At 63.3% G+C, this 113,851-nt stretch carries 115 protein-coding genes (2 of these 115 only partly in view); 70 read left to right on the forward strand and 45 right to left on the reverse strand.

Annotated elements, in window-relative coordinates:
• On the reverse strand, nt 1-953 hold the 5' portion of the coding sequence (locus ACN50D_RS00790; RefSeq protein ID WP_039972812.1) for an acyl-CoA dehydrogenase family protein. It extends 52 nt beyond the left edge of the window; only the first 953 of its 1,005 coding nucleotides appear in the window; it begins with the start codon at nt 951-953; the stop codon falls past the left edge of the window.
• A gap of 54 nt (nt 954-1,007) precedes the next feature.
• Complete coding sequence (locus ACN50D_RS00795; RefSeq protein ID WP_007727247.1) at nt 1,008-1,571, reverse strand: helix-turn-helix domain-containing protein; 564 nt, start codon at nt 1,569-1,571, stop codon at nt 1,008-1,010.
• A 134-nt stretch (nt 1,572-1,705) separates the two neighbouring features.
• On the opposite strand from ACN50D_RS00795, the gene ACN50D_RS00800 reads away from it, so the two are divergent.
• Genes ACN50D_RS00800 through ACN50D_RS00810 form a run of 3 tightly spaced genes read left to right on the forward strand, consistent with a single transcriptional unit; the run spans nt 1,706 to nt 4,924 of the window.
• Nucleotides 1,706-3,097, forward strand: a complete 1,392-nt coding sequence (locus ACN50D_RS00800; protein ID WP_007727244.1) for a uracil-xanthine permease family protein — start codon at nt 1,706-1,708, stop codon at nt 3,095-3,097.
• On the forward strand, nt 3,078-4,142 hold the full coding sequence (locus ACN50D_RS00805) for an isopenicillin N synthase family dioxygenase (protein ID WP_042449601.1): 1,065 nt from the start codon (nt 3,078-3,080) through the stop codon (nt 4,140-4,142). The genes ACN50D_RS00800 and ACN50D_RS00805 overlap by 20 nt, the downstream gene beginning before the upstream one ends.
• Nucleotides 4,139-4,924 (forward strand): alpha/beta fold hydrolase, encoded by a 786-nt coding sequence (locus tag ACN50D_RS00810; RefSeq protein ID WP_211920467.1) that lies wholly within the window; start codon nt 4,139-4,141, stop codon nt 4,922-4,924. Before ACN50D_RS00805 ends, ACN50D_RS00810 begins: the two co-directional genes overlap by 4 nt.
• Here ACN50D_RS00810 and ACN50D_RS00815 read toward each other — a convergent pair.
• Together ACN50D_RS00815 and ACN50D_RS00820 are read right to left on the reverse strand one after the other, a co-directional pair.
• Nucleotides 4,875-6,380: an aldehyde dehydrogenase family protein gene (locus ACN50D_RS00815; protein WP_211920465.1), complete on the reverse strand. Its 1,506-nt coding sequence runs from the start codon at nt 6,378-6,380 to the stop codon at nt 4,875-4,877. The genes ACN50D_RS00810 and ACN50D_RS00815 overlap by 50 nt on opposite strands.
• Entirely contained in the window at nt 6,367-7,662 is a 1,296-nt protein-coding gene (locus ACN50D_RS00820; RefSeq protein WP_007727236.1) for a VOC family protein, read from the reverse strand. The genes ACN50D_RS00815 and ACN50D_RS00820 overlap by 14 nt, the downstream gene beginning before the upstream one ends.
• Before the next feature lie 30 nt (nt 7,663-7,692).
• On the opposite strand from ACN50D_RS00820, the gene ACN50D_RS00825 reads away from it, so the two are divergent.
• The gene (locus ACN50D_RS00825; protein ID WP_003940830.1) at nt 7,693-8,157 is read left to right on the forward strand and encodes an Lrp/AsnC family transcriptional regulator; all 465 of its coding nucleotides are present in this window, start codon (nt 7,693-7,695) and stop codon (nt 8,155-8,157) included.
• A 65-nt stretch (nt 8,158-8,222) separates the two neighbouring features.
• Entirely contained in the window at nt 8,223-9,551 is a 1,329-nt protein-coding gene (gene lat / locus ACN50D_RS00830; RefSeq protein WP_042922145.1) for an L-lysine 6-transaminase, read from the forward strand.
• Here the strand turns inward: lat and ACN50D_RS00835 are convergent.
• The 6 genes from ACN50D_RS00835 to uraD all read right to left on the reverse strand — a co-directional run bounded on the left by ACN50D_RS00835 (nt 9,548) and on the right by uraD (nt 16,248).
• On the reverse strand, nt 9,548-12,256 hold the full coding sequence (locus ACN50D_RS00835) for a molybdopterin-dependent oxidoreductase (protein ID WP_208689667.1): 2,709 nt from the start codon (nt 12,254-12,256) through the stop codon (nt 9,548-9,550). The two genes, lat and ACN50D_RS00835, sit on opposite strands and share 4 nt — an antisense overlap.
• Entirely contained in the window at nt 12,253-13,062 is an 810-nt protein-coding gene (locus tag ACN50D_RS00840) for an FAD binding domain-containing protein (RefSeq protein ID WP_030535037.1), read from the reverse strand. The genes ACN50D_RS00835 and ACN50D_RS00840 overlap by 4 nt, the downstream gene beginning before the upstream one ends.
• Nucleotides 13,063-13,069: 7 nt before the next feature.
• Nucleotides 13,070-14,383 carry an 8-oxoguanine deaminase gene (locus ACN50D_RS00845; protein WP_249342751.1) on the reverse strand — a complete coding sequence of 438 codons (1,314 nt, stop codon included), beginning with the start codon at nt 14,381-14,383 and terminating at the stop codon, nt 13,070-13,072.
• A gap of 53 nt (nt 14,384-14,436) precedes the next feature.
• Entirely contained in the window at nt 14,437-15,339 is a 903-nt protein-coding gene (pucL, locus tag ACN50D_RS00850) for a factor-independent urate hydroxylase (protein WP_030535035.1), read from the reverse strand.
• 64 nt (nt 15,340-15,403) lie between these two features.
• On the reverse strand, nt 15,404-15,733 hold the full coding sequence (uraH, locus tag ACN50D_RS00855; protein ID WP_003940720.1) for a hydroxyisourate hydrolase: 330 nt from the start codon (nt 15,731-15,733) through the stop codon (nt 15,404-15,406).
• Nucleotides 15,730-16,248 carry a 2-oxo-4-hydroxy-4-carboxy-5-ureidoimidazoline decarboxylase gene (gene uraD / locus ACN50D_RS00860; RefSeq protein WP_208689665.1) on the reverse strand — a complete coding sequence of 173 codons (519 nt, stop codon included), beginning with the start codon at nt 16,246-16,248 and terminating at the stop codon, nt 15,730-15,732. The genes uraH and uraD overlap by 4 nt, the downstream gene beginning before the upstream one ends.
• A 130-nt stretch (nt 16,249-16,378) precedes the next feature.
• Between uraD and ACN50D_RS00865 the strand changes: the two genes are divergently transcribed.
• Nucleotides 16,379-17,179: a tyrosine-protein phosphatase gene (locus ACN50D_RS00865; protein WP_007727222.1), complete on the forward strand. Its 801-nt coding sequence runs from the start codon at nt 16,379-16,381 to the stop codon at nt 17,177-17,179.
• Here ACN50D_RS00865 and ACN50D_RS00870 read toward each other — a convergent pair whose 3' ends face one another.
• From ACN50D_RS00870 to ACN50D_RS00910, 9 genes are all read right to left on the reverse strand, one after another.
• Nucleotides 17,180-17,542, reverse strand: coding sequence for a VanZ family protein (locus ACN50D_RS00870; protein WP_030535032.1), 363 nt, complete (start codon nt 17,540-17,542; stop codon nt 17,180-17,182).
• On the reverse strand, nt 17,539-17,889 hold the full coding sequence (locus tag ACN50D_RS00875; protein WP_003940792.1) for a hypothetical protein: 351 nt from the start codon (nt 17,887-17,889) through the stop codon (nt 17,539-17,541). Before ACN50D_RS00875 ends, ACN50D_RS00870 begins: the two co-directional genes overlap by 4 nt.
• Nucleotides 17,889-18,314 (reverse strand): DUF1707 SHOCT-like domain-containing protein, encoded by a 426-nt coding sequence (locus ACN50D_RS00880; protein WP_003940708.1) that lies wholly within the window; start codon nt 18,312-18,314, stop codon nt 17,889-17,891. The genes ACN50D_RS00875 and ACN50D_RS00880 overlap by 1 nt, the downstream gene beginning before the upstream one ends.
• Nucleotides 18,315-18,390: 76 nt before the next feature.
• The gene (locus ACN50D_RS00885; protein ID WP_030535031.1) at nt 18,391-20,187 is read right to left on the reverse strand and encodes an acetyl/propionyl/methylcrotonyl-CoA carboxylase subunit alpha; all 1,797 of its coding nucleotides are present in this window, start codon (nt 20,185-20,187) and stop codon (nt 18,391-18,393) included.
• Nucleotides 20,188-20,325: 138 nt separating this feature from the next.
• Nucleotides 20,326-21,726 (reverse strand): condensation domain-containing protein, encoded by a 1,401-nt coding sequence (locus ACN50D_RS00890; RefSeq protein WP_003940858.1) that lies wholly within the window; start codon nt 21,724-21,726, stop codon nt 20,326-20,328.
• Nucleotides 21,727-21,730: 4 nt separating this feature from the next.
• On the reverse strand, nt 21,731-22,147 hold the full coding sequence (locus tag ACN50D_RS00895; RefSeq protein WP_003940804.1) for a SufE family protein: 417 nt from the start codon (nt 22,145-22,147) through the stop codon (nt 21,731-21,733).
• Nucleotides 22,144-23,049, reverse strand: a complete 906-nt coding sequence (locus ACN50D_RS00900; RefSeq protein ID WP_003940962.1) for a sulfurtransferase — start codon at nt 23,047-23,049, stop codon at nt 22,144-22,146. Before ACN50D_RS00900 ends, ACN50D_RS00895 begins: the two co-directional genes overlap by 4 nt.
• 118 nt (nt 23,050-23,167) lie before the next feature.
• Nucleotides 23,168-24,631, reverse strand: a complete 1,464-nt coding sequence (locus tag ACN50D_RS00905; protein WP_042449587.1) for a condensation domain-containing protein — start codon at nt 24,629-24,631, stop codon at nt 23,168-23,170.
• A complete protein-coding gene (locus ACN50D_RS00910) occupies nt 24,631-26,124 on the reverse strand; it encodes a condensation domain-containing protein (protein WP_210378307.1) in 1,494 nt (497 codons plus the stop codon). The genes ACN50D_RS00905 and ACN50D_RS00910 overlap by 1 nt, the downstream gene beginning before the upstream one ends.
• 150 nt (nt 26,125-26,274) lie before the next feature.
• Here ACN50D_RS00910 and ACN50D_RS00915 point away from each other — a divergent pair, with 150 nt between their 5' ends.
• Both ACN50D_RS00915 and ACN50D_RS00920 read left to right on the forward strand, forming a co-directional pair.
• Nucleotides 26,275-27,972, forward strand: a complete 1,698-nt coding sequence (locus tag ACN50D_RS00915) for an MFS transporter (RefSeq protein ID WP_042922151.1) — start codon at nt 26,275-26,277, stop codon at nt 27,970-27,972.
• Nucleotides 27,973-28,033: 61 nt separating this feature from the next.
• Nucleotides 28,034-29,344 (forward strand): HNH endonuclease signature motif containing protein, encoded by a 1,311-nt coding sequence (locus ACN50D_RS00920; RefSeq protein WP_208689663.1) that lies wholly within the window; start codon nt 28,034-28,036, stop codon nt 29,342-29,344.
• Between the two features lie 124 nt (nt 29,345-29,468).
• Here the strand turns inward: ACN50D_RS00920 and ACN50D_RS00925 are convergent, their stop codons facing one another.
• The 3 genes from ACN50D_RS00925 to ACN50D_RS00935 are packed head-to-tail and all read right to left on the reverse strand — an operon-like array spanning nt 29,469 to nt 32,105.
• Nucleotides 29,469-30,110: a Maf family protein gene (locus ACN50D_RS00925; RefSeq protein ID WP_007731146.1), complete on the reverse strand. Its 642-nt coding sequence runs from the start codon at nt 30,108-30,110 to the stop codon at nt 29,469-29,471.
• Nucleotides 30,111-30,126: 16 nt separating this feature from the next.
• Nucleotides 30,127-30,468: an acyl-CoA carboxylase subunit epsilon gene (locus ACN50D_RS00930; RefSeq protein ID WP_007731147.1), complete on the reverse strand. Its 342-nt coding sequence runs from the start codon at nt 30,466-30,468 to the stop codon at nt 30,127-30,129.
• Nucleotides 30,465-32,105 (reverse strand): acyl-CoA carboxylase subunit beta, encoded by a 1,641-nt coding sequence (locus ACN50D_RS00935; RefSeq protein WP_003940853.1) that lies wholly within the window; start codon nt 32,103-32,105, stop codon nt 30,465-30,467. Before ACN50D_RS00935 ends, ACN50D_RS00930 begins: the two co-directional genes overlap by 4 nt.
• A gap of 115 nt (nt 32,106-32,220) precedes the next feature.
• Between ACN50D_RS00935 and ACN50D_RS00940 the strand changes: the two genes are divergently transcribed.
• The 5 genes from ACN50D_RS00940 to ACN50D_RS00960 all read left to right on the forward strand — a co-directional run bounded on the left by ACN50D_RS00940 (nt 32,221) and on the right by ACN50D_RS00960 (nt 36,493).
• Complete coding sequence (locus tag ACN50D_RS00940; RefSeq protein WP_003940755.1) at nt 32,221-33,075, forward strand: biotin--[acetyl-CoA-carboxylase] ligase; 855 nt, start codon at nt 32,221-32,223, stop codon at nt 33,073-33,075.
• Between the two features lie 118 nt (nt 33,076-33,193).
• Nucleotides 33,194-33,769: an HdeD family acid-resistance protein gene (locus ACN50D_RS00945; RefSeq protein ID WP_211920463.1), complete on the forward strand. Its 576-nt coding sequence runs from the start codon at nt 33,194-33,196 to the stop codon at nt 33,767-33,769.
• A gap of 90 nt (nt 33,770-33,859) precedes the next feature.
• Nucleotides 33,860-34,426: a PH domain-containing protein gene (locus ACN50D_RS00950; RefSeq protein WP_003941034.1), complete on the forward strand. Its 567-nt coding sequence runs from the start codon at nt 33,860-33,862 to the stop codon at nt 34,424-34,426.
• Nucleotides 34,427-34,463: 37 nt separating this feature from the next.
• On the forward strand, nt 34,464-35,144 hold the full coding sequence (locus tag ACN50D_RS00955) for a response regulator transcription factor (RefSeq protein ID WP_003940916.1): 681 nt from the start codon (nt 34,464-34,466) through the stop codon (nt 35,142-35,144).
• A gap of 26 nt (nt 35,145-35,170) precedes the next feature.
• Nucleotides 35,171-36,493 carry a sensor histidine kinase gene (locus tag ACN50D_RS00960; RefSeq protein WP_211920461.1) on the forward strand — a complete coding sequence of 441 codons (1,323 nt, stop codon included), beginning with the start codon at nt 35,171-35,173 and terminating at the stop codon, nt 36,491-36,493.
• Between the two features lie 25 nt (nt 36,494-36,518).
• Here the strand turns inward: ACN50D_RS00960 and ACN50D_RS00965 are convergent, their stop codons facing one another.
• Nucleotides 36,519-37,136: a GtrA family protein gene (locus tag ACN50D_RS00965; protein ID WP_211920459.1), complete on the reverse strand. Its 618-nt coding sequence runs from the start codon at nt 37,134-37,136 to the stop codon at nt 36,519-36,521.
• A gap of 191 nt (nt 37,137-37,327) precedes the next feature.
• Between ACN50D_RS00965 and ACN50D_RS00970 the strand changes: the two genes are divergently transcribed.
• The 7 genes from ACN50D_RS00970 to ACN50D_RS01000 all read left to right on the forward strand — a co-directional run bounded on the left by ACN50D_RS00970 (nt 37,328) and on the right by ACN50D_RS01000 (nt 44,738).
• Complete coding sequence (locus ACN50D_RS00970) at nt 37,328-38,527, forward strand: 5-(carboxyamino)imidazole ribonucleotide synthase (protein WP_249342750.1); 1,200 nt, start codon at nt 37,328-37,330, stop codon at nt 38,525-38,527.
• Nucleotides 38,511-39,023 (forward strand): 5-(carboxyamino)imidazole ribonucleotide mutase, encoded by a 513-nt coding sequence (purE, locus tag ACN50D_RS00975; protein ID WP_039973205.1) that lies wholly within the window; start codon nt 38,511-38,513, stop codon nt 39,021-39,023. Before ACN50D_RS00970 ends, purE begins: the two co-directional genes overlap by 17 nt.
• A 7-nt stretch (nt 39,024-39,030) precedes the next feature.
• Complete coding sequence (locus ACN50D_RS00980; RefSeq protein ID WP_042922156.1) at nt 39,031-39,408, forward strand: hypothetical protein; 378 nt, start codon at nt 39,031-39,033, stop codon at nt 39,406-39,408.
• Between the two features lie 35 nt (nt 39,409-39,443).
• Nucleotides 39,444-40,631: a sensor histidine kinase gene (locus ACN50D_RS00985; protein ID WP_030535022.1), complete on the forward strand. Its 1,188-nt coding sequence runs from the start codon at nt 39,444-39,446 to the stop codon at nt 40,629-40,631.
• A gap of 35 nt (nt 40,632-40,666) precedes the next feature.
• Nucleotides 40,667-41,359, forward strand: a complete 693-nt coding sequence (locus ACN50D_RS00990) for a response regulator (RefSeq protein ID WP_003940960.1) — start codon at nt 40,667-40,669, stop codon at nt 41,357-41,359.
• Between the two features lie 134 nt (nt 41,360-41,493).
• Entirely contained in the window at nt 41,494-42,291 is a 798-nt protein-coding gene (locus ACN50D_RS00995; RefSeq protein ID WP_007731166.1) for an ABC transporter ATP-binding protein, read from the forward strand.
• Nucleotides 42,288-44,738 carry an ABC transporter permease gene (locus ACN50D_RS01000; RefSeq protein ID WP_211920455.1) on the forward strand — a complete coding sequence of 817 codons (2,451 nt, stop codon included), beginning with the start codon at nt 42,288-42,290 and terminating at the stop codon, nt 44,736-44,738. The genes ACN50D_RS00995 and ACN50D_RS01000 overlap by 4 nt, the downstream gene beginning before the upstream one ends.
• Before the next feature lie 3 nt (nt 44,739-44,741).
• Here ACN50D_RS01000 and ACN50D_RS01005 read toward each other — a convergent pair whose 3' ends face one another.
• Nucleotides 44,742-45,455: a TIGR03089 family protein gene (locus tag ACN50D_RS01005; RefSeq protein WP_003940786.1), complete on the reverse strand. Its 714-nt coding sequence runs from the start codon at nt 45,453-45,455 to the stop codon at nt 44,742-44,744.
• A gap of 38 nt (nt 45,456-45,493) precedes the next feature.
• A complete protein-coding gene (locus tag ACN50D_RS01010) occupies nt 45,494-46,978 on the reverse strand; it encodes an LCP family protein (RefSeq protein WP_042450261.1) in 1,485 nt (494 codons plus the stop codon).
• Nucleotides 46,979-47,092: 114 nt separating this feature from the next.
• Here ACN50D_RS01010 and rfbD point away from each other — a divergent pair, with 114 nt between their 5' ends.
• The 4 genes from rfbD to ACN50D_RS01030 are packed head-to-tail and all read left to right on the forward strand — an operon-like array spanning nt 47,093 to nt 50,772.
• On the forward strand, nt 47,093-47,932 hold the full coding sequence (gene rfbD, locus ACN50D_RS01015; RefSeq protein ID WP_003940884.1) for a dTDP-4-dehydrorhamnose reductase: 840 nt from the start codon (nt 47,093-47,095) through the stop codon (nt 47,930-47,932).
• A 43-nt stretch (nt 47,933-47,975) separates the two neighbouring features.
• Nucleotides 47,976-48,890, forward strand: a complete 915-nt coding sequence (locus tag ACN50D_RS01020; RefSeq protein WP_003940999.1) for a glycosyltransferase family 2 protein — start codon at nt 47,976-47,978, stop codon at nt 48,888-48,890.
• Nucleotides 48,887-49,969, forward strand: a complete 1,083-nt coding sequence (locus ACN50D_RS01025; protein ID WP_037125580.1) for a sugar phosphate nucleotidyltransferase — start codon at nt 48,887-48,889, stop codon at nt 49,967-49,969. Before ACN50D_RS01020 ends, ACN50D_RS01025 begins: the two co-directional genes overlap by 4 nt.
• 32 nt (nt 49,970-50,001) lie before the next feature.
• A complete protein-coding gene (locus ACN50D_RS01030) occupies nt 50,002-50,772 on the forward strand; it encodes an SGNH/GDSL hydrolase family protein (RefSeq protein WP_211920453.1) in 771 nt (256 codons plus the stop codon).
• Here the strand turns inward: ACN50D_RS01030 and ACN50D_RS01035 are convergent.
• From ACN50D_RS01035 to cofD, 3 genes are read right to left on the reverse strand one after another with little or no spacing between them, the layout of a single operon-like run.
• The gene (locus tag ACN50D_RS01035; RefSeq protein ID WP_003940680.1) at nt 50,763-51,323 is read right to left on the reverse strand and encodes an NUDIX hydrolase; all 561 of its coding nucleotides are present in this window, start codon (nt 51,321-51,323) and stop codon (nt 50,763-50,765) included. The genes ACN50D_RS01030 and ACN50D_RS01035 overlap by 10 nt on opposite strands.
• 4 nt (nt 51,324-51,327) lie before the next feature.
• Nucleotides 51,328-52,713, reverse strand: coding sequence for a coenzyme F420-0:L-glutamate ligase (locus ACN50D_RS01040; RefSeq protein ID WP_042450117.1), 1,386 nt, complete (start codon nt 52,711-52,713; stop codon nt 51,328-51,330).
• Nucleotides 52,710-53,702, reverse strand: coding sequence for a 2-phospho-L-lactate transferase (cofD, locus tag ACN50D_RS01045; RefSeq protein ID WP_003940958.1), 993 nt, complete (start codon nt 53,700-53,702; stop codon nt 52,710-52,712). Before cofD ends, ACN50D_RS01040 begins: the two co-directional genes overlap by 4 nt.
• A gap of 380 nt (nt 53,703-54,082) precedes the next feature.
• Here cofD and ACN50D_RS01050 point away from each other — a divergent pair, with 380 nt between their 5' ends.
• Entirely contained in the window at nt 54,083-54,361 is a 279-nt protein-coding gene (locus ACN50D_RS01050; protein ID WP_020907098.1) for a WhiB family transcriptional regulator, read from the forward strand.
• Between the two features lie 175 nt (nt 54,362-54,536).
• Here the strand turns inward: ACN50D_RS01050 and ACN50D_RS01055 are convergent, their stop codons facing one another.
• A complete protein-coding gene (locus ACN50D_RS01055) occupies nt 54,537-55,025 on the reverse strand; it encodes a metallopeptidase family protein (protein WP_003940797.1) in 489 nt (162 codons plus the stop codon).
• Nucleotides 55,026-55,104: 79 nt separating this feature from the next.
• Between ACN50D_RS01055 and ACN50D_RS01060 the strand changes: the two genes are divergently transcribed.
• The 18 genes from ACN50D_RS01060 to secA all read left to right on the forward strand — a co-directional run bounded on the left by ACN50D_RS01060 (nt 55,105) and on the right by secA (nt 75,588).
• Nucleotides 55,105-55,491 carry a DUF3499 domain-containing protein gene (locus ACN50D_RS01060; RefSeq protein ID WP_007731177.1) on the forward strand — a complete coding sequence of 129 codons (387 nt, stop codon included), beginning with the start codon at nt 55,105-55,107 and terminating at the stop codon, nt 55,489-55,491.
• 127 nt (nt 55,492-55,618) lie between these two features.
• A complete protein-coding gene (locus ACN50D_RS01065; RefSeq protein WP_003941022.1) occupies nt 55,619-56,992 on the forward strand; it encodes a phosphomannomutase/phosphoglucomutase in 1,374 nt (457 codons plus the stop codon).
• 163 nt (nt 56,993-57,155) lie between these two features.
• Nucleotides 57,156-58,250, forward strand: a complete 1,095-nt coding sequence (locus ACN50D_RS01070) for a tobH protein (protein WP_211920451.1) — start codon at nt 57,156-57,158, stop codon at nt 58,248-58,250.
• Nucleotides 58,251-59,483, forward strand: a complete 1,233-nt coding sequence (gene manA / locus ACN50D_RS01075) for a mannose-6-phosphate isomerase, class I (RefSeq protein WP_007731182.1) — start codon at nt 58,251-58,253, stop codon at nt 59,481-59,483.
• An 8-nt stretch (nt 59,484-59,491) separates the two neighbouring features.
• The gene (locus ACN50D_RS01080) at nt 59,492-60,451 is read left to right on the forward strand and encodes a cation diffusion facilitator family transporter (protein ID WP_003940794.1); all 960 of its coding nucleotides are present in this window, start codon (nt 59,492-59,494) and stop codon (nt 60,449-60,451) included.
• An 86-nt stretch (nt 60,452-60,537) separates the two neighbouring features.
• Nucleotides 60,538-62,034, forward strand: a complete 1,497-nt coding sequence (locus ACN50D_RS01085) for an amino acid permease (RefSeq protein WP_007731185.1) — start codon at nt 60,538-60,540, stop codon at nt 62,032-62,034.
• A gap of 111 nt (nt 62,035-62,145) precedes the next feature.
• Nucleotides 62,146-63,372, forward strand: a complete 1,227-nt coding sequence (locus tag ACN50D_RS01090) for an alkane 1-monooxygenase (RefSeq protein WP_007731187.1) — start codon at nt 62,146-62,148, stop codon at nt 63,370-63,372.
• Nucleotides 63,372-63,557, forward strand: coding sequence for a rubredoxin (locus ACN50D_RS01095; RefSeq protein ID WP_003940827.1), 186 nt, complete (start codon nt 63,372-63,374; stop codon nt 63,555-63,557). Before ACN50D_RS01090 ends, ACN50D_RS01095 begins: the two co-directional genes overlap by 1 nt.
• Nucleotides 63,554-63,736, forward strand: a complete 183-nt coding sequence (locus ACN50D_RS01100; RefSeq protein ID WP_003940894.1) for a rubredoxin — start codon at nt 63,554-63,556, stop codon at nt 63,734-63,736. Before ACN50D_RS01095 ends, ACN50D_RS01100 begins: the two co-directional genes overlap by 4 nt.
• Nucleotides 63,737-63,784: 48 nt before the next feature.
• Complete coding sequence (locus ACN50D_RS01105; RefSeq protein WP_003941024.1) at nt 63,785-64,426, forward strand: TetR family transcriptional regulator; 642 nt, start codon at nt 63,785-63,787, stop codon at nt 64,424-64,426.
• A gap of 60 nt (nt 64,427-64,486) precedes the next feature.
• Nucleotides 64,487-65,965, forward strand: coding sequence for an adenosylhomocysteinase (gene ahcY / locus ACN50D_RS01110; protein WP_003940766.1), 1,479 nt, complete (start codon nt 64,487-64,489; stop codon nt 65,963-65,965).
• An 80-nt stretch (nt 65,966-66,045) separates the two neighbouring features.
• The gene (locus tag ACN50D_RS01115; RefSeq protein ID WP_007731190.1) at nt 66,046-66,687 is read left to right on the forward strand and encodes a dTMP kinase; all 642 of its coding nucleotides are present in this window, start codon (nt 66,046-66,048) and stop codon (nt 66,685-66,687) included.
• A gap of 116 nt (nt 66,688-66,803) precedes the next feature.
• Entirely contained in the window at nt 66,804-67,481 is a 678-nt protein-coding gene (gene mtrA, locus ACN50D_RS01120) for an MtrAB system response regulator MtrA (RefSeq protein WP_003941013.1), read from the forward strand.
• Entirely contained in the window at nt 67,478-69,217 is a 1,740-nt protein-coding gene (mtrB, locus tag ACN50D_RS01125) for an MtrAB system histidine kinase MtrB (RefSeq protein ID WP_019747781.1), read from the forward strand. Before mtrA ends, mtrB begins: the two co-directional genes overlap by 4 nt.
• Entirely contained in the window at nt 69,214-70,992 is a 1,779-nt protein-coding gene (lpqB, locus tag ACN50D_RS01130) for an MtrAB system accessory lipoprotein LpqB (protein WP_003940768.1), read from the forward strand. Before mtrB ends, lpqB begins: the two co-directional genes overlap by 4 nt.
• 33 nt (nt 70,993-71,025) lie before the next feature.
• Nucleotides 71,026-71,757 carry a ComF family protein gene (locus tag ACN50D_RS01135; RefSeq protein WP_003940811.1) on the forward strand — a complete coding sequence of 244 codons (732 nt, stop codon included), beginning with the start codon at nt 71,026-71,028 and terminating at the stop codon, nt 71,755-71,757.
• A 175-nt stretch (nt 71,758-71,932) separates the two neighbouring features.
• A complete protein-coding gene (gene hpf, locus ACN50D_RS01140; RefSeq protein ID WP_003940893.1) occupies nt 71,933-72,613 on the forward strand; it encodes a ribosome hibernation-promoting factor, HPF/YfiA family in 681 nt (226 codons plus the stop codon).
• A 131-nt stretch (nt 72,614-72,744) separates the two neighbouring features.
• Nucleotides 72,745-75,588: a preprotein translocase subunit SecA gene (gene secA, locus ACN50D_RS01145; RefSeq protein ID WP_007731191.1), complete on the forward strand. Its 2,844-nt coding sequence runs from the start codon at nt 72,745-72,747 to the stop codon at nt 75,586-75,588.
• A 36-nt stretch (nt 75,589-75,624) separates the two neighbouring features.
• Here secA and ACN50D_RS01150 read toward each other — a convergent pair whose 3' ends face one another.
• A complete protein-coding gene (locus tag ACN50D_RS01150; RefSeq protein ID WP_249342675.1) occupies nt 75,625-76,143 on the reverse strand; it encodes an Rv3235 family protein in 519 nt (172 codons plus the stop codon).
• A 130-nt stretch (nt 76,144-76,273) separates the two neighbouring features.
• Here ACN50D_RS01150 and ACN50D_RS01155 point away from each other — a divergent pair, with 130 nt between their 5' ends.
• The 6 genes from ACN50D_RS01155 (at nt 76,274) to ACN50D_RS01180 (ending at nt 82,504) form a co-directional block, all read left to right on the forward strand.
• Nucleotides 76,274-76,699: an HAD-IA family hydrolase gene (locus tag ACN50D_RS01155; protein WP_003940859.1), complete on the forward strand. Its 426-nt coding sequence runs from the start codon at nt 76,274-76,276 to the stop codon at nt 76,697-76,699.
• The gene (locus tag ACN50D_RS01160; RefSeq protein ID WP_007731194.1) at nt 76,693-78,102 is read left to right on the forward strand and encodes a WS/DGAT/MGAT family O-acyltransferase; all 1,410 of its coding nucleotides are present in this window, start codon (nt 76,693-76,695) and stop codon (nt 78,100-78,102) included. Before ACN50D_RS01155 ends, ACN50D_RS01160 begins: the two co-directional genes overlap by 7 nt.
• A 23-nt stretch (nt 78,103-78,125) precedes the next feature.
• Complete coding sequence (locus ACN50D_RS01165; RefSeq protein ID WP_030535010.1) at nt 78,126-78,626, forward strand: DUF6912 family protein; 501 nt, start codon at nt 78,126-78,128, stop codon at nt 78,624-78,626.
• Between the two features lie 92 nt (nt 78,627-78,718).
• Nucleotides 78,719-79,837 (forward strand): ferredoxin reductase, encoded by a 1,119-nt coding sequence (locus ACN50D_RS01170; RefSeq protein WP_007731196.1) that lies wholly within the window; start codon nt 78,719-78,721, stop codon nt 79,835-79,837.
• 24 nt (nt 79,838-79,861) lie between these two features.
• Nucleotides 79,862-81,124, forward strand: coding sequence for a fatty acid desaturase family protein (locus ACN50D_RS01175; protein ID WP_003940901.1), 1,263 nt, complete (start codon nt 79,862-79,864; stop codon nt 81,122-81,124).
• A gap of 138 nt (nt 81,125-81,262) precedes the next feature.
• Nucleotides 81,263-82,504: a fatty acid desaturase family protein gene (locus ACN50D_RS01180; protein ID WP_003940700.1), complete on the forward strand. Its 1,242-nt coding sequence runs from the start codon at nt 81,263-81,265 to the stop codon at nt 82,502-82,504.
• Between the two features lie 98 nt (nt 82,505-82,602).
• Here the strand turns inward: ACN50D_RS01180 and rsgA are convergent, their stop codons facing one another.
• On the reverse strand, nt 82,603-83,640 hold the full coding sequence (gene rsgA / locus ACN50D_RS01185) for a ribosome small subunit-dependent GTPase A (RefSeq protein WP_007731200.1): 1,038 nt from the start codon (nt 83,638-83,640) through the stop codon (nt 82,603-82,605).
• The gene (aroA, locus tag ACN50D_RS01190; RefSeq protein ID WP_007731201.1) at nt 83,589-84,902 is read right to left on the reverse strand and encodes a 3-phosphoshikimate 1-carboxyvinyltransferase; all 1,314 of its coding nucleotides are present in this window, start codon (nt 84,900-84,902) and stop codon (nt 83,589-83,591) included. The genes rsgA and aroA overlap by 52 nt, the downstream gene beginning before the upstream one ends.
• 49 nt (nt 84,903-84,951) lie before the next feature.
• Between aroA and ACN50D_RS01195 the strand changes: the two genes are divergently transcribed.
• Nucleotides 84,952-85,704 (forward strand): SOS response-associated peptidase, encoded by a 753-nt coding sequence (locus ACN50D_RS01195; RefSeq protein WP_007731203.1) that lies wholly within the window; start codon nt 84,952-84,954, stop codon nt 85,702-85,704.
• A gap of 3 nt (nt 85,705-85,707) precedes the next feature.
• Here the strand turns inward: ACN50D_RS01195 and ACN50D_RS01200 are convergent, their stop codons facing one another.
• Nucleotides 85,708-86,421 carry an SIMPL domain-containing protein gene (locus tag ACN50D_RS01200; protein WP_030535006.1) on the reverse strand — a complete coding sequence of 238 codons (714 nt, stop codon included), beginning with the start codon at nt 86,419-86,421 and terminating at the stop codon, nt 85,708-85,710.
• A 24-nt stretch (nt 86,422-86,445) separates the two neighbouring features.
• A complete protein-coding gene (ybaK, locus tag ACN50D_RS01205; protein WP_065455782.1) occupies nt 86,446-86,940 on the reverse strand; it encodes a Cys-tRNA(Pro) deacylase in 495 nt (164 codons plus the stop codon).
• Between the two features lie 207 nt (nt 86,941-87,147).
• Here ybaK and ACN50D_RS01210 point away from each other — a divergent pair, with 207 nt between their 5' ends.
• Nucleotides 87,148-87,846, forward strand: coding sequence for a sigma-70 family RNA polymerase sigma factor (locus ACN50D_RS01210; protein ID WP_042922166.1), 699 nt, complete (start codon nt 87,148-87,150; stop codon nt 87,844-87,846).
• The gene (gene rsrA, locus ACN50D_RS01215; RefSeq protein WP_003940722.1) at nt 87,843-88,124 is read left to right on the forward strand and encodes a mycothiol system anti-sigma-R factor; all 282 of its coding nucleotides are present in this window, start codon (nt 87,843-87,845) and stop codon (nt 88,122-88,124) included. Before ACN50D_RS01210 ends, rsrA begins: the two co-directional genes overlap by 4 nt.
• Nucleotides 88,125-88,226: 102 nt before the next feature.
• Here the strand turns inward: rsrA and ACN50D_RS01220 are convergent, their stop codons facing one another.
• Nucleotides 88,227-88,301: a 50S ribosomal protein bL37 gene (locus ACN50D_RS01220; RefSeq protein WP_022597109.1), complete on the reverse strand. Its 75-nt coding sequence runs from the start codon at nt 88,299-88,301 to the stop codon at nt 88,227-88,229.
• Nucleotides 88,302-88,437: 136 nt separating this feature from the next.
• Here ACN50D_RS01220 and ACN50D_RS01225 point away from each other — a divergent pair, with 136 nt between their 5' ends.
• Nucleotides 88,438-88,653: a biotin/lipoyl-binding carrier protein gene (locus ACN50D_RS01225; RefSeq protein ID WP_007731208.1), complete on the forward strand. Its 216-nt coding sequence runs from the start codon at nt 88,438-88,440 to the stop codon at nt 88,651-88,653.
• Between the two features lie 8 nt (nt 88,654-88,661).
• Nucleotides 88,662-90,164 (forward strand): sensor histidine kinase, encoded by a 1,503-nt coding sequence (locus ACN50D_RS01230; protein WP_003940890.1) that lies wholly within the window; start codon nt 88,662-88,664, stop codon nt 90,162-90,164.
• Between the two features lie 119 nt (nt 90,165-90,283).
• Here ACN50D_RS01230 and ACN50D_RS01235 read toward each other — a convergent pair whose 3' ends face one another.
• The gene (locus ACN50D_RS01235) at nt 90,284-90,538 is read right to left on the reverse strand and encodes a WhiB family transcriptional regulator (RefSeq protein ID WP_003940950.1); all 255 of its coding nucleotides are present in this window, start codon (nt 90,536-90,538) and stop codon (nt 90,284-90,286) included.
• Nucleotides 90,539-90,793: 255 nt separating this feature from the next.
• On the reverse strand, nt 90,794-91,750 hold the full coding sequence (locus tag ACN50D_RS01240; protein WP_007731209.1) for a diacylglycerol/lipid kinase family protein: 957 nt from the start codon (nt 91,748-91,750) through the stop codon (nt 90,794-90,796).
• A 41-nt stretch (nt 91,751-91,791) separates the two neighbouring features.
• Here ACN50D_RS01240 and ACN50D_RS01245 point away from each other — a divergent pair, with 41 nt between their 5' ends.
• Nucleotides 91,792-92,262: a hypothetical protein gene (locus ACN50D_RS01245; RefSeq protein WP_054828206.1), complete on the forward strand. Its 471-nt coding sequence runs from the start codon at nt 91,792-91,794 to the stop codon at nt 92,260-92,262.
• Between the two features lie 42 nt (nt 92,263-92,304).
• Here ACN50D_RS01245 and ACN50D_RS01250 read toward each other — a convergent pair whose 3' ends face one another.
• Complete coding sequence (locus ACN50D_RS01250) at nt 92,305-92,784, reverse strand: GNAT family N-acetyltransferase (RefSeq protein ID WP_003940724.1); 480 nt, start codon at nt 92,782-92,784, stop codon at nt 92,305-92,307.
• Nucleotides 92,785-92,801: 17 nt separating this feature from the next.
• Nucleotides 92,802-93,425 carry an acid phosphatase gene (locus tag ACN50D_RS01255; RefSeq protein ID WP_080552758.1) on the reverse strand — a complete coding sequence of 208 codons (624 nt, stop codon included), beginning with the start codon at nt 93,423-93,425 and terminating at the stop codon, nt 92,802-92,804.
• 71 nt (nt 93,426-93,496) lie between these two features.
• Here ACN50D_RS01255 and ACN50D_RS01260 point away from each other — a divergent pair, with 71 nt between their 5' ends.
• Nucleotides 93,497-94,294: a ParA family protein gene (locus ACN50D_RS01260; protein ID WP_003940948.1), complete on the forward strand. Its 798-nt coding sequence runs from the start codon at nt 93,497-93,499 to the stop codon at nt 94,292-94,294.
• Between the two features lie 15 nt (nt 94,295-94,309).
• Here ACN50D_RS01260 and ACN50D_RS01265 read toward each other — a convergent pair whose 3' ends face one another.
• Together ACN50D_RS01265 and ACN50D_RS01270 are read right to left on the reverse strand one after the other, a co-directional pair.
• Nucleotides 94,310-95,512, reverse strand: a complete 1,203-nt coding sequence (locus ACN50D_RS01265; protein ID WP_047271684.1) for a PQQ-binding-like beta-propeller repeat protein — start codon at nt 95,510-95,512, stop codon at nt 94,310-94,312.
• Nucleotides 95,513-95,521: 9 nt separating this feature from the next.
• A complete protein-coding gene (locus ACN50D_RS01270; protein ID WP_075832864.1) occupies nt 95,522-97,126 on the reverse strand; it encodes a DEAD/DEAH box helicase in 1,605 nt (534 codons plus the stop codon).
• A 377-nt stretch (nt 97,127-97,503) separates the two neighbouring features.
• Between ACN50D_RS01270 and ACN50D_RS01275 the strand changes: the two genes are divergently transcribed.
• Together ACN50D_RS01275 and ACN50D_RS01280 are read left to right on the forward strand one after the other, a co-directional pair.
• Complete coding sequence (locus ACN50D_RS01275; protein WP_029255047.1) at nt 97,504-98,199, forward strand: ferritin-like fold-containing protein; 696 nt, start codon at nt 97,504-97,506, stop codon at nt 98,197-98,199.
• Nucleotides 98,200-98,306: 107 nt separating this feature from the next.
• Entirely contained in the window at nt 98,307-98,537 is a 231-nt protein-coding gene (locus ACN50D_RS01280; RefSeq protein WP_003942312.1) for a DUF3107 domain-containing protein, read from the forward strand.
• A gap of 69 nt (nt 98,538-98,606) precedes the next feature.
• Here the strand turns inward: ACN50D_RS01280 and ACN50D_RS01285 are convergent, their stop codons facing one another.
• A complete protein-coding gene (locus tag ACN50D_RS01285) occupies nt 98,607-99,278 on the reverse strand; it encodes a TetR/AcrR family transcriptional regulator (RefSeq protein WP_003942309.1) in 672 nt (223 codons plus the stop codon).
• A 373-nt stretch (nt 99,279-99,651) separates the two neighbouring features.
• Between ACN50D_RS01285 and ACN50D_RS01290 the strand changes: the two genes are divergently transcribed.
• The 3 genes from ACN50D_RS01290 to ACN50D_RS01300 are packed head-to-tail and all read left to right on the forward strand — an operon-like array spanning nt 99,652 to nt 102,788.
• A complete protein-coding gene (locus tag ACN50D_RS01290) occupies nt 99,652-100,653 on the forward strand; it encodes a DUF3152 domain-containing protein (RefSeq protein WP_211920606.1) in 1,002 nt (333 codons plus the stop codon).
• A gap of 47 nt (nt 100,654-100,700) precedes the next feature.
• A complete protein-coding gene (moeZ, locus tag ACN50D_RS01295) occupies nt 100,701-101,888 on the forward strand; it encodes an adenylyltransferase/sulfurtransferase MoeZ (RefSeq protein WP_003942292.1) in 1,188 nt (395 codons plus the stop codon).
• 45 nt (nt 101,889-101,933) lie between these two features.
• Nucleotides 101,934-102,788, forward strand: a complete 855-nt coding sequence (locus tag ACN50D_RS01300) for a TIGR02569 family protein (RefSeq protein ID WP_007731227.1) — start codon at nt 101,934-101,936, stop codon at nt 102,786-102,788.
• Here the strand turns inward: ACN50D_RS01300 and ACN50D_RS01305 are convergent.
• Entirely contained in the window at nt 102,785-103,465 is a 681-nt protein-coding gene (locus ACN50D_RS01305; RefSeq protein WP_003942319.1) for a FadR/GntR family transcriptional regulator, read from the reverse strand. The two genes, ACN50D_RS01300 and ACN50D_RS01305, sit on opposite strands and share 4 nt — an antisense overlap.
• A 93-nt stretch (nt 103,466-103,558) precedes the next feature.
• On the opposite strand from ACN50D_RS01305, the gene ACN50D_RS01310 reads away from it, so the two are divergent.
• The 7 genes from ACN50D_RS01310 (at nt 103,559) to ACN50D_RS01340 (ending at nt 111,875) form a co-directional block, all read left to right on the forward strand.
• The gene (locus tag ACN50D_RS01310) at nt 103,559-104,821 is read left to right on the forward strand and encodes an MFS transporter (protein WP_019747810.1); all 1,263 of its coding nucleotides are present in this window, start codon (nt 103,559-103,561) and stop codon (nt 104,819-104,821) included.
• A 113-nt stretch (nt 104,822-104,934) separates the two neighbouring features.
• Nucleotides 104,935-106,335, forward strand: a complete 1,401-nt coding sequence (locus ACN50D_RS01315) for an MFS transporter (RefSeq protein ID WP_085989607.1) — start codon at nt 104,935-104,937, stop codon at nt 106,333-106,335.
• A gap of 49 nt (nt 106,336-106,384) precedes the next feature.
• Nucleotides 106,385-108,886 (forward strand): nitrite reductase large subunit NirB, encoded by a 2,502-nt coding sequence (nirB, locus tag ACN50D_RS01320; protein WP_211920447.1) that lies wholly within the window; start codon nt 106,385-106,387, stop codon nt 108,884-108,886.
• Nucleotides 108,887-108,976: 90 nt separating this feature from the next.
• A complete protein-coding gene (gene nirD, locus ACN50D_RS01325) occupies nt 108,977-109,390 on the forward strand; it encodes a nitrite reductase small subunit NirD (RefSeq protein WP_003942316.1) in 414 nt (137 codons plus the stop codon).
• Nucleotides 109,387-110,547 (forward strand): uroporphyrinogen-III synthase, encoded by a 1,161-nt coding sequence (locus ACN50D_RS01330; protein WP_003942336.1) that lies wholly within the window; start codon nt 109,387-109,389, stop codon nt 110,545-110,547. The genes nirD and ACN50D_RS01330 overlap by 4 nt, the downstream gene beginning before the upstream one ends.
• Complete coding sequence (locus ACN50D_RS01335; protein WP_166502929.1) at nt 110,534-111,283, forward strand: sirohydrochlorin chelatase; 750 nt, start codon at nt 110,534-110,536, stop codon at nt 111,281-111,283. Before ACN50D_RS01330 ends, ACN50D_RS01335 begins: the two co-directional genes overlap by 14 nt.
• Nucleotides 111,228-111,875 (forward strand): maleylpyruvate isomerase family mycothiol-dependent enzyme, encoded by a 648-nt coding sequence (locus ACN50D_RS01340; RefSeq protein WP_007731241.1) that lies wholly within the window; start codon nt 111,228-111,230, stop codon nt 111,873-111,875. The genes ACN50D_RS01335 and ACN50D_RS01340 overlap by 56 nt, the downstream gene beginning before the upstream one ends.
• Before the next feature lie 35 nt (nt 111,876-111,910).
• Here ACN50D_RS01340 and ACN50D_RS01345 read toward each other — a convergent pair whose 3' ends face one another.
• The gene (locus ACN50D_RS01345) at nt 111,911-112,678 is read right to left on the reverse strand and encodes a hypothetical protein (RefSeq protein WP_208689660.1); all 768 of its coding nucleotides are present in this window, start codon (nt 112,676-112,678) and stop codon (nt 111,911-111,913) included.
• A gap of 89 nt (nt 112,679-112,767) precedes the next feature.
• Between ACN50D_RS01345 and ACN50D_RS01350 the strand changes: the two genes are divergently transcribed.
• Entirely contained in the window at nt 112,768-113,346 is a 579-nt protein-coding gene (locus ACN50D_RS01350) for a hypothetical protein (protein ID WP_042922177.1), read from the forward strand.
• The gene (locus tag ACN50D_RS01355) at nt 113,343-113,687 is read left to right on the forward strand and encodes a hypothetical protein (RefSeq protein WP_003942308.1); all 345 of its coding nucleotides are present in this window, start codon (nt 113,343-113,345) and stop codon (nt 113,685-113,687) included. The genes ACN50D_RS01350 and ACN50D_RS01355 overlap by 4 nt, the downstream gene beginning before the upstream one ends.
• 5 nt (nt 113,688-113,692) lie before the next feature.
• Here the strand turns inward: ACN50D_RS01355 and ACN50D_RS01360 are convergent, their stop codons facing one another.
• On the reverse strand, nt 113,693-113,851 hold the 3' end of the coding sequence (locus ACN50D_RS01360) for an NTP transferase domain-containing protein (RefSeq protein ID WP_208689659.1). The gene runs 1,587 nt beyond the window's last position; only the last 159 of its 1,746 coding nucleotides appear in the window; its start codon lies beyond the right edge, outside the window — the gene reads right to left on this strand; the stop codon is at nt 113,693-113,695.

The following is a 113,851-nucleotide window of genomic DNA, read 5'->3' on the forward strand; positions in this document are numbered from 1 at the left end:
GCCGCGACAAGAGTGAAGGTGGCTTCACGCATGAGCCGCTCGGGGGTGTTGCTGCCGACCAGAGCGCGGCTTCCGGTCGCAGTCACGAGTGCGGCCGACGCGCGTATCGCAAGTTCCGACGCTCGGGCGCGGGCGGCCGACATGTCGCCGCCGTCGCGCAGTGCTGCATCGAGATCGGCGCGCGCCCGGGTGGCTTGTTCCTCGAACGCGTCGGTGTCGACTCCCAGATCCGCGAGTTCGGTGACAGCACGGCGGGTGATGCCCATGGCCATCGCGCCGTTGAGCCACAAGCCGGGGAGCTGGGTGCTCTGGAATTGTTCGTCGCTGACGACAGCACAGACGTCGGTATCGGGAATTTCGAAAGCGTCGAACACGATTCGGACGGTGTTGCTCCCGCGCGCCGCGATCAGTGGAAGCTCCTCGATCGTCAGACCCGGGGCCTCGCCTACCGGTACGACGGAATGAACGATGGAATTGTCGAACTCGTCGCGCGCCGACACCAAGAGAACATCGACGATGCCCCAACCGGTGACGAAGGGTGCGATCCCGTCGAGGACGTAGCCGTCGTTCACCCGCTTCGCCCACAGGAGCGGTGGGCGGGGGATGGCGCCGGCATAGGCAACCCCACCGCGAATCGTGCCGGAAACCAGACCGTCCCAGTATTGCTCGCGCAGAGGTGCATTGGGACTCGCCGCCAGGGCTCCGACGACGCCGTGATGCTGCATCCAGGTGAACGTCGTCGCGAGGCAACCGCCGCACAAGGTTTCGAGGACCTCGACCAGTTCTTCGCTGCCGGGGCCGCCGTCACCGAGGGCGGCGATGCCGTAGAAGCCGTCGGCGGCGAGCGCGTCGAAATGGCTGCTGGGGATTTCTCCGTCGGCGTCGACGCTGTCGGCGACGGGAAACAGAACGGTATCGGCGATCTCACGCGCAAGTTCCGGCCACTTGGTCACGCTGTCAGGGTAAGCCGTGAGCGGGGGTTGTGGTGTGGAACCGAAACCGAGCATCTAGAACGAGGGCGGCGAACTCACGATGAGGAATCTCGCCACCGCGTCGGTGCGATTGAACCACCGGTGCGGGATGGTCGAGGTGTAGAGGAGGGTGTCGCCAACGTGAAGAACGTGATGCTCGTCCAGTCCCACCTCGACCTCGACAGATCCTTCGAGAACATGAATGAACTCTTCGCCGGCGTGCTCGGTGTGCTCACCTGCCTCGGAATGAGGTGCTGCCGTGATCTCGTTGGGTTCCATGGTCCGTGAGCCGGTGGAGCAGAATCGAATCACCGAATCGTGTGCCAGTTCGAAGGTTCGCCCCTCGCCGGCGCGGACGAGGCTGGACGGAGTTCGCTCACCCTGTGCCAAGAGTGCGTGCGCCGTGGTGCCGAGCGATTGCGCGAGGCGATGAAGGTTCATGACACTGGGTACTGCGTGGCCGTTTTCGGTCTGGCTCAGGAAGGGCTGCGACAAGCCCGACTTCACGGCAACCTCGCGCAACGTCAGTCCGGCTTCTTTTCGCGCCGTCCGCACGGCAGCCCCGATTGCGGTCGCTATCGCCTTCTGGTCGTCGTCCATGTGCCGAAGATAGCAGTGCTCTGGTGAAAGTTTTGATTACACAGACGAAACAAATTCGACCACGGTAAGAAATTATCGACGTGCTGAATAGTCCCGTACACGAAACACTTCCAGCTTCGGACGGAGATCGGCGCATGGCCATCCATCCTGTCGACCAGCGGCTCCCATTTGCCCGCCAGTCTGCTTTTGCTCTTCAGCACGTCCTCATCATGTACACCGGCTGCATCACGGTCCCGCTGGTTTTCGGTGCCGCCGTAGGGCTGGACCGCAGCACAGTCGCGATGCTGATCAGCGCGGACTTGCTCGTTGCAGGCATCATCACGATCATTCAGAGCCTGGGCGTCGGGAAGGTCGCCGGTGTCCGGCTGCCGATCGTCTGCGGGGCGACCTTCGCCGGGCTGACGCCGATGATTCTGATCGCCAAGGAGTACGGCCTGCAGGCGGTGTACGGGTCCATGCTGGTCGGTGGCGTAGTCGGCATTGCCTTGGCCGTGCCGTTCGCCAAGATCGTCCGATACTTCCCACCCCTGGTTACCGGCGTCGTCCTCACAGTCATCGGCATCTCGTTGATCGGTGTCGCAGGAGGACTGATCGTCGGAAACGACCCCACCTCCCCGTCGTTCGCCGACCCGAAGAATCTGGCGCTGGCTGCCGCAGTCGTTGTGGTCGCGGTGGCCTTCATCTGCCTCGGCCGCGGGATGTGGACGCAGCTTGGTGTACTGATGGCGCTGGTGATCGGCACCGTGATCGCCATCCCGATGGGCCTGATCGATCTGAGTGGCGTCGGCGGCTCGGCCTGGGTGGGCTTCCCGATGCCGTTCCACTTCGGCGCTCCGGAGTTTCCCGTCACCGCCGTGGTGGCGATGAGTATCGTCATGGCAGTCGTCTTCGCAGAATCGACGGCGAGCATGCTGGCGGTCAGCGAGATCACCGGAAAGCCTTTGAAGAAAGCAGATCTCGCACGAGGGCTGGTGGCCGACGGGATGTCGGGAGTTCTGGGCGGAATCTTCAATGCCTTTGTCGACACCGTTTTCTCGCAGAATGTCGGCGCCGTTGCCACGACCCGGGTGTACAGCCGGTACGTGACCGCTACCAGCGGTGCCATTCTGATCGTCCTCGGCCTCATCCCGCGAATGGGTGAAGTGGTTGCAGCCCTGCCTGATCCGGTGGTCGGCGGCGTCGGAATCATCTTGTTCTCCACTGTCGCCGTGGTCGGAATCAACACGCTGCGCAAGGTCGATCTCAGCGACCCGATCAACACCACGATCGCCGCTGTATCGGTGGGGATCGGTATTCTTCCGGAATTTGCGGAAGGGATGTTCGAGCGATTCCCCTCCTCGGCTCAGATCCTCCTCGGTAGCGGCATCACCTTGGCTGCGGCCTCGGCCTTTTCGCTCAATCTGCTGTTCAATCACACCCGACTCGGTGAACTCGCGAGGCGATCGCGAGAGAGCCTCCATGCCACTGCAAAATCTGAACCCGCCACCAGCTCTGCAGGAGACGCCAGTGTCACAGTCCCAGTCTGATCCCTTCGAAGTGCCCGTCGTCGACATCTCGCCTTACGTGCTCGGTGGTGCCGACCAGGACAAGGCGCGAGTGGCTGCCGAAGTCGACCATGCTTGTCGGACTGTAGGTTTCATGCAGATTCGGGGCCACGGTGTTCCGGCCGCTGTTTCTTCCGGCCTCGCCGAAGCGATGGACGACTTCTTCGGGCTGCCGATGGAGACGAAGTCGGGCTACCGAATCGAGGGCGCGAATCGTGGGTACAGCCCGCCCAAGAGTGAGTCGCTGAGCCTGAGCCTCGGCGTCGAATCCGCGACCAGAATGAACGACTTTTTCGAGGCCTTCAACGTCGGAACCGAAGCCCGATCATTCACCGAACTCGAACTGTCGGAGGACGATTACGGAATCAACCTGTGGCCCGCAGTGTCTGGTTTCACGGAGCGGGTGGAGAATTACTACGCCCATGGCGAGCGGGTGGCACGCACACTGACCACCATTTTCGAAGACGCGCTCGGGCTGACCCCAGGATTCTTCGAGTCGATCACCGACCACTCCATCGACGTACTGCGGATGAACAACTACGCGTTACCCGAAGGGACGGTGACGTTGGACGGTGAGTTGAAGGGGATGGGCGAACATACCGATTTCGGGCTGGTCACCGTGCTGTGGGCGGATCAGGTCGAAGGTTTGCAAGTACTCGGGAGCGACCGACGCTGGCACGATGTCTGGCCGCACGACGGCGCGCTACTGGTCAACCTCGGGGATCTCACCGCGCGACTGACCAACGACAGGTGGATGTCCACGCTGCACCGAGTTGCGCCTCCGGTGGTGAACGGCACCATCAAGCGCCGGCGATCGGCGGCCTTCTTCCATGACGGAAACGTCGACGCGGTGATTGCGACCTTGCCGAGTTTTCAGGACGACTCCGGCTTGGAGTACGAACCCATTACCGTTCGCGATCACATCAAGGCCAAATTGGCCGGGTCGAGGCAGGGGAAGTCCAACGCCGCCGCAGGTCGTGAGGCGGCTCGGGTACTTTCGGCTGCAGAGCTCGAGGTCAAGCAGTGAGTGCACGGAACATCGTCCTGATCCACGGAGCATGGGCCGGCGGTTGGGTCTGGGATCGTGTGTGTGGCCCACTGAAATCGGCCGGCTTCAATCCTGTTGTGGTGGAGCTTCCCGGCTCGGGAAGTTGGAACTCAGACGACGTGATCGATCTCGATGTCGTTGCCGAACATGTTGTGGCAGTTGTCGAGTCCTTGGACGGGCAGTGCGCCCTCGTTGGTCACTCCGGCGGTGGCATCGTGGCCTCACAGGTGGCTGAGTTGCTGCCTTCGCGGGTAACGGGTCTTGTGTACGTCGCAGGGATGATGCTTCCATCGCAGACGGACTTCGGGATGCTCTGCATCGAACTCGGTCTGGAAAGTCCGGTCGGGATCTCACGTTGGTTGGTCCCCGCCGACGACGGGGATGCGACGGTGGTACCGCCCGAAGCCGGTGCCGCTCTGTTCTTCCACGAAGCGCCGGTGGCTGATGCGATCTTCGCCGCGCGCATGCTCGTTCCACAACTGGAGTCAGCCCGCCTGATGGCACCGGTCTGGACGGAAGAGCGATTCGGAACCGTGCCGAGGTTGTATGTCGAATGCACGCTGGATCGAACCGTGCCGATCGAGGCTCAACGCGCCATGCAGAGACTTGTCCCCGGTGCCCAGGTGGTCAGCCTGGGCACCGACCATGCACCGCAGTTGTCGGCGCTCCCGGAGTTGATCGACGCGATCACCGATTTCGCCCGGCAGGTGTTCAGCCGAACTCGACCCCTTGAGCCAGCGGAAGCTGGTCCGAGTAATTGACGGTATTGGTGGCTCGGCGCATGTATGCCTTCCACGAATCCGAACCCGACTCGCGTCCGCCGCCAGTCTCCTTCTCCCCGCCGAATGCGCCGCCGATCTCCGCACCGGACGTTCCGATGTTCACGTTCGCGATGCCGCAATCGGAGCCGTCGGCGGCGAGGAAGTGCTCTGCTTCTCGCTGATCGAGTGTGAAGATCGAGGACGAAAGTCCTTGAGGCACGCCGTTGTGCAGCGCAATGGCGTCGTCGAAGTCGGTGTAGGTCAAGACGTAGAGGATGGGTGCAAAAGTCTCCGCCCGCACCACCTCGGTCTGTGCGGGCATACGAACGAGGGCAGGTGTCACGTAGAACCCGGAATCGCCGACGCGGTCCCCGCCACACACCACAGATCCGCCGTCCGCGCGTGCGGCCGAGAGCGATTTCTGCATCGTCTCGAACGCGGCTTCGTTGATCAGCGGCCCGACCAGAACACCGGAATCGAAGGGACTGCCGACCTCGAGCTGTGCGTACGCGGCCGCAACGCGCTCGACGACGTGATCGGCGATCGACTCGTGCACGATGAGCCGACGAAGTGAGGCGCACCGCTGCCCCGCAGTTCCGGCGGCGGAGAACACGATTCCGCGTACGGCAAGCTCGAGATCTGCCGACGGTGTGACGACTGCGGCGTTGTTGCCACCCAACTCGAGGAGGCTTCGCCCGAAGCGTTCGGCGACCCGCGGAGCCACCGCGCGGCCCATTCGCACGGAACCGGTGGCGCTGACCAAGGCCACCAGTGGGTTGACCACCAAGGCCTCACCGACATCGCGTCCGCCGATGATCAACTGGTGCACGTCGATCGGTGCATCACAGTCGGCGAGGGCGCGTCGGAGTAGGGCGTCACATGCCAGCGCAGTCAGCGGCGTGGTCTCCGAAGGCTTCCAGACGACGGCGTCACCGCACACGAGAGCGATGGCGGTATTCCACGACCACACCGCGACGGGAAAGTTGAACGCGGAGATGACCCCGACAACGCCGAGAGGGTGCCACGTTTCCGTCAACCGGTGTCCGGGACGCTCGGACGGCATGGTGCGTCCGTAGAGCTGCCGGGAGAGACCGACGGCGAACTCGCAGATGTCGATCATCTCCTGTACCTCGCCGAGAGCCTCCGAGGTGACCTTGCCTGCTTCGAGGGTCACGATCTCCGCGAGGTCCTCCTTGTGCTCGGTCAGTAGGCTGCCCAGCCGGCGCACGACCGCGCCGCGCGCCGGAGCGGGGACGGTGCGCCAGGTGAGGAACGCGCGATGCGCCGCGTCGACGGCGTCGTCGACTTCTCTACCGGAGTGCTGCCGAACGGTACGCAGTTGCGTACCGGTGATGGGGGTTCGTGCGCTCAGGTCGCCGGCGGGCCACTCGACACCGCACGCGGCAAGGGCGCTTTCGGCGCGATCGGCGAGGCTCGAAGAATCAGGCAGGTTCACTGGGGAGTCCTCTGTTGTTGTGGGCGGGAGGCAGCACGGCACGTGACGCCTCTTGTTGTGCGCGGTACAGCTCGAACGGATCTTCGATGGTGCGGTCGATGGCGCCCTCCAATCGATCCTGCCCGTATTCGGCGCCGGGCGCATCGGAAACGAATCCGGTCACGGAATCGAGATTGGATGCGAAGATCCCGGCCGCGGAGGCAGGTAGGAAGTCCTCGTAGACGATCGGGTCGCGGACGACAACAGTTCCTTCGTTTCGGTACGTGAAGTACGCCAACCCCGCGGCATCGAGTTCGCTTTCGGAGTGCGGAAATTCGCTGTCCCAATCGGCGTCCTCGGGCGTGGCGATCAGTCGGTCGTAGATCGCTCGCCCGCTGCGGGTCAACGCGATTCCGCGTGCCTCCACCTCGCCGAATCTGACGCGGACGGGCTCAGTGGTGACCGATCCGTCGCGCTGACGGAAGAGTCTGTCTTCGGCCAATGCACGAAACGACGTCTGCCGCAGAAGTAGTGGTGGTCCGCTCCATCTCGGCGGGCCTTGGATGCGGTCGATCATGGTGATACCGCGCTCGGTCATGCGGCGGTACAACTCGTCGATGTCGAGCACTCGCGGGGTGAGGTGATTGACGTGGGTCGAGCCCTGCCCCGCAATGTCTGCAGCGACCGGCGAGATTGCGGCGAGTTCGCGGTACCAGCCCGCGTCGATGGGATCGGTGCCGAGCCGAAACGCCGAGGTCGCTGCATCGACGAACTGTGTCGCCTCGGGCTCCGTCAGGCCGCCCTCGCGACTCGATTGCCGTGCCCACTGCAGAAGTTCGGGAGAGAACAGGGTCCGGCGACGCAGGAACCCGGTGATCCGACGCTCGAGGTCGGTGTCGAAGAACCTGGAATCGGAGCTGGTCAGTACCGAAGTGAAAACACGGAACGGGTTCCGGGCGAGTTCGGCAGGTTCGGTGGGGCGAAACGCCGTCGAGACAACGGGAATGGGGGAGTCGGTGAGCCGGAGGTCGTAATAGCCGACCGGAAACATACCGAATCCGCCGAAGACGGTGGCTACGTCACGTAGTTCGTCGAGAGTCCCCAGTCTGATGGCGCCGTGACGCTCGGCGCTGACTCTCGCCAGGCTGCCCAGGCGCTCGGCAGAATCCGGATGTTCGGCGGCAAAATCACGGTTCACCTGCATCGTTACATCTACCAAGGTGTTGTAAGCGGGGACCTCGTCGCCATACATCTTGGCGAGGGCCGCTGCGAACCGTGCACGTAGCTCCCAGGTTTCAACCATACGAATGTCCGATTGCGTTAGCCTGCGCAGGTGCGAGAAACAGAAACCAGTGACGTTGCCGGTGTTCCGGTCGACGAAACCGATCGACTTTTGATGCGTGAATTGGTCTTGGACGGCCGTGCCACTCTCGCGAGTCTTGCTGAGAAGGCTGGACTCTCGATCTCCGCAGTCCAGTCGCGAGTGCGTCGTTTGGAATCTCGCAAGGTGATCCGTGGGTACTCCGCGAAGATCGATCCGGAGGCACTCGGTCACAATCTGTCCGCATTTGTCGCCATCACTCCTCTCGATCCCTCGCAGCCCGACGATGCGCCTGCCCGCTTGCGTCATCTGCCGGCGGTCGTCTCGTGTCACTCGGTAGCCGGGAGCGAAAGCTACGTCCTCCTGGTCCGGGTGGCGTCACCTCGGGCGTTGGAGCGATTGCTGCAGGAGATCCGTACGGCAGCCAACGTCAACACACGAAGCACCATCATCCTACAAACTTTTTACGACGAATGACGCTTGTTCAATAACTTTTACGGTCCTCTATCGACACTCCCGGAAAATTGACATAGCCTTCGCGTATGAGTACTGCGATGCGAGACTTCGGTGACAGTGCGCTCTTTCCGGTCTACGACGTGTTGAAGGCCAGCATCCTCGTCGACGGATTCGATCTGATTCTCGACGTCGAAGGGTCGCGGGGTTCCTATCTCCGTGACCTGCGAGACGGAACCGAGTATCTGGACATGTTCGGTTTCTTCGGCTCTTCGGCCCTGGGTATGAATCACCCTGCGATCACAGGCGACGAGGAGTTTCAACAGGAGTTGGCTGTCGTGGCCTCCAACAAGCCGAGTAACTCCGACATCTACACCGAACCCATGGCGCGCTTCGTTGCGGCTTTCGCTCGGGTACTGGGGGATTCGGCACTCCCACACTTGTTCTTCGTCGACGGCGGAGCCCTGGCGGTGGAAAATGCACTCAAGGTTGCCTTCGACTGGAAGAGTCGGTGGAACGAAAGCCGTGGGTTGTCAGCAGATCTGGGGACAAAGGTCCTGCACCTGACCGAGGCTTTTCACGGCCGCAGTGGCTACACGATGTCGCTCACCAACACCGAACCGGGCAAGGTCGCGCGATTCCCCAAGTTCGACTGGCCACGTATCGACTCGCCGTACCTGGCAGACGGCCGCGATGTCGAAGCTGCGGAGAGGCAAGCTCTCGATCAAGCGCGCCGAGCTTTCGCCGACAACCCCGACGACATTGCCTGTTTCATCGCCGAGCCGATCCAGGGCGAGGGCGGCGACCATCACCTCAGGCCGGAATTTCTGCAGGCGATGCAGGAGTTGTGCCACGAAAACGACGCCCTCTTCATTCTCGACGAAGTACAGACCGGTTGCGGAATCACCGGAACTGCCTGGGCCTACCAACAATTGGGTCTGAGTCCGGATGTGGTGGCGTTCGGCAAGAAAACGCAGGTGTGCGGAATCATGGCCGGCGGGCGCGTGGATGAAGTGCATGACAACGTGTTTCACGTCAGTTCTCGGATCAATTCGACGTGGGGTGGCAACCTCACCGACATGGTTCGTGCCCGGCGGATACTCGAAGTCGTCGAGCAGGACCGACTGATCGACCGCGTGCGATTCACGGGTGCGCATCTCCTTGCCCGGTTGACCGAAGTCTGCGGGCGGTACGCGGCGGCAACCGAGCCGCGCGGTCGTGGCCTCATGTGCGCGATCACTCTGGAAGACAGTGACCTTCGCGATCGCGTCGTACAGCGACTGCGTGAAGACGAGCACGTGATGATACTGCCCACCGGGAAGAGGGGAATCAGATTCCGGCCCGCGCTGACGGTGACCACCAGTGAGCTGGACGACGCGGTCGACGCGGTCGAGCGCGTGCTCGCACGCGAGACCTAGGGCCTCTGTAGCTGTTCCCACACTCGATCCGGTGACATCGGTGTGGAGTACATACGCACTCCACACGCGTTGGCAATCGCGTTTGCCAACGCCGGTGCTACAGGATTGAAGGGGGCCTCACTCATCGATTTCGCGCCGAAAGGCCCGAGCTTGTCGTACGTGTCGGCAAACAGTACTTCGGTGATCGGCAGATCCCCGATCTGGGGAACGTGATAATTGCGCAACTGCGGATTGATCACCCGACCTTCTTCGATGACGATCTCCTCCGACAGCGCAGCGCCGAGCGCTTGTCCCACACCGCCTTCCACCTGCCCGCGCAGTTGTGCCGGGTTCATGACGGTGCCGGCATCGGCGGCCTGAACCGACTGCAGGATCTTCACCCGGCCGGTGTTCGTGTCGACGGCAACGCGAAAACCGTGAACGTTGAACGAGACCGAGCGCGGTGTCCCGTCGTGGCGACCGTCAGCGGCGAGCGGGCCACCTTCGAGTAGCGTCGCGAAATCGAGGCAACCGTGGGACGTTTCGACACCGTCCGGCGAAAGGTCGTCGATCTGCGCGCCGCGACCGCTCGATCGCACCGCACGGGTCAGTATCCGCTCGCGAAGGCGCTCGCAGGCGATCAGGAGCGCCTTTCCGGCGACCACCGTTCCTGTCGACCCGAATGCTCCGGTGTCGTATCCGCCGGCATCGGTGTCGGATTGAACAATCGTGATGCGATCGACTGTCGTCCGCAATTCGGTGGCCGCGATCTGTTGGTGAATCGTAGTGGTTCCGTTGCCGAACTCAGCGGTGCCGATGTTCACGACGTACCGACCGTCGGCCTCGAGTGCGACGGTGGTGTCGGAGAAGTGACCACGCGGCGGGATCGTCGCGATCATGGCAATTGCCATGCCCCGACCGATCTGCCAACGCGACCCAGCCGGTGCAGCCTCTCCGCGCCCGCTCGACAGTGCACTGTCGACGAGGTCGATGCACTGGTCCAGTCCGTAGCTGCCGAATTCGAGATCACCGTCTTCGACGTGCCAGTCGACAAAATCGTCTCCGGGAACGACGACGTTGCGCCGCCGAAACTCGAAGGGGTCCATGCCGAGACGATCCGCGAGCTGATCCATGGCCGACTCGACGGCGAAGATGATCTGGCCGAGCCCGTAACCACGAAAGGCCCCGGAGGGAACGTTGTTCGTGTAGACCGCTTCGGCGTCGACGCGTTTGGTCGCAGCGCGATAGACCGCCATGGATTCGGCGCACCCATGGAACATGACTCCGATCGAATGGTTCCCGTACGCCCCCGCGTCGGAAAGGACGTCGATGGCCAGTGCAGTGAGAGTTCCGTCGGCATCGGCGCCGGCGCGAACCGAAACTCGCATCGGGTGCCGTGACGGTGCGATGGTGAACTGATCGCTGCGGCTGAACTCGTAAGCAACGGGCCTACCCGTTCGCAGGACGGCGAGTGCGACCAGATCTTCGGTGAGTAGTTCCTGCTTCCCGCCGAAGCCTCCACCGACCCGCTTGGCGAACACCCGGATTCGGCTGCGATCGAGATCGAAGATGTGCGCCAATTCGTCCCGAACCAGAAACGGCACCTGTGTGCTGCTTCTGATGACGAGACGGCCGTCCTCGTCGAGCCACCCCACTGCGCCGTGAGTTTCCAAGGCCACGTGCTGGACTCGCGCAGTTTTCCACGTACCTTCGACGACTGCAGTGGCATCCGCGAGCGCACGGTCCAGATCGCCGACACCATCGTGAAGCGCGGCAACCACGTTGCGAGGGACTTCTGCGATCCGCGAGCTCTCGTCTTTGTCGCCGTGTAGGAGCGGAGCGCCGGGGGAACGCGCCAGATCTGGTTCGAATACCGCGTCGCGTACCTCGTAGTCGACTTCGATCAGCGAGAGTGCACGTTCCGCCTGCGTCGGGGATTCGGCGATGACCGCGGCTACGCGCTGGCCGCGGAAACGGAGGGTGCTGTCGAACACGCGCGTGTCGTCCGGATCGTCGTTGCGGTCCTCGTGCCGGGCGGTCGAGAACAGCACGTCCGGACTGTCATGAAAGGTGAGGACCGCGGCGACGCCCGGCGCCGCTTCGGCTGCTGCCGTGTCTATCCGCGTTATGTGTGCGTGTGCGTGCGGACTGCCGAGTACTGCGACGTGAAGCAGGTCGACCGGCTTCTCACCCGGGGAGAAGTCCATGGTGTACTGCTCGGTTCCCGTGACGATGCGCGCGGACGCCGGTGCTGCGATCGAACGCCCTTGTGCCCCGCCTATTTTGGCAGTCTCCGTATTGGATGTACCGGCGAGAGCGTCACGAATGGACCGATAACCGGTGCAGCGGCACAGGTTACCTTTCATCGAGCACGCGAGATCGGATTTTTGCTCGACCGACAACGCTGATGCGGTGACTACCATTCCCGCTGTACAGAAACCACATTGGAATCCGCCCGCGTCCACGAATGCCTGTTGAATGGGGTGAAGTTTCTCCGGTGTTCCGAGACCGGAGGCGGTGACGACGTCGCGGCCGTCGATGCGATGGGCGGGAAATATGCACGAATGGGTGGGGTGTCCGTCGACCAGCACCGAGCAGGCGCCGCAGTCTCCGGCATCGCACCCCTTCTTGACGGAGTTCGCTCCGTGCTCGCGGAGGAAGGTTCGCAGGCACTGTCCTGGGCGGGGCTGGTCGTCGCGCGGAACTCCGTCCACCGAGTACTTCATTCCAGTTCACCTCGGATTTCTTCGGCAAGAAGCTCGGTCATCGCCTTCCGCCACGGCGCAGTTCCATGGACATCGGTGAAGTAGGCGTCTTCCGGAATCCTGCTGCGCAACGCATCCGCAAGTGCTGTGGCGTCGGGGAGTTCGTCGAATTTGAGAGCGTACGGACGGCGGGTCGCGGCGGTGATCGCCAGCGTGAAACCGTCGGCGCCGCAGCGTCCGGCCACGGCTACGGCCGATCGCCCGAGTGACGTCTGAGCCAGCTTTCGCATCGCGGTACGTGCAGTCAATGCATGCACGGGAATCCGGATACTGCGGATGATTTCGCCGGACCTGAGTACGTTTCGAGAATCGTCGATAACGAAATCGACTACGGGGAAGGAGTATTCGGTACCGTCCGGACGCCAGATCGTCAGTTCGGCATCGAGAGCGGTACACAGAGTCGTCATCGCTCCGGCCGGGAAGGAGAGCGCGATGTTGCCGCCGACTGTCGCGTATCGCAACACCTTCCACGATGCGAGTAGTGCGTCAGCGCAGTGTTGGAACAGCGCTGCGGCGCGCCAGGATGCGGGAAGTTCGGCGCGGCACAGTTCCTCGATGGTGCAGGTGGCCGCGATCTCGAGACCGAGATCGCCGACCGCCACAGCTTCCCAGTCGAAGCCCGCAAGGTCGACAAGGGTGGTCAGGTGCGGCTGCGGTTCCGAGTACAGCCAGGTGCCGCCACCGATGAACCCGATGCCGGGTGAGGCACAGGGGAGTTCGGCGCGGGTCCGCGGCACCAGAACTTCGTCGACGCTGTGCAGGTCCATCGCGACCTCAAGCCTTTCCGAGTAGATCGCGGTGTGCGCGTGCGACATCCGAGGCCACGACGTCCTCGTCGACGGTGGTGACTCGTCCGTCGGCAACTACGATTCGTCCGTTGACGAGCAGTAACTTGAGCGGGGGAGTCGAGCCGAGTACGAGCGCCGCCACCGGATCGGTGATGCCGGCATGCGCGACGGTGTCGAGTTTCCACACCGCCAGGTCGGCAAGTTTTCCGACCTCGATCGATCCGATTTCGCCCTCGCGGCCCAGAACTCGTGCGCCGCCGATCGTTCCCAATTCCAAGGCTTTTCGCACCGTCATCGTCTGCGGTCCGCCCTTCGCGCGAGCAAACAGAAGTGCATGACGAGACTCCTCGATCAGGCTGCAAGCTTCATTGCTCGCCGCGCCGTCCACGCCGAGCCCCACGGTGACCCCGCCGTTCACCAAATCGGCGGCACGGGCGATACCGGCTCCCAGGCGCGCGTTGGAGGTCGGGCAGTGCGCCGCCGCAGTTCCGGTTCGCGCCATCGTCTCGATACCGGCGTCGTCGAGATGGACTGCGTGGGCGTACCAGACGTCCGGGCCCACCCAGCCGACTCGTTCCATGTATTCGACCGGCGTGCAACCGAAATGCTCGCGGCAGAATCTCTCCTCGTCCAGTGTCTCGGCCAGATGCGTGTGCATACGCACGCCGTTTTCGCGGGCCAGCGTCGCGGACTCGCGGAGCAATGCCTCCGTCACCGAGAAGGGTGAGCAGGGAGCTACCGCGATCTGCAGCATCGATCCGGGATTCGGGTCGTGCCAACGGTCGATCACCGACTGCGTGCCGGTCAGGATGTCATCGAGTTTTTCCACGACGTGATCCGGTGGCAGGCCGCCGGAACTCTGGCCGAGATCCATCGACCCACGACACGGGTGGAATCGAAGGCCGACCTGCGCAGCAGCGGTGATCTCGGCCTCGAAAACGTCGCCGGCGTCGCGGGGAACGACGTAGTGGTGGTCGGTGGTGGTCGTACATCCGGTTTTCGCCAACCACGTGAGGCCGCCGGTGGCCGCCACGTGGACGGCGTCGGCGTCGATACCTGCCCAGACGGGGTACAGGGCGGTCAGCCACTCGAAAAGCGTCGAGTCCGCGGCCAGGCCTCGGGTGATCCATTGGTAGAGATGATGATGTGTGTTGACCAGACCCGGCGTGATCAGGCAACCACTCCCGTCGATCACTTGCGCACCCGGGTATTCGGGTGGCGTTCCGGCGCCGACGTCGACGATCTTGTTGCCCGAGATCACCACATAGCCGTCGGAGTACTCGGAGCGGTCGCCGTCCATCGTGACCACATGAGCGCCCGCCACGACGAGTGTTGCCCCGAGAGCTGATTCGGTCACGACAACCAACCGGCGTAGGTGGTCCACGACGGTCCCGCGTCTGGTGCGTCGGATCGGCTGACCGCAGCTTGGATCAGGCCGTACGGACGATCCGCAGCGTGGAACACCTCGTTGTCGTTCTCCACTCCGAAGCGGCCGAGTGCATATTCGAAATGATGCTTGTTGGGTGCGGACAGTCGAACCTCCGCGATGATCGGGAATTCCTCGAGGATTGCCTTGCCGATGTGGAAGAGCGTCTGCTGCAGGGCAAGTGAATGTACCTGTGCGAACTGCTTGACGATCTGTGCCTTGATTCCCGCGTAGACCGATTCCCAGTCGACGTCGGTGGTGACGAATCGCCACTGGGCGACCAACGTCGTCGCCATGACGCGGTCGTCGGTCGGCTCGAGAACGGTGTACGGATCTTCGAGAAAACCCGAGAACTCACTACCGGTCGATTTGAGGATCACGAGGTCCTTCAGACCGCCGATCACCCATGTCCCGGTATCGGCGATGGTGATCGACGCCGTCCGAACTTCCTGACCCTTCCGAATCCAGGTGTAGTCGTGCTCGCTGCCGTCGACAATCGCACGCTCCCAGGCGTATTCCTCGATCTCGATCCGCGCGCCACTGACCGGTTCGATGTCGTCGACGAAATGACGGGCGAGTTCGAGTCCGTACGTCTCGATCGAGATCAGACCCTTTTCCTTGGCGTAGGAGTAGGCCGTTTGTTTCTGCGTGTCGGTCGGCAGAACCTTCGATTGATCACCGGTGAGGTACGCGTCGGCGAAATCTCCACGCAGGCAGGTGGAGACGTTGATGTCGTGAATTTCGTGACGGGGGGTGTCTCGATAGATTCGGACTACTCGATTTTCCGCTTTGCCGTACTGGTGACCCGATAGTTCGATCGATCCGCTCAACCGTTCGGTGTTCGTACTGCCGGTTGTGATGTTGCCGGTCGTGATGTTTTCGGTAGTCACGTGTTCAGCTCCCGCGATAGGTGGAATAAGCAAAGGGCGACAGCAACAGTGGGACGTGATAACCCCGTGCCGTGTCGTCCACCCGGAAGGTCACTGTCACTTCCGGGTAGAAGTTTTCTTGTCCGTTGGTCTCGAAATACGTTCCGGTGTCGAAAGTCAGGGTGTAGTGACCGGCGGTCAGGCCGCTGGGAGCAAGTTCGGGGATGCGGCCGTCGGAGTCGGTCTCCGCAGTGGTGACGGAGGCGCCGTCTCGATCACGAAGTTCGACGCGAATCCCCGCCGCGGGGTTGCCCGTCGTCGCGTCGAGAACGTGCGTGCTGAGGGTCTTGCTCATGCTGTGCCTCCGGCGAGTGCATCGATCAGACGGGCGAGTCTGATCCGATTGATGGCGGCCAATTCGGTTCGAAGCACGGAACGCTCGGTCGCCGGGTCGTTTCGGAGACGACCTCGAAGGATGTCGAGGAGCTCCGTTCCAGATTTCCCCGACGCGCAGACCAGGTAAACATGGCCGAATGTCTCTTCGTACTCGGCGTTCTTCCGTCGAAGTTCCGCGAGTACGTCTTCTGTCGCCGACGAGACTCCCAACTGTTCACGGGTAGAGGCCGCGCTCTCGCTTCGCTCACCGATTCGTGGGTGGCCGGAGAGAGCGTCGTCGATCTCGGACTCGGGAAGCTCGGCCAGCACCGCATCTGCTTTGTCGAACAGAGCTTCCAGATCGGCGAACGGGCGAGACGAGGCGATTTCCTGTGCCCACACGGCGGAATGGCAACACTCGAGCAGCGCCGCGACTGCCTGGTGGTCACCGAGCGCATCGAAGGCTCCGAGACCACTGGAATTCGTTGTAGGCATGTCCACAGGATTACTTGAGCATGTTACGGATCTGTAGCGCAGCAATTACGGGAGATGATGTGTCTCGATCTTATTTCTCCGGCTGCTCTTCCCCGATCACGGTTTCTCGGCGACCGATACATTCTCAGGTATGACCGATACTCCGAAGCTGTCTTCCGTCGTACCGTCCCTGGCGAACCTCCGAGACATCGGTGGCCCCGAATCGAGCTTCGGTGGCACCGTCCGCACCGGGAGCGTGTTTCGTTCCACCGATCTGGCATCGCTCAGTGCGGACGGCGCACAGACCCTCGCCGATCTGGGCATCGTGACGATCTACGATCTGCGCACCGAATCCGAACGCGAGACGGCACCGGATCTGACGCCGGACGGTATCCGAGAAATCGGCCTGGACGTATTGGCGGACAAGCAGTATCGCGCCATTCCGGCTCAGATGCAGCAGATGATCGCCGACCCGGCGTTTGCTGCCGAAGCATTGGGCAGCGGCCAGGCGCTCGAGTACTTTCAGGGAAGTTACCGCGATTTCGTGACCTTGCCGAGTGCGGTCGCGTCGTACCGGCAACTGTTCGTCGACTTGGCGCAGCCGCCCAGCTCGCCGGCACTCATTCACTGCACCACGGGCAAGGATCGCACGGGTTGGGCAGCGGCCGCGTTACTGCTGTTCCTGGGTGCCTCCGAGGACGCGGTCTTCGCGGACTACCTCGAAACCAACAAGATTCTGTTGCCGATGTTCGCGCCGCTCCTCGAACGATTCGAGGCGAAGGGTATCGACCCGACCCTGCTCGAAGGTGTTCTCGGTGTCAGGCGCGAGTACCTGGAGGCGTCGATGGCAGAGCTCGCGCAGGTACACGGATCCATCGAGGCCTACTTCACCGACGGCTTGAAGATCGACGCGTCGACCCAGGACCAATTGCGGAGCAACCTGCTCAGCTGATCAGGACCTGCTCGGCTCGTCTCGGCGGGAAGTTCGTCGCCTCGTCACGAGGCTGACGATACCGATCCCGATGGCGATGCCGAGCAGGTCGGCGCTGCCGTCCCAGATCGAACCGGAACGCGAAATGGGCAGCGCTGCTTGAAGAACCTCGGACGTCGCAGCAAAAATCACGAGCCACACCGCGGTGAGCCACGCAGGGATCCGGGCGTGCAACGAGGTGATCGCCAGCACCGCGAACATCAATGTGTGAGTGATCTTGTCGGTGTTCTCCGGGCTCGACGGGACGGTGGAACCCGGGGAGAAGAGCATGATCAGGGCAATGACCACGGCGATCGCCAACGGCCAGTATCGGTTGTTCTTCAATTCGTCTGCCCCTCGACGACGACGAGTCCGAGTGCACCCTCGGCGAACCTGGTGACGGCGTCGGCGGCCGTCGTGAGCGCCTCGGTGTGCCCGTCGCGGGCCCAGCCGGTGAGCAGGGCGGTGGAGTCGAGAGGCGTCAGAACGACCTCGGCGAGAAGCTCACCGGTGTTGGGTTGGCACACTGCCCAGGAGTAGACGCTGTTTTCGTGCCACTGAGCGCTTCGCTGACTCACGTAGTCGGGGTCGGTGATACCACCATCGGCAAGGGCGGGGCGGTCGTCCACACGCTCGTCTGCGCGTAGTGCGCGTAGATACCAGCCGCCTGCGTTGATCTCGATCGGCTCCATCAGTCGGAGTCCCGCTCGCGGCGGCGCTTGGCTTTGCGTTCCCGGTCGGTACCGAACAGCAGTGCACCGGCCAGGGGAATCGCGAGGAACCACAACCAGGTACCGGTGACGAAGAACAGGATCACCGCGAGAATCGGGACGACGGCCATGACGCGACCGGACCAGTCGGGGTTGAAGCCTCGCTCCGCCGGTGCGTCGGGAGGCGTCACCATCGACAGGGGAGCGGTGCCGGGGGCTTGGTAGTTGCCCGGAAGATCGGCGAACACCGGAACGAGTTCACTGCGAGTTGTTGCGGCACTGACGATTCCGCTTCTCTCGTCGAACTCGGTGACGGTGAGGCGGCCTGCGGCGAAGTGCTCGCTCAGGAGATCGAGTGCCTGCTCGCGTTCTGCAGTGCCGATGCGAATGTCGGGGACGTCAGCCATCGTTACAGCCTACTCAAACGACTGTGCGCCTTTCCGGTAGTGGGGACTACCGGAAAGGCGCACGGGGCCGGAGGCCCTACTTCAGTTCTGCGAGAACCGTTCCCTGCGTGATTGCTGCACCCGGCTCGACGGACAGTCCGGTGACGACACCGGCCTTGTGCGCGTTGACGGGGTTTTCCATCTTCATGGCTTCGAGAACGGCGATCAGATCGCCTTCTGCGACTTCCTGGCCTTCGGTCACTGCAACCTTGACGACGGTGCCCTGCATCGGAGCCGTGACAGCGTCACCCGATGCTGCACCTCCGCCGGCGCCGCCGCGCTTGCGCGCCTTCGGCTTCTTGCGGATCGCACCGGAGGCAGCGCCGCCGCCGTTGCCGAGCGAGAACTGGCCCGGGAGGGAAACCTCGACGCGACGTCCACCGACCTCGACGACGACGTTCTGACGCGGCAGAGCCTCGTCCTCGTCGTCTACGGGAGCACCGGCGCCTGCGTACGGCTCGATGGGGTTGACCCAGTCGGTTTCGATCCACTTGGTGTAGATGTCGAACTTCTCGCCGTCACCGATGAACGCCGGGTTCTCGACGATGTGGCGGTGGAACGGGAGAACGGTCGCGAGGCCGTCGATCTCGAACTCGGCCAGAGCGCGCGATGCCCGCTGGAGGGCTTCTTCGCGGGTGGCGCCGGTGACGATGAGCTTGGCGAGCATGGAGTCGAACTGTCCGCCGATGACGTCGCCGGCAACGACACCGGAATCGACGCGAACGCCGGGGCCCGTGGGCTCACGGTAGACGGAGACCGGGCCGGGGGCAGGCATGAAGCCGCGGCCGGCGTCTTCGCCGTTGATGCGGAACTCGAAGGAGTGTCCACGCGGGGTGGGATCTTCCTTGATGGAGAGTTCTTCGCCGTTGGCGATGAGGAACTGCTGACGCACGAGGTCGATGCCCGCGGTCTCTTCCGTGACGGGGTGCTCGACCTGCAGGCGGGTGTTGACCTCGAGGAAGGAGATGGTGTCGCCCTGAACCAGGTACTCGACCGTTCCGGCGCCGTAGTAGCCGGCTTCCTTGCAGATGGCCTTGGCGGATGCGTGGATGCGTGCGCGCTGGTCGTCCGTCAGGAAGGGAGCGGGAGCCTCTTCGACGAGCTTCTGGAAGCGACGCTGCAGCGAGCAGTCGCGGGTACCGGCGACGACGACGTTGCCGTGCTGGTCGGCGATGACCTGAGCCTCGACGTGGCGGGCCTTGTCCAGGTACTGCTCGACGAAGCACTCGCCGCGACCGAAGGCTGCGATGGCCTCACGGGTGGCCGACTCGAACAGCTCGGGGATTTCCTCGATGGTCTGGGCGACCTTCATGCCGCGTCCACCGCCACCGAAGGCAGCCTTGATCGCAACCGGGACGCCGTATTCCTTGGCGAATGCGACGACCTCGTCGGCGCCCTTGACGGGATCCTTGGTGCCTGCTGCCATCGGCGCCTTCGCGCGTTCTGCGATATGGCGTGCCGTGACCTTGTCGCCGAGGTCGCGGATGGACTGCGGTGACGGACCGATCCAGATGAGGTTCGCGTCGATGACGGCCTGGGCGAAGTCGGCGTTCTCGGAGAGGAAACCGTAGCCGGGGTGGATGGCGTCGGCGCCGGACTTCTTGGCTGCGTCGAGGATCTTGTCGAACACGAGGTAGGACTCGGCGGACGTCTGTCCACCGAGGGCAAATGCCTCGTCTGCGAGCTTCACGAACTGCGCGTCTGCATCGGGCTCGGCGTAAACGGCAACGCTGCCGTAGCCGGCATCCTTGGCCGCCCGGATGACCCGTACCGCGATTTCACCGCGGTTCGCGACAAGCACCTTCGTAATGTGCGCGCTGGCATGACTGGGCACTGAGCCTCCTGTGGTTCGCATAGTCTGTCTCCGCGGTGTATTCCTCTGGGATTTCACCATCGGGGGATTGGCATCACTTCGGAGTGTATGCATCGCTTCGGCGCTGGTTGTAACCGGATCGCTAAAGCCCACTCCGGCTTAGGAAACGGTTTCGAAAACTACCGATGAGTAGCTGTCGGAGGTGGCGGCGTCCGGTTCGGTGACGATTTCTTCGATGGTCCGGCGCAGTGCGGCCACGTAGGCGTGAACCGCGGCGTTCGCCGTCTCGTTGCCTGGGTACCTGACCGCGAGGTTGAGTCCCTGGGGTGTGCGGTTGATCCAGATGTAGACGTCGTGCGTATATGCCTTGCTTCGAAGTGCTCTGGCGTTCCATTCGGGCCACTGTGCGGCTTCGGGCACGAAGCGAACGTCCATGTAGGACACGACGAATCGCGGTCGGATCGGGGTTTCGAGGTGCTCACCGATCCGATCGAACGGGACAGCTGCGGCAGGCTTGACCGAAGCGATGGATTCGGCGGCGCGTGTCGCGAGGTCGCCGAACGAACAGTCCGATCCAACGGCGAACTCGACCGGGCACAGTCCGACGAACCAGCCGAGCGCACCCGCCCACTCCTGAGCGCTGCGGGTGTGAACCGGCGTCACGACCTCGAATCGATCGGATCCCGCGACTTCGCGACCTACAGCGGCAAGTCCGCCGAGAAGTCCGGCGAAGTACCCCACGCCGGTGGCTGCACACGTCGAACTGAAGGCCTTGGACTGGTCGGCGTCGAGCAGCCAGGTCGACAGGCCGTTCTGAGAATCGGTTCCACGGTCACCGATCGGTAGCGGGAACTGGGGTAGACCGTCCGTGCCGAGAGCCTTTCGCCAGATCTCGACCGCAGCCTTCTCGGCTTCCATGTCGGCCATCTGCTCGCGTTCGACGGCACCGAAATCGACGTAGCTGCCCACCGGAAACAGATTTGCAGCACTACCGGTCGAGGCCTCGCGGTACAGAGCTGCGATCTCGTGAGCGACCAGCACGATCGAGAACCCGTCGATGATCGAGTGGTCCGCCGCGAAGAACACGGTGAACGGACCGTCGCCACCGCGGGGCGTCAACGTCGCGAAGACGTACGACGGCCAACTGTGCGGGGACGCGTAATCGTCGAACAGGCGGTGAAGGTGGTCGAAGTTGTCCTGGCTGGACGCGTCGTAGCCGTGGCTGACGACCCCGATGTCGATTCCGCCGAGCGGGACCGTGTGCCGGGTGATCTCGCCGCTCGAGGGTTCGAGGACGGTATGCGAGCGCAGAACTTCGTGACGGTCGATCCACCGGCCGAGAGCGACTCGGAACGCATCGACGTCGAGCGGGCCGGAAATCTCGAAAGCTGTTCCCAGCCAAGACTTGTCGCCTGCGCCTGCAGCGGAACGGTTGAGATGTGCCTCGTGAATGTAGGAGACGGGCCGCGGATCCGGAACCCAGGGCCCGGTTGCGCACGGCAACCATTCGACGAGTGCGCCGGCCGGAATCGCATAGTCGGCCAGTTCGGTGAACTCCATGTTTTCAGCCCCGCAAGTGCCGCTTGATGCGCGCGAGCATGGCCGACATTCCGCGCAGACGGAGCGGGCTCACGGCTTCTGCGAGACCGAGCGCCGAATAGAAGTCGTCGGGTACACCGAGGATCTCGTCGGCGCTGTGGCCGTCGAGCCCCTGCGCGAGGATCGATGCGAAACCACGCGTCGTGGGAGCCTCGGGGGGAGCGCTGAAGTACAGACGGACGTTGTCGCGATCCGAATCGTCGACCGAGAGGAAGAGCGGCGACTGACATTCGGGGACCGGCTCCATCGCGCTCTGCTCGAGCTCCGCCGGCAACGGCGGCAGCTCTCGGCTGAACTCGAGAAGAAGGGTGAGCTTGTCCGAGGCGCCGACGGCCGCGAAGTCGTCGACGATCTCGGCCAGAGCCGAAGGAAGAGCGCTCATGACGCCGATACAGAGGACGGAACGGCGCCGGGCTCTTCGCCCTGGACGATCGGGACGCGCACGGCATTGCCCCACTCGGTCCACGAACCGTCGTAGTTACGAACGTTCGGGTAGCCGAGAAGATGAGTCAACACGAACCAGGTGTGACTGGAACGCTCACCGATGCGGCAGTACGCGACGATGTTGTCGTCGGCCGACAGGTCGCCGTAGATCTCGCCGAGTTCGGTACGGGTGCGGAAGCGGCTGTCCGGTGCCGCTGCCTTCGCCCACGGGATGCTGAGCGCGCTGGGAATGTGTCCACCACGCAACGCACCCTCTTCGGGGTAGTCGGGCATGTGGGTGCGCTCGCCGGTGTACTCCTGCGGAGATCGCACGTCGATGAGCGGCCCGTCGCCCAAGTGCGCGAGAACGTCGTCCTTGAATGCGCGGATGGGAGCGTCGTTGCGCTCGACGACCGGGTAATCGGTCGACGTGATGTCGGGAACGTCGAAAGCGGTGTCGCGGTTCTCGGCGATCCACGCATCGCGGCCACCGTCGAGAAGACGGACGTCCTCGTGGCCGAAAAGAGTGAAGACCCACAGTGCGTAGGCCGCCCACCAGTTGCTCTTGTCGCCGTAGATGACCACGGTGTCGTCGCGGCCGATGCCCTTGCGGTTCATCAACTCTGCGAACTTCGCACCGTCGATGTAGTCGCGGGTGACCGGATCGTTGAGGTCGAGATGCCAGTCGATCTTCACGGCTCCGGGGATGTGGCCGACGTCGTACAACAACACGTCTTCGTCGGATTCGACAACCTTGAGGCCCGGCGCACCGAGATTCGCCGAGAGCCATTCCGTCGAGACCAACCGGTCGGGATGCGCGAACTCGGCAAACGCGGTTGAGGGATCGGGGGCAACGGGCACGGGCGTACTCCTGAAGACGAATCGTTCGGTTCGAACACGGACTTGATCGATTCTATGCGCTGTGCGCAAGGTGAGACGCCCGGAAGCAGGTTCTGCCTGCTCGTGCCCGTTGCCGACCCTAAATCCTCGGTGTTCCTGCTCCGACGCTCGAATCTCTCAATTGTTCGGTGACACTTCCGATCGGCGTCACGCCCCGGGCGCAGACTTCTCTCAGAATCCGGTCGAGTTCGGTGAGGAAATTCACCATGGTTTCGTTTGCCGTCTCGGTATCGGGAAAGCGTGAACGCAGCGAGAGACCACGGTTCGTTCGCGAAATCCAGAACTGGGCATCGTCGGCGACCGTCACATTGCTGATGTGATGGGCGTTGAGGAGATCATGATCGTCTGTGCCGGGTAGTTTGCGGTAATCGATGTACGACACCATGAAGACGTCGGTGCGCGTGCGTCGAATCTTGTCGCCCAAAGCATCTCGAACCTGGGCCATGGTGACGCCCTCGAGCGTCAACGCAACTCGGAACGACGCGTGCGTATGTGCAAGGGATGCACCGAAATCCGCATCGGGAGTGATCTGGACCGTGATCGGCGCGCTGGTGGTGAGCCAGCCGATCGCGTCGGCCCACCGCGGATCTTTGCGAATGTGAAGCGGAAATTGCAGCGGAAGCGTCGACTGCCCGGTGTACGAGTGGACGGAAAGTCCCATCGCAGTGAGGATTCCGGTGAACACGCTACCGCCGGCGGATAGGCAGATCTCGTCGAACGTCGCCGTCAACTCCTCGTCGAGCAGCACGCGCACATCGGCGCCCTGCGGCGCGGGCTTTCCGCCCTCGACGCCGAGATCCAAGGGGAAACTCGGTGATGTGCCACCGCAGATCTCGTAGAACCTTGCCCACTCTCGGATTCGAGGGTCGTTGTCGACGGGAAGCAGAGCGTCTGCCTCCAGTTCGCAGTACCGCACGAAACTTCCCGGGTCACCCAGTCGGCTCATCACTGCGTCGACGGCCTCGTGGTCGGTCAGATCGGGTAGGGCGATCAGTCCCTCGTAGATCTGTCGCAGTTCCCCGAGAGCAATGACCAACGAGTAGCCGTCGACGAGTGTGTGATCGAACGCGCTCAGGACCGTGTAATGCTCTTCGCGTTCGACCGTGGCAAACGTGTATGCAGGGAAGGTCAGTGGATCGCATACCGTCGTGAATCGCTTCTTGAGATGCGCTCGGAGGTCTTCGGTCGAATCGAATTTCAGAGGTTCCGAAGTCTCGATGTGTGTGCCGTCTGGATCGAGTCCCATTCGGGTGGTGGTGAACTCGCCCACCTCGAATCCTGTGTGCAGAGTGTCATGGCGACTGATGAACAGGCGCAGCGCGAGATCGAGTGCAGGCCGATTCAGTTCTCCGGGAAGGTCGAATGCGGCTGCCATCCACACACTCCGGCCCATGCCGTGTGTTCGCGCAGTCTCGAGGTGAAAATGCTGGTTGTACGACGGTGGTACTTCCGACTCGGTGACGGCGCCATCCGCGGGCTGAAGCGACCATTCGGTGACGATTCCGGGGTCGAGTCCGTATCGATCGATCGAGGTGACATGCATCAGGCCACTCCCTCTGGTGCCACGAACGAGTAGTCGCCTTGAGCTGCAACAGTTTTGATGATCTTCGAGACATGCTCGGCGAAGCGGGTGGCCGATTCGTGGGCAATGGGGGTGTCGGGGTGAGACACGGCGATCCAGGTTCCGGTGTGCATCCGGTTGATCCACATCGACGCGATCTGAGTCTCTTTGCCGCCGACGATTCCCGTTGCCTTCGTCTCGGCGTAACTGTATGGATCCGGCATGCGTCGGCCGTCGATGTACGAGACGATCGGCGGCGGGGTGAGCGTCTTCGACAGTCCGCCGGGTGCGGAATCCGACTCGGCCAAGCTCGACAGAACCAGATCGATGACCTGCTGCACAGAGACATCGAGGAGTGCCTTGCCGTCGTGGTACCCCTGCTGCCCGAGCTTTGCCAACTCGGTGAAGCGTCGCTTGTCGTCGACGTCGATGCCGACCGGGATCAGGTTGATGTACCAGCCCTGCGCAAACGAGTCGGCCTCGGTTCGTGTGCTGACCGGCGAGAGGGCGATGTACTTGTCGCGTCCGGCGAGTTCGAATTCCGCAATCGCGAGCGCGGTGAACATTCCGCCGATGAAGTTGGCGCCGTTGGCTTTACAAACCGCACCGAACTTCTCGCACTCGATGTCGTCGGCCAGGTCGAAGCGTGAACCGATAGCCGGTTTGGGCGCGTCTTCGGCCCCGAGCGGGAGCGGAAATCCGGGGAACGAGCCGCCGCTGCGCATGAGGTAACCGAGCCACTGGTGCACTTCGGGTGACTGCATCGTCAGTTCGGTTGTTCGCTCGCGTTCGACGCGACCGAACTGTGCGTAACTTCCGGCCGGCCCGAGCTCGGGATGCGATCCGGTCGTTTCCGCGGCGTAGAGCTGACGCAATTCTGCGTACATCAGCACCATCGAGTTCATGTCCGAATGGGCGTGGTCGACTGCATGGAACAGGGTGAAGCTCGGATCGGCTTCGAGGTCGGCATGGTGGTGCTCGACGGCACCGAACACGAAGGCCGGCCACTGCAGCGCGCTGGTTTCGGTGGCGAACTTGGTCGCGACGAGCGCGCGGATCGCCTCGGATTCGGAGACGTTGTCGCCGACGCGGTACTCGAGTTCGATGCTTTCGACCGGCACCACGTGTCGACGGACCTCGAACGAGGTGTCCGCAGCGTCGGTGGTTGCTTCGTCGAACGAGAACCAGCTGTGCAGCGTGTCGTGGCGACGGATGTAGCGCTGAAGTGCTCGCGTCATGGCGTCGCGGTCCAGTGTTCCTGCGAAATCGAAGGCGATACCGATCCACGGAGACTGCGGATCGCCCTTCTCTGCGGTGACGCGGGCGCGTCGCAGGTGGCGATCCTGCATCGTGGTCGGGGGTAGTTCTCGGTCGATCTCGGCTTCGGCGGCTCGTTGAGCGGAAGCATGCGTGACGCCCCATTCGATTACCCGCCCAGGAAGCGGGTGCCAATGGGTGATCAAGTTCAGATCCATCGAGTAGAACTCCTGCGTGTGTCGTCGAGAAGCCTGCTCTGAAAATGGGCAGACGACGAACTATCCCATCTGGGGGACTGAATTGTCCGAAATACTACAATCTAAACAAGAACAGGTTCTAGAAGCGTTGTGTTCGATTAGGATCATTCGGTGCTTCCGGACCCTTTAGGTGACGCTGTCGGCGCCGACCACAAGGGCGGGCGGCGAGCTGGTTCTCTGACGCCCTGGCTCGGGTTGGCGACGAGTCTGGCGGCGGCATTCATGCAATTGCTCGACGCGACCATCGTCAACGTTGCGCTTCCGAGTATCGCCGTCGATCTTCAAGCAGGCGTATCGGCGCAGTTGCTCATGGTCAGCGTGTACATCCTGGCTTTCGCGTGTTCGTTGATCACTGCAGCGCGGCTGGGGGACCTGTTCGGCCGTAGAGTTGTTTTTCTGACCGCCTTGTCCGTATTCGTGGTTGCCTCGTTGCTGTGCGGGCTCGCGCAGAGCGCGACGATGTTGATCGTCTTCCGGGGTCTGCAAGGATTGGCGGCCGGTTCGATGTCCGCCCAGACGTTCGCCATCATCTCGGGTCTGTTTCCGAAGGCCAGGCATCCGCGAGTCTTCGGGATCTACGGTGCGACCATCGGGCTCGCAACGGTCAGTGGGCCTCTGATCGGCGGGCTGCTGATCGAGTGGAATCTGTTCGACTGGGGCTGGCGCCTGATCTTCTTCGTCAACATCCCGATCGGCATCGCCGCCTTGATTCTCGGATATTTCCATCTCGTCGATGCTCGCGCTGAGCATGTACGCTCACTGGACCTCATCGGCGCCGCACTGTCATCACTGGCGCTGTTCCTGCTGATCCTTCCCCTGGCCGAGGGAAGGGCGCGCGGATGGCCCACAGGTCTTGTCGTAATGCTCGCGATGTCGGCGCCGGTGGCAGTGGCGTTTGTGCTCTACGAATCGCGTTTGGCGAAACGAGGCGGCGATCCGGTCCTTCGTCTCGAGCTTTTCCGCGACCGAGCCTTCACAATCGGCGCGGTTCTTGCGTTCGTTTTCTTCGGAACCCTGACTTCCTTGATCTTCACCATCAGTCTCACCCTTCAGTTCGGCTTCGGGTTCTCCGCATTGCGAGCGGGCGTCATGACGCTGCCGTGGGCCGTCGGAATGGGCGTGGCGGCGGTTCTCTCATCGGCGGTGTACCGGATGCTCGGAAACCGTGTTCTGATCCTGGGGATGGTCGTCTTTGCCGGCTCGCTGATCGCGCTGTCGATCATCCTCGAACGCGAAGGAACCGATCCACGCTGGCTCGCGCTCGCCGGTCCGCTGCTTCTCGGTGGCGCAGGTCTCGGACTGTTCGTGGCACCACTGCAAACCGCGATCCTTGCGACGGTCGAACCCGCGCACGCGGGTTCGGTGTCGGGACTGCTTCCTACCGTTCAGCAGGTTGGCAGCTCCATCGGACTGGCCTTGATCGGAGTGGTGTTCTTCTCGCTCGTCGCGGGGCAAGCTCCGCAAGCAGTGCAGGGGGAGCGACCCGAGTACGTTGCGAACCTTGAAGCTGCCGGCGTTGGTCCCGGCCTGATCGACATCGCCGAAAAGGCCTTTGTCGATTGCGCGACAAGCCAATTGGCATCCGGAACACCGATGGAGGTGGCGCCGGAATGTCGCAGGGACGGCTCCGCCGGTGCCGGGGGTCAATCCGTTCAGGTGGCAGTTGATGCCGCGTACGCATCGACTCGCGCGGCGGCCGGCGAAGCATTTCTCGAAGCGCAGCGCCGTGTGCTCGCGATCATCGCAGCAATTGCGCTCGGTATCGGATTGGCGTCGACTGCTCTGCCGCGGGTCAATTCGCCGGTCTGAAAATTGCCCTTGACTCGAACAGGTGTTCGAGTACTCTGTGTGCAGGGGATCGGGGGATTCAATGAGTGTCTTGTTGTCGGACGTGGTGTCGGGTTCTGCGGTGGGGTTACGCGGACGGTTGTGGCAGTTGTCTGCTGCGGAGTTGCGTGCTGCTGCTGTCGAGGCGAGTGCGGAGATTCTGCGCCTGGAAGCCGTTCGAGTGGCGGTGGTGGACGAGTTGTCGTTGCGCCCGGATGATCAGGTGATTGCGAGCCGCGGGGTGGGTGCGTGGTTGGCGGCTAACACGATGCTGCAGGTTCGGGACGGGAAGAAGATCGCCGCGTTGGGTGCGGCTTTGCGGCCGTTTCCGGCGGTGGCGGCTCGGTTCGATGGCGGGGATTGCTCGTTCGAGCATGCCGTGTTGATCGTGGCGTTCTGTGAATCACCACCGAAGGGGATGCCGGAGGAGGCGCTCCCTCGTTGTATCGACCTACTGCTTGCGGCTGCGTCGGGTGTGGAGGCGACGACGACGAAGGTGCGGAACGTGATCGCGACGTTGGAGCGGTTGTTCGAGTCGGATGAGATTCCGCCCGCTGAAGATGTCGATCTCAATGAGTTGCGGATCGCGTCGACGCTCAATGGTCGGGTGGTGGTGCGTGGGGATTTCGATGCCCTCACCGGGGAAATGTTGCTGTCGGCGTTGTCGAATCTGACGATGCCGACCCCGGCACCGGACGGGACTCCCGATGCTCGGTCGGCGGCGAAGCGGACTGCGGATGGGTTCACCGAACTGATCCGGCGTTATCTCGATTGCGCCAAGACCGGTACCGATGGTGGTCAGCGTCCGCATGTGAACGTGCACATCAATGCTCGTGATTTGGCTGAGCATCGGGATTGTGCCGCACAGTCTTCGGATTCGGGCGATGACGGCTCACTGGAGCTGTCCGATCTTGATGTCGGGCACATGCCCTGGCTGGGACCGCTGTCGGTGTCGCAGACCAGGCTTCTCGGGTGTGATTGTTTCCTCTCCACCGTCCTGCTCGACGATCACGGCGCGCCGCTCGATGCGAAACCAGGGAAGAGGTTGGTCACCGCCGAACAGCGAGTGGCGTTGATTGCCCGAGACAGAGGCTGTGCGTTCCCGGGCTGCACATGTGTACCGGCGTGGACCGATGCGCACCATATCCGGCACTGGGCCAACGGTGGCCCGACGGTGATGAACAACCTGGTCCTGCTGTGCCGTTCACACCACCGACTGATGCACCGAAAATCAGGGTTCGTCGGGAAATGGGATATCCGTATCGGTGTCGACAACAAACCGTGGTTCATTCCGCCGCCCTCGATCGACCCGCAGCAGCAACCGAGGCCGGCGAACACCACCTTCAAAACCTGAAAGGTCAAACCTTTTCGGTGACAACAAAAACGACCAGCTTCGCATCGGCATGGACCCGATGCGGGGCTGGTCAGTGGTGCTTGGAGAAAACGTGCTTGGAGAAAACGTGCTTGGAGAAAACGCGTCAGAAGATGCTCTGCGTGCGCCAGAGATCCGAGACGGAAACCCCGACACGCTCGAGAAGTGTTCGTACCAAAGGTAATCCGATACCGATGACACTCGAGGGATCACCCTCGATCCTCTCCACGAACCAGCCGCCGAGACTGTCGAGCGTGAATGCTCCGGCGACTTGGAGCGGCTCGCCCGTTGCCAGGTATGCCTCGAGATCCTCGGTGGACGGTTGCGCGAAATGAACCACTGTTGCGCTGTGATCCGAGGCCATGCGGACGATGCGGCCGTCGGCGACGCGTAGGACACAGTGCCCGGTCAAGAGAGTGGCGCTGCGTCCGGCCATTGCGGCCCATCGCTTTCGGGCGATATCGACGCTGCCCGGCTTGCCTTGAAGTTGCCCGTCGATCAGGAGCATCGAATCGCACCCGACAACGACTACGTCGGTGAGATTGTCGGCGGCGAGGCCGGGGACGATTTCGGCGGCCTTGGCCTCCGCCAGCACCGTCACGACTTTTTCGGGGGCGGCGTCGGGGCCGAGGTTGTCGGCGATCTTGTCCTCGTCGACACCGGAGACACGCACAAGCGGCGAAACCCCGGCCGCCCGCAGAACTGCGAGGCGAGCCGGGGACGCTGAAGCTAGAACCAGTTGAGTCACGTCAGCAGAGTGATCGTCAGCTGCGACGGATCGCGGGGTTCAGGTACGCGTACGGCGAGAACGGCGCACGCGTGCGGTGGAACTGAGTCGGATCGCCCCAGGTCTCCGCGGGAACGTTCGACTCGGGAGCTTGACCGCTGCCGGCAGCCGCAGCAAGCACGCTGACCAGTGCCGCGATCTCGACGTCCGTGGGCGAACCCTTGACGATCTTGATGACCGACGCGTCGGAGGTCGACGTCTCGGTCAGCTCCGTGAGCGAAGCATCCGTCGCGGTTCCCTCGACGACCGCACCGTTGGTCGGTGCGGTCTCCGCCAGTGCGACATCTTCGCTGAGAATGTCCTCGGTGGTTGCGGTCATAGGGGAATGTTCCCATGCTTCTTGGGCGGAAGGGAAACGGCCTTGCGCTCTAGCAGTCGCAATGCGGAAACGATTTGTCCGCGGGTGTGCGACGGAGGAATGACAGCGTCGACGTATCCGCGCTCAGCGGCGACGTACGGGTTGACGAGTGTGTCCTCGTACTCGTTCTGCAGCTTGAGGCGCAGTGCATCGACGTCTTCGCCGTTCTTCGCGGCTTCGAGAAGCTGCTTGCGGTAGACGAATCCGACAGCTCCGGATGCACCCATGACGGCGATCTGAGCGGTCGGCCATGCCAGGTTCACGTCGGCGCCCATGTGCTTGGAGCCCATGACGTCGTACGCTCCGCCGTAAGCCTTGCGGGTGATGACCGTGATCTTGCCGACCGTTGCTTCTCCGTATGCGTAGAGGAGTTTCGCGCCGCGGCGGATGATGCCGTTGTATTCCTGCTCGGTTCCGGGGAGGAAGCCGGGAACGTCGACGAGCGTGATGATCGGGACGTTGAACGCGTCGCAGGTACGCACGAAGCGAGCGGCCTTCTCCGAGGCGTCGATGTCGAGGCAGCCCGCGAACTGGGTGGGCTGGTTGGCGACGATGCCGACCGAGCGTCCGTCGACGCGACCGAAACCGACGATGATGTTCATCGCGCGCTCGGCCTGGACCTCGAGGAACTCGTCGTCGTCGAGGATGCGACGAATGACCTCGTGCATGTCGTACGGCTGGTTGGCCGAGTCCGGGATGAGGGTGTCGAGTTCGATGTCCTCAGCGGTCAGGCTGTCTTCGATCGAACCGACGATGGGGTCGGTGATCTCGCCGCGGGGAGCTGCTGCCTGGTTGTTGGACGGCAGGTAGCTGAGCAGGTCCTTGACGTAGTCGAGTGCGTCCTGCTCGCCGGAAGCGACGTAGTGGGCGACTCCGGACTTGACCATGTGGGTGCGAGCACCACCGAGGTCTTCCATCGTGACGTCTTCACCGGTGACTGTCTTGATGACGTCGGGGCCGGTGACGAACATCTGGGAAGTCTCGTCGACCATCACGACGAAGTCGGTCAGTGCGGGGGAGTAGACGTGGCCGCCGGCGGCGGGTCCCATGATCAGTGAGATCTGGGGGATGACACCCGAGGCCTGGACGTTGCGGTGGAAGATCTCGCCGTAGAGGCCGAGCGAGACGACGCCTTCCTGAATGCGCGCGCCTGCACCTTCGTTGATGCCGACGAGGGGCCGTCCGGTGCGGATCGCGAGGTCCATGACCTTGACGATCTTCTCACCGTAGATTTCGCCGAGCGATCCGCCGAAAACGGTGGCGTCCTGTGAGAAGACACAGACGTCGCGGCCGTCGATGGTGCCGTAACCGGTGACGACGCCGTCGCCGACCGGGCGGTTGTCAGCGAGACCGAAGTTCACACTTCGGTGCCGTGCCAGTGCGTCGAGTTCGACGAAGGAGCCCTCGTCGAGGAGGGCGGTGATGCGCTCGCGGGCGGTCAGCTTGCCTTTGGCGTGCACCTTGTCGATGGCGGCTTCGCCGCTCGGTGCCTGCGCCTGGGCTTGGCGATTCCGCAGGTCCGCGAGCTTTCCCGCGGTCGTGTGGATATCGGGTGCGGCCGCCGCCTCCGGCGCGTTCGGCTCTTGGACAGTGGTCATGGACGTGAGCTTAACGAGAGTGCGTGGGGGGCTTCGAAGGCAGGTCCGATTGTCGCTGTCTTGCAGGCTCAAACTACTGACCAGTACATTCTCGCCGTCGTCATAGGCTGGGGCTATGTGGACCGACTTGAACCGACCGCCCCTCGACGGCAATGCCCTACGACGCGCACTCGTGCGCAGTGACAACGACGACGCGCGCGTTTTCTGGAACCGCCTCGACGTTGTCGAGGAGACCGGTTCGACGAACGCGGATCTCCTTGCGCGAGCGGCAGATCCGGATGCCGACCGTCACGTTCTGATCGCCGAATATCAGGCGAGTGCCCGTGGCCGTCATTCGCGCACGTGGGTGAGCCCGCCGCAAGCGCAGATCTCGATGTCGGTTCTGCTGTCGATGCCCGGAATGAATCTCGCGGACATGGGTTGGCTCCCGCTACTGTCGGGAATCGCGGTCGTCGACGCGCTGCGCAACGTGGCCGAAGTGCCCGCAGAACTCAAGTGGCCGAACGACGTTCTCATCGGTGACAAGAAGGTCGCCGGCATTCTGGCCGAGGTGGCGAGGACGGCGCCCGATCCCGCGGTGGTGGTGGGGATCGGGCTGAACGTGAGCCTCGGCGTCGAGGAGCTGCCCGTCCCGACCGCTACGTCACTGCTGATCGAAGAAGCATCGACTGTCGACCGCGACACTCTCGTTCGCGCAATCGCCCGTGAATTGGCGACGCAATTCCGTGCTTGGGAATCGTCGAAATGGGATACATCTGTGTTGGCTGCCGAATACCGGCAGCGCTGCGGGACGCTGGGCAAACGAGTCCGCGCGGTCTTGCCGGGCGACAAGGAGGTGTTCGGTATCGCGACCGACGTCGACACTTCCGGACGCGTCGTCATCGAAATCGAGGGAACAGATGGGGAGACCTTTGCGGTCGCAGCGGGTGATATCACGCACCTTCGCGCCGCCCCGGTCACCGAATCGTGAACGTTGCCGGATTTTCTGGCACCAAAGTGCTAATTTTTGGCCCGGACCGGTTTTCGAACCAACCGTCCGTCCTTCATTACACTCAACTGCGGGATTTACCGAGCTGCCTAGGGGCGTCATGACCACACCGATCGTTGTTTCGACCGAAGCCGAGACGGCCGAGAGCGCTCGCCGCGTACTCACCGGCGTGACGGTGCTGCTCGGTGTCCTCACATTGGGCCTGGGTATCGCGGTACTCGCGTGGCCGGATGCCACGCTGTTCGTGGTCGCGGTTGTCATTGCGATCCAGTTGTTCGGATTCGGAATCGTTCAGATCATCCGTTCGTTCGCGGACGTGACGGCTTCGGGTGGAACTCGCACGCTCGTCGCGATCTCCGGCGCGTTGGCAGTGCTCCTCGGATTCCTGGTTCTCCGTAGCCCTTTGCAGACGGTGGTTCTGATCGCGTTGGTGATCGGTGCCTGGTGGGTATTCCGTGGCGTTCTCGATCTGGTCGACGCGGCGTCCGGGCACACCGTCGATCGCGGTCTGTCGATCGTGCTCGGAGTCATCAGCATCGTCGCGGGTGCAATCGTCCTTCTGCAGCCCGAACTCTCGCTCGACGTCTTCCGCATCGTGGTCGGCGTGTGGATGGTGCTGTACGGCATCATCATCGTCGTGACCCCGTTGGTGCTGCGAAAGCTCGCGCAGCCCTGAGCGTTGCCCTGAAGGCGGGTGTGCCTGAAAGTCGGTGTGCCTGAAAGTCGGTATGCCTGAAAGTCGGTGCGGGGTGGCAGACTTCCCGTCATGGGATATCCCGAAGACGCCCTCGCTCAGGACGAGGAACTGATACTGCATCGCCATCCTCATTGGAAGATGTTGGTGCTTCCGGCGCTGACGTTCGTACTTGCGACGGCCGTCGCCGGGTTCTTGCTGGGCCTCGCACAGACGAGATTGGACGGCACGGCTCGCACCGTGTCGTCCATTGCCGTCGGAATCATCTGGCTCGGTGTCGTGGCCTGGCGATCGGTTGCGCCGTTCACGGTCTGGAAGTTCACGCATTTCATCGTCACCGATCGGCGAGTGCTCATCCGCCACGGAGTGCTCACGCACACGGGTATCGACATTCCCATGGGACGGATCAGCAATGTTCAGTTCCGTCACGGCCTGATTGATCGAATGCTCAAGACCGGAACTCTGGTCATCGCATCTGCCAGTGACGATCCGCTCGAGTTCGACGACATTCCTGACGTCGAGCACGTTCACGCCCTGCTGTATCACCAGGTTTTCGATTCCATGCAGCAGCCACCATCGCAGGCACCGCAGTGGCCGTCAGGTGAAAACGACGACCCGAATGATCGAAATGGCTGGTAATCAACGTGCAAAGGCGTGTTGTCCGTAGTCTGTTCGTGTGACTGCCGTATTGCTAGCCGAAGACGACGAGGCCATTGCTGCACCCCTTTCCCGCGCCTTGGGGCGTGAAGGGTATTCGGTGACGGTCGAACCGACCGGACCCGCTGCGTTGCAGCAGGCGCTCGAAGGTGATTTCGACCTGTTGATTCTCGATCTCGGCCTTCCGGGCATGGACGGCCTCGAGGTCTGCCGACAGATTCGTGCGCATCGCACCTCGCTCGCCGTGCTGATGTTGACCGCCAGGACCGACGAAGTCGACTTCGTGGTCGGGTTGGACGCGGGCGCCGACGACTACGTCAGCAAGCCGTTTCGTCTCGCCGAGTTGATGGCACGTGTGCGAGCACTCCTGCGTCGCCACGGTGGCCGCGAGGACACGATCGTCGAGGTCGGTGGCATCAGGCTCGAGCCCGCGGCACGACGCGTACTCGTCAACGGCTCCGAAATCGCCTTGGCCAACAAGGAATACGAGCTTCTGCGGGTCCTCCTCGAGCACGCCGGGGAAGTGGTCTCGCGCGATACGATCCTTCGTGAGGTGTGGGGCGACGTCGAGCTTCGTGGATCGAAGACGCTCGACATGCACATGTCGTGGCTGCGCCGCAAGATCGGCGACGAGGGCCCCGCCGTGGAACGCAGGATTGCCACCGTCCGCGGTGTCGGTTTCCGAATCAACACCGACTAACTTCTCGAGAATCAGGAACTGCCGGCATGCGGCGTCGCATATTGCAGTCGATTCTCGCTGTCGTGATCATGACGGCGTTGCTGCTGGGGGTTCCGCTGATCTACACGGCGTGGCTCTGGGTGGAGGACGTGACGCGAAGTGATCTCCGGGTGCGCCTCGACCGGATGGCCGCTGAGGTCATCGCGCAAGAGGGGACGAACGGACTCGTCGAAGGTGCGTTGAACACCGATTCGCTCAAGGTTCTCACCCCGAACGACGGGCGCCTCGTCGTCGTGTATCCGACCGTCGTCGACGGCGCCGCACGCGTCGACGTCGGTGAGGCGACGGTCAAGAACGCACTCGTCGAATCGCTCGCGATGGGAACGTCCGGCTCGTTGCGTCTCGAGGTGCCGTCGGAGAACCTGCGCACCCAGCAGAAGCAGGCGGTGATGGCTGTCGGCGTGCTCGTGCTTCTGTCCATCACGGCAGGCACCGTGGTTGCTGTGGTCACTGCGCGTCGGCTTGCCGATCCGCTGCAGGATGTGGCCGACCGGGCGGCGCGCCTCGCCGAAGGCGACTTCCGGCCGGATCCTCGTCGGCACGACATCCCCGAACTCGACCGCGTGTCCGACGTCCTCGATGCGGCAACCGTGGAGATTTCGGTGCGGCTGCAACGAGAGCGCGCGCTGGTTGCGGACGTCTCGCATCAACTGCGCAGTCGACTGACTGCAGTGCGGCTGCGCCTGGACGAGTTGTCCGTTCACGAAGATCCTGACGTCGTGAACGAGGCCGAGGAAGCCATGGCGCAAGTGGACAGGCTCACCGACGGAATCGACGACCTGATTCGCTCGTCGCGCACAAGTGGGTCATCGGCGAGTCTGGTGTCGGTAGTCGGCGAGCTGGAACAGGTGACTCGCGACTGGCAGGCTCAGTTCGACGGAGAGGGACGCAGGCTGCGCCTACGCGGCGATCGCACGGTGATGGCTGCGACCACAGGTTCGCGTCTGCGTGAAGCTGTTTCCGTTCTGGTCGACAATTCGTTCGAACACGGTGAAGGCACGTGCACGGTGTCTGTGCGATTGATCGACGGTACGGGTCGCAGTTCGTCTCGCCGTGACTCGATGGTGTGCGTCGAGGTCACCGACGAAGGCTCCGGTGTGGAGAACGATCTGGCGCCGCACATCTTCGACAGAGGATTTTCGGGGGCGGGGTCCACCGGCGTCGGGTTGGCGCTCGCACGTGCACTGATCGAAGCCGACGGGGGCCGCCTGGAACTGCAGAGGCGTAAGCCTGCCTTGTTCGCCGTCTTCCTGCCGGTGGCCAACACGGCGCCGACCGCGGCCGTCGTTCCGCACCGCGAACCGCGCTGACCGAAAGGCCGCGCAGACGGAAAACTCAGGAGTGCCCGAGCTCCTCTTCGGCGTCAGGAATTACCGGCTCAGGCGCTGTGGTTTCGGATAACGCTGTGGTTCCGGATAACGCTGTGGTTTCGGGCAACCCTGTGGTGTCGGACAGTTCGAGCGGTTCCGGATTCTCGTCGGGAAACACGAACTTGCGGAAGGCCCAGAATCGGAACGCCATCTGCAGCAGGTTGCCGATGACATATGCACTGATGAAGTCGGCGATGTTCTCCGTCGCCAGGCTGACTTCGGGTGCGCGCAGGTTGAAGACGTAACTGGAGATGTACAGCGGGATGAAGCTGATGACGACACCGATGGCGCTGATGATGAAGAACAGCGCAGCTTCGTGCGCTGGTTCACGGCCACCACGGTTCTTGAACGACCACTCGCGGTTGAGAATGTACGACGCGATCACCGCGACGACGCCGGCGATGATCTTGGCCGTGATCGGCTTGGATTCGAGGATCGACAGCTTGAGTGTGTAGAAGATGCCCGAGTCGATGAGGAAGGTCGTTCCGCCGACGATCGCGAATTTGATCAGCTCGCTGTGACGCAGAGCGATGTCACGAAACGGTTGGGGTATGCGGGCAATGACCCCGTCGACAAATGGCACAACAGACGAGTTTACGAAACGAAACCGCGTTACCACCAATTTGCCGCGGATTCATCAGCAGAATCACAGATTGGGAACGCTGAATGAACGGGCGAACGCGGCACATGACAACATAGAGAGCCGTGACCGGCAACAACGATCCCGCGCAGATCCCCGCCCGCCCGACCACCCCTCGACCGGCAAAAGCATCCATGCCCGTCGTCACCATGATCGGTGGCGGACAGTTGGCCAGGATGACTCACCAGGCGGCGGTGGCCCTGGGCCAGACGCTCCGAGTGCTCTCCGGGACTTCGGACGAGCCGGCAGCTCAGGTCAGCCCCGACGTCGTGCTCGGCAGCCACACCGACCTCGACGCTCTTCGACGCGCAGCGGTCGGTTCCAACGCGTTGACGTTCGACCACGAGCACGTGCCCACGGAGCATCTCGAGGTTCTTGTCGCCGAAGGCGTGAATGTTCAGCCGCCGCCGCAGGCTCTGATCTTCGCTCAGGACAAACTGCTGATGCGTCGCAAACTTGCCGAACTGGGCGCGCCCGTACCTGCGTACGCCGAAGTGACGTGGGCAGAAGACGTCGTGCGTTTCGGTGCCCAACACGGTTGGCCGCTTGTCATCAAGGCAACACGCGGAGGCTACGACGGCCGCGGCGTCTGGATCACCGACGATCAGGACGAAGCAGAGGCCATCGTCACCGAGCAGCTGGACAAGGGTGTTCCGCTGATCGTCGAGGAAATGGTCTCGATGCGTCGGGAACTGTCCGCCATGGTCGCGCGGTCGCCGTTCGGCCAGGGCGCTACGTGGCCGGTCGTAGAGACCGTTCAGCGCAACGGCCAGTGCGCCGTCGTGATCGCACCTGCTCCCGCCCTTTCGAGCGCCGTTGCCGAGGAAGCCGAACAATTGGCGTTGCGCATCGCGTCCGAGCTCGGTGTTGTCGGCTCGATGGCCGTGGAACTCTTCGAGACGACTGACGGCACTCTCGTGGTCAACGAGCTGGCCATGCGCCCGCACAACTCTGGTCACTGGACGATGGACGGCGCATGCACCTCTCAGTTCGAACAGCATCTGCGTGCCGTTCTCGACTACCCGCTCGGCGACACCTCGCCGATCGCACCGGTCACGGTGATGGCAAACGTTCTCGGTGCGCCGGAAGCTCCCGAGATGACGATGGACGAGCGCGTCCATCACCTGTTCGCGCGGATGCCTGACGCGAAGATCCACCTGTACGGCAAGGGTGAGCGCAAGGATCGCAAGATCGGACACGTCAACATCGTGGGCGGCGCCGGATCCATCGACGATCCGAATTACGTTGCCGCAGTTCGGGAACGCGCCGAGCGTGCAGCACATTGGCTTTCGTACGCAGTTTGGACCGACGGATGGGATGTACACGGTGAGTGAGAGCGCGCAGGTCGGCCTGATCATGGGCAGCGATTCGGATTGGCCGACCATGGAAGCTGCAGCCGAAGCTTTGGCCGAGTTCGGTATCCGCTTCGAGGTCGGTGTCGTCTCGGCGCACCGCACGCCTCAGCGGATGCTCGACTACGCCAAGGAAGCTTCCGGCCGCGGAATCAAGGTCATCATCGCCGGTGCCGGTGGCGCCGCGCATCTTCCGGGCATGGTTGCCTCGGCCACGCCGTTGCCCGTCATCGGTGTTCCGGTGCCGCTCAAGTACCTCGACGGTATGGATTCGCTGCTTTCGATCGTCCAGATGCCGGCCGGCGTCCCGGTGGCGACGGTCTCGATCGGTGGCGCTCGCAACGCCGGTCTGTTGGCTGCACGGATCCTCGGCGCATCGGACCCCGCACTGCAGCAGCGGATGGTGGCCTTCCAGGAGAGCCTCGAGTCGATGGTCCTCGACAAGGACAAGGCGCTCCGCGAGAAACTGCTGGGCTGAACCTCTCGTGTGTGCACGACGCGGGCTGCCGCTGATCCGAGCGAGTCGGGGCAGCGCGCAGTCCGCATTCGTCACCCGCATCGCCCTGTTCTACGCCGGGATTCTCCGCGCGGACATCCGCTTCGACGACGAGTCCGGGATCTTCGTCGCTTCCGGGCTGCGCAGCGGGTTCGCCAGAGGGGGAACAACTCTCGGTGGTGTGTATCTCACGCGGCGAAACACGACGCGACCCGTCCTTCGCCACGAGGCAGTCCACGCGGACCAATGGGCCAGGTACGGAATCATATTCGGGTTGTTGTACCTGCGTGAGGAACTGCGTCATCGCGGGCCGCGCAACCGCTTCGAAATCGAGGCCGGTCTCGAAGACGGCGGTTACCGCACCTGAGTGAAAGCTCGTCAGTAAAAGCTACTCTTGGCGGCATGGCTCGTTTTCCGACTAGTGAACGCTTCGTCCGCTGGAGCGCGGAACATGCTCGCGGTGTGGACATCTGCATTGCGACGGTTGCCGCACTGTTCAGCGTTGTCGTTGCGGTCGAGGCGAGTCCGCTGGCGGTGTTCATCTCGCTGGGTATGACCGTTCCGTTGGCGTGGCGACGCTCGCGCCCCGAACTCTCCGGCATGGTGATCGCAGGGTTCGCAGTTCTACACGTGATCTTCATCGGCAACACACTGCTCGCATCGGCCGTTGTCGTCCCCATCTCCCTGTACGCGCTGGCGGCCTATGGCGCTCGGTGGAGTTCGCTCACCGGGCTGGTGCTCGCGTTGCTCGGCTCGATTGCCGGAACTGTTCGATACTTCGGCTACGACGGAATCCCGGTGTCCTCGCAGGTCATGCAGTCCGTGGCCGTCATGATCTTCATGCTCGCGGTCTGGGCGTTCGGTGATTTGCGTCGAGTTCGCACCAAACAATTGGAAGGTCTGACCGAGCGCGCACGGTTGCTCGAACTCGAGCGTGCGCAGGAAGCGGAAATCGCGACGATCAGCGAACGCTCGCGGATTGCGCGCGAGATGCACGACATCGTCGCGCATTCGTTGACCGTTGTCATCGCTCAGGCCGACGGTGGACGCTACAGCGCGGCCAAGGATCCTCAGGCTGCAATTCAGGCACTCGAAACAATTGCCTCCACCGGCCGCCAAGCGTTGACCGACATGCGATCGCTGCTGTCCGTCCTGCGTGAGGACACGCCCCGTGATTTCTCGGTGATCCCGGGCGCCGGCGACATCGACAGTCTCTTCCACGAGTTACGCAGCAGCGGACTCGACATCGCCGTCAGTGTGACCGGGGAACCACGCGAACTCTCTGCGGGTGCGGGGTTGACGGCGTATCGCATCGTGCAGGAATCGCTGACGAACGTTCTCAAACATGCGGGGCCTGGAGCACAGGCGAGCGTCGAGATGACGTGGGCTGAAACCGAACTCGTTCTCGGTATCACCGACGACGGACGAGGCGGCAGCGCCGCGCTGGTCGAATCGTCCCCAGGCGGACAGGGACTGATCGGAATGGCCGAGCGAGCCAAGCTGCACGGAGGCAAAGTGACCGCCGGACCGAAATCAGGCGGCGGATACAGCGTCCGGGCCGTCTTGCCGTACGAACGAACGTCTGGGTAGGTCTTGAAACGTCCGAAGGTCTTAAGGTGAGTGGCATGGACGAACACGTGGCTCCGATCGCAGTGGCACTGATCGACGATCAGCAGCTGGTCCGCGCAGGTTTTCGAATGGTCATCGACTCACAGCCGGATCTGTCGGTGGTTGTCGAGGCTTCGGACGGTCAGCAGGCGTTGACCGAGTTGGCCGCCCGTCATGTCGACGTCGTTCTGATGGATGTCCAGATGCCGAAGATGGACGGCATCGAGGCGACTCGTCGGCTCCTGGCCGACCCCGATGCGCCGAAGGTCGTGGTGCTCACCACCTTCGACAACGACGAGTACGTGATGTCGGCTATCCGGGCGGGCGCCAGTGGTTTCCTGCTCAAGGACGTGCCACCGGAGCAGTTGCTCGACGCCATCCGCACCGTGCACCGCGGGGACGCGGTGATCGAAGCCCGGGCCACTCGGCGACTGCTTCAGCACGTCGGACCGCTCCTGGAAGGCTCGGCGCCCGAAGCGCAGTTGCCCGAAGAGTTGACGCCGCGCGAGGTCGAGGTGCTCGAAGCCATGGCGTACGGGCTGTCGAATTCGGAGATCGCTGCAAAATTCCACGTCTCCGAGACGACAGTGAAAACCCATGTCGGACGGGTTCTTTCGAAGACTCATTCTCGTGATCGTGTACAGGCAGTCGTCTTCGCCTTCCAGATCGGACTTGTCCGGCGCGCAGATCTCCTCGGCACCGAGGGCTGACACGCCGCCCTGTCCAGTCCTACCCCGGGATGACACCGGGCTCTCCAAGATCGCCCCGCACTCCGACGCGGAGACCACTTGCGCTGCAATAACGTCGATTCCGTCATAGCGAGAAGCTTTACGGAGGGCAAAAAATGCATGCGCACACCACGACGGAACCAGCCGCAGTGCCGGCGATCACTGCCCGCGGTGTCACCAAGGTGTACGGCACCGGTGAGACCACGGTTCACGCGCTCGGCGGAGTCGACGTGGACTTCGGTCGCGAGCGGTTCACCGCGATCATGGGCCCGTCCGGCTCCGGAAAGTCGACGCTCATGCACTGCCTGGCCGGACTCGACACGGTCTCGGGTGGGCAGGTTTTCCTGGGCGACACCGAAGTCACGAAACTCGGCGACACGGAGCTCACCGAACTGCGACGCGAGCGGATCGGATTCGTCTTCCAAGCGTTCAACCTGCTACCGGTGCTCACTGCTCGGGAGAACATGCTGCTGCCGATGAAGCTGGCAGGTAGTGAACCCTCGTCCGAGTGGATGGACGAGGTGATCGGAAAGCTGGGCCTGTCGCAGCGCCTCGACCACCTGCCGCACGAGTTGTCCGGCGGTCAGCAGCAACGTGTAGCTGTCGCCCGTGCATTACTGCCCCAGCCCGACGTGATCTTTGCCGACGAGCCTACCGGCAACCTGGATTCCCGTTCCGGGACAGAGGTTCTGGGACTCTTGCGCACCAGTGTCCGGGAGACCGGTCAGACGGTCGTGATGGTGACACACGATCCGGTGGCGGCGTCGTACGCGGATCGAGTCGTGTTGATCGCGGACGGGCGTATAGCCGGAGAGATCGACCATCCCACCGTCGACTCGGTGATCGGTGCCATGCGAGCTCTCGGTGCCGACGACCTGGCCGATGTTCCTGCAGTTTCGGGTGCACTGCGATGAGAGGTCTGGCTTTTGCGCAGGCGCGGGCACATGCCGGGCGCTATGTGGCGTCGATACTCGCGGTGGTGATCGCCGTCGGATACATCGTCGCGACTTTGTCCTTGAGCTCGACGGTCGACGCGAGTGTGAGCAAATCACTTGCGACGCAATACGAAACCACAGATGTCGTCGCGTCCGGTCCAGGCGTGACAGAAGCACTGCTGAGCGCGGTGCCGGGCGTCTCGGCGGTGGCCGACGACGTGTCGACCTATGTTCGTGTCGACTCCGAGGCAAAGGGCGCGTCCTACGGGGATGCGCTCTCGATTGCCGACAATCCCGAATTGCGTTGGGAGAAGGTGTCGGAGGGATCGATTCCGGCCGGTCTGGGGCAGGTGTTGGTGAGCGCGGACTCCGGGATACCGATCGGTGCCCGAATCACAGTCACGGCACGGGATTCGACGGTCGGTGCCGCCGCACCCACCGCGGAGGTAGTCGGACTGGTCGACCTCTCCGGTTCGGCGCAACGACTGGGCGGGATCAAGATATTCACCACCGCCGAGCAGGTGAGCGCGTGGGCCGGTGACAGTGCCGAACGTGAGTTCCGTGTCGCCGGTGATGGTTCACGCTCTCAGCAACAACTCGTGGATTCGATCGCGAGCGCGTTGCCCGCGGACTCCACCGTGCTGACCGGCGACGAAGCCACAGACAACGCCGCAGCCGAATACATGGGCGGCACCAAGATCCTCAGCACGGTGTTGCTCGCCTTCGGCGCCATCGCCGTTGTTGTTGCCGCGCTGGTGATCGCCAATACATTTGCCGTGCTGCTCGCGGCGCGCACTCAGGAACTTGCGTTGCTGCGATGCGTCGGCGCCACGGCCAAACAGGTTCGCCGGAGCATTCGCAGTGAAGCCGCGGCGGTCGGCGTGATCGCCTCGGTGATCGGCGTCGGACTCGGTGTCGGACTTGCCTGGGCAATCGGTCGCGTAGCAACGGCCGCAGATGTGCCGGTTCCTCTTTCGTCACTGAGCGTCACCCCGGTGACCGTGCTCGTCGGTCTTGCCGTCGGCATCGTGATGACGATGCTCGCTGCATCTGCGCCCGGGCGGGCGGCAACGAGGCTCTCCCCGCTGGCAGCACTGCAGCCGATGGAGTCCAAGCCTGAGAGCGTTCAGGTATCGGTGGTGCGCCGGGTTCTCGGCGTCGTGATCCTGCTCGCGGGCATCGCGATGACCGTCCTGGGAGTGACGAATCAGCAGGTGCCGGCGGCAACCGCCGGTGGACTGTTCTCGTTCCTGGGGATCGCGGCACTGTCCGGTCGAATCGTGCCTGCACTGATCAATGCGGCCGGCGGAGTGTTGGCGAGACTGATCGGTCCGGTGGGAAGCCTGGCAGCAGGCAACGCCGGCAGGAACCCACGCCGCACCTCGGCGACGGCCACCGCATTGTTGATCGGTGTGGCCTTGACGAGCACGCTCGTCGTGGGAATCGCGACGGTCAAGGAAGCCGCACCCGCGGCGATGGACAGTCAATTCCCCGTCGACGTCATGGTGAGCAGTTCAGGTTCGGCACCGCTTCCCGCAGGGTTGGGCACAGACATCGCCGCGGTCAACGGTGTCGGCGCGGTGAGCGGTCTGGACAAGGCCGAACTGACGATCGACGGGCGCGGTTCGTTGGCCGGATTCGGCGTCGACGCTGCTCGGGTGAAAGATGTTCTGCGTACCGAGATCTCGGTACCCGCGGCCGGTCAGTTGGTGCTCTCGCCCGCTGACCTGACCGAATACAAGCTCTCGGCGGGCGATACGGCGACGGTGCGTGGGGATCGCGGCGTCGTGAACGTCAGCGTGGTCGAGGGCGTGAAAGGTCAACCAGCACTACTGGATCGAGGCGATCTCGGTGCAGCGGCCACCGCGCCGACCACCGATTCGTACTGGGTAAGGCTGGGGACGGATACTGACGAACAGGCTTTGGCCGCCACCGACCGCATCACGGAACTGGCACGCCAGGAAGCGCCGGGCAGCGATGTTCAGGGCATGACCGAGATGCGTTCAGCTCTCGATTCGATCCTCGACACCATGCTCATGGTGGTTGCCGGATTGCTGTCGGTAGCGGTGTTGATTGCTTTGATCGGCGTCGGAAACACCATGGCACTGTCCGTTCTCGAACGGCGCCGCGAATCCGGACTGCTTCGCGCACTCGGACTGACCAAGAAGGGAATTCGAGCCATGTTGATCTGGGAAGCGCTGCTCGTGGCAGGAGTCGCATCGGTGATCGGAGTGCTGTTCGGGATGGTGTTCGGTGTAGCCGGTACCGCATCGGTATTCGGGATCGAGGACGTCGCCCTCAGCGCAGTGCCGTGGGTGCAGTTGGTAGCCATCGTGTTGATCGGCGGAATCTGCGGTGTGATCGCGTCACTGCTCCCCGCTAGGCGGGCGGGGCTGGTGTCACCGGTGACAGCTCTCGCGAGCTAGCGTTCAGAACTGTTTCGTGACCTTCTCGGTGCCCACTCGGCGCGCGGTAGCTTCCGCGTCCGGGTGGGCCACCTGCACGAGTGAGGCGCCCGCGGCGAGAACTGCCAGAAGCCCGTCGATCAATTCGTCTGCCGTGTCCCACGTGCGACTGGAGAGGACACGATCCGTCGACACCAATTCGACGTTCTTCGCCGATGCCCGTGCCGCGTCGATCGTGTCCGCTACGGACCGGCCTTCGAGCGCCGAACCGGCTCCGGCGCTACGGAACTGGTCGCCGTGCACACGGATGGAGGTTGCGTAGTCGGCGACGCCGAGCGGAAGATCGCTCAAACCTTTGCCGAACGCGTCGAGGGAGAGTGCGGCTACCTCCGGTACGTCCGCAACATCGTCCAGTCGGTCGGCAGTGACAAAAGCCAGTTCGGCGTCGGCGTCGGGGGAGAGGACCACCTCACCGCCTGCCCACCACACACCCAGCAAGACGGCGACGCTCTGCCAGTGCGCGGGAAGCAGCACGGCAACTTTGCCGCCGGGCTCGAGAGCGAACTCGTCGCGAACCATGTTCGCTGTCTTTGCCGCCCAATTGGCCAGAGTGCTCGCAGACAATTCGATGCGCTCGCCGGTGGCGTCGTCGTAGTAGGTCACGCGAGGGCCGGCCGGGTCGGCAGCCAGGATCGGTCCGAGGAGGGCGTCGGTCAGGTTGTCTACAGGCGAAGGCACGTAATCAGCTTACGCAGCCGTTCAGTTCACACAATTTTTCAGTTGACACAGCGCGGGCCGTTGGAGGCCGCGTCGATCGGCGGGCCGGGAGGGGCGGGAGTGGGGCTGGTCTCGGTGGTGCTCGACGATTCAGTGGTGCTTGTCGCTCCTTCGGACGGGGATACCGCGTCCGCGGACTGCGGGCCGCTGTAGTCCTCGGCAATGACAACCCGAACCTTGCCCGAGGACAATGACGAATCCGCCTTGACCGTCAGACCGCCGAGTGCCTCGGCGACCGCGAGTGCTGCGTCGTCGTCCGCGGACTTTGCGAACACCGTCGATTCGGTGACGTCGGAGCCGGTGTTGTTGCCGACCTGACCCTGCTTGTACCCGAGGGCACTCAACGCTTCGGAAACCCCGCTGGCCAACCCTGCGATGTCACTGGCGTTTGCGACGTCGACCGTGATCGAGGACGCATTTACCGTGGTCGGTGCTTCGGAGGTCTCCTCCGAGTCCTCGCTGTCGGCGCCGACCAATCCCGCGATGTACTTCTTGACGGCCTTGGGATCGACCTTGACGATGGACTCGCCGTAATCGGTCATGCCGTTGATGTCGAGAACGGGAATTGTCTCGAATTGCACCTTGCCGCCGGCCAGATTCTGCAACTGCTTGGCGAACTCGATGATGTCCCAGTCGTCGTCGATCACGACGGAACGCTGGACAGCCGAGGTCAGCTGACTGAGCTTGCCGGGGTCACTGAGGGTTTTTGCGCTGAGTACCTTGCTGACGAGAGAAGCCATGAACACCTGCTGGCGAACGATCCGGTCCAGGTCGCCGCGAGGAAGATCGTGTCGTTGTCGCACGAAGCTCAGCGCGTCGGCACCGTCGAGTGTCTGTTTCCCGGCCGCGAAATTGGCTCCGGACATCGGTTCGTCTACCGGCGCGTTGAGGCACACGTCGACTCCGCCCACTGCGTTGGTCAGCAGGACGAATCCGAGTAGTCCGACTTCGGCGTAGTGATCGACGGTGATGCCGGTCAGATTCGCCACCGCTCCGATGAGCGCGGTCCGGCCGGCTTCCGTCGACTTCTTGTCTGCGTCGCTGTCGGACGACCCGTTGTTGACCAACTTCAGCCGTTCGGTTTCCTTGGTGGCACCGAACGCGGCGTTGATCTTCGACATACCGATACCCGGGACGTTGACGTACGCGTCGCGGGGAATCGAGATCGCGGTCGCGGAACTCCCGTCGTTGGGGACGCGGATCAAGATGATGGTGTCGGTATTGGACGCAACTTCCTCACCTGCGCGCAACGAGTCGAGCTCGCTTTGTGAGAGCGGGTTGCCGTGCGCGTCCGTTCGACTGTCCGTTCCCACCATCAGAATGTCGATGGCGCCGTCCTTGCCGCCACCGAGGCCGAGTCCGCTGGCAGTGGCAAGGCTGTTTCTCAACGAGTCCACACCCCGCCACGCGAACCCGGTGACCAGCAGTACGAGCACGGACAGCACCGCGACCGCTATGCGAGCCGGGCTCGTCTTGGTCCGAATCGGCGCAGGTCGTGGACGCGCGCGGCGCTGCGGTTGCTGGTGGGACACCCCTTCAGGTTACTGGTCCGATGCTCGGCCGCGGGTACCTCGACGCGGCGTGCCAGACTCAACCGTGTGACGAATATCCTGCTCACCGGCGCCCGAGGGCAGCTCGGAACACGTATCGATGCTCTCGCAACGTCGGCGGGTCACACTGTGACGGCCGTCGGTTCCCGCGAGCTCGACATCACCGACAGCCGCGCGGTCGACGACTTCGTCTCGCCTGGTTCGGTGCTGATCAACTGCGCTGCGTACACGGCCGTCGATGCTGCCGAGACCGACCAGGAGGCGGCGAGGGCGGTCAACGAGATCGGACCGCGGAATCTCGCGCAAGCCTGTGCGCGGGTGGGTTCGCGGTTGATCCACGTTTCGACGGACTACGTCTTTCCGGGCGATGCAAGCTCGCCATACGACGTCGATGCACCGACCGGTCCCGCGACGGTCTACGGCCGAACCAAACTGGACGGCGAGATCGCTGTTCGAGAGTCGGGGGCTGACGCGGCCGTTGTCCGCACCGCGTGGGTGTACTCCGGTGTCGGCACGGATTTTGTCGCCACGATGAGAAGGCTCGAAGCCGAACGCGAATTCGTGAACGTCGTGGACGACCAGATCGGGTCACCCACGTACAGCGTCGATCTGGCCGGCGGCATCGTCGAACTCGCGCTGCTGGACTTCACGGGTGCGTCGACATTCCACGTGACCAACGGCGGGCAAGCAAGTTGGTACGAGTTGGCGCGAGCTGTTTTCGAGGAGATCGGAGCAGACCCTGCTCGGGTGCGCCCGTGCAGTAGTGCGGAGTTCGTACGCCCTGCCCCGCGCCCGGCATATTCGGTCTTGTCCGAGCGCGCGTGGGTTACCGCGGGAATGACGCCGCTGCGTCCGTGGCGAGAGGCTCTGCACGCCGCTCTGGCGTGAGCATTGTTCGGGACAGTGGCCGCGGACGGCTAGGCTGACCGGCGTGAGTCCCAAGCTGGCCGTGGTAACGGTGACCTACTCGCCAGGCGAGCATCTCGAGAATTTCTTGAGCACGCTCGCTGTGGCGACGACAGAAAAACCCCAGGTCATCATGGCCGACAATGGGTCGACCGATGGTGCCCCCGAGGCCGCCGATGCCAAGTACGAGCATGTCCGTCTGCTTCGAACCGGCGGAAACATCGGGTACGGGGGAGCGATAAATCGGGCTGTAGCGGAGATCGATTCGTCGATCGAATTCGTCGTGATTTCCAACCCGGACGTCCAATGGGCACCCGGTTCACTCGACGAATTGGTGGCTGCGGCAAATCGGTGGCCAAGGGCCGGTGCACTGGGGCCGAAGGTCCTCGAACCGGACGGCAGTGTCTATCCGTCGGCGCGAACGGTGCCCGACATCACCTCGGGCGTCGGGCACGCGTTGCTCGGTACCGTATGGCCGAAGAACCCGTGGACTGCTCGTTACCGTCAGGAGAACGAGGCCGTCACCGAGCGTGCAGTGGGGTGGCTTTCCGGGTCGTGCCTGCTGGTGCGACGCGACGCCTTCGACACCATCTCCGGTTTCGACTCTCGTTACTTCATGTACATGGAGGACGTGGACTTCGGTGACCGCCTCGGAAAAGCCGGGTGGCTCAACGTATTCGTCCCCTCGGCCGTCGTCACCCATGCCAAAGGCCATGCGGCAGGACGTCATCCGGAACTGATGTTGCCTGCCCATCATCGCAGTGCGTACCAGTTCCAGGCTGATCGCCATCCGCACTGGTGGCAGGCTCCGCTACGACTTGCCTTGCGCGGTGGCCTCGCGGTGCGATCCAAGATCGCCGTAGCTTCTGCAGTTCGCGAGCGCGCTCGCACCGACAACTCGACCGACAACCCATCAGTTTCGAACCACGGGGGAAAATGATGTCCGATCCGAATCCGACCGACGCCGTAATCCTGGTAGGCGGCAAGGGCACTCGGCTGCGTCCGTTGACGCTGTCGGCGCCCAAGCCGATGCTTCCGACAGCCGGCCTTCCGTTCCTGACGCACCTGCTCGCCCGCATCGAGGCAGCCGGAATCAAGCACGTCGTGCTCGGAACGTCCTTCAAGGCAGAGGTATTCGAGGACTACTTCGGCGACGGCTCCAAGATGGGCCTCGAGATCGACTACGTCTTCGAGACCGAACCGCTGGGCACCGGTGGCGGAATCCGCAACGTGCTGCCGAAGTTGCGCGGTGACAACGTCATGGTGTTCAACGGCGACGTGCTCGGTGGCACCGATCTGAACGGCATTCTCGAGACCCACGAGAAGACGGACGCCGACGTGACCCTGCATCTGGTTCGTGTGGGAGACCCGCGAGCATTCGGTTGTGTTCCGACCGACGAGGACGGACGAGTCTCGGCATTCCTGGAGAAGACCCAGGATCCGCCGACGGATCAGATCAACGCCGGCTGCTACGTCTTCAAGCGCGAAATCATCGAACAGATCCCCGAAGGACGACCGGTGTCGGTCGAGCGCGAGGTGTTCCCGAATCTGCTGGCCGAGGGCAAGCGGGTGTTCGGCCACGTCGACTCGTCGTACTGGCGTGACATGGGAACCCCCGAGGACTTCGTTCGCGGTTCCGCCGACCTGGTGCGAGGTATCGCACCTTCGCCGGCTCTCGAAGGTCCGCGCGGCGAGTCGCTGGTTCACCCCGGAGCCGGAATCGCGCCGGGCGCTGTCCTGATCGGCGGCACGGTTGTCGGTCGGGGCGCAGAAGTCGGCGCAGGCGCTCGCCTCGACGGTGCAATTCTCTTCGACGGCGCCGTTGTGGAAGCCGGCGCGGTGGTCGAACGATCGATCCTCGGATTCGGCGTCCGTATCGGACCCCGAGCGCTGGTCCGCGACGCTGTCATCGGCGACGGCGCGGACATCGGTGCGCGGTGCGAATTGTTGCGCGGCGCACGCGTGTGGCCGGGGGTGACGCTGCCGGACGGTGGCGTGCGCTTCAGCACAGATGTGTGATCGTTAGCTGACCTACTGGAATACTGGCGGGTATGACTTCTCTTCCGAGCCGTTACGTTGCCCTCGGTGACTCGTTCACCGAGGGCGTCGGCGACGCCGACGAACGATTCCCCAACGGTCTGCGCGGGTGGGCAGACCGAGTGGCCGAGCAGCTGGCGGTGAACAATCCCGACTTCCGCTACGCCAACCTGGCGATTCGTGGTCGCCTACTCGGACCGATCATCGACGAGCAGTTGGAACCCGCTCTGGCGTTGAAGCCCGATCTGGTGACCATCTACGCCGGCGGAAACGACATGATGCGTCCGAAGCTCGACATCGATGCGATGGTCGTCCGCTACGATTCGGCAATCGGTCAGCTCACTGCATCCGGCGCTCGGGTTCTGATGTTCACCGCGTACGACACCGGATGGTCCGCCTTCTTCGGCAAGCTCCGCGGACGTCTGGCGATCTACAACGAGCTTGTTCGCGAGGTGGCCGACCGCCACGACGCGACCCTCGTCGACTTCTGGCGATTCTCCGAATATCAGGACCTTCGGATGTGGGACTGGGATCGCCTCCACATGTCGCCCTCCGGGCACGAGAACATGGCGACGCGTGTGCTCGACGTGCTCGGCGTCGAACACGGATTGACCCCGCCCGATCTCGGGCCTGCGCCGGTTCTCACGAAAGCCGAAACTCGTCGCGAGGATCGTCAATGGGCGCGAGAGTTCTTGGTGCCGTGGGTAGCTCGGCGCGTGAAGGGAACATCTTCGGGCGACGGCGTGAGCGCCAAGCAGCCCCAGCTTTCTCCGATTCAGTCCTGATTCTTGCGCTGACGGGCGAGCGCGACCAGGTGGTCGATGGTCTCGCGTTCCGCTGTAGGTGGGAGCGCGTCCACCGGCCACCATCTGAGGTCGGTGGACTCTGCGCTGCGGACGATATGTGAATTGTCCGGCGCCACAACAAGAAACCGTAGATCGAGATGGCGAGTCGGTACTCCGAGTGAGCACGTGATCGGATGCGTGTGGGCGGAGAGTAGGTCCGCGTCTATCCGAACGTCGTGAATTCCGGACTCCTCGCGAGCTTCCCGCAATGCCGCATCTACCACCGTCTCGTCGTCGGGCTCGCAGTGGCCGCCGAGCTGAATCCACCTGCCCACCTTGGGATGCAGGGTCAGCAAGACGTGGCAGCCACTCTCGTCGAGAACGAGAGACGACGCGGTGATGTGTCCCGGTGCGTGGCGACGAAGGCAGCCGTCCGGAGCCGAATCGAGGAACGCGAGCATCGTGTGCCGCAATGATTCGTCCGCTTCGGAGGACGTCTCCCAGCCCTCCAGGACGCCCTTGGCGGAGGCGTGCAGCGATTCGGCTGACATGGACCTACAGCTCCACCAACGCGTCCCCGGGGGCGGAGACAGAGCGCGGAGTCAGTGGTTCGAGGGGGTGCCCGATTGCGATGGCACCGAGTGGCTGCCAATCCGCCGGGAGATCGAGTTGTTCGCGTACGAGATCGGCGGCGAAGATCGTCGATCCGATCCAGCAGCTTCCCACGCCGCGGGTGGCCAACGAGACCAGCAGTCCCTGCACTGCCGCGCCGGCGGCGACCGTGAACATCGTCGACTCCGCCGCGGTTCGTCCGGCATCCGGATAACTGTGTGCGCCATCGGGCACGCAGAAGGGAATGACGACCTCGGGGGCGTCGAACAGGATGTTTCCGCGGGCAACCCGGGCCTCGACGGATTCGTCACTGCGACCGTCGGCGCGAAGATCGGCGGCCCACTTCTCGCGCATCTGCTCGAGAAGAGCCGTGCGGACCGACTCCGTGCGTAGCCACACGAATCGAACCGGTCTCGTGTGGTGCGGTGCGGGAGCGGTGAGTGCCTCGGCGATCGAGCTGCGAATGATCTCCGCGTCGACGGGATCACTTGCGAACTGTCGAACCGATCGACGCAACAGCAGCGCCTGGCCACGGCCCATCGCCGTAGCTTCCTCGGTGCCCAGCCAGAACAGATCGTCCGGGCCGCGGCGAATCAGATCCTGGCCACTCGAACCGTCGTCCTCGAACCGAAGCCCACGAACGACGGCGACGGGAACGCCGCCCAGCTTGCCCTTGACCAAGTCGCCCGCAGCGGCGATTTCGTCCGCGATCGCGATCTCGGTGACGATCAGATCGTTGCCCTGACTGTCCTGTGCTCCGAGGTAGCCGTGCAGGACCGGAATGCCGGACGAACCGATTGCGGCGTCGGTCTGCCCGTTGCGCCACGCACGACCCATCGTGTCGGTGACGACGACGGCGACGGACTTGCCCGTGCTCTCGAGAATTCGGGCGCGCAGACCCGCAGCGCTCGCATCCGGATCCACGGGGAGTAGCGCCAATTCGGCACCGTCGACGTTGGAGCCGTCGATGCCCGATGCGGCCTGCACGATTCCGAGTTTGTTCTCGGTGATCAGAGTGCGGCCCTTGCGTGCCACGACGCGGACGGCTTCCTGATCCACCAGGAGGCGTCGTGCCGCGTCGCGCTCTTCCGGATCGGTCGGTGAGGAAACGACGCGACCCTCGACTTTGGAGAACACCTTGCTCGTGACGACAACGACGTCGCCGCTCTCGAGCCACGGCGTCGCGTCGACGACAGCGGTGGCCAAGTCGTCTCCGGGCCGGAACTCGGGAAGCCCGAGCACGGGAATGACTTCGATTGCGGCGCCGGGGGAGTGATCACCGGGAGAGTGATTTCTGTCGCGGCTTGCTTCGGTTCCGGGCTCGGTCACAGTTCGACTCCGGCGATCTCGAAAGCCGTGCGAACCATTTTCGCGGTCTCTTCGGGGGACGTCATCAAAAGTGGGATGCTTCGCACGTCCACCCCGTCGATGTCGGCCGTGTCACCTTCGTCGACGAGCCAGCCGTCGAGAATGCCGTTGATCGAACGAGCTCCGTAGTGGCGACCGATCGCCTCCGAAGTCGTCTCGACCCCGATCACCTCGAGGCACTCGTCAGCCATGCCGCGCAACGGTTTTCCGCCGATGACGGGGGAGAGGCCGACAACCTTGGCCGCGGTTGTTCGCAGGGCACCGCGAATGCCGGGCACCGCGAGGATCGCGCCGACGCTCACGACGGGATTGGACGGTGCGATCAGCACGATGTCGGCACCGTCGATCGCCTCGACCACCCCTGGCGCGGGCTTGGCCTGCTCGGCGCCGACGTGAGCGAAGCTGTGCGTTTCCACCTGTGCCCGATGGCGTACCCACCACTCCTGGAAATGAATCGCCTTCTGCTCACCGTCTTCCGGATCGGTGATCACGACGTGTGTTTCGCTGCGGTCGTCGCTCACGGGAAGCAGTGCGACACCGGGATTCCAGCGATTGCACAACGCTTCGGTGATCGCGGACAACGGATATCCCGTGCGGAGCATCTGGCTGCGAATCAAATGCGTTGCGATATCGCGATCTCCGAGGCCGAACCAGTCCGGCTTCGCTCCGTATGCCGCGAGTTCTTCTTTCGCATTCCAGGTTTCGCCGGCGTGCCCCCACCCGCGTTCGGTGTCGATACCGCCGCCGAGTGTGTACATACAAGTGTCCAGATCGGGGCAGATGCGCAGACCGTGCATCCACACGTCGTCCCCGACGTTGACGACGGCCGTGATGCGATGTGGGCCTTCGTATTTCTCGAGGGATTCACCACCGGCGATTCCGAGCGCGTTTTGAACACCTTGAAGGAAACGGGCCCCGCCGACGCCGCCAACCAATACAGTCACGTTCACGACAACAGAGCCTAGGCGGTCGGCGCGTCGTCGTGTCTGGCGGGCAGAAGGTCCCGTCAATTGAGGGCCGGAATACTAATGGATTCATCTCGTTTAGCTTGACCGCGACACGCTGGACGTGTGTAATCTCAAATGTGTCATTCCAACCGCTACTTGTGAGTTCACTTGCAGCGGGGCCGGTTTCGAACACAGTTTCGAACGGTCGACGGGGTGGGGTTGAAGATGGAGTGAAAATTCTGCGCTATTACAGGTGAGGAGGCGGAACGATGCCCAATGAAAATGTCGAGATCAGTTCTCTCGCAATGACAGTAAGCGACGAACCGCAGACCGATTCCCGAGCAGGCGCAGCAGAAGGTGCCTGCAGCAGTGAGTTCGACGGTATGAGTACTCGGCCAGTGCTGAGTCTCGTCACCGGCTTCGAAGAATTGTTCGACACCATCGAGGATCAGTGGCAGGAGCGTGCTCTCTGCGCGCAGACCGATCCCGAAGCGTTCTTTCCTGAAAAGGGAGGATCGACGAGGGAAGCAAAACGGATCTGCCTCGGTTGTGAAGTTCGTGACGAGTGCCTCGAGTACGCGCTCGCGAACGACGAACGGTTCGGAATCTGGGGAGGGTTGTCCGAGCGCGAGCGTCGGCGACTCAAGCGGGGGATCATCTGATCTGCTGCTGAATCGGTTCTGTCAGCGTCGGGGCTGACGGGCGGTCTTCGAAAGTCTGACCTGCAACGGGGAATTGCAGGTCAAGCAACGACTGTTTTGTTCTTCGTGTGGATTTACTTCTTCGTGTGACATCAGTTTTTTCGTCTGACAGTGCGTCAGTCCTCGTCGGGCAGTATCAGTCCTCGTCGGGCAGCGTGGGGTCGATGACCTGTGGGTCGACGCCCAGATACGTGCCGACTTGATGGACCAACACGTCGTGCACCAGATCCGTGAGTTCTTCCGGATCCTTCGCTCGCTGCTCCAATGGGCGGCGAAACAGCACAATTCTTGCGCGAGTCGTATTTCCGTGACGGTCGATTCCGGCCGGAATCAGTCGTGACAGTGGAACCGGGCCGTCTGCGATGACCTCCGGCGGCCATGTGACGGACTCCGGATCGTGGGCGTGAATCTTCGGAACTTCGTCCACTGCGATGTCGAGTTTCGTCAGCCGGTCGTGCCATGCGAGGTCGACGGGAGAGAATGCGTCGAGCACCAGGAGATCGAACTTCTCCGCGCGGGTACGCCTGGCGGGTACCTCCGGGGGAAGTAGCGGTCCGCGCAGGCCACGGCCGTGTCGCTCGATGGAACGAGTAGTGACCGAGCGTCGGCGGCGGGCTTGTGGCATGGCGCCAGATTACGACAGGAGAAACTGCTCGGTGTGTCCGAGTAGGTTCCGGACGTGGGGAGGGCTAGGCTCCGTACCTGTGAGATCTCTGCGTCGCTGCTGCCGCCCCGGGTGCAAGAACCCCGCCGTCGCGACGCTTACGTATGTCTACTCGGACTCCACTGCGGTTGTCGGGCCGCTGGCAACCGTCGCCGAGCCCCATTCATGGGATTTGTGTGACACTCACGGCTCTCGAATCACCGCCCCCAAGGGGTGGGAACTCGTCCGCCACGAAGGCGGATTCGCGTCGAGTACTCCCGACGAAGACGATCTGACCGCTTTGGCCGAAGCTGTACGTGAGGCCGGTCTCGGAGATCGCAGCAAGTCCAACGTCGATGCAGATGAGGACATACGTCCCGCAGCTCCGAGTACTGCCCGTACAGGGCGTCGTGGACACCTACGCGTTCTGCCCGACCCGTCCAACTGACGCGAGATTCGTCGCCGTAGACGCTAGGCTCGATCGAGTACTTCCACACCCGAGTACTGCGAATCTCCGGACGCCATGCGCCCGGATGTTCCCGTCTGTGAGGGTGCATGCACAAGGAGAGTTTTCAGTGGGGCGAACAGCCGAGTCGGTTGCTGCAATCATCAAGGCGTACGACGTACGCGGTGTGGTCGGTGAGCAGATCGACGAAGATTTTGTCCGCGACGTCGGTGCGTCGTTCGCCCGCCTGGTCCGCGACGAGGCCGGCGCCGCCACGACGGTTGTGATCGGCTACGACATGCGCGCATCGTCGCCCACACTGTCTTCGGCTTTCGGTGACGGCGTGCTTGCTCAAGGGCTCGACGTCGTCTACATCGGATTGGCGTCGACCGACGAGCTCTACTTTGCATCCGGTTTGCTGAACTGCCCGGGCGCGATGTTCACGGCGAGCCACAATCCCGCCAAGTACAACGGCATCAAGATGTGTCGGGCCGGCGCCAAGCCGGTCGGTCAGGACACCGGCCTCGCAGTCATCTCCGCCGAGGTCGTCTCGGGTGTTCCCGCGTACGACGGACCGGCAGGCACCGCCAGCACCAAGGACGTCCTCGAGGAATACGCGAGCTACCTCCGCGGATTGGTCGACCTGGCTGCGTTGCGCCCGCTGAAGGTCGCAGTCGATGCAGGCAACGGTATGGGCGGCCATACCGCGCCGGCCGTATTCGGGCCGATGCCCCTCGACGTCCTGCCGCTGTACTTCGAGCTCGACGGCACGTTCCCCAACCACGAAGCCAATCCGCTCGATCCGGCCAACCTCGTCGACCTGCAGGCCTACGTGCGCGAAACCGGAGCGGACATCGGCTTGGCGTTCGACGGTGACGCGGACCGTTGCTTCGTCGTAGACGAGAAGGGCGACCCGGTCTCGCCGTCCGCGGTGACGGCACTTGTCGCCAAGCGCGAACTCGCGAAGGAACCGGGCGCGTCGATCATCCACAACCTGATCACGTCACGGGCAGTTCCCGAACTCGTCGAAGAACTCGGCGGCGTCGCTATTCGTACCCGAGTCGGCCACTCGTTCATCAAGCAGGAGATGGCCGAGACCGGTGCGGTGTTCGGCGGCGAGCACTCCGCTCACTACTACTTCCGCGACTTCTGGGGCGCCGACTCCGGCATGCTCGCGGCGCTGCACGTACTCGCCGCACTGGGCGAGCAGGATCGTCCGCTTTCCGAGTTGATGGCGGAGTACACCCGCTACGCGGCCTCGGGCGAGATCAACTCCACCGTGGCTGACGCGGCAGATCGTACGGCCGCTGTACTGGCGGCATTTGCCGACCGCACCGAGTCGGTGGATCGCCTCGACGGTGTCACGGTCAGTCTCGAGGGAAATGCCTGGTTCAACTTGCGCGCGTCCAACACCGAACCACTGCTGCGACTCAACGTCGAAGCACCCACGTCCGCCGATGTCGACGCATTGGTGAACGAAATTCTGGCGATCGTCCGGGCTTGAATCCGAGTCTGATCGGTTTGTCGGTGAGCCGAAGCCCTGGGATAGTTGGGGGACTATCTCAGGAACGACGGCCTCGGGAACGAGGGCTTTGCCACCACGGACCGCGTGGAGCTGGAATGCTGGATGGTGCGGGAACTGCTAACGGAGAAGGGGGTGCGGTGAGATGACAGCGCCGATGCCGCTTCTCGACCTCGACGACAGCGAGGGTTTGTCAGCTGCCGATTCGGAAGGGCTACTGCGGTCTGTAGCCATGGGCGGCGCACAGATTCGGGCCACCGCGTCGGCCGTCGGTGAGGGTGTGATCTCCCGATTGGCCGGTCTGCGTCCGCGCAGCGTCGTACTGATCGCCGGCGCGGGTGGCGCCCGGCACGGAGCCAGGATCGCGCTTGCTCTCGTCGGAGATTCGGTCGGTTGCCCGCTCCTCGTTCTCGACCGGACGCCGTCGTGGGCCGGGCCGTTGGACGTGATCGTCTTCGCCGGTGACGATGCCGGTGATCCACGCCTCGTCGAATCCGTTGACAGTGCCGTACGCCGCGGCGCCGAGGTTGTTGTCGCCGTTCCCGACGAGGGGCCCATGCGAGCCGTGGCGGCCGGGCGCACCATGCCCTTGCCACCGCGGCTCTACGCCTTGCCCCGGCACACGATGACGCGGTTCCTCGCCGTCTTCCTCGCGGTTGCCGCCGAAATCGAGGGCAAGGGATCGATCGAGGACCGTTCGGCGGTGCTCGGTCGAATCGCCGACGCAGTTGATGCGGAGGCGCTGCGGGACGGACCGGCCAACGAGGTATTCCACAACCCGGCCAAGTCGTTGGCCACCAGGATGAGCGGCCGGCGAGTCGTTCTGTGTGGAAGTGGTTCCGTGACAACAGCACTCGCAGAGTTCTCGAGCGTTGCGCTGATGAGCTCCGGCCTGAACGCCGCTGCCGCCGAGATGTCCGAGGTGATTCGTTCGGCGCGAGCACTGTTCGCGCCGGACGCAGCTTCACGTGATTCGGTGTTCCACGACCCCTTCTTTCACGATCCGCAACTCGACGGCGCGCTGCCGACCCCGCCGGCGCGGGCGTTCGTCTTCGCGACCGAATCCACGCGCGGGGAGGCGAGGCGCCGGATGGACGCACTGGCTGACGCCGACCTGGTGGTTGCGGCAGACGAAGACCAGACCAACGTGGTCATATCGGAGATGGAGCAGGTATTCGTGTTGGCGTCTCGAGTAGACATGGCCGCGGCGTACGTGCAGTTGACGGGCGGTGCGAAGTAAGTGCGTGAACTCGAAGGTGCACTTCGTTCTTACGCGTGGGGCTCGCGAACGGCAATTGCCGAACTACGCGGTCTTTCGACTCCGTCGAATCATCCCGAAGCGGAATTGTGGTTGGGCGCGCACCCGGGTGACCCGGCGCGCGTGATCACCGAATCCGGAAGCGAGTCGTTGCTCGAGGTTCTGCACCGCGAACCCGAACGCGAACTCGGCCGCGAGAACCTCGAGACATTCGGTGAGCGACTCCCATTCCTGCTCAAGCTGCTTGCGGCGGAAGAACCGCTGTCGCTTCAAGCGCATCCCAGCGCCGTTCAAGCCGACGAGGGTTTTCGTCGTGAGAACGCACTCGGCGTTCCCATGGAATCGCCGATTCGCAACTACAAGGACGGCAGCCACAAGCCCGAACTCGTTGTCGCGCTGAGCAGATTCGAAGCGCTTGCCGGATTCCGCGAGCCGACGCGGACTGTCAAACTGCTGCGCGCTCTGGCCGTCGACGAGTTGGAGCCGTACATCGGTCTGCTCGAAGGGCAACCCGATTCCGACGGACTGCGGGCGTTGTTCACGACGTGGATCACGCTGCCGTCCACGGTGCTCGGGACCTTGCTCCCTGCCGTACTTGCCGGGTGCATCACCTACGTCGCGCACCACGACGCCGAATTCGTGACCGAGATCCGCACCGCGCTGGAATTGAGCGAGGCGTACCCCGGCGACGCCGGTGTTCTGGCGGCACTGCTGCTCAACCGCGTCACCCTCGAGCCCGGCCAAGGACTGTTTCTCGCTGCCGGCAATCTCCACGCGTATCTCCATGGACTCGCGGTCGAGATCATGGCCAACTCCGACAACGTGCTGCGCGGTGGGCTGACACCGAAGCACGTCGACGTGCCCGAATTGCTGAGGGTTCTGGACTTCGTCGGGGCCGATATCGAAGTGCTCGATCCGGCCCCGTCATCTGGATCAGGTCAGTCAGGATCAGGTAGATACGAGTACGTCACGCCGGCGCCCGAATTTCGTTTGACGCGTCTGGAGTTCGACGCGAATTCCACGGACATCGTCGTCGACGCTTCAGGCCCGCGGATTCTGATCTGCACCGACGGCGCGGTCACTGCGACGTGCGGCGCCGACACTCTCGACCTCGATCGAGGCCGAGCGGCGTGGATCGCTGCCGACGAGCCCGCGATACACCTGAGCACACGGACCCCGACTGCGCAGGTTTTCAGTGCCGTAGTCGGAAACTAGGAGACATTGTGTCGGCTCATGGTGGCAAGAAGGCAATTCTGGCGGCCCTCGGAGCCAATGCCGGAATTGCCGTAGCCAAGTTCGCCGGATTCTTGATCACCGGATCGTCGTCGATGCTCGCCGAATCGGTGCACTCGGTGGCCGACACGTCCAATCAGGGTTTGCTGCTCCTGGGGCAGAAGAAGGCAGAACGTGACGCGGATCAACTGCACCCGTTCGGCTACGGGCGCAACCGATACTTCTATTCGTTCGTCGTTGCACTGGTGCTCTTCACCCTCGGTTCGCTGTTCGCGATCTACGAAGGCATTCACAAGATTCAGCATCCGGAAGAACTCAATTCGGCTTTCGTGGCAATCGCGATTCTTGTCATAGCGATTTGTCTGGAGGGCTACAGCTTCCGGACCGCAGCGAAGGAATCACGACCGCTCAAGGGAAATGCGTCGTGGTGGAACTTCATCCGAACCTCTCGTAGCCCGGAACTCCCGGTTGTGCTGCTCGAGGACACCGGCGCATTGATCGGTCTCGTCCTTGCACTCGGCGGCGTCGGCCTCACGATGGTGACCGGAAATCCGGTCTTCGACGGCATCGGAACTCTGTGCATCGGTGTCCTGCTCGGCATCATCGCGGTCATTCTGATCATCGAAATGCAGTCGCTGCTGATCGGTGAGGGCGCAACGGCGGTGGAGACCGAACTGATCCTCAACGCCCTGGTCGACGGAACTCGTATCGAACGCGTCATTCATTGCAAGACGCAGTACCTCGGTCCCGAGGAGATCCTTGTTGCTGCCAAGGTTGCGGTGCCGATCGGATCGACGATCTCGGACGTGGCGACGGCGATCGACGAGGCCGAGTCTCGCGTGCGCGCTGCAGTGCCTGCGGCGCGGGTGATCTACCTCGAGCCGGACCTGGATCGTCTCAGCGCAGGAGATCGCCCTGAAACAGATCTACAGGCTCCCGACAAACCCTGAACAAAGCTGCGCCTGCGGGCTTAGGCTGATGCCATCTCTCTACTTGCCCATGGTGGGACCTGCTGGTCCCCAGCAAGGAGGCGGCAATGGCTGTCAAGGACGAGCAGGCCGGATCTGGACGGTCGAAGCTGTTTCGAACCAAATCGATCGAGCAGTCCATCAAGGACACCGACGAGCCGGAAACCAAACTCCGGAAAGAACTGAACTCGTGGGATCTCACGGTGTTCGGTGTCGCAGTCGTCATCGGTGCGGGCATCTTCACACTCACGGCTCGGACGGCGGGAAATGTCGCCGGGCCGTCGGTCTCGCTCGCGTTCGTCATTGCCGCCATCGCCTGCGGACTGGCAGCGCTGTGTTACGCCGAATTCGCGTCGACGGTCCCGGTTGCCGGTAGCGCGTACACGTTCTCGTACGCGACGTTCGGCGAATTCGTCGCCTGGATCATCGGCTGGGATCTCATCCTCGAATTCGCCTTGGCGTCTTCGGTGGTCGCCAAAGGCTGGTCGCTGTACCTCGGCGAAGTGATGGGCTCACGCAGCCCGATCGTCGAGTTGGGGCCGATATCCTTCGACTGGGGTGCGGTGCTGGTGATCGCTGTCATCACGATCCTGCTCGCGACCGGCACAAAACTCTCGTCGAGGGTGTCGCTGGTGATCACGGCGATCAAGGTCGCGGTGGTGTTGCTGGTGATCGTCGTCGGCCTCTTCTACATCGACACCGACAACTACTCGCCGTACATTCCGCCGTCGGAGCCGGGCTCGACGGGAGAGGGCATCCACCAGTCGTTGTTCTCGTACGTGACCGGGGCCGGTGGCAGCACCTTCGGGTGGTACGGATTGCTCGCGGCAGCCAGTCTGGTGTTCTTCGCGTTCATCGGCTTCGACGTCGTCGCCACGACGGCGGAGGAGGCGAAGGAGCCGCAGAAGGCGCTGCCACGCGGCATCCTGGGTTCGCTCTTGATCGTCACGGTTCTGTACGTGGCGGTGACACTGGTGCTGACCGGGATGGTGAAATACACCGAGCTCGAGGGCGATACCTCCAACCTGGCAACGGCATTCGCCTTCCACGACATCACGTGGGCGAAAAACGTCATCTCGTTCGGTGCGTTGGCCGGTCTCACGACAGTGGTGATGGTGTTGATGCTCGGGCAGACCAGGGTGCTCTTCGCGATGGCACGCGACGGTCTGATGCCACGACGCCTGGCGCCGACCGGCAAGCACGGAACCCCTGTGCGGATCACGATCTTGGTCGGCGTCGTGGTCGCGGTGCTCGCCGGCGTTTTTCCGATCGGCACCCTCGAGGAAATGGTCAACATCGGCACACTGTTCGCTTTTGTTCTCGTCTCGATCGGGGTTCTCGTGCTCCGTCGGACGCGTCCCGACCTACCTCGCGGATTCAGGGTGCCGCTGGTCCCGCTGGTCCCGATTCTGGCCGTCCTCGCGTGTCTGTGGCTGATGTTCAACCTGTCGGTGGAGACCTGGATGAGGTTCGTGGTCTGGATGGCCCTCGGCGTTGTCATCTATTTTGCCTACAGCAGACAGCATTCGATGATCGGGAAGCGTGAACGCGGCGAAATCGAGTAGATGTACAAAGTTTATGATTTGTCTATCACTTGTACAAAATCAGTAGTACTGTCTACCTCATAGTGAACTGACTCACAGTTTTCGGGTCGGTCCGAATCGAGGAGGTAGACCGTGTCGACGCACGTGGACTCGCAATCCGGCCAGACGCTCCCGCCCGAGCAGTGGCGTGACAAGAAGAGATACCTCTGGCTGCTCGGCCTCGTGCCGCCGACGGCGGTCTTCATCGCCGTCGGATTGGTCGCGTTGTTCAACAGTCTCGGATGGAATGCGGTCTCGCCGGTGTGGTGGTGGATCGGGCCGCTTCTCGTCTACATCCTGCTCCCGATCCTCGACGTCTTCTTCGGCCCGGACGGCGAGAATCCGCCGGACGAAGTGATGGAGCGCCTCGAGAACGACAAGTACTACCGGTATTGCACCTACATCTACATACCGTTCCAGTTGGTCAGCCTGGTCCTGGCCTGCTACCTCTGGTCGGCGACCGATCTGTCCTGGCTCGGAATCGACGGGGGACTTGGGCTGATCTCCAAGATCGGTCTGGCGATCAGTATCGGTTGTGTCGCAGGAATCGGGATCAACACCGCACACGAGCTCGGTCACAAGAAGGACGATCTCGAACGCTGGTTGTCGAAGATCACTCTGGCGCAGTCGTTTTACGGCCACTTCTACATCGAGCACAATCGTGGACACCACGTGCGCGTCGCCACGCCCGAGGATCCGGCGTCGTCTCGCTTCGGTGAGAGCTTCTGGACCTTCCTGCCGCGCAGTGTGTGGGGATCTCTGCGCTCGTCGTGGTCCCTGGAAAAGGCCAGACTCGATCGACTGGGTAAGAAGCCGTGGACAATTCGCAACGACGTCCTGCATTCGTGGTTGATGTCCGTCGTACTGTTCGGTGTCCTCGTCGCCGTCTTCGGCCTCTCGGTACTGCCGTTCCTGGTGCTGCAGGCCGTGTTCGGATTCTGTCTGCTCGAAACCGTCAACTACCTCGAACATTACGGACTGAAGCGTCGTCGTCTGGACAGCGGGCGGTACGAGCGTGCAGCACCGGAGCACAGTTGGAACAGTGATCACATCTGCACCAACATCTTCCTGTATCACCTCCAGCGTCACAGCGATCATCACGCGAACCCGACGCGTCGTTATCAGACGCTTCGAAGCATGGACGGTGCGCCCAACCTGCCCAGTGGGTACGCGAGCATGATCATCCTCGCCTACGTTCCACCGCTGTGGCGAAAAGTGATGGATCCCAAAGTCCTTGCGCACTACGGCGGCGACATCACCCGCGTCAACGTTCAGCCGTCCAAGCGTGATCGCCTCCTTGCTCGGTACGGAGCAGCGTGATGAGCAGCTATCGATGCCCGGTGTGTGAATACGTCTACGACGAATCGAAGGGTGCACCACGAGAAGGGTTTCCGGCGGGCACGCCGTGGGATGCCGTGCCGGACGACTGGTGCTGTCCGGACTGCGGCGTGAGGGAAAAGCTGGACTTCGAGCCGATGCCGGCAACGGCGGGGAGTGAATCATGAACGACTACAAGCTGTATCAGTGCGCGCAATGCGGCTTCGAGTACGACGAGGCAGTCGGCTGGCCGGAGGACGGTATCGAACCGGGCACTCGCTGGGACGACATTCCCGAAGACTGGAGTTGCCCGGACTGCGGGGCGGCGAAGAGCGACTTCTTCATGGTTGAGGTCGAACGACGGTGAGATGCGTCGGCGTCGAACGGACCTAGGTGCGGCGGTAGTGTCGTCACCATGACTTCGACGCCCACTCGTCTGCCGCAGAAAGAAGCGTCGCGCCTGCTGCTGCGTACGTCGGTGCTCGATTCGATGCGTGAGTTGTTGACCGAGCGCGACTGGTCCGAGGTGACGCTGACGGTTCTGGCCAAGCATGCCGGTGTGAGTCGTCAGACGCTCTACAACGAGTTCGGCTCGAGGCAAGGGCTTGCCGAGGCGTACGCGCTTCGCCTTGCTGACGGCTTCGTCGACGCGGTGGACGAGGCCATGGTGGCGAACGACGGACGTGCAGTCGAGGCATTGACGGCGGGTTTCGGATCGTTTTTCGCCTCCAGTGCAACCGACCCGTTGGTGATCTCTCTGCTCACCGGTGAGGCCAAGCCGGACCTGCTTCGCCTGATCACCACCGACAGTGCGGTCATCATCGAGCGCGCGTCGTCGCGGCTTGCGGAGAGTTTCCAGCGAGGGTGGATTCAGGCGTCACCCGCCGACGCCGGAATTCTGGCCAGGGCGATTGCGCGTCTCGGGCTGAGCTACATTTCGATGCCGCCGGAGTCCGAGGCTTCGGTGGCGGAGGATCTGGGCATACTGCTCGGGCCGTTCATCGACGTGGCGCGCGAGGGCCGCGCAGTAGAGGGGCGGGCGGGAGAGGGCGTCTAACCGATAGCCTGGTACACCGATAGGCTTGTGCAGAGTATGCACGTCAACCAGGAGAGGCAGATGACGACCTCAGTTTCAACAACGCCCGTGGCCGAGAGCCGTAACGGCATCGACTTCAAAGTTGCAGATCTTTCGCTCGCGGAGTTCGGTCGCAAGGAAATCCGTCTGGCAGAGCACGAGATGCCCGGCCTCATGGCGCTTCGTCGCGAATACGCAGAGGTGTTGCCGCTCAAGGGCGCTCGCGTTTCCGGCTCGCTGCACATGACCATTCAGACCGCGGTGCTGATCGAGACGCTGACCGCGCTCGGCGCCGAGGTCCGCTGGGCTTCATGCAACATCTTCTCCACGCAGGATCACGCTGCCGCCGCCATCGTCGTCGGTCCGCACGGCACCCCGGAAGAGCCCAAGGGCGTTCCGGTTTTCGCCTGGAAGGGTGAAACCCTCGAAGAGTACTGGTGGGCAGCCGAGCAGATGCTGACCTGGCCGGGTGAGCCTGCCAACATGATTCTCGACGATGGCGGCGACGCCACCATGCTGGTGCTCAAGGGCGCACAGTTCGAGAAGGCCGGCGTCGTCCCGCCGACGGACGACGACCAGGATTCCGACGAGTACAAGGTCTTCCTTGCACTTCTGCGTCAGTCCCTCGAGTCCGACAAGGGCAAGTGGACGGCAATCGCCGAGTCCGTCCAGGGCGTCACCGAGGAGACCACCACGGGCGTTCTGCGCCTGTACCAGGTTGCCGCTGCCGGTGAACTCACGTTCCCCGCTATCAACGTCAACGACTCGGTCACCAAGAGCAAGTTCGACAACAAGTACGGCACGCGCCACTCGCTGCTCGACGGCATCAACCGCGGCACCGACGTTCTGATCGGCGGCAAGGCTGCGCTGGTCTGCGGTTACGGAGACGTCGGCAAGGGTTGTGCCGAGGCACTTCGCGGCCAGGGCGCTCGCGTCGCGGTCACCGAGGTCGACCCCATCAACGCCCTGCAGGCGCTCATGGACGGCTTCGAGGTCAAGACAGTCGAGCAGGCCATCGGCTGGGCCGACATCGTGATCACGTCCACCGGTAACAAGGACATCATCACGTTCGAGCACATGAAGGCCATGAAGCATCAGGCCATCCTGGGCAACATCGGTCACTTCGACAACGAGATCGACATGGCCGGCCTCGAGAAGTCCGGCGACGTCACGCGGATCAACATCAAGCCGCAGGTCGACGAGTTCACGTTCGCCGACGGCCACTCGATCATCGTGCTGTCCGAAGGCCGCCTGCTCAACCTCGGCAACGCGACGGGCCACCCGTCGTTCGTGATGAGCAACAGCTTCTCCAACCAGGTCATCGCGCAGATCGAACTGTGGACGAAGCCGGACGAGTACGACAACGAGGTCTACCGCCTCCCGAAGCACCTCGACGAGAAGGTCGCCAAGATCCACGTCGAGGCACTCGGTGGCACGCTGACCAAGCTCACGAAGGATCAGGCAGAGTACATCGGCGTCGACGTCGAAGGCCCGTACAAGCCCGAGCACTACCGCTACTGACCCGGTGATTCGTCACTGAGGATGTAGTGTCCGCCGTCCCCCGGTCTGCGCAAGCAGGCCGGGGGATAGGCTTGTCCGCCGTGGGAACACTGGTGGCATTGGAAGGCCTCGACGGCGCTGGAAAGCGAACGTTGATCGGCAAAGTGGAGAGCGAACTCCGCCGCGGCGGCACGTCGATCGCGACTCTGGATTTTCCGCGGTACGGGAAGTCGATCCACGCGGATCTTGCTGCCGAGGCACTCAAAGGATCGCACGGAGACCTGGCTGAATCCGTGAACGCGATGGCAGTCCTGTTCGCCCTGGACCGCGCGGGTGCGGCGGATCGGATCTCGGACCTGTTGTCCGCCAACGACATTGTTCTCCTCGACCGCTACGTGGCGTCCAACGCCGCCTACAACGCGGCGCGCGCGCATCAGGGCGTGGACGGCGAGATGGTCGCCTGGGTCCGTGAATTGGAGTTGGGTCGACTCGCTCTTCCCGCTCCCGATCTGCAGTTGTACCTCGACGTACCGGTAGCTCTGGCCGAGCAGCGTGCCCGCTCGCGTGAGGCCGAGGACGCGTCGCGTCAGCTCGACGCCTACGAGCGCGACGGCGGCCTGCAGGCCAGAACCGGTGAGCTCTACAAGCAGTTGGCAGCGACGGACTGGGTCTCGCCCTGGTGGATCGTGGGGCCGGAGACGGACCCGGGCGAACTGGCGCGCAGGCTCGCGGATTTCGCGTGATCGGTCACCCTTGCGGCCGGGATTCGAACTTTCCGGCACAGTAGAGGGAAAGACGCGGCACGCCGCACGGCCTCGTAACGGTCTGATTCATCGCTCCGAGATGCAACGATAGGGATATGAAACCAAGGATTCTGGTTGTCGACGACGACACGGCACTCGCCGAGATGCTCACGATCGTGCTGCGTGGTGAGGGTTTCGATCCCTACGTGGTAGGCGACGGAACCCTGGCGCTCGCGGCAGTGCGTGAGACCCGGCCCGACCTCGTCCTGCTCGATCTCATGCTTCCCGGAATGAACGGGATCGACGTATGCCGAGTTCTGCGTGCGGATTCCGGCGTGCCCATCGTGATGTTGACGGCCAAGACCGACACCGTCGACGTCGTGCTCGGCCTCGAATCCGGTGCGGACGACTACATCATGAAGCCGTTCAAGCCGAAGGAGCTGGTGGCGCGGGTGCGTGCTCGCCTGCGCCGCACGGAAGAGGAGCCGGCCGAGCTGCTGAGCATCGCCGACATCGTGATCGACGTTCCGGCACACAAGGTCAGCCGCGGCAGCGAGCAGATCTCGCTCACACCACTCGAATTCGACCTGCTGGTCGCATTGGCGCGCAAGCCGCGCCAGGTGTTCACCCGTGAAGTCCTCCTCGAGCAGGTGTGGGGATACCGCCACGCCGCCGACACCCGCCTGGTGAACGTGCACGTTCAGCGTTTGCGCGCCAAGGTCGAAACTGATCCCGAGAATCCCGAAGTGGTTCTGACGGTCAGGGGGGTCGGCTACAAGGCCGGACCGCCGTGAGCGGAGTTTCCAGGTGGCGTCGTCGTCTCAACCGACGGCTGACGCCATTTCTGCGGTGGTGTCACTCGATGAGCAACACCCTCGCGCACACGTGGCGACGCTCGCTCCAATTGCGAGTGGTCGTCTCGACTTTGACGTTGTCCTTGATCGTCATCGTCATTCTCGGTGTCGTGCTGACCAGCCAGATCACCGATCGGCTGTTGGAAACGAAGATCACCGCGGCGACCGAGGAAATGGACCGAGCCCGCGGCATCGTCGAAGACCAACTCGCGGGCGTCGACGATTCGACGGCGCTCAACGTTCAATTGGAAAGCGCTGCATCCGGACTGACCAGCCGTCGAAACCAGACCTCGGGCCAGGCCTCCGGGTCGGCCGGCACCTTCGACCCGGTGCTCATCGTGCCAGGGGACGGGCCGCGCCAGCCGACGAGTTCGGGACCGGTCGATCAGATCCCCGACAACCTTCGCGAGTTCGTCAAACGCGGCCAGATCAGCTACCAATTCGCGACGGTGTCCAACCCGAACGGTTACTCCGGTCCAGCGCTGATCATCGGTAGCCCCACCGCGTCGTCGATATCGGGACTCGAGCTGTACCTGATCTTCCCGCTCGCCAGCGAAGACCGGAGTCTGTCGCTTGTTCGAAGCACCCTGCTGATCGGTGGAGCCGTGTTGCTGGTGCTCCTGGCTGCGATTTCGCTGTTGGTTGCCAGGCAGGTCGTGCTTCCCATCCGATCGGCCTCACGAATCGCGGTGCGTTTCGCAGACGGCCGACTCAAGGAACGAATGCCGGTCCGCGGCGAGGACGACATGGCGCGCCTGGCCATGTCCTTCAACGAGATGGCCGAGAGTCTGTCCAAACAGATCACCCAGCTGGAGGAGTTCGGCAGTCTCCAGAAACGCTTCACCTCCGATGTCAGCCATGAACTCCGCACACCTCTGACCACGGTCCGGATGGCAGCCGACCTGATCTACGACGGCAGCGAGAACCTCGACCCGATGCTGCGTCGGTCGTCGGAACTGCTTGTCGCCGAACTGGACAGGTTCGAAGGGCTACTGGCGGACCTCCTCGAGATCTCCCGTCACGACGCCGGTGTCGCGGAACTTGCGTCCGAACAACTCGACGTCCGTATGTGTGCGCGAGCGGCCGTTTCCACGGTTCGCCATCTCGCCCGCGAATCCGGCACCGAACTGATCGTGGACATGCCCGACGAGCCGGTCATGGCAGATGTCGATCCGCGCCGCGTCGAACGCATCCTGCGAAATCTCCTTGCCAACGCCATCGACCACGGTGAGGGGAAGCCGATTCTGCTTCGCCTTCGCGCCGACGACAATGCCCTCGCCTTCATCGTCCGCGACAGTGGCGTCGGGTTGCGTCCGGGCGAGGAGAAGTTGGTCTTCAACCGGTTCTGGCGATCGGACCCGTCCCGCGTGCGCCGCAGTGGCGGCACCGGACTCGGCCTCGCGATCAGTGTCGAAGACGCGAATCTGCACGACGGCAAGCTCGAGGCCTGGGGCGAACCGGGAGTCGGCGCCTGCTTCCGGCTGACGCTCTCGCGCACCCGTGGCAAGAAAGTCGTGTCGAGCCCACTGCCTCTCAAGCCGACGACCACAAAGTTCGTCCGCACGCCGAGCGAAGCCGACATCGTCGCCGATACAGTCGGCGAGGTCACGTCGTCCCTGCCGACTCCGCGCGAATCGGACTCGCGGAACGAGTCCAACGGTGGGGATCGATCATGATCGGAACCCGCCGCCGTCTGGCACTTCTCGCAACAACGCTCAGCGTGCTGTTGCTGACCGGCGCGTGCGCGAGTTTGCCGGAATCCTCCTCGCCGCAGGCAATCGGAACTCTGGCAACCGCTGTGCCCGGAACCTCCGTCGAATCACCGGCCTCGGGGCGAGAGCCGGACCTGCTGGTACGTGACTTCGTAAAGGCGAGTACCGATCCGTCCAACCGGCACGCCGCAGCCCGTCAGTACCTGACCAAGGACGCTTCGGCGCGTTGGGACGACGCGGCAAGTGCTGTCATCGTCGACAAGGTCGATGTGCTCTCGGTTTCTCGAACCAGCACCGAAGCCGTCTACACGATTCGTGTGAACAAGGTCGGTCGCCTCGACCCGGGAGGACTGTACGTTCCCGAAGAGGGCAGCTTCGAAGCGAGGATGACCCTGGCGTTGACCGACGGCGAATGGCGGATCAGTGATCTGCCTCCCGGCGTGATCATGGAGCGTCCGCAGTTCCTCGGCGCTTACCAGCGGAAGTCGTTGTTCTTCCTCGACCCCACCAGCCAGACGGTCGTCCCCGATCTTCGCTGGATCTCCGGCGGGCAGGACCAGGTGGCGGCTCAGCTGATCGGTCTGATGATCGACGGACCGAAGGCAGCGCTGGCGCCGGCTGTGCGAAACGAACTGGGCAATGGCGTGTCGGTGATCGGTCCGATCACCAAGGCCGACGGTAAGCCGGGACAGGTCGGAGTCGGTCTCGGTGGTGTGCGCATCAACTTCCGCCTTGACAACCCGATGGATGCTGCTACTCGCGGTTTGTTTGCAGCACAGGTCATTTGGACGCTCGCCAACGCCGATGTGGCAGGGCCGTACGTTCTGGAGATCGACGGCGAACCGCTGGACGCGGCTCATGCCGACGGCTGGACCACCGCCGACGTCGCATCCACCAACCCACTGGCCACCACGAGTGCAACCGTCGGACTGCACGCACTGCGCAACGGTTCACTGGTGAGTGTCACCGAGCAAGAGGCGACTCCGGTGCCCGGTTTCGCGGGCAATGCGGGCAACCTCACGGCGGCTGCTCTCTCACGGGACGGCAAGTTGGTGGCAGCCGTCGCGGACACCGCTCGGCCGGATCCCGGCACAAGATTCGACTTGTCGCTCGGGACATACGGCGAAGGGTCCGTTCCGGTACTCGAAGGCAGCGCCATCACCAGGCCTTCGTGGGAGCTGGACAACAACGCGGTCTGGACGGCTGTGAACGGCAATACCGTCGTTCGGGTCGTCCGTGAACCAGGCACCGGCCGGGTGTCGGTCACCAACGTCGACGTCGGGGCCCTGACGTCGGTCGGTTCGACGATCTCGGAACTGCGTCTGTCGCGGGACGGCGTGCGAGCGGCGATGATCATCGACGGCAAGGTCTACCTGGCTGTGGTCGTGCGCACCGCCAGCGGGGTCTACGCCCTGACGAGTCCACGCGCAGTGGCGTCCGGCTTGGGCAGTACCGCGCTCTCACTCGACTGGAGCAACAGCGACACCATCGTAATCGCGCGCAGTGGAGCCGACATACCGGTCGTCCAGGTCGCGATCGACGGCTCACGAATGGACGCGCTGCCGAGTGGAAACCTGACCGCTCCCGTCACCTCCGTGGATGCATCGCCGACCACCGAGTACGTCGCCGACGCGCGTGCGGTGTTCCAACTGAACAACAACGACCCCGCCGGGGATCGCCGCTGGCGTGAGGTGACCGTGCTGACCGGACAGAAGGCGATTCCGGTTCTGCCTGGCTGACGTCTCTGCGCTCTGGTGAATGTCTGCGCTCTGATGCATGTCGGTGCTCAGGTTCATGATTCGGCCATGGGGGACAAGAAATTCGGTGCCGGTCTGCTCGACCTGCTGTTGCCACGCGAGTGTGGTGGGTGTGGCCGCTCGGGGACTCTGTGGTGCGGTGAGTGCGCGGAACTGCTGCGCGATCATCCGCTTCAACTGAGTCCGCGCGTGGATCCGGGCGTGCCCGTCTGGGCACTCGGCCGCTACGACGGCCCCAGGCGGCGCAGTGTGATCGAGATGAAGGAACGGGGTCGTCGGGACCTCGCGATGCCTCTGGGGATCGCTGTGGCCGACGCGTTGGCCACTCTGGAACGGTGGGGCGAGCTCGGCAGCGGGGGTCGTCCGCCGATCGTGCTGGTGCCGGCTCCCACGCGCGCCCGAGCGGCGCGATCTCGCGGGGGTGATCCGGTTCGCCGGATAGCCGAAAGTATGCGCGGAAAGCGGGAAATTGGTTCTGTCGCGGGTCGTCCGGTACGTGTCTGTCCGATTCTCCGGATGACGCGAGGTGTACGTGACTCGGTGGGACTGTCCGCGGCCGACCGGGTGACCAACGTGAACGGTCATGTGTCTCTCGACACCACTGCGATCTCTTCGATTGCCGGGGACAGTGACATCGTCCTGCTCGACGACGTCCTCACCACGGGAGCGACTGCGGCAGAGTCGGTTCGGGCCCTCTCGCTCAGTGGGATTCGGACAACTCTCGTGCTTGTCCTTGCAGGGGCTTAGATGAATTTCGTTGGAACAGTGGCACTCGCGCGCGTTACGTACTAGCGTCGGCGGCACACCCGAAAATACTGGTAGGAGGTGGTACTTCGATACTGGTGCCGGGCGGATCCCCTCTCGGTACTTGCAGAATTTGCCGCCGCCCACCGTGGGGCGGGGCCGTAATTGGGAGGTACGAGTGACGACCCCTTCGCAAGCCTCGTTTTTCATCGAGGACGCCACCATCGAGCGTTCCGAGAATGCCGCAGCTCCGAGATCCGACGTCGTAGTCAAGGGACGAAATGTCGAGATCCCCGATCACTTCCGAATCTACGTTTCGGAAAAGCTGGCGCGACTCGAACACTTCGACCCCTCCATATTCCACTTCGACGTGGAACTCCAACATGAACGCAACCGACGACAGGCCAAGAGTTGCCAGCGCGTCGAGATCACCGCTCGAGGTAAAGGCCCGGTGGCCCGAGCCGAAGCGTCCGCAGACAGCTTCTACGCCGCCTTCGAATCGGTGATCGACAAGCTCGAGAGTCGCCTCCGTCGAACCAAGGACCGCAAGAAGGTCCATTACGGCGACAAGCGACCGGTGTCCGTCGCGGAGGCAACCGCCTCCCTCGTCGACGCAGATTCACTCGGAGTCACACCGGACATTTCGCTGAACGGTCAAGAGCCGGACGAGTACGACGGCCCGGGACGCGTGGTCCGCACGAAGGATCACCCGGCCGAGCCGATGACCATCGACGACGCTCTCTACGAGATGGAACTGGTCGGACACGACTTCTTTCTCTTCCATGACAAGGAGTCGGACAAGCCGTCCGTCGTCTACCGTCGTCACGCTTTCGACTACGGATTGATCCGCCTGACATGACCCAATCGGTGGTGGGTTTGCTCGCTCGCCGCCGGTAGCGCCTACCATGGAATCCGGCCGGAGTTTTCGGACCCCGGCCGGATTTTCAGTGTGTGACCCCCTGTCGCCGAAGATTGAGGACGAAGAAGACTGTGCCGTCGCTGTCGCTATCGAAGCTGCTCCGTGTTGGTGAAGGTCGCATGGTCAAGCGGCTCAAGCACATCGCCGAGCATGTGGAATCTCTGTCGCCCGATGTCGAAGGCCTGACAGACGAGCAACTCAAAGCCAAGACCACCGAGTTCCGTGAGCGCTATGCCGCCGGGGAAACTCTCGACGAGTTGCTGCCCGAGGCATTCTCGGTTGCCCGCGAGGCGTCGTGGCGCGTGATCGACCAGAAGCACTTCCACGTGCAGATCATGGGCGGCGCGGCCCTGCACTTCGGCAACGTCGCCGAGATGAAGACCGGTGAGGGCAAGACCCTGACCTGTGTTCTTCCGGCATACCTGAACGCGATCGCGGGTGACGGCGTCCACGTGGTGACGGTCAACGACTACCTCGCCAAGCGTGACTCCGAGTGGATGGGCCGCGTTCACCGCGCCCTCGGCCTCGAGACCAGCGTGATCCTCTCGGGTATGACGCCGGCCGAGCGCCGCGTCGCCTACGCAGCCGACATCACCTACGGCACCAACAACGAGTTCGGGTTCGACTACCTGCGCGACAACATGACGCATTCGTTGGACGACCTGGTCCAGCGTGGCCATGCGTTTGCCATCGTGGACGAGGTCGACTCGATCCTCATCGACGAAGCCCGAACCCCCCTCATCATCTCGGGCCCGGCCGACGGCTCCAGCAAGTGGTACAGCGAGTTCGCGCGCATCGCGCCGCTGCTGAAGAAGGACGTTCACTACGAGGTCGACATCCGCAAGCGCACCATCGGTGTGCACGAGGCGGGCGTCGAACTGGTCGAGGACCAGCTCGGTATCGACAACCTGTACGAAGCCGCGAATTCGCCGCTGGTGAGCTACTTGAACAACGCGATCAAGGCCAAGGAGCTCTACACCAAGGACAAGGACTACATCGTCCGCGACGGTGAGGTCATCATCGTCGACGAGTTCACCGGCCGCGTGCTGGTCGGCCGCCGCTACAACGAGGGCATGCACCAGGCGATCGAGGCCAAGGAGAAGGTGGAGATCAAGGCGGAGAACCAGACCCTTGCCACCATCACCCTGCAGAACTACTTCCGTCTGTACGACAAGTTGTCGGGCATGACGGGTACCGCCGAGACGGAAGCTGCCGAGCTTCACCAGACTTACACGCTCGGTGTGATCCCGATCCCGACCAACCGTCCGATGGTCCGAGTCGACAACGGCGACCTCATCTACAAGACCGAGGAAGCCAAGTTCGACGCGGTGGTCGACGACGTCGTCGAGCGCCACGAGAACGGCCAGCCCGTCCTGATCGGTACCACCAGCGTCGAGCGCTCGGAGTACCTGTCCAAGCAGTTCACCAAGCGCGGCGTTGCCCACAACGTCCTCAACGCCAAGTTCCACGAGAAGGAAGCGACCATCATCGCCGAGGCCGGTCGCTCCGGCGCGGTCACCGTCGCGACCAACATGGCCGGCCGCGGTACCGACGTCGTGCTCGGTGGTAACCCGGACATCATCGCGGACATCGCGCTGCGCAAGAAGGGCCTCGACCCGGTCACGACGCCGGACGAGTACGAGGCGGCTTGGGACGCAGTCCTGGACGAGGTCAAGGCTGAGGTCAAGGCAGACGCCGAGAAGGTCCGCGATGCCGGCGGCCTGTACGTCCTGGGCACCGAGCGTCACGAATCGCGCCGAATCGACAACCAGTTGCGTGGTCGTTCCGGACGTCAGGGTGATCCCGGCGAATCGCGGTTCTACCTCTCGCTCGGTGACGAGCTCATGCGCCGTTTCAACGGTTCGGCACTCGAGTCGATCATGACGCGCCTGAACCTGCCCGACGACGTCCCGATCGAAGCCAAAATGGTCTCGAAGGCCATCAAGAGCGCTCAGACCCAGGTGGAGCAGCAGAACTTCGAAATTCGCAAGAATGTCCTCAAGTACGACGAGGTCATGAACCAGCAGCGAACGGTCATCTACAAGGAGCGCCGCCAGATCCTCGAGGGTGAGGACATGGAAGGCCAGGTCGAGCAGATGATCACTGACGTGGTCACCGCCTACGTCGACGGTGCCACCGCCGAGGGATACGTCGAGGACTGGGATCTCGAGCAGCTGTGGACGGCGCTGAAGACGCTGTACCCGGTCGGCATCGATCACAAGACGTTGGCAGGGGAGGACGGCGCAGGCATCAACAGTGACCTGAGCCGTGACGACCTGCGAACCGCTTTGCTCGAAGACGCCCACGCGGCGTACAAGAAGCGCGAAGCCGAGATCGATGCGATCGCCGGCGAAAACGGTATGCGTGAACTCGAGCGTCGTGTCTTCCTCTCGGTCCTGGACCGTAAGTGGCGTGAGCATCTCTACGAGATGGATTACCTCAAGGAGGGAATCGGTCTGCGTGCGATGGCCCAGCGCGATCCGCTGGTCGAGTACCAGCGCGAGGGTTACGACATGTTCATCGGCATGCTCGACGGATTGAAGGAAGAGTCCGTCGGATTCCTCTTCAACCTGCAGGTCGAGGCAGCTCCGGCGCAGCCCGCAAGTGGAATTTCCGTCACCGCGGGCTCTGCCGCCGCGGCGTCCGCCACGGCGCCCAAGCCGCTCCCCACGCAGGAGGCTGCGGCCAGGACAGCCGGAACTGCCGCCCCGACGGCGTTGCGCGCCAAGGGACTTGACGACGAAGGTCCGTCGCGTCTGACGTACACCGGCCCGGACGAGGACGGCAAGGCAAAGGCAACACGTGACTCGGCTGCCGACACCGGCGACGGTGCCGCCTCTCGTCGCGAACGTCGTGAAGCCGCACGGACGCAGTCGAAGAGCAATCGAGCTCCGAAGTCCAAGCGCAAGCGCTGAGGTATTAGCGCAGTCAGTACTCGGCAGGCTGGACGGTCACACCACGTGTAGTGCGGTGACCGTCCAGCCTGTTTCGTCTGTGTGGTCGATCCGGCCTGCGACGGCAAAAGTCTGCGTGCCTCGTGTGTACGTCGCACAGACTTCGGCGGTACTCTCCGACACTGCTTGAACGTGGGTGCGGTGAACGGCCGCGCCGCCCAGCTTCCGGGCCGAGAAATCCGAAGTGTAAAGTCTCGCAACAACTTCCAGGACGGACGGCGTCAACACGCCCTTGAGTTGCCGTGGATTTCGTCGTCGGTCGACGGTTTCGAGAACCAGACGTAGTGATCGGTTCCAGAAGATGTCGGCACCTACCAGCCGCGGTTCCGGAGCGTGAGTGAACCCGGTACTGGGCGACGTTCCGTTGTGTGGCGTCTTTCGCGGGCGACGCAGCATCCGGTCTGTTCGGCACTGCGTTCGGTCTGGCCGGCACTGTGTCCGCGACAGCACGACGGTATGCGGGTGAGGCTCGAATTGCGGCGCCGGCTCGAGAACGATCTTGCAGTCCTGCTCCATGACATCCCCCCGGATGATCCTGCGTCCGAGACAGCTGTCTCGGACTTCGCTCCCCCGAGCGATGGTGAGAAGCATGACACGAATCGCTCGAGATGTCGCCGTGATCACCATCGCGACTTAGGGTGATGGCGTGCGGGGACTTCTGTTGGATGTCGGTGGCGTGCTGTTCGGTCCGGGATCGGATCTCGACGGCTTGAGCGCGGTCGTGCGCGCGGTGAAGGCCCGCGGAATCGTGACGGGAATCGTCAGCAACGATCCCGGCGGCGCCAGTGCTCAGTGGTTGCGGGATCTCGGCGACGGGGTCTTGGTCGACGACGTGATCTTGTCCGGTGATGTCGAGATGGCAAAGCCCGACGCCGAGATCTATCTGTTGGCAGCGAGTCGTTTGGGCGTCGAGCCGGAGGATTTCGTTTTCGTGGATGATCTCGAAATCAACGTCCGGGCGGCTGTGGCCGTCGGGATGGTCGGGGTCCATCACGTCGGCTCGGAATCGACCATCGAGGAGTTGTCGATTCTGTTCGATCTCGGCGAAGGAGGGGACACGAAGCCATGGTGAACAGACTGACGACTCAGGATGCCGCTTTCTACTTCCTCGAAGCCGGGACGACGCCGATGCATGTCGGCTCGTTGGGGATCTTCAGGCAACTGCGAAACGGGATCGATCACGAGGAGTTGCTTCGACTTGTCGAAGAGCGGCTCGGATCGGTTCCGCGGTACCGACAGAGAGTTCGCGAGGTGGCGTTCGGTCTGGCCCGCCCCGTCTGGGTGGACGACTCGGATTTCGACATCACCTATCACGTACGCCGATCTGCTCTGCCCAAACCAGGTTCCGACGAACAGCTGATGGATCTGATCGCGCGGCTGACGTCGAGACCACTCGACAGCACGAGGCCGTTGTGGGAGATGTACCTGGTCGAGGGGCTGACCAGAAACAGATTTGCCATCTTCACGAAGTCTCATTCGTCGTTGGTGGACGGCGAGGCGGCTCCAGAGATCAGTCAGGTGATCTTCGATCCGGAGAAGAATCGAGCGCCAGGCCCCGAAGAATTGTGGATGCCCGCCAGGCCGCCGAGCGATACCAGCTTGTTGGTCAGTGCACTGGCGGATCTCGTAACGAGCCCGGGGGAGGGGATCGCACGGGCGCGTGCAGCGTTCAACGACGTGACCACATCCGTCACCGAGGCTGTGAGTGCACTCGGGAAACTCGCGGAAGTGGTTCGAACGGCGACGCAGGTAGCCCCGTCGAGCCCGCTCAACGCCACCATTTCGCGCAATCGACGCCTTGCGGTGGCCAAGACGTCTCTGGAGGACTATCGACGTATTCGCGCGCGGTACGGGTGCGAGATCAACGACGTGATTCTGACCGTCATCGCAGGTGCGATGCGGAACTGGTTGCTCTCGCGCGGTGAACCGGTGACCGAGGCGACCATCGTGCGAGCGATGGTGCCCATGTCGGTCTACACCGACGGCCCGGAGAGTCCTGACGTCGACGATCCGCAAGCGCCCGGACATGTTTCCTCGTTCCTCATCGACCTGCCTGTCGGTGAACCCAACGCGGTGGTTCGGCTCTCGCACGTGGCCCATGCGACGGAGGCATTCGCGCGTCAGGGTCGGCGGGTCACCGCGCAGACGATGGTGCGAATGTCCGGGTTTGCGCCGGCGACGCTGCATGCGATGAGCTCCCGCGCGGCCAGTAGTCTGTCGCAGCGAATGTTCAACTTGATGATCACCAATGCGCCAGGGCCGCAATTTCCGCTTTACCTCGGTGGTGCTCGGATGCTCGAGATGTATCCCGTGTCGCCACTGCTCAAGAATCAGACACTCAGCATCGCCCTGACGTCGTACGACGGAAATGTCTACTACGGTTTGAATGCCGACCGTGACGCGATGTCGGACGTCGACGTCGTTCGTTCGCTGATCTTCGAGTCACTCGAGGAATTGACGGATGCGAGTCGGTGACGAACGAGCATGAAGGTGGTCTCATGAGGGTGTACGTACCGGCGACGGTCGAGATTTTGCAGCAGTTGGTCGCAGATCAGGAGTTCGACCCTATGAGCCGGACGGCTTTTGCGGTCACCCCGACTCTGCGTGAGTCGTACGCGGCGGGGGACGACGACGAGTTGGCCGAGGTCGCCATGGGTGAGGCTGCGCGTGCGTCGCTGCGACTGATCGCCGGAACCGAGGGTGACGTCACCTTCCGGCGTGCTGTCGTCGCCGCCGACGTCGACGATGCCGATGTGAAGTTACGGCCCGATCTCGACGATTCGGTAGTCCGATTGGCGGGTCCTGTCACGATGGCTCAGGTTGCATCTGTGCATGTCGACCTCGAACAGGCAGAATCGGACATCGAGCGCGCTGCTGGCATAGTCGACGCGGCGGATCTCGGTGACGCCGATGCCGAGTTCACGCTCGGTGACGCGGAGGACCACGAGTTGGCGTGGTACGCCGCGCAAGAGTTGCCGTTCTTGCTCGACCTGCTGTGAATGTGCTTACCGTGAAGTAACCTACGGTACCGTAACCTGATAACCTACGGTACCGTAGGCAGTGGGTTCGGAAGGTGAGAGGTGGAGGTCTGATGGGTCTGAAGGACTGGATCGAGGCACCGGCAGCGTCGGTAGTTCCGGCAGCGCGGTCGAAGCTCAATCTGCTTCGCGGTGCGGCGGCTCGGCTGACCACACCATTGCTTCCCGACGACTATCTGCACCTCGCGAATCCGTTGTGGTCTGCCCGCGAGCTGCGCGGCCAGATCGTCGAAGTCCGGCCCGAGACCACGGACTCGGCGACCATCGTCATCAAGCCGGGTTGGGGATTCGACTTCAACTACCAGCCGGGGCAGTACATCGGCATCGGTCTGCATATCGACGGCCGTTGGCATTGGCGGTCGTACTCACTTACCTCGCCTCCCAACTGGGAGAACAAGCGCATTTCCATCGCGGTCAAGGCCATGCCCGAGGGCTTTCTCTCGAGCCACCTCGTCAGCGGGGCCGTGCCGTCGGGAACCATCGTTCGACTGGCCACGCCTTCGGGCAACTTCGCGTTGCCGGATCCGCCGCCGGAGAAGATCCTGTTCATCACCGCCGGCAGTGGCATCACTCCGGTCATGGGCATGTTGCGGACGATGAACCGGCGCGGTCAATTGCCCGACGTCATGCACATCCACTCGGCTCCGACGGAATCCGACGTGATGTTCGCCGACGAACTCACAGCACTGCACGCCGAGCACGAGGACTTCGTGAGCCACGTGCAACTCACGCGACGTGACGGAAAGTTCAAACTCAGTTCTCTCGACACGGTCTGCCCCGACTGGCGCGAGCGCCACACCTGGGCGTGCGGACCCCTCCCGTTGCTCGACGAGCTCGAAGACGTCTGGAAGGCGGAACGCATCGAGGATCGACTCCACATGGAGCGGTTCGCCGTATCGCGCATCGATGCTTCGGCCGACGGTGGCACGGTCACGTTCGAGAAGTCGGGTAAGACGATCACCGTCGACGGTGCGACGACGCTTCTGGAGGCGGGCGAGCAGTCCGGTGCCTTGATGCCGTTCGGTTGCCGCATGGGCATCTGCCAGACGTGTGTCGTACCTCTCGTTGCCGGCCACGCGATCGATCTACGCTCGGGGAAACAGCACGCGGAGGGCGAGCGCATCCAGACGTGCATCTCCGCCGCCGCCGGCGACTGTACGCTGGACGCATAGCTTCTAGGCACACGGAGGACCACGGTGGCCATCACCGATATCAAAGAGTTTTCGCACCTCACCGAGGCCGATGTCGAAGCTCTCGGACGTGAACTCGATCAGATTCGACTCGACATCGAAGACTCTCGTGGGATCCGGGACGCCCGCTACATTCGTCGCGTCATTCGCGTCCAGCGGGCGTTGGAGCTCGGCGGGCGTATCGCATTGTTCGGCAGTCGGTACCGACCGGCATGGTTGGTCGGCACGACCCTGCTGAGCCTGTCGAAGATCATCGAGAACATGGAGCTCGGGCATAACGTCATGCACGGGCAATGGGACTGGATGAACGATCCCGAGATTCACTCCGTCTCGTGGGAGTGGGATCAGACCGGTCCTTCCGAGCATTGGAAGCGCGCCCACAACTACCAGCACCACACGTACACCAATGTCGTCGGTATGGACGAGGATCTCGGTTTCGGGATTCTGCGTATGACTCGTGACGAGCCGTGGAAGCCGATCAACCTCTTCCAGCCGATCGCCAACGTGATCTTGGCGGCCACGTTCGAGTGGGGCATCGCGCTGCACGACCTCACGGCGGCAGCCGAGTTGGAGGGCGCGGAAAAGGGGCAGCTGAACTCGCAGGCGAACAAAGACTTCGCGCGCAAGATCTTTCGTCAGGTGGGCAAGGACTTCATCTTGTTCCCGGCGCTGACGGGGCCGGCGTGGAAGTCGACCATGTCGGCCAATGCGACCGCGAACCTCGTGCGCAACCTGTGGGCGTACGTCGTCATCTTCTGTGGCCACTTCCCGGACGGTGCCGAGAAGTTCACGGTTGCCGAATTCGAGCAGGAGACTCGTCACGAGTGGTACCTGCGCCAGATGCTCGGTAGTGCGAACTTCAATTCCGGCAAGCTCATGGGACTCATGAGCGGCAATCTGAGCTACCAGATCGAGCACCACGTGTTTCCCGATCTGCCGAGCAACCGCTATCCCGAAATCGCTGTGAAGATGCGTGCATTGTGCGAGAAGTTCGATCTCCCGTACACCACCGGTTCGCTCTTCAAGCAGTATCTTCTGGCTCTGCGCACCATCCACAAGTTGGCTTTGCCGGACAAGTGGCTGACCGCAACCTCGGACAATGCTCCGGAAACGTCTTCGGAACTGCGGTTCCGCGACTCGGGATTCCGGGACGCAGCCATGGCGATGGTGGAGGACCTTCGTACCGATCCGATCACCGGTAAGCGTCTCGGTTTGTTGACCGCACTCAAGTCGCAGGCCCGTTCCCGCATGCCGAAGCGCCGGAAGTGATATAGGTTACATCGGGAAAAACCTAACCTACGGTGCCGTAAGTTACGCTACAGTAGGTGCAGTTGATCTGAACGATTCGAATCGAGAATCGTTCTGCACTTACTACTTTGCGCCTAACTCACTGCTAGGAGGCTTTCCATGGCGATTGCAGATGTCAAGGAATACGCACATCTCACGGACGCCGACATCGAGGCGCTCGGCCGCGAACTCGACGCGATTCGTCGCGACATCGAGGAGTCGCGCGGCGAGAAGGATGCGCGATACGTGCGCAACGTCATTCGTCTGCAGCGTTCGCTCGAAATCGGCGGCCGCGCAGTGCTTTTCGCCAGCCGTCGTCGTCCGGCGTGGCTCGCCGGAGTTGGCCTGCTGACGCTCTCGAAGATCATCGAGAACATGGAACTCGGGCACAACGTGATGCACGGGCAGTGGGACTGGATGAACGACCCGGAGATCCACTCCACCTCGTGGGAGTGGGACGTCACCGGCCCGTCTGCGCACTGGAAGCAGACCCACAACTACCTGCATCACAAGTACACCAACGTCCTCGGAATGGACGACGACGTCGGATACGGACTCCTCCGCGTCACCCGCGATCAGCGCTGGAAGCCCTTCAACGCCGGCAACCTGGTCTACAACACGCTGCTCGCGCTGTTCTTCGAGTACGGCATCGCCGCACAGCACCTCGAGCTCGGCAAGGTGGCCAAGGGCCGCGCCGACAAGGAAGAGACGCAGCGCAAGCTCCGTGAGGTCGGCGAGAAGATCGGCAAGCAGGTCCTGCGCGACTACGTCATCTACCCGGCCATCACCGGCCCGGCGTGGAAGAGCACGTTGTCGGCCAACTTCACCGCCAACACTCTGCGGAACGTGTGGACCAACGCGGTCATCTTCTGCGGCCACTTCCCGGACGGTGCCGAGAAGTTCACCAAGGAAGACATCGACAAGGAAACGCAGGCTCAGTGGTACCTGCGTCAGATGCTCGGCAGCGCCAACATCGAGGGCAGCGCGCTCATGGACTTCATGACGGGCAACCTGAGCTACCAGATCGAGCACCACCTGTTCCCCGATCTGCCCAGCAACCGCTACAAGGACATCGCGGTCACGGTGCGTCAGCTCGCGGACAAGTACGACTTGCCGTACACGACGGGCCCGCTTGCCGTGCAGTACGCCAAGTCCTGGCGCACCATCGCCAAGCTGTCGCTGCCCAACAAGTACCTCAAGGACACCGTCGACAATGCGCCCGAGACGGCGTCGGAGCGGATGTTCGACGGCGAACTGACCTCGACTGTCGATCCCGTGACCGGGCGTCGCAGTGGCCTCAAGAGCGCCATCGCACGTAAGCGCAAGAGCGGAAAGCTGCGCAGCCTCCTCGGCCTGCGCTGATCGTCGACTGCGCTGACCGTAGACAGCAAGCGGCCCGACACCATTCGATGGTGTCGGGCCGCTTTGCTGTTCTCGCCCGGAACGTCGCTCGGGGGCGCTCAGTACTGATCGTTGGACTTGATCGCTTCCAGCAGTTGTCGCACAGCGACGACGCGTCGAGCTGATTTGCCCTCCAGTAGGTCGAGCTTGCATTCGGGATCTGCCGGCGGTCCGAGGTGCGTGCATCCGCGCGGGCAATCCTCGATCGCCGCAGCGAGATCCGAGAACGCCGCCACCACGTTCTCGGGCGAGATGTGCGCCAGACCGAACGAACGGATGCCCGGGGTGTCGATCACCCAGCCGCCACCGGCGAGCGGGAGTGCCACCGATTGCGTCGACGTGTGCCGGCCCTTGCCGACGCCGGATACGATGCCGACCGCTCGATTGGCATCGGGGACAAGGCGATTGACCAATGTCGACTTTCCGACGCCGGAATGTCCGATCAGGGCGGTCAACTTGTGCTCGAGGATCTGCGTCAGTTCGTCCAGGGGATCGTCGCGACCGGCGACGACCACTTGGATGTCGAGGTCGGCGAACGTGCTCGCGAATTCCTCCGGCGGTTCGAGGTCGCTCTTGGTCAGGCAGACGATCGGCGTCAGGCCACCCACGTAGGCGGCGACCAGTGCGCGCTCGACGAAGCCGGTGCGCGGTGGGGGATCGGCGAGTGCCACGACGATGAGAAGCTGCTCCGCGTTCGCGACGACGATGCGTTCGAAGGGATCGGTGTCGTCGGCGGTCCGTCGCAGAACCGTCGAACGCTCGGAGACCCGGACAATGCGCGCCAGGGTGTCGGTTTTGCCCGACAGATCGCCGACTATGTCCACCTGATCGCCGACGACGATGGGGGTTCGGCCAAGTTCGCGGGCGCGCATCGTGACGATCAGCCGGTCGGGATCGCCGCCGAGGACGCAACCCCAACGGCCACGATCCTTCGACACCACCATCCCCGATTCGGCCGAGAGATGTTCGGGCCGAGTCTTCGTACGGGGGCGGGATCCGCGCCCGGGGCGTACCCGGACGTCGGACTCGTCGTACTGCCGCGGACTCAGAAGCTTGCCTTCGGTGTCGCCGGCGAACTCTCGAGCATGTCGATCCACATGTTCTCGAAGCCCGGCAGTGTCTTGGCTGTGGTTCCGACATCGTCGACCTCGACACCGTCGACGACCAGGCCGATGATGGCGCCGGCTGTTGCCATGCGGTGGTCGGCATACGAGAGCCATTGTCCGCCATGGAGTTCCGCGGGAACGATCGTCAGGCCGTCATCGGTTTCGGTGACGGAGCCGCCGAGTTTGTTGATCTCGTCGGCGAGGGCGGCGAGACGGTCTGTCTCGTGCCCGCGCAGGTGCGCGATTCCTCGTAGATGCGAGGTGCCCTCGGCGAGAGCGGCCAGGGCCGCCACGGTGGGGGTCAGCTCTCCCACGTCGTGGAGGTCGATGTCGATGCCGCGCAGTTTCTCCGGGCCGCGGACGGTCAGGACACCATCGGCGAGAGTGACGTCGGCTCCCATCGAGGCGAGGATCCCGCGGATCGCGTCGCCGGGTTGCGTCGTCGACGACGGCCACAACGGCACGCTGACGGTTCCGCCGGTCACTGCGGCAGCGGCCAGGAACGGTGTGGCGTTGGAGAGATCGGGTTCGATCGCCCAGTCCACGGCGCGCACCGGCCCCGGTGCCACACGCCAGGTGTCCGCGTCACCGCCCGTGGCTGGCGTCGTCACGGAAACTCCGGCCTCGCGGAGCATCTCGACGGTCATGTCGATGTGTGGCATGGACGGGACGGGCTTGCCGTCGTGGTGAACGGTGACACCCTCTTCGAACGCAGCAGCCGAGAGCAGGAGACCGGAGACGAACTGCGACGAACCGGATGCGTCGATGGTGACCGTCCCGCCGCGTAGGGATCCGGTTCCGGTGACGGTGAACGGGAGTGCGTCACCCTCGATCCGAGCGCCGAGACCGCGCAGTGCTTCCAAGATGGTGCCGAGCGGTCGTGTGCGTGCTTGCTCGTCGCCGTCGAAGTGGACGATGCCGTCGGCCATCGCGGCGAGTGGCGGCAGGAAGCGCATCACGGTGCCGGCCAGGCCGCAGTCGACCTCGCCGCCGCGCAGGGGTCCAGGGGTGACGCGAAGCGTGGTCGCATCACCGGCTTCCTCGACGCCGATGCCGAGGTCACGCAGAGCTGCGATCATCAGGTCGGCGTCACGGCTGCGGAGTGCACCGGTGATCGTGGACGGGCCATCCGCAAGTGCGGCCAGAATCAGAGCTCGATTGGTGATGGACTTGGATCCGGGCAGCGTCACCACTGCATCGACGGGTGCTTGGGCCCTCGGGGCGCTCCACAGACTCAGACTCACATGGTCCATCTTCTCTCATCGGTGGGGGAATGGTCGAAACCGTGCCACCCTGGGTGTCATGTGCGGAAGGTATGCGACCACAGCGGACCCGGCCACCCTGGCGGTGGAACTCGACGCGCTCGACGAGACCGACCACTCGGCGCCCGTCGAAGCCGATTACAACGTGGCCCCCACGACCGAGGTGTTGACCGTCGTCGAACGCCACGATCGGGAGAACCCCGACAGCGATCCGGCCAAGAGGATCCGGCGGATGCGGTGGGGATTGGTGCCGTCGTGGACCAAGGAACTGGGCAAAGGTCCGGTCCTGTTCAACGCCCGCGCCGACTCGCTGGCGGAGAAGCCGGCGTTTCGGACCGCCTTCAAGTTCAAGCGTTGCCTGGTCCCCATGGACGGGTGGTACGAGTGGCAGACCGAGGCCACCGGGGGGAAAAAGGCAGCGAAGATTCCTTACTACATGCACCCCGACGACGGATCACGGCTGTTCATGGCGGGCGTGTGGTCTGCCTGGCGGGACCCGAGGGTCGAGAACGCGAGCCCCGTCCTGAGCTGCTCGATCGTCACGGTCGACTCTCTCGGTCACCTCGAGCAGGTTCACGACCGCATGCCCCTCGCCCTGCCTCGTGACCGCTGGGAGGCGTGGCTCGATCCCGACAACACCGTCGATTCGGCCCTGCTCGAGCCGGTACCGGACCTCTTCGAGCGGATCGACGTCGATCGAGTCCGGCCGCTGGTCAACAGTGTCAAGAACAACGGGCACGAGTTGATCGAGCCGGACGTCGACCGTGCCGGCGAGCAGATCAGCCTGCTCTAGCAGTCAGCCGAGAGCCCAGGTGACGGTCACTTCGAACGAGACCTGCTGGGTTCCCGGGGCGAGAACCATGTCGGACATCGAGGCGTCGGGAGCGCGCATGGTCTGACCGCCACTCGTGTCGTGTGCCTCGGTGATGGTCACGACGTTTTCGAGCGACGTCCCGGACAGATCCGCGTACTGCTCGGCACGGTTCTTCGCGTCCTCGAAGGCACGGGTGCGAGCGTCGGCCAGAAGCTGAGAGTCGTCGTCGATGGCGAAGGCGACGTTACCGAGCCGTGCCGCGTTTCCGCCCGCCGCGATGCCGGCGTCCAGGACAGAAGAGGCCTTGTCGAGATCGCGGACGACGATTCGTACCGAGTTGGTCGCCCGGTAGCCGGTCACGTTGCCGCCGACGAACGGTCCGCCGCTGGCGTCGTACTGCGGCTGGACGGACAGATCGCTTGTCTGCACGTCCTCGGGGGCAACCCCGGCGGCGACTATCGCGTCGATCATCTGACGGGCCTTGTCATTCGCCTCCGAGACTGCTCCCGATACATCCGGGGCAACCACCTCGATGCCGATGTCGGCATTGAGGATGTCCGGCGCCCCGCGGACCTGCCCTGATCCGACTACCGTGACTTCCTTGGCGGCATTGTCCGAACTCCCGCAGGCCGTCAGCGAGACGGTGAGAGCTGCCGTCGCAGCGGTCAGTGCAAGAGTTTTCAGGTGTGGTCGCATGGTGAGACCGTAGCGACCGGATACTCAGCCCGCCGTGATTTGCGCCGTGACCGCGCCACTGAGCTGCGCGAGGTCCGTCGGAGCCAGCTCGATTTCGAGCCCGCGTCGGCCGGCGCTGCAGAGAATGCGGTCCCAGTCGAGCGCCGACGCATCGATCACTGTCGGCAGTTTCTTGCGCTGGCCGAGCGGTGAGATACCGCCGAAGACGTAGCCGCTCGAGCGCTCGGCTTCGGCGCGATCGGCCATGACGGCTTTGCTCGCACCGAGGGCAGCGGCTGCTGCCTTGAGCGAGAGCTTGTCCGGGACCGGCAGGACCGCGACGGCGAGCTTGCCGGTGTCGAGTTTGACGACCAAGGTCTTGAAGATCTGGGCAGCCACGACACCTGTCGACTCTGCCAGTGCAGTGACCGCCTCGTCGCCGAAAGATTCGGCGCGAGGATCGTGGTCGTAGCTGTGGACGCGGTGCGGTGTCTTCGACTTGTCGAGAAGTACGGTCGCAGGGGTCGCTGTTCCGGCCATGTCGAACACCCTATGCGGATCGCCGACAGGTGCATTCGACCAGGCCGGGAACAGAGTCGCTGACTCCCGTGTTGGTACCAGTTGATGAAACTTGTCCCGAGAAGCGAAGGAGCGACCGTGCTGGCTGTGTGTGAGCCACCACCGGCCCGTGGGTCGGATCTTCAGTTGGCGGTAACCTTGATCCCTACGGCTAGTGAAGGGATCAGAGTGCTGGAACACGACCGGCCCAAGGACGAACCGTCAGGGGTAGCTGAACCTATCGACGGCGCAGTGTCCGAAACGCCCGAAACTGCGGATGAGTTGATTGCCCGGTTCGAGCGCGACGCGCTCCCGCTGCTCGACCAGTTGTACGGCGCTGCCCTGCGCATGACGCGGAATCCCGCTGATGCCGAGGATCTCGTGCAGGAGACGTACGTCAAGGCGTACACCGCTTTCCGTTCGTTCCGTGCCGGTACCAACCTGAAAGCCTGGCTGTACCGGATTCTCACGAACACCTACATCAACTCGTACCGCAAGAAGCAGCGCCAACCCGCGCAGTATCCGACGGACGAGATCACCGACTGGCAGTTGGCCGCCACCGCCGAGCACACTTCGACGGGGCTGCGATCGGCCGAGGTGGAGGCGCTCGACGCGTTGCCTGACGACGACATCAAGGCGGCGCTGCAGTCGCTTCCCGAGGAATTCCGTATGGCCGTGTACTACGCCGATGTCGAAGGATTCCCGTACAAGGAGATCGCGGAGATCATGGGCACACCCATCGGAACGGTGATGTCGCGACTGCACCGTGGTCGCAAGCAATTGCGTGGTCTTTTGGCCGATGTCGCAAAAGACCGCGGATTCAATCGGGACGGCGCGGTCGACACAGCCACAGTCGCAGCCACCGAGACGGAAGGTGTCACACGATGAGTGAGCAGGACGAATTCGAAAGGCTCGACTGCTCGGCAGTCATCGCCGACGTCTGGTTGATGCTCGACGGTGAATGCGACGATTCAAGTCGTGCTCGCCTGCAGCGTCATATCGACGATTGTGGATCGTGCCTCGAGGCCTACGGGATCGAAGAGAAGGTCAAGAGCCTGATCAACCGTAAGTGCGGCGGAGACCATGCGCCGGAAAGCCTGCGTCAGAGGCTCACCGTCGAGTTGCGTCGGACCATCGTCATAACGACTACCGAAACCGACAGCTAGCCCGTCAGCGAAGATCTGAGCGGCAGCAGTCGGAAGGCAGTAACGCCGAGGGGCGGGGAAGCAATGCTTCCCCGCCCCTCGGACGTTTTGTTGCGCTACATGTCAGGCGTTTGGACGCTTGCCATGGTTAGCGGCGTTGCCCTTACGGCTGCGCTTCTTACGACCACGCTTACCCATGATTGGTCTCCCTTCTGTTTCTTTCGCGTCATTGTTTCACGCCGATGCCGGTGTGGTTCCATTGGCAGGTCGATCGAGTGATCCGTCGACGTATTTTCGTGGTCAGAGTGCAGTTCCGACAGAAGTGAGGTTCACGATGGCAGAAGACGTGCGCGCCGAGATGGTTTCGACGGTCTACCAGGTCGTCGTGAGCGAGGGAGACGTCGTTGCGGACGGCGACACCCTGGTCATCCTCGAATCCATGAAGATGGAGATTCCCGTCCTGGCCGAGGTTCCGGGAACGGTGACGACGGTGGGCGTCAAGGTCGGCGACGTGATTCAGCAAGGCGATCTGATCGCCGTGATCTCCTAAGCCGGACGATGTCCACTCTCAGCGACCTCCTCGCCGAACACACCGACCTTCCCGGTGCGGCGGTCGACCATCTCCAGCGCGTCGTGGGGGAGTGGCAACTGCTCGCCGACCTCTCCTTTGCCGACGTTCTCTTGTGGGTGGGCACCGAATCGGAGAAGAACCGATCCGAGGGGACGGTCATCTGCGTCGCGCATTGCCGGCCGACAACGGCATCGACGGCTTTTCCGGAGGACGCGGTCGGCACGGTCGTTTCCGAGTCCGAGCACCCGCAGGTTCTTCGCGCTCTCGTGGAGGGCCGCGTCGTGCGCGGGGAAGACGAGACGTGGCGTGAAGGAATGCCGCCGCGTCGGGAAGCCGTTCCGGTGCGTCTGGACGGGCGAGTCATCGCGGTTCTGAGCCGCGACACCAACTTGTCGCACCAGCGAGCGCAGAGTCCGCTCGAACTCGCGTATCTCGATTGCGCCGAAGACCTGTGTCAGATGATCAGCGACGGAACCTTCCCGATCCGAGAATCGCGCTCCGACACTAACTCGAGCCCACGCGCGGGCGACGGCTTCATCCGTCTCGATACCGAAGGCACAGTCGTCTATGCCAGCCCGAACGCGCTCTCGGCCTATCACCGGATGGGTCTGAGTTCGGATCTGGTGGGTCAAGACCTCGCAGCGCTGACCCGTTCGTTGGTCACCGACCCGTTCGAGTCTCAGGAAGCTGCGGGATACATCCGAGATACGTTGGCGGACAAGCCCGGTCGCCGTATGGAGATCGAGGCGCGCGGGGCGACCGTTCTGCTGCGGGCCCTGGTTCTCAAGCCTGGCGGCCGGCATGTCGGTGCTGCGGTCGTCGTCCGCGACGTCACCGAGGTCAAGCGTCGTGATCGCGCTCTGCTGAGCAAGGACGCAACCATCCGCGAGATTCACCATCGAGTGAAGAACAATCTGCAAACCGTCGCGGCGCTTCTGCGTCTACAGGCCAGGCGAACCGGCAACGACGAAGCGCGACAAGCGTTGACAGAGTCGGTGAGACGCGTGACGTCCATCGCCCTCGTTCACGACACCTTGTCGATGTCGGTGGACGAAGAGGTGGATCTCGACGAGGTGATCGACCGGTTGGTTCCCATGCTCTCCGATGTCGCGGGAGTAGGTGTGCCGGTGACGATTCGGCGTGAGGGCAGTTTCGGAGTGTTCTCCGCCGAGCGCGCCACCCCGCTGGTCATGGTGCTGACGGAGTTGGTGCAGAACGCGATCGAGCACGCTTTCGATCCGGGTGTGACCGGCACGGTCACACTCAGTGCCGAGCGTTCTGCACGCTGGTTGGACGTGATCATCCACGACAACGGGCGCGGACTGCCGGAGAACTTCGACCTCGAGAAGTCCGATCGGCTCGGACTCCAGATCGTGCGGACTCTGCTGGGCGCCGAACTCGGTGGCTCGCTCGGACTGCACCCGGGAAGCGGAGGCGGTACCGACGCGGTTCTGCGTGTGCCGCTCGGTAGACGTTCTGCGCGTTACTGATTCGAGCCGCGTTAGCGATTCGAGCAGACAAAAAGCCCGGCACCATGTGGTGCCGGGCTGTCGTCTTCGACTGTGCAGAGGGGCTGTTCTCCGCCGCGAGTCGAACGTCTCGGTTCTACCTAGACGGAAGTGCGTGCACGGGTACGTGCGTTACGACGCTTGAGTGCGCGACGCTCGTCTTCGCTCATTCCGCCCCAGACGCCTGCATCCTGGCCGGACTCGAGAGCCCACGACAGGCACTCGGCGGTGACGGGGCAGCGGTTGCAGACAACCTTGGCATCAGCGATCTGAGCGAGGGCCGGTCCGCTGTTTCCCACGGGGAAGAACAGTTCGGGATCCTCGTCGCGACAGATTGCGTTGTGGCGCCAGTCCATCTTTTTTCGCTCCTTAATTGGGTGTGTATTCACACCATTTGGTACCAATGAGTTTGTGTGTGCGTCATCAATGTTTCCGCACTGTTACTTGTGAATGCTTTCACGAACTCGCGGTATGTCAATAGGTTTGAACGGGTTCGTGGGCCAACTCACTAATTTGTGACACACCTGACGGCCACCTGGGCGTCACCGGCATTTTACCCGATTTCGACCTTTTGGCACCAGAGTTTTTGCAGGTCAAACGTGTTGCCTGACTCACGTCGTAATCGGTGCGAACACTTCCAGCGCATCCGGGACCGAGGTGAATTCGACCTTTTCACGAAGTCCGATGTAGTCGCCGTCCATCTGCAGTCCGATCGGTCGCGACGATTCGATGGTGATTGTCGGGACGTCGTCGGTGCGTAAGAGGACCTTCGATTTCGGCTCCGCGCCGCGTGCGAGTAGTTGCCGCACAACCCGCAGGGACGGCAGAACTTTGGTGCTCGTCATGGCGAAGATGCCGAGTCCACTGTCGAAGGTCGTTCCCGGATTGGTGTGGACGGGACGCTCTTCCAGATATGTCCACGGGCTCGAGTTCGAGACGAATGCGTAGTGGACTCCGGAGACGGGATCCTGATCGGGAAGGTGGACGGTCAGCGCTGGTTCGGCTCGCTTGGCACGGAAGAACGCCGCGATCGCGGTTCGGACATACCGGGCGGGTGTGGCGGCGTCACCGTTCTTACGGCTGGCGTCGACGGCCTCGCACACATCGGCGTCGAGGCCCATTCCGGCGTTGAACGTGAACCAACGGTTGTCGCAGTGTGCGAGCCCGATTCGGCGCCTGGTCCGTTCGGAGAGGAGGTCGACGAGTTGGTTCGTGGCGTCGATCGGGTCGGCGGCAATACCGAGTGAGCGCGCGAAAACGTTTGCCGAGCCTCCCGGGACGACAGCGATCGTCGGGATCGGACCGACCGGAACCGATTTCATCGACGCGGGATGCGGTGACCCGAGCAGTCCGTTGACCACTTCGTTGACCGTTCCGTCGCCGCCGTGGACGATCACCGAGCCGAAGCCGTCTTCGTGGGCTTCGCGCGCCAGTTCGGCGGCATGACCCCGATGTGTGGTGTGCGCCACAGTAAGTCGCACCCGACTCTCGAGGGCGTGTGCCAACAGGTCACGACCGGCAGCGGTGGTGGAGGTGGCATTGGGGTTGACGATCAGCAGTGCGCGCACGGGGCATGAGCCTATCCGGTGTCGTGTTCTAGGCTGGCCTCGTGCCGAATACCGCCAGTCCGAACGCCCTGCCCAAGACAGTCACATGGGCAGGTGCCCTCGTGACGCTTCAAGGGCTGGTTGCCGCCGGGTTCGCGATCGTCGCAGTGATTCGCGGTGCAACCGGCCACGATCAGAGCGTCACCAACGGATACGGATTTGCCGCGTGGGTCGCGATCCTCGGCGGCGCGGTGTTGGCTGCCGGTATCGCTTTGCTGACGGGCCGCCGGTGGGGCCGGGCAATCGCCGTCGTCGCGCAGTTGCTGCTCCTGCCGGTCGCCTGGTCGCTCCTGACCGATTCGCATCAGGTGCCGCTCGGCATCGTTCTGGGTGTCGTCGTTCTCGGCGCTCTGGGCTGCCTGTTCTCGGCTCCGACGTCTCGATGGATGGCAGCGGAGTACGGAGCGTACGCAGACGAGGTGTCGCCGGAAGAGGGACGCGCGGACGAGACCGAAGAGCCGCGGGACAAGTAGGACGGAACGCCTACGCTGCTTCGGTCCTACTCAGCTTCCGCTCTACTCAGCTTCGGCGGCGAGAGCTCCGAGGTGAGTACCGGTCAGGCGATACGTGGTCCACTCCGTCTTCGCGTCGGCGCCGAGTGACTCGTAGAACTTGATCGAGGGGGTGTTCCAGTTGAGCACCGACCAGGACAGCCGGGTGTAGTCGTTGTCGGTGCACTCCTTGGCGAGTGCGGCCAGAAGAGCCTTCCCGTGGCCTGATCCGCGCTGACTGGGCTTGACGTAGAGGTCTTCTAGGTAGATGCCGTGAGCGCCGTCCCACGTCGAGAAATTGCGAAACCACAATGCCATGCCGACGACGTCGTCGGCCGAATTCACAGCGACGTGCGCGAAGGCCGTCGCGGCCGGCCCGAACAACGCCTCGCCGATCTGTTCCGCCTTCACGGTGCACTCGTCGAGGGCCTTCTGGTAGTCGGCCAACTCGTAGATCATGTCGGTGATCGGCTGGACGTCTGCGGGCGTGGCGCGTCGGATCATAGGGAGAATCTTAGGCCTCAAGCCTCGACGAGCGGCGGCACGTTGTGATGGACGAGGTGGGTGGCGCCGTGCTCGTAACCGAGAACCGAGTATGCGCCGGGGGACAAGGCGAAACGCTTTCCTTCCGTCACCGGGAGCTCGAGCCAGCGGGCGATGAGTGCGCGTGAGAAGTGGCCGTGCCCGATCAGGATCACGTCGCGTTCGGGTAGTTGCGAACGCACCATCGACAGCACCATGTCGGTGCGGGCGTGGATCTGATCGGCCTGCTCGCCGCCGGGGCACGGGTGCGTCCAGACGGTCCAATCGGGCACCGTTGCGCGGATCTCGGGCGTCGTGAGGCCTTCGTAGTCGCCGTAGTCCCATTCGGACAGTGCATCCCAGGTTCGCTCTTCCGGCAGGCCGGCGAGATCGCCCGTCAACTGTGCGCGCAGCCGCGGACTCGTCAGAATCATGGGGTTCCGGAGGTCGAGGGTTCGCAAGCGATTTCCGGTCGCGGTTGCCTGCATCTCGCCGAGCGGAGTCAGCGGAACCTCGGTCCGGCCCGTGTGTTTCCCGGTGCGTGCCCACTCGGTTTCACCGTGTCGCATGAGTACGACGCGAGCACCGAGGGGGATCGACGAGGGGGCGGACTGGGACGTCATGTCGACCATCATTGCAGGCTGCCTCGCGTGTGTAGCTCGCCTCCTGGCGCGAAGTGCGCAAGGATCTACGTGTGACGACGGTTCTCGCAGTGGCGAATCAAAAGGGCGGCGTGGCTAAAACCACCACCGTCGCTTCTCTCGGTGCGGCTTTGTCCGCGCTCGGACAACGAGTTCTGGTGGTGGATCTCGACCCGCAGGGCTGCCTGACGTTCTCGCTCGGACACAACCCGGATCGCCTCGAGCGTTCGGTCAACGAGGTCCTGGCGGGTGATCTCGACGCGGTCGACGCCGTGCTGAAGACGGACGACGGTATGGATCTCCTGCCGGCCACGATCGATCTCGCGGGCGCCGAAGCGCTGCTCCTGATGCGACCCGGTCGAGAGTTCGCGCTCAAGCGGGCGCTGTCTCCGCTCCTGGGCTCTTACGACGTCATCATCATCGACTGCCCACCGTCGTTGGGTGTGCTCACACTCAACGGATTGACTGCGGCGCAGTCGGTTCTGGTTCCACTGCAATGCGAAACCCTCGCACACCGCGGCGTCGGACAGCTGCTGCGTACGGTTCGTGAAGTCCAAGCCATCACCAACCCGGATCTTGTTCTGCTCGGCGCACTTCCGACTCTGTACGACGCTCGAACCACGCACAGTCGCGACGTGCTCGCCGACGTCAGCGACCGCTACTCCCTGGCCGTTCTGGCGCCTCCGATCCCACGCACCGTCAAGTTCGCCGAGGCGTCCGCGTCGGGTGCGACGGTCCTCGCCGGACGAAAGAACAAGGGCGCGGATGCCTATCGGGAACTCGCCGACAATCTCGTAAAGCATTGGGCTGGAAATGAAGTCGTGACTTTCGCGCCGGAACTGGCGCTCTGAGGAAGGCGAGAGCTTCTAGCGCAGCGCGAACAAGGTATCGCCGCGCTGTTCCAGAATCGTCTCGCCCGCACTGGCGAGCACGATCGGCGTCGTCGTCTCACCGCGGTCGACTGCGATCATGCGCTGCACCGCTCCGTCCGACGGACTGACGGCTGCAATGCCGCCCGGAACCGGGATGAGCATCTGACCGGCAACCATGCTTCCGGGTCCTGACGTTCCGTTGACGATCCACGTCGGAGCCAGGTCGCTCAGGCGCAGGTTGACGGTCTGCGAGCCGGTCCACCACGTGATCGAAGCCTTGTCGGCGTGGGTGCGGGCGCCTTCGGTCACCGTTCCCTCGATCGGATAGTCGACGATCGGATTGCCGGTTCCGTCGAAAATGGTGATGCGAGAAACGGTTCCGTTGGCTGCGGGGAGATAGACCGCCGTCTTTTCGCCGGCCACGGCAAGCAGGCGGGCGCCCTCGGAGTCGAGGAGAATCGCGGATCCGTACTCTTCGGGTTCCTGGGCGTCCTTGGGTGCGGGATTCATCACCGTCAACCTGTTGGAGGCTTCACCGGGGCAGCGTTCGAGTACCGAGACTCGGTTGGCGCTCGACGCAGCGTCGAGCAGCGTGCATCCGGTGCGGGGTTGCTTGTTGGGGTTGACCTTCGCGTCGACCCGGCCGTACTCGAGGGTTCGGACGAGGTCCGAGCGCCACAGCTCCATTCGCTCACTGCCGCGCGAAATCAGGTAGGTGCCGTCCGCTGAAAGGCTGACCGCAGAATCGGCGTCGCTGTTGCGCTGGTCCTTTCGGGCGCCGGTGTCGGCGACCAGCGACGTGACCTGAGAGCAACCGCGATCGTCCTGATAGACGCTGACGACGCGATCCCACGAACCGATCGCGCCGCACAGCGGAATGTTGCGCGCGTATCGCCATACTTCTTCGCCCGTTGCCGGATCGCGGCCGATCACCTCGGAGCCGTCGGCGGTGACGACGGCATTTCCGACGGTGATCGGTGCCGTCGAGTCGGCACTGGGAGATTCCCACGTCTGTTTCAGGATGTCGGGTAACAACACCGACGTCGACAGAGGTGGGAGTGGAGATTCAGCGGTGACCGAGGTGGTTCCGCGCGCATCACTGCGCAACCACACAACGGTCACCGCCACGATTACGGCCAGCGCGATTGCCAGCGCACCGATCACATCTGAGCGAGTACGCCTTTCGGGAGCCAGCACATCGGCAGCTTACTCTGCGGCGCCTGCCGTCGCGGAAGCCGCGGGGCGACGACGCCGACGGCGACGCGGCTTGGCCGCTCCGTCTTCGTCCGAGTTCTCGGCAGCGGTTGCCGCGGGTGCCGAAGGGGGAGCTGTGGTGGCGCCGGCGGTGGTGGACGTCGGCGCGTCAGTCGAAGCGCCGGCGCGGGTGCGGCGACGGGTCCGGTTGCGGCGGGGAGCGGCCTTCTCTTCGTTGCCGTCCGAGTCGGTCGACTTCGGCGCGTCCGCTTTGTCCGTTGCTGCTTTGTCCGTTGCTGCCTTCTCAGGGGCGGCCTTGGCCTTGCGAACAGTGCCCTTGGCATCGGCCGGAATGGACAACTCTTCGTAGAGGTGCGGCGAGCTGGAGTAGGTCTCGACCGGGTCGGGGATTCCGAGGCTCAGTGCCTTGTCGATGAGCTGCCAGCGAGGGATGTCGTCCCAGTCGACCAGCGTGACGGCGATGCCGGTGCGTCCGGCGCGGCCGGTACGACCGATGCGGTGGACGTAGGTCTTCTCGTCCTCGGGGCACTGGTAGTTGATGACGTGGGTGACGTCGTCGATGTCGATACCGCGGGCAGCGACGTCGGTGGCGACCAGAACGTCGACCTTGCCGTTACGGAAGCCCTTCAGCGCCTTTTCACGGGCGATCTGGCCGAGGTCACCGTGGACGGCACCGACGGAGAAGCCGCGCTCGGCGAGATCGTCGGCGACTTTCTGGGCTGTGCGCTTGGTGCGGGTGAAGATCATCGTCGCGCCGCGGCCTTCGGCCTGCAGAACACGGGCGACCATCTCGGCCTTGTCGAGCGCGTGTGCACGGTAGATGTGCTGGCTGGTGCGATCGTGCACCGCGGAGGATTCGGCCTCTTCGGCGCGGATGTGCGTCGGCTGCGTCAGGAAGGTGCGAGCCAGGGTGATGATCGGGCCGGGCATCGTCGCGGAGAAGAGCATCGTCTGACGCTTGTCGGGGACCATGCCCATGAGGCGTTCGATGTCGGGGAGGAATCCCAGGTCGAGCATTTCGTCGGCCTCGTCGAGGACGAGAACGCCCACCTTGCCCAGGATCAGGTGCGACTGGTTGGCGAGGTCGAGCAGGCGACCCGGGGTGCCGACGACAACGTCGACGCCCTTCTGGAGTGCCGAGATCTGCGCCTCGTACGGACGGCCGCCGTAGATGGGCAGAACCTGGAGACCGCGGTCGCCGACCCGGAGGTACTTGCTGGCGTTCTCGAGGTCGCGGGCGACCTGGATGCACAGCTCGCGGGTGGGAACGATGATCAGAGCGCGGGGCGTGCCGTCGAGAACAGCTGTGCCGTTCTCGGCGGTGACGATGCGATGCAGGAGCGGGACGCCGAAACCGAAGGTCTTGCCCATTCCGGTGCGGGCCTGACCGATGAGGTCGTCACCGGCGAGAGCCAACGGAAGGGTGAGTTCCTGGATGGCGAAGGTGCGCTCGATGCCGATCTCGTTCAGTGCGCGGACGATTTCGTCGCGGACACCGAGTTCGGCGAAGCTCGGGGGTACATGGGTGTCGTCGAGCTGGACGGAAACGGTGTTCTCGGTTGCTTCGTCTTCGTGGTCGACAGTGATCTTGCTCAGGGGACTAGCCTTTCCTCGTGGCGGTACGCACGCACAAGGTAAGGGGCCAGGCCGTAAGTCGGCCGATGTCGATGCCCTCTTTTTCTTCGGTCATGCCTACGCCTCAGCACTGAATTCCACTCGGACGAATTCGAACCGTCCGGAGATCTCGGCGAAGCGGGCGACAACCGTCGATGCAGGTGCGCGCACATTATCGGTGGGGTTCGTGTGAATACAGCCGTCCCGGCTAACCAAATGGCCCGGGGGAACTGGCGAACTCCCAAGACCATTGTAGCTGCACGTTGTCCGTCCCTCGCGATGACATGTCGAAGATCACCGAATCGGACATGCGGTCCTTGCCGGTCGCGTCGGCCGTCGAAGCACTACAGTTCGTAGTCATGGGCGCACACGATCTTGATGCTTCGACGGACGCTGGAACCGGAGGCCGAGTCGCTTCCGATCACCCTGGCGTGATCGATTTGTTTGCCGTTCTCGCGTATGGCGAGATTTCGGCGTTCTACCGTTTGGCGGAGGACGCACAAATGGCACCGGACCTGCGAGGCAAGGTGGCGTTCGCCAGCATGGCCGCCGCCGAGATGGACCACTTCGAGACTCTGGAAACGGCGTTGACGGAACGTGGCCACGAGATCTTCGCCGTCATGGACCCGTTCGTTCGAGCTCTCGACAACTACCACGCGTCGACGACACCGTCGACGTGGCTGGAATCGCTCGTGAAGGCGTACGTCGGCGACGGAATCGCTGCCGACTTCTATCGCGAGATCGGGCACTCCCTCCCGGCGGATGTCGCGGAAATCGTAGAGGACGTGCTGTCCCAGACGGGCCACTCGGAGTTCGTGGTGCTCGAGGTGAAGGCAGCAGTGGAGGCCAGTACTCGCGCCAAGGACCGGTTGATGCTCTGGGGACGCCGTCTTCTGGGCGAAGCAATCACGCAGGCGCAGTTCGTGCTGGCGCAGCGTGAGGATCTCACCGATCTGGTGATCTCCGCCTCCGGCGACCTCAACGGAGTTGTCGCGTTGTTCGACGGCATGCAGGCAAAGCATGCCGAGCGGATGGCGATTCTCGGACTCGTCTAGGTGCCTGTTCGCTCTGGGCACAGCGTGCAGAGGAGCGTGGGCGGTCGTTGCTGCATTAGCCTTGCGTCGACAACGGATGTAATTCACGAACAGTTCGGAGGTTGACCGTGGAGGTCAAGATCGGTGTAATCGACAGCCCGCGTGAGCTCATCGTCAACAGCGAACAGACCCCTGACGAGGTCGAGACACTGGTCGCGGCTGTCCTCGGTGGCCGCGAGCCGGTTCTGGCTCTCGTCGACGACAAGGGCCGCAAGTTCCTGGTGCAGGCTTCTCGTGTGGCGTACGTGGAGATCGGTCCGTCCGATATCCGCAAGGTCGGATTCGCGCCTACCGTCTGACGCGTAGCTGTAACAGCAGAATGGGCGGGCAGTCGTGAGACTGCCCGCCCATTCTCGTTCGGGTTCCGGTTACTTCGTTTCGGCTTGCAGCGGCACGTGTGAGAGACCGCCCCACGCGAGGGTCACGGTGATTTCCACGGCTTCTTCCTTCGGGATCGGCCGCGCGGCTTCGAGCCAGTACCGCGCAGTGAACTGGCTGGCACCGACTAGACCGACCGCAAGAATGCGCGCGCGGTACGGATCGAGTCCGGAATCCTGACTCACCAGGTCGAACACGGCGTCGACGCAGGCTTCGGTGGCTTGTTCGACGCGTGTCTGGACCTGTGGTTCGCCCATGATGTCGGACTCGAACACCAGGCGGAAGCCCTGGGAGTCGTTGTCGACGAAGTCGAAGAACGCCTGGACCGCGGCGCGGACACGCTGTTTGTTGTCCGTCGTCGATCGCAGGGCCTGGCGTACACCCGAGATGAGGCTGTCGACGTAACTCTGCAGGACTGCGACGTACAGTTCGAGTTTGCCTGGGAAATGTTGGTACAGAACTGGCTTGCTGACACCGGCACATTCGGCGATCTCGTCCATGCCGGCCGAGTGGTACCCGTTCGCAACGAATACCTCACTTGCAGCTGCGAGGAGCTGGAGGCGGCGCGCATCGCGGGGGAGGCGGGTGCTGCGACGTGTTCCGGCAGGCTTGCCAGCCGTTGTACCGCGATCGGAGTCAGTCCGATCCGCGAGTTCTGTCATGTCGCTTCCAATCTGAGCAAAAGTAATTCGGTCGGCGCGCGGATCCGCGAGTCGCGTGTGCGTACCCGCCAGTATCCTCCGTCACACCGGTCGTAGCCGAATGAACGATACCGTGTGTCGCCCGGGCGAGTCGCGCGTGCCTCGGTGAGCGAGACCAGCGGTCTTTCTCGTTACAGGACGGGCTGCCATGACACGCCAGGACCAGCAAGTTTCGGTCAGCCCGGGCGAGCGACTTGCCGTGTGTGAGATTCTGGACGACGTGACTGACCCAGGGGGACCGCGCATGCGTGGACGAACTACGCAGAACCCTGAACGTGAGGAACGTCGAATGCGTAGCGGAACTGGAGCGCCTCGCGACGAACGTCGGCCGGAGGTGCCGAATGATCGTGCCTACGGCGAACGCGACTATCGCGGCATTTCCTCCCATCAGCCTTTGCGCGCCCAATGGGATCCGACCAAACGAGAAGTGGGCCGAACCCCGCGTAATCCGCGACCGGACCGGGCAGCGCGAAAGCAGAGCAAGCTTGGGCGCTTCGTCTCGACCTACGGTTGGCGGGCCTACGCGATTCCGGTTCTCGTGGTGCTCACCATTCTTGTGATCGTCGATGCGGTACGGCCGGACGCCACAGACTCCGCGAGCAAGACGTCGGCCACCGCCGACCTCGCGCACAGCACCGACGGAACCGATGTCATCGGTGCCCCACCGGCCGGAGACGGAACTTTTGCCTCGTCGATACCGTCCGGTGCCCTTCCCGACGGTGGTCCGTTCACCGTCGCGGGGGGTGGAACGTGGCACGTCGTACCAGGTACGACGGGCAAGGTCGGACAGGGAACCGAACGCGAGTTCACGTACACGGTCGAGATCGAGGACGGCGTCGACACGACCGGCTTCGGCGGAGACGAATCGTACGGACGCATGGTCGACCAGACACTGGCCAATCCGAAGAGTTGGACCAACGATCCCAAGGTCGCGTTCCGGCGCGTCGACGCCGGCGAGCCGGACTTCCGGATCTCCTTGACCTCACAGATGACGATCCGCGAAGGCTGTGGATACGAAATCGAACTCGAAGGATCCTGCTACAACCCGAGCATGGACCGAGTCCTGCTCAACGAACCGCGATGGGTGCGAGGCGCCATTTCGTTCCAGGGCGACATCGGCTCGTATCGGCAGTATCAGATCAATCACGAGGTCGGCCATGCCATCGGATACGCCGCTCATCAGCCGTGCGAGACCGAAGGCGGACTCGCACCGATCATGATGCAGCAGACCTTCGGAACCGCGAACAACGACATCGCTAGGCTTGATCCCGAGGGCGTCGTTCCGATGAACGGACTCACGTGCCGCTTCAATCCGTGGCCGTACCCCCGAGCGTGACCGGATCGAGAATCCCTGATCTCGTCTTGAACTAGGAGTGTTTCGCGGTGTCTGCAACACCCGTCGTATTGCCACCACTGGTGGAGCCGGCAGCCGAGTTGAGCCGGGAGGAAGTTGCCCGATACAGCCGGCACCTGATCATCCCGAACGTAGGCATGACCGGTCAGAAGCGGCTCAAGAATGCACGAGTCCTGTTCATCGGCGCCGGTGGATTGGGTTCACCGGCACTGCTCTACCTCGCGGCCGCAGGAGTGGGCACCATCGGGATCGTCGAGTTCGACGAGGTCGACATGTCGAACCTGCAGCGTCAGGTGATTCACGGACGCTCCGACGTCGGACGCCCGAAGGCGCTCAGTGCGAAGGAGTCGATTCTCGAAATCAACGAGCACGTCGACGTCCGGTTGCACGAGTTCCGCCTGGACAACTCCAACGCGGTCGAACTGTTCTCCGAGTACGACCTGATCCTGGACGGTACGGACAACTTCGCGACGCGGTACCTCGTCAACGATGCTGCCGTCATCGCGGGAAAGCCGTACGTGTGGGGCTCGATCTACCGCTTCGAAGGGCAGGTCTCGGTCTTCTGGGAAGACGCCCCGGACGGCGCGGGACTGAACTATCGCGATCTTTACCCGGAGGCGCCGCCGCCAGGCATGGTCCCCTCGTGCGCCGAGGGTGGTGTGCTCGGAGTCCTGCCCGCGACCGTCGGTTCGATCATGGCGACCGAGGCGGTCAAGCTCATCACGGGGATCGGCGAACCGCTTCTCGGACGCCTGATGATCTACGACGCACTTGCGATGACGTTCCGGACGATCCGCCTTCAGCGTGATCCGACCCGCGTGCCGGTCACCGCCTTGATCGACTACGACGCGTTCTGCGGTGTCGTGTCCGAAGAGGCGAGTGCCGCTGCTGTCGGTTCGACGATCACGGCGCCCGAACTGGAGGCCATGATCGGCGAGGGACGGTCGATCGAGCTGGTCGACGTACGAGAACCGGTTGAATGGGACATCATGCATCTGCCGGGGGCCGTGCTGATCCCGAAGGACCGCATCCTGTCCGGTGAAGCTCTGGCGACGTTGCCGCAGAACAAGCAGATAGTGCTGTACTGCAAAACCGGCATTCGTTCCGCCGAGGCATTGGCATTTCTCAAGAACGCCGGTTTCTCCGACGCGGTCCACGTTCAAGGCGGCGCGATCGCCTGGGCGAACCAGGTGGATGCGAGTCTGCCGGTCTACTAGGCGCGCCTCGCGGGAGGCGGCGCCGCGCACCGGTAGCGTTGGGGTGTGAGCACAGGCCAACCTCCCCAGCACGTGTGCTCCACCTTCGGCCTCCGTGAAGTCGATCCCATCCCACTCGGTGCGGATTGGGACGGCGGGTGGCTGTGTGGAGACGTCGTCCTTTCAGCAGTCGCGGATCATGCCCGCGCAGCGTGGTCGGCGAAGGTGCGAGAGAACCTCGAAGTCGACGGCGTTCGGCTGGCTCGACCGGTGCGTTCGACCGACGGTCGTTACGTCGTCTCGGGCTGGCGTGCCGACACCTTCATCGTCGGATCGCCGGAACCACGTCACGACGAAGTGGTCTCGATGTCCTGCCGACTGCATGCGGCGACGGCCTCGCTCGAGCGTCCGCGCTTCCTTGCGCAACCGCCCGTGCCGCCGTGGGCCGAGGTCGACGTATTCGTCGCCGCTGATCGCGCGGCATGGGAAACGGTTCCGCTGAGGATCGCGAAGGGCGTCGAGCAACTCGAGACGCCCACTCCTGACGGTCGCAAGAGTCTGGAACTGATCGCCGGGCTCGCTACTTTGCGTAAGCCGGTGCAGAGCCCGGACCAGCTCGTGCACGGCGATCTGTTCGGGACAGTGCTGTTCTCGGGCAGTATGGCGCCCGGAATCACCGACATCACGCCGTATTGGCGGCCGGCTGCGTGGGCCGCCGCCGTCGCTGTGGTCGACGCGATCTCGTGGGGCGGTGCCGACGAGGCACTGGTCGGCCGGTGGGAAGATCTCCCCGAGTGGCCGCAGATGCTTCTACGTGCGGTGATGTTCCGCTTGGCGGTTCATGTTCTGCATCCTCGCTCGACGGCGGACGCGTTCCCGGGGTTGGCCCGTACGTCCGACATCGTGCGCTTGCTGCTCTAGATCGGGGCGCCGGTACCGAAGTCCGAGACCAGGCCCTCGAACAGCTCGCGTGCGGCGTTCGAGGCGGCCACGGTGTTCCCGTCGACGACAGCGTTGACGAGGTTCGCGTGCTGCGAGTGGAATCCTTCGCCGGTTGCATCGATGTGCTGTTGGATCGTGGTCTCGATGACCGGGAGCAGGGAGTCGTAGAACTCCAGGTAGACCTCGTTGTGGCTGGCCGCGACGATTGCTCGGTGCAGGGCGACGTCCGCGGTGGTGGCAGCGTCGACGTCCTGACCCTCCCATGACGCGGTGCGAAGCTCGAGTAGCCGCGTCAGTTCGGCGATGTCGTCTTCGGTTCGCCGTGCGGCGGCGAGGGTGGCTGCAGTGATGTCGAGTGCGCGCCGAAGTTCGAGTACATCCCGCTGGTGGGCACCGGCAAAGTAGTTGCCGAGAGTGCCACCGAGGTCGGAGACAGCAACGACGTAGGTGCCCGATCCCTGACGACGTTCCAGCATTCCGGCGTGTACGAGCGCCTGGACCGCCTCGCGCACGGTATTGCGACCGGTCCCGGTCAGCTCCGACAGTTCCGGTTCGGTGGGGATTTTGGAACCGATCGGCCAGGTTCCGCTCCGGATCTCGTTGCGGAGTTGTTCGGTGACCTGCGAGATGAGACTTGCGCGTCGAACGGGTTGCACGTGGTTGTTTCCTCGGGTCCGGGTAAGTGGTGTGAATGTGACGTTAGATTACCGCGCTTGTGCGAGTTCGTCCGGTCATCCTATGATTTGCCGGTGACTGCTCAACTGGAGAGAACCGAAACCCGCTCGTTGATACAAGGCCGTGTGCTCGTCTTCGCTGCGATTGCGATGTCTGCGCTCGTACTTCGACTTGCGGTGACCTCGTTCTCGCCCTTGGCGGCCGAGATTCGCGACGAGATCGGCTTCTCCGCCTCGATCGTCGGTGTCTTCGGCATGGTTCCGACCGCAATGTTCGCCATCTTCGGTCTCATCACTCCCGCCATCGCGAAACGTATCGGGCTCGAGCGAACGGCCCTCGTCGCGATGCTCATGGCCGGCGTCGGAATGTTGTTGCGCGCCATGATGTCTCAGACATGGTCGTTGCTGGCCCTCTCGGCTCTGGCACTGGCAGGCATGGGAATCGGCAATGTCGTGATCCCGCCGTTGGTCAAGCGGTACTTCTCGGATCGCCTCGCCACCATGAGTTCGGTCTACATCGTGGCCGTGCAGATCGGCACCATCGTTCCGGCGTTCGTCGCAGTCCCGGTCGCCGACGCCTTCGGGTGGCGGTTCTCGATCGGCTGGTGGTCCGCCTTCGGCTTCGCCGCAGCAGTGCCGTGGTTGATCACCCTCGCTCGCTCGCGCAAGGCTCGCGCGAACGAAGCCGGGTCCGTCGAGAATGCATCGGATTCGGTTGCGGCAGTGGCAGAACAGCCACGCGGTCAGGTCTGGCGTTCTCCCGTGGCCTGGGGGATGGCCGGCATGTTCGGCATGACCTCACTGATCACGTATTCGATGTTCACGTGGATTCCCTCGATCCTTCGTGACGCCGGAGCCAGTGATGCCTTCGGCGGAACGATGGTCGGAATGTTCTCGGTGATCGGGCTCGTCGCAGCTTTCGGTGCACCGACGCTGTGCGCTCGCATGGCCAATCCCTTCCCTGTCGTGATCGCGTGTGCCGTCTGCTACCTGGTCGGCATGGGCGGGCTGTACTTTGCCCCGATGGCGGCGCCGGTCGTATGGGTTGTCGTCCTGGGCCTCGGTCCGAGCACGTTCCCGATGTCGCTCACACTGATCAACCTGCGTACTCGTTCGCACATCGGTTCCTCGGCACTGTCCGGCTTCACCCAGGGCATCGGCTACTCCGTTGCCTGCCTCGGTCCGCTCCTGTTCGGCGTTTTTCACGACGTGTCCGGTGGATACGCTGCGCCGTTCGGCCTGCTCGTCGTCGCTGTGATCGTGGTGCTCCTGGGCGCCTACCAGGCATGCAAGCCTCGGATGCTCGAGGATTCCTGGCACGCACCTGCGAAAAACTAGCTCACACCCGGTCTTGTTACCGGGTGAGGATCAATTGACTTCGCGGTCATCGCACGCAGCACCGGCGCAATAACCGTTTTCTACCTTTGGGTCTCCAACATATTCAGGAGGCCCTGGTGAGTCATTACATCGAGCATTGGGATGCAGAGGACGTCGACGCCTGGGAATCCGGCGGCAAGGACATCGCGAAGCGGAACCTGATCTGGTCAGTGGTAGCCGAACACGTCGGCTTCTCGATCTGGTCGATCTGGTCCGTGATGGTGTTGTTCATGCCGACGGATATCTACGGCATCGACGCGGCCGGAAAGTTCTTCCTCGTCGCAGTGCCCACACTTGTCGGGTCGGTCCTCCGTATTCCCTACACGGTTGCCACCGCACGGTTCGGCGGTCGTAACTGGACCGTCATGAGTGCGCTGTTCCTCTTCGTGCCAACACTTCTCACGCTCTACCTGATGATGAACCCGGGTGCGTCGTACACCACGTTCATGTTGGTAGCGGCCACTGCAGGTATCGGCGGCGGCAACTTCGCGTCGTCGATGACCAACATCAATGCCTTCTACCCGCAACGCCTCAAGGGGTGGGCGCTCGGTCTCAATGCCGGCGGCGGCAACATCGGTGTGCCGATGATTCAGCTGATCGGTCTGCTGGTGATCGCCACCGTCGGTAACCGCGCTCCGTGGATCGTCTGCGCCGTCTATCTCGTGTTCATTGCGGCCGCTGCCGTCGGTGCCGCGCTGTTCATGGACAACCTGGGCAACCAGAAGTCGGACCTGCGCTCGATGGCCAAGGCACTCAAGTTCTCCGAGTCGTGGGTGATCAGCTTCCTGTACATCGGTACGTTCGGTTCCTTCATCGGATTCAGCTTCGCCTTCGGTCAGGTTCTGCAGATCAACTTCCTCGCCGGCGGTGCCACTCCGGCCGCGGCCGCGCTGCATGCAGCACAGATCGCCTTCATCGGCCCTCTCCTCGGTTCGATCGCTCGCCCCCTCGGCGGCAAACTGGCCGACCGGATCGGCGGCGGCAAGATCACCATGTGGACGTTTGTCGCCATGGCATTTGCGGCATCGATACTCGTGACGGCCGGAACGATGGACGACAACACCGCCGGCGTCGCCAGCGCCGGAATCATGGTGACATTCGTTCTCGGATTCATCGCTCTGTTCCTGCTCTCCGGCATCGGAAACGGATCCGTCTACAAGATGATCCCGGCGATCTTCGAGGCGAAGGCTCAGAGCTTCGACCACATGGATCGAAGCGAGAAGGCGACGTGGTCGCGCAGTATCTCCGGCGCTCTCATCGGATTTGCCGGTGCGGTAGGCGGTTTGGGCGGCGTCGGCATCAACCTGGTGCTGCGCGCGTCGTACAGCAGCCCCGCGAAGTCGGCGACCATGGCCTTCTGGGTGTTCCTGGCCTTCTACATCGCCTGCATCGCAGTCACCTGGTTCGTCTTCCTGCGCAAGCCGTCGACGCTGACCACAGACGTCGACGAGGCGAAGGTCGCAGTCACGGCGTGAGCGGTCCGCAGAATCTCAGAACTATCTCGTACCTCAGGAAGTAGGCGTCATGAGCAAGTCGGTTGTTGTCATCGGACACGGAATGGTCGGACACCGATTCGTCGAGGCACTGCGTTCGCGCGACGAAGCGAACAACTGGTCGGTGACCGTACTCTGCGACGAGCAGTACGCAGCGTACGACCGAGTCGGGCTGTCCTCGTACGTCGGAGCGTGGGACCCCAAGGAATTGGCACTGGCCGGCAACGATTACGTCGGTGACGGCCTGGTCGATCTCCGAGTGGGGGACGGCGCGCTCTCGATCGACAAAGATGCACGCACGGTCACGACGACAACCGGCGAGACGATCTCCTACGACGCTCTGGTGATGGCGACCGGTTCGTATCCGTTCGTGCCTCCCGTGCCGGGGCACGACGGCGACGGATGTTTTGTCTACCGCACCCTCGACGACCTCGACGGTATCCGGGCCGCCGCTGAGAAGGCTGGTCCTGGCGCTGTCGGCGTCGTGGTGGGCGGAGGTTTGCTTGGACTCGAGGCCGCAAATGCTCTCTCGCTCATGGGGATGACGGCACACGTCGTCGAGCACAATGCGCGATTGATGCCGATGCAGGTCGACGAGGGTGGCGGCGCACTGCTCGCTCGCCTCGTCACCGAACTCGGGCTCACTGTCCACACCGGTGTCGGGACGGCGGGAATTTCGCAGGCCGACAACGGAATCGTGGTCGAACTCTCCGACGGCTCCACCATCGATGCCGCGCTGCTCGTCTTCTCCGCCGGAGTACGTCCGCGTGATCAGCTGGCCCGCGACGCCGGGATCGCAGTGGGGGAGCGCGGTGGCATCCTGACCGACCTCGGCTGCGTGACTTCGGACGAGAACGTCTACGCAGTCGGCGAATGTGCTGCGGTGGAAGGCCGTTGCTACGGTCTGGTCGCTCCCGGTTACACGACGGCCGAGATCGTGGCCGATCGTCTGCTCGGCGGCGCCGCGGATTTCCCGGGCGCGGACATGTCCACCAAGCTCAAGCTCATGGGCGTCGACGTCGCCAGTTTCGGTGACGCGATGGCGACCTCACCGGGCGCCCTCGAAGTCGTCCTCAGCGACGCGTCCAAGGGGACGTACGCAAAGCTCGTGGTCTCCGACGACGCGAAGATCCTGCTCGGCGGCATTCTTGTCGGTGACGCATCGGCCTACGCGTCGCTGCGCCCGCTGGTCGGTCGCGAACTACCCGGTGACCCGGCGACATTGATCTCGCCTGCGGGGGAGAAGCCGGGTGCAGGCTCGCTGCCCGACGACGCCGAGGTGTGCTCGTGCAACGCCGTGACGAAGGGAGCCATCTGCGGTGCAATCGCAGCCGGCGCATGCGACATCGCTTCGGTGAAGGCGTGCACCAGCGCCGGAACCACCTGTGGCGGTTGCCTTCCCACCGTGAAGCAGCTGCTGGCCGATTCCGGCGTCGTGATGTCGAAGGCACTGTGCGAACATTTCGCGCAGTCGCGGGCCGAGTTGTTCCAGATCGTCCAGTCGACGCAGACCAGAACCTTCTCGGCGCTGATCGCCAAGTACGGCAAGGGCGCCGGTTGCGACATCTGCAAGCCCGTAGTCGCTTCGATTCTGGCATCGACGGACTCCGATCACATCCTGCATCGCCAGCAGGCGTCGTTGCAGGACACCAACGATCACTTCCTCGCAAACATCCAGAAGAACGGTACGTACTCCGTGGTACCTCGGATGCCGGGCGGCGAGGTCACGGGTGAGCAACTCATCGTCATCGGAGAAGTGGCGCGAGACTTCGGCTTGTACACGAAGGTGACCGGCGGTCAGCGCATCGACTTGTTCGGTGCCCGCGTCGAACAGTTGCCCGCGATCTGGAAGCGCCTCGTCGACGCCGGGATGGAATCGGGTCAGGCGTACGGCAAGTCCCTCCGGACGGTCAAGAGTTGCGTCGGTTCGAGTTGGTGCCGCTACGGTGTCCAGGATTCGGTGGGTATGGCCGTCGACCTCGAGAATCGCTACCGCGGTCTGCGTTCGCCGCACAAGATCAAGTTCGGCGTCTCGGGTTGCGCCCGTGAATGTGCCGAAGCGCGAGGCAAGGACGTCGGCGTCATCGCGACGGAGAACGGTTGGAATCTGTATGTGGGCGGTAACGGCGGACAGTCGCCCAAACACGCTCAGTTGCTTGCCGGAGGCCTCGACGACGCGACCTTGGTCAAGTACATCGACCGCTACCTCATGTTCTACATCCGTACTGCCGATCGCCTCCAGCGCACGGCGCCGTGGGTCGAATCACTCGAAGGCGGACTTGATCACCTCAAGGCCGTGATTTGTGAAGACAGCCTGGGTATCGGCGAAGAACTCGAGGCACTGATGGCCAAGCACGTCGAGGGTTACCAGGACGAATGGGCCGGTGTGCTGGGTGATCCGGAGAAATTGTCGAGGTTCGTCTCGTTCGTCAACGCACCGGAAGAAGCCGACCCGACGGTTGTGTTCGACGAGACCGGAGTGCGCAAGGTTCCGGTCCTGATGGGTATGCCGAGCATCCCCACGCGCCGGTAATAGTCGCGTAACCCGTGGGAAACACGGGATCCGTAGAAACGTAGACAAGAACCCGCGCGACGTTGTCGCCGGATCGACAGGAGGACTTCGATGAGTGTCATCGATGCGCAGATCGCCAAGCTGGATTCGGATCGACTCGAATGGACGTCGGCCTGCCCGCTGAGCCATCTGATCCCTGGACGCGGAGTTGCCGTGCTTCTTCGCGGCGGCGAGCAGGTGGCACTGTTCCTACTCGAGGACGGCACACTCCGGGCTGTCAGCAACTTCGATCCGTACGGCCGCGCCGCGGTGATGTCTCGCGGACTCGTCGGCGACCGGGACGGTGAACCGATCGTGGTCTCGCCACTGCTCAAGCAGGCGTTCTCGCTGGTCGACGGCCGGGCGCTGGACGACTCGTCGGTTGCGCTGCCGGTGTACGGCGTTCGCGTGTGGGCTGGAGTCGTTCAGGTACACAGCTTGCAGATGCAGGGTGTTCGCTCGACTGTCGCCGATGCAGTCTCGTGAGTGACGACATGCCGTTGGCTGGATTCACGGTAGGTATCACTGCTTCGCGCCGCGCCGAGGAGTTCGCGACCTTGCTGACTCGTCGGGGAGCGGATGTCGTTCACGCTCCGGCGATTCGAATCATTCCGTTGGCCGACGACCGTGAGCTCGAAAGGGTGACACAGCAGATCATCTCGGATCCTCCCGAGGTGGTTGTCGCCACCACCGGGATCGGATTCCGGGGTTGGCTGGAAGCAGCCGACGGGTGGGGTGAGGCGGAAAATCTCGGATCCGCGTTGGGCTCGGCTCGTCTGCTCGCGCGAGGACCGAAGGCCAAGGGAGCAATCCGCGCGGCCGACCTTCGTGAGGAATGGTCCCCGGCATCCGAGTCTTCCGCCGAGGTGCTCGAACATCTTCTGGCAGAAGGTGTCTCGGGAAAGCGGATCGCCGTTCAACTGCATGGTGCGACCACCGAGTGGGAGCCGATTCCCGACTTCTGTCAGGTGTTGCGCGAGGCCGGCGCCGAGGTCATCGCGGTGCCCGTCTATCGATGGGAACCGCCGGAGGATCCGACGCTGCTCGACCGGATGATCGACGCCATAGCGTCAGCCGGAATCGACGCCGTCAGTTTCACCAGTGCACCGGCCGTAGCCTCGATGTTGATGCGAGCCGACAAGACCGGGGATCTCGGCGACATTCTCGACGCGATGCGGGGTCCGGTGGCGGCCATGTGCGTCGGCCCGGTCACCTCGGCGCCGCTCGAAGCCTTGAATGTACCGACCACAGCCCCGGCGCGGGCACGTCTGGGCGCGCTCGCGAGACACATCGTCGACGAACTCCCGCAGCGAGCCAACAAGATTCAAGCCGGCGAACACGAAATCAGCATTCGCGGCGGTTGCGTAGTCGTGGACGGTGAAGTGAAGCAATTGCCGCCGGCTGCGATGTCGTTGATCCGCACTCTCGGTGCGAGTCCCGGTCGAGTCGTCTCCCGTGACGAACTGCTGGCTTCTCTTCCCGGCGGCGGCGGGGACACCCACGCCGTCGAGACCGCCGTCGCCCGATTGCGCGCGTGCCTCGGCGCGCCCAAAGCCGTTCAGACGGTGGTCAAGCGGGGCTATCGACTTGCCCTCGACCCCGGCGACTACGTACAGAATCCCGGTGACTATGCAACGCGATGACGATGTCCTCGTCCTGGTAGCTCATGGCACGCGTAGTGCACGTGGCGTGGAAATGGTTGCCGCACTGGCCGACGCCGTCGGCACGCGCGTCGGACGCACGCGCGTTGCCTTTGTCGATGTGCTCGGTCCGTCACCTTCGGAAGTCCTCCGGGACACTCCGGGGCGAGCGATTCTCGTACCGGCGTTCCTGGCGTCCGGCTACCACGTTCACACCGATGTTCGACGCGAAGTGACGCTCAGTGAGCACTCGGCTGTGAGTGTGACGCCCGCACTCGGACCCGATCCGGCGCTTGCACGCGTGTTGCTTCGGCGCTTGACCGAAGCGGGGTGGAATCCGGGTGACGCGACAGTGCTTGCTGCCGCCGGGTCGTCCGATGCGCGGGCGCTGCGAGACGTCGAGCGTGCTGCGCTGATGCTTGCCGAAGCGGCGGGGACTCGTGTCGACATCGGGTACATCGCGACCGGGGAGCCGAAGGTAGCCGATGTTGTTGCAGCAGCACGCGTTCGCGGCGCGAAGCGAGTTTTTGTCGCCTCGTACCTCCTCGCGCACGGGCTGTTCCACGAAAGGTTGCACGCTGCAGGAGCCGATGGTGTGACCGAACCGCTCGGCGTCGATCCGGGAGTGGTGGACCTTGTCGTGAATCGGTATGAGAGTGCGCGAAGGGAACTAGTATCGCTGCATGACGTCTCACTCCGTAACGCCGACGTATGCCGACCTGGTCGCAGCAGTTCGTGAATCCGACGTCAAGGCACAGGCTCTCATCGGTGCACTGACCGAAGAGCAGGCGCGGGAGCCCTCCGGGCTCCCCGGGTGGAGTCGGGGACACGTCGTGACGCACATGTCGCGCAACGCCGACGCGCTGGGCAGATTTGTTGCCGGCGTGCAGGGCGGCGAATCGGGGGAGATGTATCCAGGGGGGCCGGATGCGCGCAATGCTGCAATCGAAGAGGGCGCAGATCGCCCGGCTGAATTGTTGGCCCTCGACTACCGCTTCTCGGGAACGAGGCTGGTCGACGCGTTGTGCGAGATCCCGACAGATCGACTGGACACACCGGTGCCGTGGCGCAAACCTGTGACGGCATTCGATCTACCGATCCTGCGCTGGAACGAGATCGAGATTCACCTGATGGACCTCGACATCGGTTACACCTGCCACGACTGGCCTGCCGAGTTCGTGGAATTCACTCTCGCCAGTCAGTTGGGCGCACTGGAGACGGCGGTCCCGGGTGTACGAGTGCCGTCACTGTCCGACGCGGAGACCTTGGCCTGGTTGGTTGGGAGGCCGACGAGGGTGGGGCTGCCGACTCTCCCTGCCTGGCCGTTCTGAGATGCAGCCGTTCTGAGATGCAGCCGTTCTGAGAGTTAGAACAGGGTGGGGGCGCTCACGTCGTTGCGTGCTTGGGCCAACCGCGCACTCCACCTTTTCACCAACCACATCTCGACGATCTCGGGTTGGGTGCCGGCGGCATAGGCCCAGCTGTCGAGAAGTTCGCAGTACCGGCGGTAGCGACGCGTCGTGAAGCCGGTGACGGAAGGATCCTCGAGCCAGCCCTCGTGGATGAGCGTCGAGACTCCGTACTGGTCGATCATCTGAGCGCGTCGGCCTTCGGCCTGTACGCCCACTGCCCACATGAAAGCGGCCATCAGCGATACCCCGACACCGGGGGTGAGTGGCCACCCGGACCAGGTGTCGCGCCGCACGACGGGCATCGACTTGTTTTTCGAGCAGTGATCGAGAATGGCTGTGATCTGGGTCAGCGGATCCTCGTCCTCGCGGTGATGGGGATTGAAGACGTTGGGGAACCGCCGTGTGAAACGTCGGCTCTCGTGCGAGCCCTGCCAGGCCGCGCAGAGAAACAGTAGTCCGAGGCCGTCGTGCTGGGCGACAACGAGATCGCTCGACGGGCGAAGGTCGTTGCGTTGAACGATGGCTCGACCTTCGGTGATCACTTTGCCGTCGAGATCACGCCCGCGAAGGCTGATGGTGTGGCCGGCGTCCTTCAGGTGTGCGTTCCACCAATCCAGGTCGACGGTGGCTTCGTCGTCGAGGACGTGCAGTGGAAAGGTGCGGGAGCGGCACCACTCGACCAATGCGTCCGGCGGTTCGAATCCTTCGTCGACACGATTCATGGCGCGATGATCCCACGAGTCGCCGACAGTAATTCGTGCGACGCGCAGTCCACCGGGATGGAACCGGACACTCGCGGTACGCTCCGCTCATGAAATTCGCGTCCTCGCAGGTGCGGTCGGCGCTGTGGACGGTAGCCATCGCTTTGGCGGCCACGAGTCTGAGCGGATGTATCGGTGCCGTCGATCGGATGGATTTCGACAATCAGATGCGCGAACGTGGCGGTGGGATGACGTCGGAGTTGGTGCGAGGCGGGTTCGACAGCCTCGCACATAGATACGGCGTCGACGCGGTATCGGTGACCAGCATCGACATCAGCCCGATCGAGACGCTCGGAGTCACCGTTCGAGACCCCGGGAAGCCGACCCAGCTCGACAGATTCTCTTTCGACGGAGTCATTCTCGGCGAGCCGAGCCCCGTGCAAGTCAGTGTCACCGACGATCTCGATGCACGATCGTTCACGCTGGATCAAGTGCCGGCATTGACGAACCTCGAGAAGTTGGTCGACGACGCGCTGGAGAACAGCGGTGTCGACGACGGCGAAGTCACCGGGATCTCGGTCAGTCGCACCGAGGCGATTCGCGCATCCGTGATGGTGGAATCTCCACGCTCGCGGGCGCTGGTGGTCTTCGAGCCTGACGGAACTCCCTTCCTGGTGCACCCGCTGTGAGCCGCCGTATCGCTCCGTTGCTGATCTCCGTAGTGGTGATCGTGGTCGTGGGAATCTTTGCCGCACTGCTGTCTTCGGTGATCTGGCCCGGCCAGGTCGCTCATTTGGCGCCGATTTTCTGTGAAGCTCCCACATCGAGCGCGATGGTCGTCTCGGATACCTTTTCCGACGGCGACGGTACGTCCACCAATTTCACGCTGTACTGCGTCGGACCGCGCGGTCAGACCGTTGATGCCGGCTGGTTGCTGCCGTTCTTGGTGCTGTGGGGCGTGTATTCGCTGGTGCTTGCGACAGTGGTCGGCGTGGTCGGGGTCAACCGGCGTAGGCGCCCAAACGACTGACCCGATCAGCGTGGGAGGACAACCACTTCGGCGACGGCATCGTCTTCCGCGTGTGGCGGAACGAGTGCAAACGCGGAGCGCCCGATCAACCCCGCCAGGTGTGCGGTACGTACAGACGGTTCGGCGCGCCAGCGACCGTCGGCGGATTGTGTGACCGGCAGTAG

This window comes from Rhodococcus sp. SB1D (genome assembly GCF_048573875.1).
Lineage (GTDB): Bacteria > Actinomycetota > Actinomycetes > Mycobacteriales > Mycobacteriaceae > Rhodococcus_F > Rhodococcus_F qingshengii.

What these genes read in the sequence shown, in the direction of transcription:
- ACN50D_RS01225 (WP_007731208.1), top strand. Translation starts at nt 88,438, where the DNA reads ATGGCAGAAGACGTGCGCGCCGAGATGGTTTCGACGGTCTACCAGGTC.
- purE (WP_039973205.1), top strand. Translation starts at nt 38,511, where the DNA reads ATGTACACGGTGAGTGAGAGCGCGCAGGTCGGCCTGATCATGGGCAGC.
- ACN50D_RS01235 (WP_003940950.1), bottom strand. Translation starts at nt 90,538, where the DNA reads ATGGACTGGCGCCACAACGCAATCTGTCGCGACGAGGATCCCGAACTG.
- ACN50D_RS01085 (WP_007731185.1), top strand. Translation starts at nt 60,538, where the DNA reads ATGGCTGTCAAGGACGAGCAGGCCGGATCTGGACGGTCGAAGCTGTTT.
- ACN50D_RS00995 (WP_007731166.1), top strand. Translation starts at nt 41,494, where the DNA reads ATGCATGCGCACACCACGACGGAACCAGCCGCAGTGCCGGCGATCACT.
- ACN50D_RS00935 (WP_003940853.1), bottom strand. Translation starts at nt 32,105, where the DNA reads ATGACCACTGTCCAAGAGCCGAACGCGCCGGAGGCGGCGGCCGCACCC.
- ACN50D_RS01160 (WP_007731194.1), top strand. Translation starts at nt 76,693, where the DNA reads ATGGTGAACAGACTGACGACTCAGGATGCCGCTTTCTACTTCCTCGAA.
- rsrA (WP_003940722.1), top strand. Translation starts at nt 87,843, where the DNA reads ATGAGTGAGCAGGACGAATTCGAAAGGCTCGACTGCTCGGCAGTCATC.
- ACN50D_RS00865 (WP_007727222.1), top strand. Translation starts at nt 16,379, where the DNA reads ATGACCGATACTCCGAAGCTGTCTTCCGTCGTACCGTCCCTGGCGAAC.
- lat (WP_042922145.1), top strand. Translation starts at nt 8,223, where the DNA reads ATGAGTACTGCGATGCGAGACTTCGGTGACAGTGCGCTCTTTCCGGTC.
- ACN50D_RS01285 (WP_003942309.1), bottom strand. Translation starts at nt 99,278, where the DNA reads ATGACAGAACTCGCGGATCGGACTGACTCCGATCGCGGTACAACGGCT.
- ACN50D_RS01170 (WP_007731196.1), top strand. Translation starts at nt 78,719, where the DNA reads ATGGGTCTGAAGGACTGGATCGAGGCACCGGCAGCGTCGGTAGTTCCG.
- ACN50D_RS00890 (WP_003940858.1), bottom strand. Translation starts at nt 21,726, where the DNA reads ATGGAGTTCACCGAACTGGCCGACTATGCGATTCCGGCCGGCGCACTC.
- mtrA (WP_003941013.1), top strand. Translation starts at nt 66,804, where the DNA reads ATGAAACCAAGGATTCTGGTTGTCGACGACGACACGGCACTCGCCGAG.
- ACN50D_RS01000 (WP_211920455.1), top strand. Translation starts at nt 42,288, where the DNA reads ATGAGAGGTCTGGCTTTTGCGCAGGCGCGGGCACATGCCGGGCGCTAT.
- ACN50D_RS01070 (WP_211920451.1), top strand. Translation starts at nt 57,156, where the DNA reads ATGACAGCGCCGATGCCGCTTCTCGACCTCGACGACAGCGAGGGTTTG.
- ACN50D_RS01255 (WP_080552758.1), bottom strand. Translation starts at nt 93,425, where the DNA reads ATGACGTCCCAGTCCGCCCCCTCGTCGATCCCCCTCGGTGCTCGCGTC.
- ACN50D_RS01200 (WP_030535006.1), bottom strand. Translation starts at nt 86,421, where the DNA reads ATGCGACCACACCTGAAAACTCTTGCACTGACCGCTGCGACGGCAGCT.
- ACN50D_RS00835 (WP_208689667.1), bottom strand. Translation starts at nt 12,256, where the DNA reads ATGAAGTACTCGGTGGACGGAGTTCCGCGCGACGACCAGCCCCGCCCA.
- ACN50D_RS00945 (WP_211920463.1), top strand. Translation starts at nt 33,194, where the DNA reads ATGACCACACCGATCGTTGTTTCGACCGAAGCCGAGACGGCCGAGAGC.
- ACN50D_RS01135 (WP_003940811.1), top strand. Translation starts at nt 71,026, where the DNA reads ATGCATGTCGGTGCTCAGGTTCATGATTCGGCCATGGGGGACAAGAAA.
- ACN50D_RS01030 (WP_211920453.1), top strand. Translation starts at nt 50,002, where the DNA reads ATGACTTCTCTTCCGAGCCGTTACGTTGCCCTCGGTGACTCGTTCACC.
- ACN50D_RS00910 (WP_210378307.1), bottom strand. Translation starts at nt 26,124, where the DNA reads ATGGATCTGAACTTGATCACCCATTGGCACCCGCTTCCTGGGCGGGTA.
- ACN50D_RS01165 (WP_030535010.1), top strand. Translation starts at nt 78,126, where the DNA reads ATGAGGGTGTACGTACCGGCGACGGTCGAGATTTTGCAGCAGTTGGTC.
- ACN50D_RS01025 (WP_037125580.1), top strand. Translation starts at nt 48,887, where the DNA reads ATGATGTCCGATCCGAATCCGACCGACGCCGTAATCCTGGTAGGCGGC.
- ACN50D_RS01195 (WP_007731203.1), top strand. Translation starts at nt 84,952, where the DNA reads ATGTGCGGAAGGTATGCGACCACAGCGGACCCGGCCACCCTGGCGGTG.
- nirB (WP_211920447.1), top strand. Translation starts at nt 106,385, where the DNA reads ATGAGCAAGTCGGTTGTTGTCATCGGACACGGAATGGTCGGACACCGA.
- ACN50D_RS01250 (WP_003940724.1), bottom strand. Translation starts at nt 92,784, where the DNA reads ATGATCCGACGCGCCACGCCCGCAGACGTCCAGCCGATCACCGACATG.
- ACN50D_RS01100 (WP_003940894.1), top strand. Translation starts at nt 63,554, where the DNA reads ATGAACGACTACAAGCTGTATCAGTGCGCGCAATGCGGCTTCGAGTAC.
- ACN50D_RS00840 (WP_030535037.1), bottom strand. Translation starts at nt 13,062, where the DNA reads ATGGACCTGCACAGCGTCGACGAAGTTCTGGTGCCGCGGACCCGCGCC.
- ACN50D_RS00895 (WP_003940804.1), bottom strand. Translation starts at nt 22,147, where the DNA reads ATGAGCGCTCTTCCTTCGGCTCTGGCCGAGATCGTCGACGACTTCGCG.
- ACN50D_RS00950 (WP_003941034.1), top strand. Translation starts at nt 33,860, where the DNA reads ATGGGATATCCCGAAGACGCCCTCGCTCAGGACGAGGAACTGATACTG.
- ACN50D_RS00940 (WP_003940755.1), top strand. Translation starts at nt 32,221, where the DNA reads ATGTGGACCGACTTGAACCGACCGCCCCTCGACGGCAATGCCCTACGA.
- lpqB (WP_003940768.1), top strand. Translation starts at nt 69,214, where the DNA reads ATGATCGGAACCCGCCGCCGTCTGGCACTTCTCGCAACAACGCTCAGC.
- ACN50D_RS01345 (WP_208689660.1), bottom strand. Translation starts at nt 112,678, where the DNA reads ATGAATCGTGTCGACGAAGGATTCGAACCGCCGGACGCATTGGTCGAG.
- aroA (WP_007731201.1), bottom strand. Translation starts at nt 84,902, where the DNA reads ATGGACCATGTGAGTCTGAGTCTGTGGAGCGCCCCGAGGGCCCAAGCA.
- ACN50D_RS01055 (WP_003940797.1), bottom strand. Translation starts at nt 55,025, where the DNA reads ATGCCACAAGCCCGCCGCCGACGCTCGGTCACTACTCGTTCCATCGAG.
- ACN50D_RS01105 (WP_003941024.1), top strand. Translation starts at nt 63,785, where the DNA reads ATGACTTCGACGCCCACTCGTCTGCCGCAGAAAGAAGCGTCGCGCCTG.
- ACN50D_RS00845 (WP_249342751.1), bottom strand. Translation starts at nt 14,383, where the DNA reads ATGGACGGCGACCGCTCCGAGTACTCCGACGGCTATGTGGTGATCTCG.
- uraD (WP_208689665.1), bottom strand. Translation starts at nt 16,248, where the DNA reads ATGCCTACAACGAATTCCAGTGGTCTCGGAGCCTTCGATGCGCTCGGT.
- ACN50D_RS00960 (WP_211920461.1), top strand. Translation starts at nt 35,171, where the DNA reads ATGCGGCGTCGCATATTGCAGTCGATTCTCGCTGTCGTGATCATGACG.
- ACN50D_RS01340 (WP_007731241.1), top strand. Translation starts at nt 111,228, where the DNA reads ATGACGTCTCACTCCGTAACGCCGACGTATGCCGACCTGGTCGCAGCA.
- uraH (WP_003940720.1), bottom strand. Translation starts at nt 15,733, where the DNA reads ATGAGCAAGACCCTCAGCACGCACGTTCTCGACGCGACGACGGGCAAC.
- ACN50D_RS00820 (WP_007727236.1), bottom strand. Translation starts at nt 7,662, where the DNA reads ATGGTTGAAACCTGGGAGCTACGTGCACGGTTCGCAGCGGCCCTCGCC.
- ACN50D_RS01035 (WP_003940680.1), bottom strand. Translation starts at nt 51,323, where the DNA reads ATGTCAGCCGAATCGCTGCACGCCTCCGCCAAGGGCGTCCTGGAGGGC.
- nirD (WP_003942316.1), top strand. Translation starts at nt 108,977, where the DNA reads ATGAGTGTCATCGATGCGCAGATCGCCAAGCTGGATTCGGATCGACTC.
- ACN50D_RS01095 (WP_003940827.1), top strand. Translation starts at nt 63,372, where the DNA reads ATGAGCAGCTATCGATGCCCGGTGTGTGAATACGTCTACGACGAATCG.
- ahcY (WP_003940766.1), top strand. Translation starts at nt 64,487, where the DNA reads ATGACGACCTCAGTTTCAACAACGCCCGTGGCCGAGAGCCGTAACGGC.
- ACN50D_RS01335 (WP_166502929.1), top strand. Translation starts at nt 110,534, where the DNA reads ATGCAACGCGATGACGATGTCCTCGTCCTGGTAGCTCATGGCACGCGT.
- ACN50D_RS01230 (WP_003940890.1), top strand. Translation starts at nt 88,662, where the DNA reads ATGTCCACTCTCAGCGACCTCCTCGCCGAACACACCGACCTTCCCGGT.
- ACN50D_RS00985 (WP_030535022.1), top strand. Translation starts at nt 39,444, where the DNA reads ATGGCTCGTTTTCCGACTAGTGAACGCTTCGTCCGCTGGAGCGCGGAA.
- ACN50D_RS01050 (WP_020907098.1), top strand. Translation starts at nt 54,083, where the DNA reads ATGAGTACTCGGCCAGTGCTGAGTCTCGTCACCGGCTTCGAAGAATTG.
- ACN50D_RS00905 (WP_042449587.1), bottom strand. Translation starts at nt 24,631, where the DNA reads ATGCATGTCACCTCGATCGATCGATACGGACTCGACCCCGGAATCGTC.
- ACN50D_RS00920 (WP_208689663.1), top strand. Translation starts at nt 28,034, where the DNA reads ATGAGTGTCTTGTTGTCGGACGTGGTGTCGGGTTCTGCGGTGGGGTTA.
- ACN50D_RS01350 (WP_042922177.1), top strand. Translation starts at nt 112,768, where the DNA reads ATGAAATTCGCGTCCTCGCAGGTGCGGTCGGCGCTGTGGACGGTAGCC.
- ACN50D_RS01180 (WP_003940700.1), top strand. Translation starts at nt 81,263, where the DNA reads ATGGCGATTGCAGATGTCAAGGAATACGCACATCTCACGGACGCCGAC.
- ACN50D_RS00970 (WP_249342750.1), top strand. Translation starts at nt 37,328, where the DNA reads ATGCCCGTCGTCACCATGATCGGTGGCGGACAGTTGGCCAGGATGACT.
- ACN50D_RS00795 (WP_007727247.1), bottom strand. Translation starts at nt 1,571, where the DNA reads ATGGACGACGACCAGAAGGCGATAGCGACCGCAATCGGGGCTGCCGTG.
- ACN50D_RS00875 (WP_003940792.1), bottom strand. Translation starts at nt 17,889, where the DNA reads ATGGAGCCGATCGAGATCAACGCAGGCGGCTGGTATCTACGCGCACTA.
- ybaK (WP_065455782.1), bottom strand. Translation starts at nt 86,940, where the DNA reads ATGGCCGGAACAGCGACCCCTGCGACCGTACTTCTCGACAAGTCGAAG.
- ACN50D_RS01275 (WP_029255047.1), top strand. Translation starts at nt 97,504, where the DNA reads ATGGGCGCACACGATCTTGATGCTTCGACGGACGCTGGAACCGGAGGC.
- ACN50D_RS00930 (WP_007731147.1), bottom strand. Translation starts at nt 30,468, where the DNA reads ATGACCGCAACCACCGAGGACATTCTCAGCGAAGATGTCGCACTGGCG.
- ACN50D_RS01150 (WP_249342675.1), bottom strand. Translation starts at nt 76,143, where the DNA reads ATGGAGCAGGACTGCAAGATCGTTCTCGAGCCGGCGCCGCAATTCGAG.
- ACN50D_RS00800 (WP_007727244.1), top strand. Translation starts at nt 1,706, where the DNA reads ATGGCCATCCATCCTGTCGACCAGCGGCTCCCATTTGCCCGCCAGTCT.
- ACN50D_RS00990 (WP_003940960.1), top strand. Translation starts at nt 40,667, where the DNA reads ATGGACGAACACGTGGCTCCGATCGCAGTGGCACTGATCGACGATCAG.
- ACN50D_RS00880 (WP_003940708.1), bottom strand. Translation starts at nt 18,314, where the DNA reads ATGGCTGACGTCCCCGACATTCGCATCGGCACTGCAGAACGCGAGCAG.